Consider the following 115,343-nt stretch of genomic DNA (forward strand, 5'->3'; position numbering starts at 1 on the left):
CAAGGTTGCGATCGCGGCCACGGATGGCAGCCCCACGACAGTAAAGCTCGTGCGCGGTGGAAAGATCCAGGCCCTCTTCCTCCAAGAGGCCCTCGGCCAGGGATATGACGCCACCAGCCAGCTGGGCAAGGCGTTGGACAATCAGCCGACAAGCCAGGCCATTGCGCTCAAACAGCCGATGCTTACCCCGGGAAACATCGATACGTCTGCGCTGCAGGACGCGTTAAAGCGAATCTACCCGGCTTCCGCGGGCGCCTACTAACCACCGCGACAGAGGGATATCGTGCTTTTCAGAGACTCACGACCGATCGACCTTACGCTCACCATCGACGAGCGCTACCCCACTACTTGGCCGGCCCATGTGCCGTTCGTACGCCGCACCTGGAACTACTTCGAGGAACAAACACACGGGCCGGAAGCGTGGGCCTCGTGTGGACCTTACTTTACGGAAGTCCTAATCATGGATGAGCACATCGCAACACATTTTGATGCGCCGTCCCACTTCCTGCCAAAGCACGCGCCTGGTGAGGAGGGCGCCATCCTGGGTGACTTGGTGCCATTGCTTCAATTCGTCGGAAACGCAGTCTGCATCGACGTCACCGGGCTGGTAGGGAGTCAACCTGGAGAGAGCCCTTGGATCGAGCCCGAGCACATCGAGATGTTCGAGCGCGGCCGAGGAGGGCGCGCGCTCACCGCCGAAGATGTTGTTCTCTTCAGGAGCGACTGGGACCAGAAGCACTACCATCCGTTCCCCCGAGGAAACGGCTATGCCCTTGACGTCGCAGTCACGAAAGCGTCTCCTGGGTGGCCCGCCCCTTCAGTCCAAACCATTCGGCTGCTTCTGGATCGCGGGGTTCGCTGCGTCGGAACGGACGCTCCGAGTATGGGTGCCGCCCATGACGGCATCCCCGCGCACGTCGAAGGACTCTCCAACGGACAGGTCTTCATCGAAGGACTCGCCAACCTCAAGGACGTCCCGCCCGACCATGGGACCTTTCAGTTCATGCCAGTGAAGATCGCCCGCTCATCAGGTGGTCCGGGACGAGCCGTGGTCTGGATCCCGAATGCCTGACTCCGGACCAACGCTCCACCGGCCGATTGAAGCGTATGTGATGGGGAGACTGAACATCGACCTCTTCGCCCTCCCCGTACGCACTGCGCTCAATAGGGCTCAATCGTTCGAACGTTCCCTCGGCGGCTTCGCCGGGAACGTCGGAACGGCATTGGCGAGGCTAGGCGTACGCACTGCAGTCATCTCACGGGTGGGAGACGACGGTCATGGAACCTTCGCCAGGGAGTTCCTATCCGGCGAAGGCGTCGATACGAGTTCCGTGAGTACCGACCCCTATTGGCCCACCCCACTAGCGTTTCTCGAATCATGGCCGCCTGACCGGTTCCCCATCCTGTACTACCGCAAGCCCACAGCCGCCGACCTGCAGATCACCAAGGCAGACCTCGGCCTCGACCGCATCGCCGGAGCACCACTGCTGTTCGTCAGCGGCACGGGATTCTGTCAACAACCCAGCGCGGATGCGACATTGACAGCGCTAGAGGCGCACCGCCACACGACCATCCTTGACCTCGACTACCGAGCGGCCCTTTGGCCGGATCCGGTCGAGTACAGAGACTGGATGGCACGTGCCGTCCGACACGCGAGCATCATCGTCGGCAACGTCGAAGAAGTCGAAACCTCTCAAGTGAGCGTGCCGCCCGGGGTACCGCTTATCGTAAAGCGCGGAGCAGCAGGCTCTACGGTCCACGTCGACGGAACGTCCACCGTACTGCCACCGACGCGTGTCGATGTAATCAACGGCCTGGGTGCGGGCGACGCCTTCTGTGCCGCACTCGGCTACGGGCTGCTCCGCGAGCGTCCCCTCATAGAGTCAGCGCGCTTCGGAAACGTCGCCGGCGCGATCGTCGCATCACGGCCGTCGTGTTCGTCATCCATGCCTTATGAAATCGAGCTGATCGAGGCCGTCGCCACAGCGAGCGCCAGCAGTTGCCAGGACCGAAAGTGAGAGAGGAAACATGACGAATTTACCTATGAAGGTAGCAAAACTCGAGAAACCCGAAACATTCCTGTTGGAGACGCGGGAGCGGCCCGTGCTTGAAGCCGGAGAGGTTATTGTCCGTGTCGCCGAGGTTGGGATCTGTGGTTCGGACCTCAAGATGTATCGCGGCCTTCACCCGGTGCTCAAGCCACCCATGGTACTCGGGCACGAGGTGCTGGGAACCGTCGAAGAAGCCAGCGGTATCCCCTTCAAACGAGGTGACGTCGTGATGGTCTTCCCTCCGGTAGGCGACGGAACGTGTCGTAGCTGTCTTCGCGGAGACCCACACCTATGCGACGCAATGGAAGTCATAGGCGCTCAACGACCCGGGGGGCTTGCTGAATACGTCCGCGTGCCCGAAGGCAATTTGTTCGCCGTGCCGCCAGACGTGCCAGACGCATTACGGATACTAATCGAACCCCTCGCCGTCGGAGTGCACGCGGCAGATCGAGCGCGGGCATCGGCCGAGGACGAGTGTCTCGTGATCGGGGCCGGCCCCGTAGGCCTGTTCACGGCGCTGGCTCTCCAGCACTCCGGTGCATCGCGGGTAGTGATCACCGACATCAAGCAGTCTCGCCTGAACCTCGCTGCCGAACTCGGACTGGAGACCATCCGTGCCCTCGACGACGCCGTCGCCTACAAGACTGCCCTCAACCGCCCGGACGGCCTGGATGTGTTCATGGAGTGCGTCGGATCCAATGACGCCGTCGACCTTGGACTAGGCGTTACCCGTAGGGGCGGAAGAGTCGTGCTCGTAGGAGTCGAGCCGGAACGGCTGATTCTCGACGGGCCGGCGATGCAGAGGCAGGAACGATCCGTGATCGGAGTACAGATGTACCGGCGCGACGACTTCATGACAGCCGCCCGTCTGTTGACAAACGGGTTGATCCCGCCAACCACCAAACCCGAACAGCTCTTTCGAGTCTTCCCCTTGAGTGAGACGGCCGAAGCCTTCCGACAAATGCTCACGGGACAGATCGACGCACTCAAGGTCGTCATATCGCATGGACACTCCGCCACGGTTGCAGGCTGAGGGGGCGCGCTGCCGCGTCCGCAGAGCTGTCCTGGCGGTACTGTGCTGTGACCGCCTCCGCTCCGGCCGCCATAGGCCAGATGCTTGAGCAGACCGCCGAGGGTCATCGACGTCGGGGCCACGGTCGCCCTCAAGCCGGAGACGTCGAGCCCAGCGCACTTCCACGCGAAGGTGGCTCGCTGGCCGCTAATGCTTCGCCGAGACGTCCTGGGATATCGCCCGCGCGGTCCCCACGATCTGCTCCCGGACCGCTTCGAGGTACGCCTCGGGGTCTGCCTGCGCAGCGACGTTCTGGGCTTGGAGCGAGACGTTGACCGCTGCCGCCACATGGCCGGCATTGTGATTCCACACCGGCGCAGCGATGGACATGAGCCCGAGTTCCAGTTCCTGGTCGAGGAGGCACCAGCCCTGCTTGCGCACCCGGTCCAGCTCGGCCACCAGCTCTTCGCGGGACGTTATGGTCCGCGGCGTCAAGGCCTTGAACTCCACCGAGGACAGGTACTCGTCCAGTTTTTGCTGCGGCAGGCCGGCCAGAAGCACCCTACCCATGGACGTGGCGTAGGCGGGGAAGCGGGTGCCCACCGAGATCCCGACCGTCATGATCCGGCGCGTGGTCACGCGGGCCACGTAGAAGATGTCCGCTCCATCCAGCACGGCGGCCGACGTCGACTCCCCCAGCTTCAGCGACAACTCCTCAAGGTGCGGTTGCGCGAGCTGGGGCAGGGACAGCGCCGACAAGTACGAGTAGCCAAGCTGCAGCACCATGGCCGTGAGCGCGAAGGTCTTGCCGTCCGTGCGGACATAGCCCAGCTCAACCAGGGTGTGCAGGAACCGGCGGGCCGTCGCACGCGTCAGATTGGTACGCGCCGCCACCTCGCTGAGCGTCATGACGGGGTTGGCGGCATCGAAAGCACGGATCACGGACAATCCGCGGGCCAGCGATTGCACGTACTGGTCACTCGCTTGGGGGGCACCTGCAACTGCTGCGTCGGTCATGGTTACCAATCTTATTGGCGCGAGCTGGCAGCAGATGCCCTCAAAATCCGTTTTTGGGGGCATCTGCTGCCAGTTCGCGCTTCCGCTTTCTCGCGCTCGTGGTTAGACCCCGACGACGGCGCCGGCCGCCTTCTCCTTGAACGGCACCAGCGGGACCGGAACCAGCGCTTGGAGTTCTTCGAAGGTGCAGCCGAACGTCTCACGCACGGTCACGCCGTCGGGCCCTGTCAGGAAAACGGCCTTGTCCGTGTACACGCGGGTCACGCAGCCAACGCCTGTCAGCGGGTAGCTGCAGTGCTCAACCAGTTTGGACACGCCGTCGCGGGTTAGCAGCGTCATCATGACGAACACGTCCTTGGCGCCGGTGGCGAGGTCCATCGCGCCACCGACGGCCGGAATGGCGTCCGGTGCCCCGGTGTGCCAATTGGCGAGATCGCCCGTGGCGGACACCTGGAAAGCGCCGAGCACACAGATGTCCAAATGGCCACCGCGCATGATCGCAAAGGAATCGCCGTGGTGAAAATACGAGGCTCCAGGGAGCTCTGTGACGGGAATCTTGCCAGCGTTGATGAGGTCGCCGTCGATCCCGTCCCCTTGAGCCTCCGGCCCCATACCGAGCATCCCGTTCTCCGTGTGCAGCGTGATGTTTTGCTCTTCGGTGAGGTAGTTGGAGACGAGCGTGGGCTGGCCGATGCCCAGGTTCACGAAGGAGCCGGGGGCGATGTCGCGGGCCACCAGGGCGGCGAGCTCGTCGCGGCCGAGCGGCGTCGCCGAGGTTTGGAGCGAGCGTGTCTGGATGCTCATGTCAGGCCACCTGCTCTGTCTTGCCGACCGTGCCGGCCACGCGGACGATGCTGTTGACGTAAATTCCGGGAGTGATCACGTTCTCCGGGTCCAACGCGCCCGTCGGGACGATCTCAGACACCTGGACAATCGTGTGCTTGGCTGCCGCCGCCATGATGGGACCGAAGTTCCGGGCCGTCTTGCGGTACACAAGGTTGCCCTTGCCGTCGGCCTTGAGCGCCTTGATGAGAGCGACGTCGGCGTGGATCGGCGTCTCGAAGACCTGCCCGCGGCCGTCGATGATGCGGGTTTCCTTGCCCTCGGCCAGCATGGTCCCGTAGCCGGTGGGGGTGAAGAAGCCGCCGATGCCTGCCCCGGCAGCACGGATGCGCTCGGCGAGGTTGCCCTGCGGAACGAGTTCCAGCTCGATTTGCCCGGCCTTGTACTTAGCATCGAAGTGCCAGGAATCGGACTGTCGCGGGAAGGAACAGATCATTTTGCGGACCCGCCCTTCCTTGATGAGCAGCGCCAGGCCCTGATCGCCCTGCCCTGCGTTGTTGTTCACCACGGTGAGGCCGGTGGCACCGGAGTCGAGCAGCGCGTCAATGAGTTCGAACGGCTGGCCAGCATTGCCGAATCCGCCGATCATGACGGTGGAACCGTCCTTGATGCCGGCAACAGCCTCGCCGACAGTGTCAATGAATGTCAGCATGTCCTTCAGGCTCCCTTCCCGGCTACGCCGGAAGTCACGTTTTCCAGCACCACAGCCAGGCCCTGCCCGACGCCGATGCAGATCGCTGCAACACCCCAGCGCTGGCCGGAGGCCTCCAGGCTGCGGGCCAAGGTACCCAGGATCCGGGTGCCCGAAGCGCCCAGCGGGTGGCCCATCGCGAGTGCTCCGCCGTGGCGGTTCACGATGGAAGGGTCGATCCCCCACGCGTCGATGCAGGCCAGGGACTGCGCCGCGAAGGCCTCGTTGAGTTCGACGGCGCCCACCTGGTCCCAGCCGATGCCCGCCTTCGCGAGCGCTTTGTTCGCAGCCTCTACCGGCGCGTAGCCAAAGAACTGGGGGTCGTTGCCGTGCGCACCTCGGCCGGCGATACGTGCCAGCGGCTCCAGCCCGAGCAGCCCGGCGGCGCTTTCGCTGCCGATCCAGGCCGCGGAGGCGCCGTCGGACAGCGGGGAGGCGTTGCCGGCGGTGACGGTCCCACCTGTTGTCTTACCTGCGGCGGCGTCAGCCGATTCCGGGCGGAACACGGTCTTGAGCCCGGCGAGCTTCTCCGCCGTCGAACCCGCGCGGATGCCTTCGTCCCGGACCAGATCCGTGCCCGGCACCTGGGTCACCAACTGATCGTAGAAGCCCTCGTCCCACGCCGCGGCGGCGAGGTTGTGCGAGGCCGCGGCGAAGTCATCCTGGCGTTCGCGGGTGATCCCATACTTCTCACGGAGCCGCTCGGTTGCCTCGCCCAGGGAAATAGTCCAGTCCTTGTTCATGGCCGGGTTGACCAGCCGCCAACCCAAGGTGGTTGAGGCCAACGTCATGTCCCCGGCGGGGTAGGGCTTCGAGGTCTTGGGCAGCACCCAGGGGGCGCGGCTCATGGATTCGGCGCCGCCCACCAGCATGAGCTCGGCGTCGCCGGCGTTAATCTGGCGTGACGCGATAATCGCGGCATCCAGGGAGGAACCGCACAGGCGGTTGACCGTGGTACCAGGGATCGACGTCGGGAGCCCGGCCAGGAGGGTGGCCATACGGGCAATGTTGCGATTCTCCTCGCCGGCCCCGTTGGCGTTGCCGAACACCACCTCGTCGATACGTTCGACGTCGAGGGCCGGGGCACGCTTGACGGATTCGCGGACCACGTGGGCAGCGAGGTCATCCGGACGGACACCAGCGAGGCCCGAGCCGAATTTTCCGAAAGGTGTGCGCACGGCGTCGTACACATACGCCTGGTTCATGCTTTGTCCATTTCTGCTGTGTCAATTTCTGCAAAGACCTGTTGTGCGGTCTTGAATGCGGTGTTGGCGGAGGGGACTCCGCAGTAGATGGCGGTCTGCAGCAGGATTTCCTTGATTTCGTCCCTGCTCAGGCCGTTGGTGATGGCTGCGCGGATGTGCATGGCCAGTTCTTCCCAATGCCCATGCGCCACCATGGCTGTGATGGTGACGGCCGAGCGCATGCGCCGGTCCAGTCCGGGCCGCGTCCAGATCCCACCCCAGGCGATCCGGGTGATCATGTCCTGGAAGTCGCCGGTGAATTCGTCCTTCTTGGCGTTGGCGCGGTCCACGTGCACGTTGCCGAGCACTTCGCGGCGGGCCACCATGCCGGCGTCGTAGATTTCCTGCGAGGTCGCGTCGGGCTGAACGGCTCCGTTGCGCTCGTGACCGGTGGAGGGGCTCATTTCCCAGCCTCTTCCATGAATGTCCGCATAATGTCGGCGACGACGGCGGGCGCCTCAGCGGGCGCCAGGTGCCCGACGCCGTCGAGCGCTATAGCGATAGCGATACCGCCGGCTGTGTTGGATCTGGAGTTGATGCCGTCCGCAATTTCTTCAGCGAACGACGGCGGCGCAACAGTGTCCTCGACGCCCGCGAGCGCCTGCGTGGGGACGGTGATGCTGCCCAGTTCGGCGCGCACGTCGAATCCTGCGAGGGCCTCGCAGCAGAAGGCATAACTGAAGGGATCGGCGTCGCGCAGGGAGTGCAGGAGCCGGCTGCTGAACACCGGTTGGCGATCCATGAAACCGGGAGCGAACCAGCGCGCCGCCGATCCCTGGATCATCACGGCCGTACCTTGGGCACGAACGGTCTTGGCGCGTTCCAGCCATCCTTCGGGGGTGCCGATCTTCGCTCCGGTGCACTGCACGGACAGGCTCTTGAGTCGCTCGCCATGCTTGATGCCTAGTTGCAGCCCGATCGCACCGCCAGGGAGACCCCGGCGTAATGGAAAACCGTACCGGGCGCGATCGAATCCACCAGATCCACCAGCGCGTCGGCAAGTTCGGCCACGTTGAACGATTCCAAGGCCGCGGGCGAGACCCCGTGGCCGGGAAGGTCCCAGCCGATGACGTCGTAGCCGGCGCCGAGTAGGGCCGCCGCCTCGGTCCAAAGCACGGTGGACGTTCCGAGCGAGGTCCCCACCACCAGGAGCGGCTTCTCCCCTAGGGTGCGCTGCGGGGACAGCAGCACGGCGTTGATGTTGGGCTTAGCCATGTTCGGCTCCCTTCGGCTGGGTTTTGGAGAACTCCGGATACGCGGCCAGGATGCGGCGGCTGATTTCCGCCGCTTGGCCCACGTAGTTCGCGGGGTCCAGGAGGGCAGCGAGTTCGGCGTCAGAGAGCTTGCTAGCTGGCACGGCCTCGCGAAGAAGCTTGGCGTGGATACGGGCTTGCTCCGCTGCCGGTGTTTGGAGGGTTTCGTCGACGACGGCTTGCAGCCGCTGCTTGCCCTCAGTTCCAGGAGCGGCGCAACTGCGGACGCCACAGCTTCACTGAGCAGCAACGGCCCGGAGATTTCCAGGTTGCGGCGCATCGCCTCGGGGAAGACCCGGAGTCCTTCGACGAGCTCGCGGAGCTGGGTAGCCGCGCCGAGGCTCAGTCGGAGCAACTGCCGCAAGGCAGGCCATTCGCTGTGCCAGGCGCCGTCCGGGCGTTCGTCGTTGAAGTTGGCCGCTGCCAAGTGCAACTGGGCGGCCAGCCCGGGAACCCTGGAGGGCAGCGCTTCGGATCAGTACGGACAAGACCGGGTTCTGCTTTTGCGGCATGGCCGAGGAGACTCCGCGGCCCGCGGCAAGTGGCTCGCCCAGCTCGGCGACCTCCGGCCTGCTCAGGAACAGCAGATCCGAGGCAATTTTGCCGAGGGAATCCGTCAAGGCGGCCAAACCGTCCCCGAGCCCAGTGACCGCCAGGCGGTTGGTGTGCCACGGAGCAGGCGCGGGAACCAGGCCCAACTTCACGGCCAAGCCATCAGCCAGCGCAAACGGGTCGGCGGAGGATCCGGAAGTGAGCACGGTACCGGCTGCCAAGGTGCCACCGGCGCCACCGAACTGCACCGGCAATTCGAGCGACTCCAGACGACGGGCCGCGGCAGCCACTCCGTGGAACCACTGGGCCGCCTTGAGCCCGAACGTGAAAGGCAGCGCGTGCTGGGTCAGGCTCCTGCCGACGCACAGCGTATCCGCATGCTCCACAGCGAGGCCGGCGAGCGCCGTCGTCGTGCCCTTTACTTCGGTGCGGAGTGCGGAGACGACCCGGGCGGCGAGTAGCATCAGGGCCGAATCCAGGACATCCTGGCTGGTCAGCGAGGTGTGCACGGCGGCAAGCGCGCTAGCGTCGAGCCCCTTGACCTTGGCCCGGAGATCGGTCAGCAGCGGGATGACCGGGTTCGCGCCACCTTGTGCGCGTTGGGCCAAAGACGCGGCGTCATACAAACTCGGATCGGCGGCCCGGGCAACGACGGCGGCAGAACCGGCAGGTGCCAGCCCGGCATCTTCCAGCACGGACGCCCAGGCGGCCTCGACGTCGAGGATGGCCGCGATGACCGCACGGTCACCCGTCAGCGCCACCACGGCGGGCGACGCCGAAACCGGGCTGAGCAGCCCGAAATCGCCGTCGCCACTCATAGGGAGGCGCCGTTGACTTGGGAGGCGCCTTCGAAGCGCTCAAATTCGAGAAAAACAGTCTCGTTCTCGCCCTGGAGGCGCAGGTCCCACGTGAGGCCGCCATCCGCATCGCGGCGTGCGATCAGGGTACGGCGGCGCTCGGGATCAAGGGAGCTGAGCAACGGATCAGCGGCCAGCGATTCCTCGTTTTCCGGCAGGTAGACGCGGGTGAACAGGCGGTTCATGAGGCCGCGGGCAAAGACCACCACTGAGATGAACGGAGCGGCTCCCACTTCAGTTGGTCCCGGGTTGACCGTGGTGAAGGTGAAGACGCCGGAGTTTCCTACCGCGGCGCGGCCCCAACCGGTGAAGGTGTAGCCGTCGCGGACCAAGGAGCCGGTGCGCTGGACTACGTTGCCTTCGGAGTCGGGCTGCCAGATCTCGAGGATGGCGTCCGGAATCGGCTCTCCGGCGCCGTCGTACACAGTGCCCTGAAGGCGGATGCTCCCGGCGCTGCCCGGGGCGAGGAGCTCGTTGTCCTTGTTAAAAGGAAGGGCGTAGCCGTAGAACGGGCCAACAGTCTGGCCAGGGGTGGGTGTCAGCTTGCTCACGTTCTACTCCTCATCCCCGGCGTCGCCAAAGGCTTCATTTTCGGTCCAGGTCCGCTTCGAGCCGCTCAGGACAATGTCCCAGTTGTAGCCGAGGGACCACTCGGGGCTCGTCAGCTCGTGGTCGTAGTTTGCCACCAAACGGTCGCGGGCATCCTGGTCCACAATCGACTGGTAGATGGGGTCCAGGGGGAACAGCTGGTCACCCGGGAAGTACATCTGGGTGATGATGCGCTGCGTGAAGTCCGTGCCGAACAGCGAGAAGTGGATGTGCGCCGGCCGCCATGCGTTGAGGTGGTTCTTCCACGGGTAGGCGCCGGGCTTGATGGTGGTGAAGCGGTAGGCGCCGTCCGGTCCGGTGATGCAGCGTCCGACGCCGGTGAAGTTCGGATCCAGGGGGGCCGGGTGTTGGTCCCGCTTGTGGATGTAGCGGCCGGAGGCGTTGGCCTGCCAGATCTCCACCAGCTGGCCGGTCACCGGGCGGCCGTCGCCGTCGAGCACTTTGCCCTGCACGATGATCCGCTCGCCTTGGGGTTCGCCGTTGTGCTGGATGGTGAGGTCCGACTCCAACGCGTGCACGTCCTGGTGCCCGAACGCCGGCGAGTACAGCTCGATGGTCTCAGGGTCCGCATGGTGCAGGCTCTTGGTGGGGTGGCGGAGGATGCTGCTGCGGTACGGCGCGAAGTCCAAGCGGGGCTGGGTCTCCGGCGCCGCGCCGTCCTTGAACGCCCGGGCGTACGCGTCGCCGATCGCCCTGATCTCAGCGCTGAGATCCGCCTGGGTTTCGACTTTGGCGCCCGACGGCGCGTGGGCCGCATGCGGTTCGGCCGCCTGTACCAGCTCGTCGTCTTGGTGGTGCCCGGCATTTGCGTCTAGCAGCACGGCCGGCTCCTTTCGGGTGGTTGCTTCTGTTATCAAGTGATCTTGCTTAGTTACGGTGGGCGTGCAGTGAGTCGTACTGGACGGCGTGCCGCACCGGGGCATTGGGGGCGCCGTAGCCGTCATAGCTGCCGCGGCGTTCCACCATTTCGAAGAACACGCTGCCCACGGTGGCGGTGTAGAAGTGCAGGAAGTCGCCGTTGGCATCCCTGTCGTAGAGAAGGTTCAGTTCTTTGAGGGTCGCAAGGAACGCAGGCTCCAAGGCGAAGCGGGCGTCCAGATCCTCGTAGTAGTTGGCCGGGATCCGGAGGAATTCCAGCCCGCGCGCCTGCGCCGCCCGGGCAGCGCCCACGAGGTCATCCACAGCGAAGGCGATGTGTTCCTGGTAGGTCTTGCGGCCACCGTTGCCCTGCTGGATGACAGGAGCAAGGTTCAGGACCAGGCGCACGGCACGGTCGCTGGTTTGCATCACCTGCGAACGCACCAACCCGCTGGGGCTCGCCACCTCGGCGAACGGCTGCGGTTCCAGCGCCAGGGCACTCGTATAGAAGAGCACGGCTTCGTCGAAGTGCTGCCATGGCTGGGCCAGGTTCACGTGATCGATGACCGCACTCAGGGAGGCACCGGCACGCTCCAAACCCTGTCCGAATTCACCAGTCCAGGCCGCGGTGCCGTCCGGGTTTCCTTGGCACAGGAAGATCTCGGTGGAATCCGGGGCGGCGATGCCTTGGAACACTTCCTCGTCCGCCTGGACCTTACGCGGCACCACAGGAGCCTTGAGTTGCTGGGCGCGGGCCGAGGCAATCACGGGAGAATCGACGTCGAACCCCAGCGCCGCGATAGCGGGTTCACTGTGCAACGGCGCCTGTTCGTTGATGATGACGCGTGCGTGGCCCATGGACCACAACTGCACGTCCTTGGTGCGGTGCCGGCCGTCGAATTCGAAGCCGAGCTGGCCCAAAAGTGTCTCGAGCTGCGCGGGACTGTCGGTCTTGACCTCGGCGAAGTTGAACCCGGCCGGTTCGGCAACCTTGGGCAGCGTGGCCAGTTCCATGGGATAACGACGGCGGCCGGCAGCTTTCGCGGACACCTCGCCGTCGGTGGTTGCGGGGGACATGTCCAGCCATTTGGCGCTCTGTTCCTCAAGCCAGATCAGGGATCGCATGGCGTCGACGGCGGTCCGATCCACATCCGACTGGCGGAAGACGTCGTTGAAGACCTCCAGCGAGACCGGACCGGAGTAGCCGGCGCGGGCAACGTGGCCCATGAACTTGGCCAACTCGAATTGTCCTTCGCCCGGGAATACGCGGTAGTGCCGGCTCCAGGAAAGCACATCCATGGAGAGTTTCGGGGCGTCGGCCACTTGGACGAAGAAGATCTTCTCGGGCTTGATGGACTCGATGGGAGCCGTATCCCAGTCGCGCGAAAGGATGTGGAAGGAGTCCAGGCACGTCCCTAGGTTGGGGTGGTCCACGGCGTCCACCAAGCGGTGCGCGTGCTCGTAGTCGTTGACGTATTTGCCCAGGCCAGGGCCTCGTAGGCGACTTTGACGCCATGGTCTCCGGCCAACCCGGCCAGGCGGGCGAGCTGCTCAATCCGGAGGTCGTCGTCGTCGATCGTGGCAGTTCCCACATTGGTGCACACCAGGATGGTGTCCATGCCGAGGCGGGACATGAGCTTGAACTTGGCGTCAGCCCGGCGCAGGTTTTCCTGCAGGATATCTTCGGAGACGCTATCGAAATCGCGGAACGGCTGGTACAGGTCCAGGCCGAGTCCGAGGTCCGCGGCCATCTTCCGAACGTCCTCCGGGCTCAGCGGGGAGGTGACGAGGTCTTGTTCGAAGATCTCGATGCCGTCGAAACCCGCGATGGCGCAGGCCTGCATCTTTTCCTTGAGCGTGCCGGAGAGGCAAACGGTAGCGATTCCCGTGCGCATCAGTGCCCCGCCCCGGCGAGGGCCGTTTCAACCTTGGCTTCTTCGGCTTTGGTTTCTTCGGTTCGGATGAGGTCCAGGAAGTGCGCGCGCATCCGGTCGGGATCGGCGTCGCGGCCGGTGAAGATGCGGAAAGCGTCGGCGGCTTGGCCCACCGCCATGCGTCCGCCGTCGAGCACTTGGCAACCTTTGGCGCGGGACTCAAGGACAAGTTGGGTCTCGATCGGGCGGTAGACGATGTCAGCTACCCAGTGCCGGGGTTCCACGAGGGACATGTCCAGTGGGAGGCCTGGATGCGCGGCCATGCCCACCGGCGTACAGTGCACCAGACCGTCGGCCAGCGGCATCAGTTGCGGCAGCTCCGCCGTCGTGCGCGCTGTGACGGTGCTGCCCGGGAACAGCCCTGCGAGTTCCGCCGCCCGTTCGGCGCAACGGGCGGGGTCCACGTCCACAAGATCAAGCGTCTTCACACCCGCCGAGAGCAAGGCGTACGCGACGGCGGAGCCGGCACCACCGGCACCGAGCTGAACGACGCGCTCCAGGCCGGCGTCGGGAAGGCCGCTGGCCAAAGCGGAACCAAAGCCTGAGAAGTCCGTGTTGTGGCCGAAGAAACGGCCGCCCTGGATCAGCACGGTGTTCACGGCGCCGAGCCTCCGGGCATCCTCGGAAACCTCGTCCAGGAACGGCAGAACCAGCTGCTTGCACGGATGAGTGATGTTGAGCCCGTTGTAACCGAGCCGGGAGGCTGCGGTCAGGAGATCGCCGACGGCGGAGCCGGGCAGAGAGAGCTCCAACAGGTCGATGGGCCGGTACAGGTAGCGCAACCCCTGCACGTCGGCCTCCTTCTCATGCATGGGCGGCGTCAGCGAAGGCGTGACGCCCTCGCCAATAAGGCCCACCAGGAAGGATTCGGCTCGGTTGCTCATGCTCATTGCTCCTTTGACAACTGCACCCGTGGATAGGCTCTCCTGGATTCCTTGGGGACGTCCAGAACCTGCTGCTCCGCCGGGCGGTATGAATCAGACTACACAAAGTGTTCACATATTGCACTAATGTTCTTATCGCGAACATAAGTGATTGCCGTGAGGGCTGTTAGCGCTGCGGCAGGCGGTCCGCGAGCTCGGCCGCCGCGCTCCGCAGCAAGGGCACGACGGCGACAAGCTGCTCCACCGTCATCCGAAAGACGGGGACTGCGGTGGCAAGGGAGGCGAAGGCTACCCCCTGGGCATTCAGCACGGGGACGGCGACGGCGCGCATGCCCACCTCATTTTCCTCATCCATGACCGCATAGCCTTGGCGCCGGACCTTCTCGATTTCCAGGCGGAAGGCATCGCGATCGGTGAGTGAGAACTCCGTGAGCGGCTCCAACTCGAGCTCTTCCACGAGGACCTGCCGCTCGTCGTCGTCCGCAAAAGCAACTAGCGCTTTGCCCACGGCAGTAGTGTGCAGCATTCCGAGGTACCCCGGATCACTCGTGACCCGGAACATTTGGGGTCCGTCCACCTTGTTGACCGTGAGGTGGTGATGACCGTCCCGGACCGCAAGGATAGTGGCCTCGCCGGTGCCCTCCGTGACCCGCTGCAGGATGGGCCGCGCAGTCCCCGCGAAGCCGTGATGGTTGGACACACGCTGCCCCAACTGGAAGACACGGAGGCCCAAGTGGTAGCGGCGGCCATCCGCCTCATAGTCCACAAACCCGTCGCGGGTCAGGGACCCGAGCAAACGGTAAACGGTGCTGAAGGGCAGGTCTGCCTGGCGGGCAAGCTCGGAAGCGCTGGCTCCCTTCGGTTCATTACCCAGCAATACAAGTAGGCCAAGGGCCTTGCCGATCATGTCGGTTTTTGTGTCTTCCTTCACATCCATAGGTAAAGATTGCCACATCGTGAGAGCTATATCTAGATGGTGAGTAAAACTGTTGACAAGTGACTACGCTCACAGCCATCATTGCTGTATCGCACAAGTAGCTCTCATAATGTGGCTACAGAGCGAGGCTGCCGTCGGACCCACATCAGTGTTCAGGCACGCACATTTCAGCCAGATGCGACATCGCCGTCACACAAAGGAACACCATGAGTCACACCATCCCGTCTACGACGCCGGGCACCGCCACGGCGGGTACGCCGAAGAAGGCAGCCCTCGCCAGCTTCCTCGGTAGCGCCGTCGAGTACTACGACTTCTTCATCTTCGGTTCGGCCGCGGCCTTGATCTTCCCGCACGTCTTCTTCCCCAGCGCCGACGCCAACGCAGCCATCATGTCCTTCGCGACATTTGGTTTCGCTTACGTGGCCAGGCCCATCGGTGCCATCATCCTGGGGCACTTCGGTGACCGTATCGGCCGCCAACGCGTGCTGATGTTCACGCTGGTGCTCATGGGGGCTGCCACGTTCATCATCGGCTGCCTCCCCGATTTCAAGACGGTCGGCTGGTGGGCTCCCGCCCTGCTGGTCTTTGCCCGCCTCTGCCAAGGACTCTCGGCCGCCGGCGAGCAGGCCGGCGCCTCGTCCATGACGCTGGAGCACGCACCGGACAACCGCCGCTCCTTCTTCACATCGTGGACCCTCACGGGAACCCAGGGCGGCCAGATCCTCGCAGCATTGATCTTCATCCCCGTGGTCGCCCTGCCGGACGACGTCAAGTACGGCATCGGCTGGCGCATCCCGTTCTGGCTCAGCGCCGTCGTGGTTCTGGTGGCGTTCTTCATCCGCCGCACGCTGCACGAGCCGCCCGCATTCGAAGAGGCCAAGAAGAACAATGAGATCGCGAAGCTCCCGGTGGCCGACCTCCTCCGGCTGCACTGGCGCGACGTCCTGCGAGTTGTCTGCTGCGCCTTCATCTCCGCTGTGAGCACTGTTTTCGGCACCCTCGCCATCACCTACGCCAAGGACGTAGCCCACGTGAACAGCACCATCACCCTGTGGCTCGTGGTGGCGGCGAAGCCTGGTCGCCCTCGGCACCCAGCCGGTCTTCGGCAGGATGGCCGACCGAATCGGCCGCAAGCCCATCTTTATCTATGGTGCCGTAGCCAGCGCCATCATGACTCCCGTATTCCTTTTGACCCTTGAATCCGGAAACGTGCCGCTTATGTTCCTGGTGTCCGTGGTGTACTTCTCGCTCGGATACGCGGCTGCCAACGCTGTGTGGCCTTCCTTCTACGGCGAGATGTTCAGCACCAAGGTCCGCTTCTCCGGTTTGGCCATCGGCACGCAGCTTGGCTTCCTCATGGCAGGCTTCGCTCCGGCGATCGTGGCCACCATGGGCGGGACCAAAGCGGGCGGCTGGGTCCAGATCAGTATCTTCACCGGCGTCATCTGCATCATCGCGGCCGTCTCCGCGATGACTGCCCGGGAATCCTTTAGGACCCCGACGGCGGAGCTCGGCCTCAAGTAGCCCCTCCCTCGTACTACCCTTCCATTGCTCCACCAACAACGGCGCGAACTGGCAGCAAATGACCCCTAAAACGCACGCAAGGGTCATCATCTGCCAGTTCGCGCTTGCGTTTAACCCGGCCGAAACCACCCCGCAACATTGGTCCGCCACACTGGAATAGCCGGCAACCGCTGGCAGCTCCAGCCCGGGAGGCCACCATGTTGAAGGAAGTATCAACCCACCCCACACGAATCCGCGCCCTTGACCAACTGCACCGCGGCGACCAGATCGAAGCCCGCCTCTCCGTCGGACCTTCCTACGATGACGTGGTCATCCGCAGGGGAAGCGTCCAGGAAACGGCCCCGGGCATCGGCGTCGTCTGGATCATGGATCAGCTGACCGGCCAGCGCAAAGCCATCAATGCGGACGAATGCACCGTCTGGCGAGTGGCCTGATCCGGCCCCGAACCACTCAGCCGCCTGCCACGGACTGGATAATCAAAACCTCCTGGCCGGCCGCAACCTCAGTATCCAGACCTTTCAGACGCCGGACCTCCTCGCCATTCACGTAAATATTCACGTAGCGGCGGAGGGACCCGGTTTCATCCCGGAGCCTCCGGGCCAGCACCGGGTAGTTCCCGGTCACAGCATCAAGCAAGCTTTCAACGGTCACAGCTCCGTCGGCGGGCGCAGTCAGGTAGGACTGCCCGCCGGCGATGGGCTGGAGGACACTGGGCAAAACCACTGTGATGTCGGACAAGATCCGTCCTAAGCCGGCAGGCCGGCCACAGAGGCAGCGGCCAATTCGGATGCCAGACGCTCGGAGGCAGCCGCGGGGTTGCCGGAGACAACGGCTGCCCGGACGCAGAGTACATCAGGCAGATGCGAGGCAACTTCAATGAAGGACTCGCCCTCGTCTGCGCTGGCGTAGACCGAACCACCCCGTGTTCCGAAGTAGACCCCGGCAGGTTCAGCCGAATCCACCGCAGCCGCGTCACGGAGCACTGCGTTGTATTCGTGATCCGGAAGTCCCACGTCCAAGCGCTTCCAGGACCCACCGGCGTCGTCCGTCCGGTGCATGGCGAGCCTGCCGTCCGGCGGAATCCGCTCCCCATCAGCCTTGATCGGGACCACCCAGGCCGTACCTTCGCGGTGGGGGTGGGTGAGCATCACGAAGCCGAAATCGGCGGGAAGACCGTCGGCTATTGAAACCCAGTTCTCGCCATTGTCATCAGTGCGGTACACGCCGTGGTGGTTTTGCGCATACAAGCGGCCCTCGACGGCGGCATCCGCGGCGATCTTGTGTACGCACTGGCCGAACTCCGGATAGGGGTCCGGCATGAAGCGGGCGGTAATCCCCTTGTTGCGGGCCTCCCAGGAGGCTCCGCCGTCGAGCGATCGATACACGCCGCCGGTGCTCATGGCGACATGGACGTTCTCGCCAGTGGGGTTGACCACGATGGAGTGGGCTGCAGCGCCGCCATACCCTGCTCCCCATTCACTGCGGTGCGGGTGGTTCCACAAGCCCCGATTGAGTTCGAAGTGTTCACCGCCATCGGTGGACTTCCAGACGGAGATCGGTTCGCATCCGGCCCAAACGACGCCTGGCCGGGCATCGGAGTCGGGGTAGATCTGCCAGATCCTCTCCACTGCGGCCCCGGTGTCCTCGGGAAATTTGATGGCGCCCTCTTCGGGTTCGGTCCATGTGGCGCCCAGATCATCCGAGTGGGCAACGGTCGGACCCCAGTGCTCGGAGCGCACGCCCACCATGATCCTGGTGTTGTCCCCGCGGGTATCGATCCCGATGCTGGGGATCTCGCTCATGAGGAAGTGGGGGCCGGAAAGGGACCAATCCTTGCGGTCTGTGCTGCGTGCCAGCCACAGTCCCTTTTTGGTCCCGATCGCCAAAACATAACTCTCTGCGGTAGCCATGAAGCCCATGCAACCATCCCCGCGCAGGAGCCGCAACGGTTTTCTGAACCGGTCTAGGAAACCTGATCAGTCAACGAACTCGGACTGCGTCTCGATGAAGTCCCAGTCGGCGTCGGTCAACCCGTCGGCAAGGTCATCCAGGCGCGGACCGCCGACCGCCGCTATACGCTCCAGAACTTCCATTGGAAGCTCCGCGCAACGCAGGTTCTCCCGCAGCCATTCCTTGCTCTTAAGGTCAATGTCCAGCCACCACATGAAGATCTCCACGTGGACCACCCCTTCCTTTGCTAGTTAACGCTAGGCCTGCGCGGGGGGCTCTACAAGGGGCCGAGTTGACTCGTAAAAAACCTCCGCGAAGGGGCATACGTTGCCTCATAAGTATTTCTCCGGCTGGTTCGGGGTTGCCGGGCGGTTCGGGGTTGCCGGGCGGTTCGGGGTTGCCGGGCGGTTCGGGGTTGCCGGGCGGTTCGGGGTTGCCGGGCGGTTCGGGGTTGCCGGGCGGGCGGTCGCGGGTTACGCAGGGTGGATGGGACTGACGATGGCCGAACGCAAGGCCGTGACGAAGCAGCTGGCGAGGACCTACCGGGCCGGTGATCGGCTCCGGAAGGGCAGGATCCTGGACGAGCTGGTCGAGCTGACGGGCTGGCACCGGGACTATGCGCGGGCGGTGCTGCGGCATGCCCTTGATCCGCCCAGGCCGCGTCCGGTGCGGGCGGGCCGGGCTCCGGTGTACGGGGCGGATCTGCAGCCAGGTCTGGTGCAGTGCTGGGCGGTGCTGCGGGCGCCGGCCGGACGGCTGCTGGCGGCGGAGATGCCTGAACTTGTTCCGATGCTGCGGGACGAGGGAGCGCTGCAGGTCACGGATCCGCAGGCGGCCCTGCTGGCGCGGATGAGCGCGGCAACGATCGACAGGCGGCTGGCCGGGGAACGGTCCAAGCTGCTGCCCCGGGGGCGCTCCCACACCAAGCCCGGGTCCTTGCTGAAATCCCAGATCCCGATCCGGACCTGGGCGCAGTGGGATGATGCCGTGCCCGGGTTCGTGGAGATCGACCTGGTCGGCCATGAAGGGTCCAACAACTCCGGGCAGTTCTGCTTCACGCTGACCGTCACCGACATCGCCACGGGCTGGACGGTGAACCGGTCCGTGCCCAACCGGGCGCAGAAGCACGTCTTCGCTGCCCTGCAGCACGTCCTGTCGGTGTTTCCCTTTCCCGTGATCGGCATCGATTCGGACAACGGCAGCGAGTTCATCAACAACCATCTGTTCGATTTCTGCCTGGAACACCACATCACCTTCACCCGCTCCCGGTCCGGCAACAAGAACGACGGGGCCCACGTGGAGCAGAAGAACTGGGCCAGGGTCCGTGAACTCGTCGGCTACCTCCGCTACGACACCGCCGCGGAACTGGAGCTGCTGAACCAGGTCTGGGAACTGGACCGGATCTTCACCAACTACCTGCTGCCCCAGCAGAAGCTCATCGCCAAAATCCGCGTCGGAGCCAAGGTCACCAAGAAGCACGACGCTCCGGCAACCCCGCACAGACGCACGAAAGCCGACCCCAGGGTCTCACCTATGGCCGTGCTCCGCATGAACACCGAATACAAGAAGATCAGACCTGCCGCCCTGTCCCGGCAGATCCTGTCCCTCACGGGCCGGCTCGAAACCCTCGCCACGGCCAAGCAGCCCGCACCCGTGAAACCCCCCGTCAACGAGGACTGGAACCGCCGACCCAACCGGACATATTCAACTGAGGCGACGAATGCCCCTTCCCGGAGGTATTGACATGAGGTAACAGGGGGGCCGGACGGCGGGACGAATGCGGGCTCAGAAAAACTAAAGCGAAAGTAGTTATTCAGATTGGTAGCGGGGGGCCGTCAGGGCACGTAAGCTAATTGTCAGCAGGAACCCGAGAACCTGCTCCAAAGTCCGCTCCGGAGTGCGTATCCCCCAATAACGCACTCCGGAGCTCTTTGTTTAAGTACGGTTCTCGAGTGCCTCTGAGCGCCGCCGGAGCCCGGGGTTATAGGACAGAACGGAGTCCTATAGATGCTCGTTATTTGCGATCTCCTCAACCCAGTCGATGATCTCGTCTGGATAGAACAGACCCGGTTGGCTGTCATCCTCGCCCGTCTGTTTCACCGCTACAGGCCCCCCTGCGGCGGCGACCTCAGCCGCCAGCCTCTCGGGCACGGCATCACCATTGTTGGCGACCAGCCAGTCTCGCGTTGCCGGCTGAAGTTTTGACCACCACTGCTCGTTACCCATGACTAAAGTCTGCGATCGCGGGCGCGGAACGGAAGCCCAGGACCCAAACTGGCCGACGCCGGTCGTCTTTGGACGCCATCGGACTGCTGGAGTAAGCCGTCCTCGCCGGGTATGAACCACTCCGCTGCGATGTCCGCGCCACTTAGCAATGCGGTTCACAGCTCGCGGTTCACCGCTCGGCGACGTACCAGGCATCCTAGCCGTGCAGGAGCACTTGGTAGAGGTTGTGGTCCTGCCATTTCCCGGCAATCTGAAGGTATCGCGGCGCCATGCCGATCTGCTCGAATCCGGCCTTCATTAGCACCCGTTGCGAACCAACATTGTGCAGGAGAGTGGCCGCCTCGATGCGGTGCAGTCCGAGTTTGTCGCGCGCGGTTTCGACGATGAGCCGGACCGCCGCTGATGCAAAGCCGCGGCCCGCGTACGCGCTATCGACCCAGTAACCCAGCCCACCGCTTTGGAAAGGGCCGCGGACGATTCCGGCCAAGTTGAATCGTCCAACGAGGGCATCGCCAGCAAACAAGGCAAACAGATACCCCTCGCCCGCTTCATTCGCAACGAGTCGCTTGGCAATGTCGGCAGCCTGCCACGCCTCGGTGTAGTAGTCCTCGGGGCGCAATGGCTCCCAGAGGGAGAGGTACGCACGGTTGCGCACATACGCAGCGGCAAGCGCGGCGGCATCGCTCTGGCGCAGTACACGCATGCTGACGTCTTCACTTAGTTTGCGCGATTCAAACACCAGCCAACACTAGTCGCGATCTTCGTTTTCCCGAGGGATCCCCGGCGGAAGGCTCCGCACCACGCCAACCGAAAGTGAGGTGCCCAGCTGAGCCGCCCGCCGTCGTCGAGCCCTTCCTGACCTTCTTTGAAGGCCAGAGCCGCCCAACGCGCCGTCCGACTGGCGTGTCGGGGAGTATTTGGATTCAAAACGGGTCAGGAAGGCGCCGGACTAAGGGGCCCGATCCGTCGCCAGCCTATAAGGCTCGGCGGCCGCGCGGCCGGGCTGCCGATCACCCTCGGCGAGTGTGACACGATTGGGAGATCACTCTCGTTCGTGGCAGGAGACCCCGTGGTTCGAGCTTCCGGAGAACGACGATGGAGCCGGTTCCGGAACCGGCTGGCATCAGCCTCAACCGGATGGTGGCTCCTGATTGTCATCTTCATCGAGGCCGCGGTGGCCTTGTCTGTTCGCTTGCCATTGGCCTTCGGCCAGTCGCCGTGGGGCGGGCTCGACAAATCCACTGAACTCCCCGGTTTTCTAGCGTTGTTAGTGGTCCCGCTACTCGTATTTGCGGCGTGGCGCGTCGTGAGGCAGCAGCAGCGCGAGCGGAACCAGGCGTTCCAAACCTCGCGCCTGATGGACACCGTGCTTCATACGAGCCAGGACTGGTTGTGGGCCTCAGGCCCAGACGGACGGTTCACCTTTTCAAGCCCAGCCTGCAAGGACATCACAGGATACTTACCTTCCGAGTTGTTGGGAAGGCACATCACCCAAGTTGTCGACACGAGGGATTTGGCGGACGCCCGGGAAAACTGGGCCAAGGATGGCAGTAACTCGTGGTCGCGGATCGTCACCGTTTGCCGCCACAAGGATGGCACCCGCGTCCTGGTTGAGGTCTCTGGAAGAGCAGTGCTTGATCGGGACGGCAAAGAGCAGGGCTTCGAAGGTACCTGCCGTGTGATGGCTACGGAAACGGCACGCTCATGTGCAGAAATCCCCGCCCGCATCCAGGCGCTACTCACTGACGGTTCGATCATGACGGCTTTCCAGCCAATCCGTTGCTTGGCGACGAACAGCATCATCGGAGCCGAAGCCTTGACAAGATTCAGCGGTTCCGAGGGAGTCTCACCTGAGGTTCATTTCCTGGAGGCCGCTTCGATCGGACTGGATGTCGAACTCGAAATCCTTGCACTCCGGACTGCGCTGACTACTGCGGAAGCGCTCCCGCCGGAACTTTATGTGGCGGCAAATTTCTCCCCGCGCGCATGTCTCGATCCGAGACTCACTGCTGCGATTGAGGAGTCCGCCATCCCCGCCCGGCGCATCGTGCTTGAGGTCACCGAACGCCAGGAGGTCGCCGACTATGGACCGCTCGCTGAGGCCCTGGCACCGTTGCGTCGCGCCGGTTTGCGGGTAGCGGTCGACGACGCCGGGGCCGGCTTTGCATCCATGCGCCACATCCTGCAGCTCAAGCCGGAACTCATCAAGCTCGACCGCGAGATCATCGCCGGCATCGACACCGACCCAGCGCAAAGGGCTTTGGGAGCGGCGATGGTTGGTTTCTCATCGGAAATCGGGGCAGCCCTGGTGGCCGAGGGGATCGAGACCGAAGCTGAGCTGGCTGCCGTCACCAAGCTCGGGATGACGGCGGCCCAAGGCTACCTTGTTGGCCGGCCGTCACTCATGCCCGCAGACTGGGCCCGGTGGGGACAGTAGCCGTCTAGCTCGAATTTGTCGGGCCCTATGGTCACAGCCGTCTTGCCGGCCGAACGCATACCCCCGGGGGGTACTTGATTTATACCCCTAGGGGGTATATCTTTGCGCTATGAGCACGGTTGACCTGAGCACCACTCCCCCCGCCATTGAGATCGCTGATGACACACCAACCCATCACGGCTACGCTCCGAATAAGGACGCCTATTTGCGGCGCCTTAAGCGGATCGAGGGCCAAGTGCGCGGCATTGCCCGCATGGTGGAAGAGGACAAATACTGCATCGACATCCTCACCCAGGTCTCAGCGGTCACCAAGGCCCTGCACGCCGTCAGTCTCGGTCTTGTGGAGGAGCACATCGGGCACTGTGTAGTCGGAGCCGCCTCTGAATCCGATCCGGTCGTGCGCGCTGAACAAATAGACATCAAGGTCAAGGAAGCGGCCGATGCCATCGGGCGCCTGCTGCGGTAATCCCGCAAGCACTCACCACACCATCCAACTCACCACCAAGGAGCACGCAATGGGCCACACCGCCACCATCCAAACGAACGTCAGCGTTTCCGGCATGACCTGCGGGCACTGCGTTTCAGCCGTGAGCGAGGAGATCGAATCGTTGGCCGGTGTGGAGAATGTCGAGATCGATCTGAATGCCGGCGGAATCTCCACGGTCACCATCACTTCCACTCAGGAGCTGTCGCCATCCGAAATCGGCGAGGCCGTCGCTGAAGCCGGCTACTTGGTAGTCGCCAACGAGGCCTAGGGGCGAATGTGAGTAATCAGGACATCCTCCACCAAGCGGGCACCCGCATCGTCGAACTCGATATCGAGGGTATGACGTGCGCATCTTGTGTTGCCCGCGTGGAGCGCAAACTCGGCAAGCTCGACGGCGTAGAGGCATCCGTCAACCTCCCCCTTGAATCAGCCCAAGTCACGGTCCCGGCCAACGTCACAGACCAACAAATCGTGGACACAGTCAACGCAACGGGCTACAAAGCCTGGATCCGCGACCCCACGCCCACTCCATCACCCGCCGAGAATGAGCACAGCCACAGCGACGGTGCCGGCGCGCCCGGCGACCACATGCACCACGGACCAGCAGCGTCCACGCTGCGTCCGAGACTGATCGCTGCCGCCATAGTGACGGTCCCCGTCTTCGCCATCTCGATGATCCCTGCCCTGCAGTTCCCGCAGTGGGGCTGGGTTGCCGCCATCCTGGCACTTCCCGTGGTGAGCTGGGCGGCTTGGCCATTCCATCGGGCCGCAGCCATCAACGCCCGCCATTTCGCCTCCACGATGGACACTCTCGTGTCCATCGGAGTCCTTGCCGCGTATCTCTATTCTGCGTGGCAGCTCGTCGCCAACCCCATGATGACGGAACACCCCGGCATGGAGTCCACGAGCGGCATGGGTGGTGGCTTGTACTTCGAAGTTGCCGCGGTTGTGACCACCTTCTTGCTCCTTGGCCGTTACCTCGAGGCCAACGCCAAAGCCAAAGCCGGCGACGCCCTCAAGGCTTTGCTGAATCTCGGCGCCAAAGACGCAACAGTCCTGCGCGACGGCGTCGAGCACAAAATCCCGGCCGAACAACTCCAGTCCGGGGACATTTTCGTTGTCCGTCCTGGCGAGAAGATCGCCACCGACGGCGTTGTGTCCAGCGGCGCATCCGCCGTCGACGCTTCGCTGGTCACCGGCGAATCAGTGCCGGTAGAGGTCGGACCGGGCAGCCTGGTCACGGGCGCCACCATCAACGCTTCCGGCCGTCTGCTGGTGCGCGCAACGCGCGTCGGCTCGGACACCACGCTGGCGCAGATGGGCCGGCTGGTCAGCCAAGCGCAAACGGGCAAAGCTCCCATTGCCCGGCTCGCGGACCGCATCAGCGCCGTCTTCGTTCCGGTGGTGCTGGTCATCGCCGTCGTTACCTTCCTTTTGTGGCTCGTCTTGAGCGGCGACCTCAACGCCTCGTTCACCGCCGCGGTGGCAGTGCTCGTGATCGCCTGCCCGTGTGCGCTCGGGCTCGCCACACCGGTGGGCCTACTGACCGGTACCGGCCGCGGCGCGCAACTCGGCATTCTCATCAAAGGCCCCCAAGTCCTTGAAGATACGCGCACAGTGGACACCATCCTGCTGGACAAGACCGGCACCGTCACCAGCGGCAGGCTGGCCGTCGGGCACACGATCGCCCTCAACGGTCACTCCCCCGCCGACGTCCTGCACCTTGCGGGCGCGGTTGAGTCAGCGTCCGAGCATCCCATCGCCCACGCGATCGCCGCTGCAGCCAAGTCGGCGATGTCCGACGGCGGCGCGCTCCCTGGCGTGAACGAGTTCAGTTCCGCACCGGGCGGCGGAGTCCGTGGAGCTATTAGCACGGAGGGAAGCGAAATCGGAGCCGACCGCATTGTTGTCGCTGGCAGGACAGGCTGGCTGGAACACAACGGGATCTTCCCGGAGGATACGCAGCGCCAGGCACTGGCTGCCGAGGAAGCCGATGGCGCCACGGCTATCTGGGTTGCAGTTGACGGGAAACCCGCCGGAATCGTCACCCTTCGGGACACCATCAAACCCGGTTCGGCGGCGGCGATCGCCCGGCTCAAGGAACTCGGCATCCGCCCCCTCCTGCTGACCGGAGACAACGCGGCGGTCGCCGCCCAGGTGGCTGCCGCCGTCGGGATCGCCTCGGAAGATGTGTTCGCTGGGATATTGCCGGAAGGCAAAGTGGACGCGGTCAGGAAGCTCCAAGCCCAGGGCTCCACGGTGGCCATGGCCGGGGACGGAGTCAACGACGCCGCAGCACTGGCGCAGGCCGACCTCGGTATAGCCATGGGCTCGGGTACCGACGTCGCCATCGAAGCCGCGGACCTGACCGTGATGGGCAGCGACCTCGGCCAGTTGGTGCAAGCCATTGAGCTGTCCCGGAAGACCCTGTCCACCATCAAGACAAACTTGTTCTGGGCATTTTTCTACAACGCCATCGGCATCCCCGTGGCGGCCCTTGGCTTGCTCAACCCGATGATCGCGGGAGCTGCCATGGCTGCAAGCTCGGTCCTGGTGGTCGCGAACTCCCTGCGCCTGCGGTCGTTCGGAAAGTAGCAACCACTCACCCACTGACTCGCAGTAGTAGTCGTTATCAGCCGTCCAAACGACAACAACTGCGGGTCAGTTGGGGCTAGGCCGTCCCGAAACGAACGGCAGCCCGGGCCTTGGCTTTGGCAGCCTCCTCGTCGCGGCTCCGGGCAGGAGCATGGGTCACGAGGGAGTCGAGCAGATGCTGCGTGATGTGGGCGATCTCGTGGACAGCCTGGGCGAAAGCCTCTTCATTGGCTTTGGACGGCTTGGTGCTGCCGCTGATCTTTCGCACGTATTGCAGGGCGGCAGCTTCCACCTCCGCCGAAGTGGCTCGTGGCTCGAAGTTATGAAGGGTGTGGATATTGCGGCACATACCAACATGCTAGGCGCCGGTTCCCTCTTCCGGGACCCCAAACAGGGCTAGAAGGCCCTCTCGGAAGGAACCGGCTCAACGTCGTTGGCATGGTCGAGTTCCGGAGCCACCCCGTGATTGCCAGCGCCTGCGGGGTCTCGCTTGTCTGCCCGCAGCTCGTCAATGCGTACCAAGACCACGCCACACACGATGAAGGCGCCGCCCAGCAGCTGGATGGTTCCGGGCAACTCGGCCAGCAACAGCCAGGCCCACACCACGGCGAACAGCACTTCCGTGAGCGAGACAAAGGAAGCCACTTTGGAGCCGAGGCTGCGGGCGGCCATGATCCCCGTGACGTAGGACAGCACCGTGGACAGGATCACCAGGCCGGCAATGGAAACCCACCACGGTGTGGTCCATGGGCCCAACTGAGTGTCTGCGGAGCCGAAGGTCATGGACAGCAAACCGGTCCCGCCGGCGATCCAGATCAGCACCGAACCTGCCATGAGACCGCCCGAGGCCAGCACGATGGGCGGCAGAGTGTCATTCTGCTTGGCTGTGATGAAGAAGTAGATCACCAGGCAGACGGCGGCCGCCATGCCCCACAGGACACCAACGAAGTCCACCTTCACGGAACCGGTGAGGTCCAGCACCAGGACAAGTCCACCGAGGGAAAGCAGCGTTCCAACTGCGGTGAGCGCACGCGGACGCCGCCGGCTTGCGGCCCACAACCACAGGACAATCATGGTGGGCGCGAGGTATTCGAGCAGCAGTGCGACCCCCACCGACAACCGGGACACCGCGTTGAAGTAGAAAAGCTGGCACCCGGCAACGCCAATCACGCCGAACAGCAGGATCGTGAGCCAGTTGTCCTTGAGCTGGTGCCAGCGGCCACGAAGGGCCACGACGGCGGGGATCAGCAATATCAGCGCGGCACCACTCAGGCGGATGGCAACGGCAGCGCCGGGTGTCCACCCGGTTTCCAGCAAGGACTTGGCAAAGGATCCCGACAGGCCGAAGACCGCCGAGGAGAAGAGCGCGAGCCCAAGCCCGGACGCTATGAAGTCCGCAGCGCCAGCCCGGTTGGTTGCAGCTGACACAGCAGCCTCCTGTCAGGAGTAAAATGGGTTACGCTGCTGACAATACCCTCAAGAGATGTAAGGAGTCAAAGTGCTTTTTGCCCCTGACACTGAAGTGGCCCTGCGCAGCACGGTCAATTTGATCAACACTGCAGCCAACGGCACCGAGTCCCTCACGGGTGTCGACGATCTCAACACCTTCTTGGACGCGGAAGAATTCACGGGGACCAGAAAGGGAACCGAGGCCGAGCTTCTCAGCGTGAAACGCTTGCGAAGCCAGCTCGCCTCGCTGTGGTCCTCCGATGAGGATGCTGCCGCAGAGACCGTCAACCGGCTCCTCAGCGACGCACGCGCACTCCCTCAACTCGTCAAACACGATCATTGGGATTGGCACCTCCACGCAACCACGCCGGAAGCACCCCTCGCGGAGCGCATGGGGACCGAAGCTGCCATGGCGGTGGTGGACGTCATCCGCAGCAAGGAGATGGAGCGCCTACGGGTGTGCGCCGCAGACGATTGCGATGCCGTCGTCCTGGATTTGAGCCGCAACCGCTCCAAGCTCTATTGCGATACCGGAAATTGCGCCAACCGGACGCACGTTGCTGCTTACCGGGCACGGAAGGCGTCGGGCACGGAGTAAGGGGTCTGGGACGGCGTCATGCTCGGCAACTTTTTAGAGCGGACGACGGCGGCCTGCCGCGTGTTTCCGGGGTTGCCGCGGCGGCGAAGCCGCTAGAAAATGCGCAGCGTGACGCGATGCAGAACCGGCCGGTGAGCCGGAAACCCTAGCTGGGGTCGGCGTCGGGCGTTTCTGTCTCATTGCCCGCAAGGGGAGCCGACGGCGAACCATGGCCGCGGCCCGGCTTCCTGGAACTCAGGTTGACGCCCGACCCCTTGCCGAGGTGATCGGCATTTTCCTTGTAGCTCATGGAGAGCATGGCAGCGATCACGAGGCTCACAATGAAGGCGATCCCGGCGCCGGTGAACGCGAGGTCGAAGCGCGGGGTGCGGGCACTGCCGCCAGAGGCGAAAACCAACACGGCGAAGAAGACCACGACGCCCCAAAACGCGGAGAACATCAGCGGTCCCTTAACCGAGGTCCGCATCTTGCGCGGCCCGCTTGGTTTCTGGTCAGCCAAGGTCATTCCTCCAATATGGCGTGGGTGCTGGCGCCGTGCGCGCCTTGAGAGTTCTACGCTGGGTAGAACGTACGATTACTAGTTTACGGCCTCAGCGGAGGGGGTTCGCCCATCGTGCCGCAGGCTCAACCCGGAAAGCACCCACAAGACTCCGGAGATGATGGCCCCGCCGCCCGCAACACCGAGCAGTGCGTGGGCGCCAAGTCCGATGAAGAAGGGCAAAGCCACAGCGGTTCCGATACCCACCACGCCGGAAATCATCCAATCGCGGGCAAGGACGTGCCGGCCACGCTGCCGGAATCCCCGGACCAGCTCAGACACCCCAAGCACCATCAGTCCGACGAGCGCTGAAACCGCGGCCCCAGTGTCCGACTGGGTGATCAGGGCTCCCACCCCGGACAAGCCAATGATGACGGCCGCGGCCGTCGGAACACTTCCGGCCAGGAATGCGCCAGCTGCCGTTGCCACGAGGTAAAGGCCCGTAGCCCAAGCCAGGACGTACACGGACGGCGAGCCCCAGAAGACGGTCACGGCACCGAATACGAGCGCAATACCGGCGCGAAGAAGTACGGGCTTCCAGAGCCCGGCTGCGGTGGGCGTGGATGAAGTCGCTGAAGAGGCGGGGAGAGTCACCGGTCCAGTTTAGTGCGAACCGAGCACCATCCACTTGTCGGTCCGGGCCCGGAGCCCGAGAGTGACTCCGCGGGCCAGCATGTAACCCAGCGCGAACGCGGCCCACAGCCAAACGAGGCCTGCCGCGCCGTCGGGACTTGTCAGGTGGACTGCCACCAAGAAGGGGAGGTAAACCGCGAGGTTCACGACGCCGGCAACCGCCAGGTAGCGGGCGTCGCCCGCGCCGATCAGGACGCCGTCAAGGACGAAGACATAACCGGCGAGAGGCTGTCCAACGGCGAGCACCCACAGCGCCGCGGTGAGCGCGGACTGAACGCCGGCGTCGGAGGTGAAGAGGAAGCCTGCCCATGGAGCGGCCACCGCCAGGAGCGCTCCGGTCACTATCCCGAAGCCCACGCCCCAGCGGATCATGGTGTGGGTGAGTTCGCGCGCCCTTACCGGGCGGGAGGCCCCGAGCTCCTTGCCGATGAGGGCTTGTGCAGCAATCGCCAAAGCATCGAGCGCAAAGGCAAGGAACGAGAAGATGGTCATCGCGAGCTGGTGCGCGGCGAGGTTCACCGACCCCTGCGAAGTAACCACGAAGACAGTGGCCAGGATTGCCAACCGAAGGCTCAGGGTCCGGAGCATGAGCCAGGAACCCACGGTGGTCATGGTGCGGATCCCGCGCCAATCCGGCCGAAGCGAAACGCCGTGTCGCCGCGCATTTCGTGCCACCATCACCAGATAGACGGCGGCCATGGCCCATTGCGCGATGCTGGTGCCGATGGCTGAACCCGCCACGGAGAGGTGAAGTCCGTAGACGAGGGTCCAATTAAGGGCAATATTGACGGCGAATCCAGCCGTTGCCACCACCAAAGGGGTCCGGGTGTCCTGCAGCCCGCGCAACACACCCGTGCCGGCGAAGATCAGGAGCATGGCCACGAGTCCCGGCATGGACCAGCGCAGATAGTCGACGGCGTACGTCCGGACGTCGCCGCTGGCGCCGAGCAGCCCCACCAGCGGGTCTGCCGCGAGGAAGCCGACCATCGCCAGGGCGGCTCCCAGCAGCAGTGCCAGCCAGACGCCGTCGCGCCCTGCGGCCAGCGCTTTGGCGAGCTTTCCGTCTCCGATGGCCCGCGCCACGGCCGGAGTTGTCGAATATGCCAAAAAGACCATAAGTCCGACGGCGGTGTGCAGCAGCGTGGAAGCCAGCCCTACGCCAGCCAACTGCGTGACGCCCAGATGTCCCACGATGGCGGAATCGGCCAGCAGGAAAAGGGGTTCAGCGATGAGTGCACCAAAAGCCGGGACCGCTAGGCGCAGGATCTCGCGGGCGTTGGAGGGCGTGGCGGCGTGGGTCACTGTTTGGGGCACTTTCCCAGCCTAGCCGGGGGACACCGCGGGCGCGTTCGATCAGACGGTCGCGCCCAGCAGCGAACGCACGTCGGCGTAACCGTCACTGGAAACAGCGGATGGCACGTCGAATATCTGGGTTAAGGACTCGGCTGGGGTCCACCTCGGCCATCCTGGCTTCCCCCCTGCTGACGAACCGGGCTGCGGCGCCGTGGACATCGTCCGCCAGAGCCTCTGGCGGCGGACCGGACCAACAGAAGCGAGGAGGCCAGCCTAATTCATCAACGATTGAGATGAGCGTGCAACACTTGGTCCCTCCGCCTGACTTGAGAAACTCTGACATATTAACTGGAACGGGCGTGAAGCCCCGGGCGGCTAACTGCGTGTGGAAATCCTCCGCCTGTTCAGCTACTACAACGTGTTTGCCGTCGCTCACTGTTGAGCGCAAACCATTCCGCGTCAGCGACCGAGACCTCTATCGGATCCGGGAAGATGGTGCGCAAGGCGCGAAGGTCCAGGGTCCTGGACTCCAGAACAGTTAGGGCGGTGTCGATGTGAACCACCGAGGATCCACTAGCTGCAAAGGTTGTGGCGGGGACTCCCAAAATGTCTGTCACACCAATGGCGGCTTCGGCGTGGCTGCGAAAACCGCTTCCTCAAAGCATCATCGAGCCTGTCCACACGAAGTCTCCCTCGCCTTCGTTGATTACCGCCGGGGGTCGGACTCTAAGGCCCTGGGATGCAAACCATCGCTCGAATTATGCTTCCTCCCCCTGCCGATGATGTCAACGAAATCGACCCACGAGGGCGAGGTCACCGCGCACAATTCCTGCGTTGGCTGTGAACACCATGTCGGGAGACCGGGAACGTCATCCATCACATCAACGTGGCGCCCAAGGATCTAAAGGTCTCAAGCAGGATTGTCCATTGTCGGAGAGCCAGAAGTTCATCAACTGGCACTCCTGGATTCATCCAGTGGTTGATGAAATAGGTCACATCAAAGTGCTTTGGTCGGCACATAAGGTACTTCTGGTGGGTCGCAAGACGCACCATGGCTTGCTCATCTCGAGTATCCTCACGCCCTTTTGTTAAGGTCGCGCTGAAATCAGCTCGGTAGTCAAAATTGTTCGCCTCATGTGTCTGACCTTCTCTGGTAGCCGCCCGCTCCCGATAGTCTCATGCGCAATGTGCAGCTTAGCTTTCCATCGTCATCGGTCAGGCCCACTTGCGTTCAGACATGACGACGATTTCCGAAATGATTCCGTCTTGCATTCGTCAATTTGCGCCCTCATTTGGATATATGTAGGCTACGACTCGGAACTGCCAACCTATGGAGTTCAAAATTGGCCCCTCAGTCTGCGATAGATGCAGGTCCCAGGGTTCATTAAGCATGCTTGGGGGATGCTTCTTGATTCAAGTTACGGGTCTGAAAAAGACCTATCAAAATGTCACGGCCGTGAACGGCCTCTCCATGGAGATCCCTACAGGGAGTGTTTTCGCTTTCCTTGGCACCAATGGCGCCGGAAAAAGCACCACAATTTCCTGCATGACGACAAACCTTTCCTTCGACGAAGGCACAATCGTCATCAACGGGAACACCGTCGGAAAAGATGATGAGAGGATCCGCCGCGATATAGGCGTGGTCTTTCAACAGTCCATTCTTGACCCCCTGGCAAGCCCGCTCGAAAACCTTCGGATGCGCGCCGGCCTCTATGGTCTTGGCAGCCGAACCGAGTCGCGAATTCGGGCGCTTACCGATCTGGTGGATCTGGGAGACTTTGCCAGCCGCCGTTATGGTCTGCTCTCCGGGGGCCAAAAACGCCGCGTCGACATCGCCAGGGCCCTCATTCACAGCCCCTCCGTCCTGTTTCTGGACGAACCCACGGCAGGTCTGGACCCGCAGAGCCGCGAGCAGGTGTGGACGGCGATCGACACTCTGCGCGAGGAGCAGGGTCTGACGGTATTCCTCACAACGCACTACATGCAGGAAACCGAAAACGCAGATGAAGTCGTAATCATCGACAAGGGCCAGCAGGTAGCCGCCGGCACTCCTGCCGAGCTCCGGGCACGCTACAGCCGAAGTGTCCTGACAATCCAGACCCAGGCGCACGAACATCTTGCGCGAACCGTGACAAACATGGGGCTCAGCTTCGAAGCGAAAACTGACGTCTTCGAGATCGGCGTTGCCAACGCCGCTGACGCACTCGACGTAATCGACGCCCACCGTGAACACATAGGCGACTTCGAATTGCGACATGGAACTATGGACGATGTCTTCTTGTCGTTGACTTCAGGGGGAAGCTAATCATGCGGATAATCAGACTCCTCACGGCGAGAAACCTCACTTTGTTTTTCCGCGACAGAATGGGCGTATTTCTGTCCCTGCTCTCTGCGGTCATTCTCTTCGTGCTCTATGCCCTCTTCCTCGGGAACCTGCAGGTCGAGAACGTTCAGGAAAAGTTTCCCGCCGCAAGCCCCAATGACGTCCAAGGCTTCGTCGACTCCTGGGTGTTTGCCGGGATCGTCATGATCACGACACTCACGACCAGCCTGTCCGCCCTCAACATCTTCGTGGAGGACAGAACGTCCGGCCGCTTTAAAGACTTCATGGTGTCCCCGGTCCGCCGCGGGCATCTTGTCGGCGGGTACCTGCTGTCGAGCTTTGTCATCGCAGTGCTCATGAGCACGGTAATCCTTGTCGCCGGGCAGGTCTACATGATCGTTGCGGGCCACGCCCCCACAGCATGGGGTGACTTGTTCAAGAGTTTCGGCTACATCTGCCTCCTGTCGGCAGCGTTCTCGGCACTCAGTTCCTTCATCGTGACCTTCATCAAGAGTTCAGGGGCCTTCTCCTCGCTGGGAACAATCGTCGGAACGATCATTGGCTTCCTGGCGGGTGCCTACATCCCTCTGGGGACCCTCCCCTCCGGCGTCACTAATGTGATCAACGCGCTGCCGTTTTCGCAGGCGGCCATGCTCGTCAGAGGGCCCCTCACAGAGCAGACAATCAGTACGTTGGCCGACGGACAGAATCAGGCTGTCTCGGCGATGGACAAATTCTATGGAGTGGACATCTACGTGGGCGACTTCGCCGTCACTGCGCCGATGGCAATAGCCACGATGGTTGTAGTTGTCATCGTCTTCGCTGCCTTGGGCATGCTGCGGATCCGCAGCCACATCCGGTAGCCCCTTCCTCCCCGCACGTACTGCCCGCCGCCCTGACCGGACGACGGTTCCATTTGTGTACACTCTTTCCCTCAGGAGCCAGGATGTCGAAAAGTGCCGTGGGCCTCTTTCCCGGGCAAGGCAGCCAGTTCGTCGGCATGGGCAGCAAGTTGGCCGCCGCCGAACCCCTTGCCGCCGAAGTATTTGACCGAACCAGCGATGCCACCGGGATTGATGTCCGTCGGCTTTGCTGGAAGGCAGACAACGAGGTTCTTCAAAGAACCGAAAACGCGCAACTTGCCCTCACCGTCGTCAGCATCGCGGCCCACGCCGTGTTCGAGAGCAAAGTTGGCGACACGATCGATGCTTTCTCCGGACACAGTGTCGGAGCGATCGCGGCAGCGGCTGCCGCTCAGTATTTGTCCCCGGAATCTGCTGCAGTCCTGGCCCAGGAACGGGGCCGGCTGATGGCCGCTGCCCCGGGAAGCGGGGGAATGCTGGCCGTTGCCGTGCCATTGTTCCAGTCTCCGGACGAACGCGTGGATTTCGGGCTGGAACTTGCCCTGCGGTTCGACTTGGACGTCGCGGCCTTCAACGGTCCGCGCCAGCTTGTGCTCGCCGGAAGCAGCCCCTCCCTGGAGGCGGCCGCGTCCGGTCTTGGCGCCAAGGCCAAGAAACTCAACGTCAGCCACGCATTCCATTCCAGGCTTATGGAACCGGTCGGACGCGAGTGGGAGGCCATTTTGACGGCAACAAAATTGGAAGAAACCGGCAGGACCTATGTCGGCTGCACCGACGGCCAACCCACGAGCGCCGGTGACGGGGTGAGGGATGATCTTCGCCGCGGCCTGCGCAGCCCCGTGATGTGGACCTCCGTCATGGAAACGACCCGTCATTTCGAACGCGTTTTCATCTTCGGCTGTGGGGGCGCCATCGCCCGCCTGGCACGCCCCTACCTGCAGGACCGTGAAGTGCACAGCGTAGACGAGCGGGTTCCGCTCCTGGCCAGGCCGTACAAGGTTAAGAAGGAAGACCCGATGAACGAACACCATAAGGACCGTCCCACGGCACTCGTCACGGGATCCTCCAGAGGCATCGGAAGAGCCTGCGCCACCCACATGGCGAAAGCCGGCTACGACGTCGTGGGGTTTTCCCGGCGGGAAGAGGCCGAGGGCTCCGAAACAGCGCAGTTGGTGGCCGCCGCGGGCGGCGAATACACATCCTACGAAGTAGATGTCTCAAATGAAGCAGACGTCCGCGCGGCCTTCCGATCTTTCCTGACCTCAAACTCCCGACGGCTCGACGCCGTCATCGTTTCGGCGGGGATTACTGCTGACGGTCTCACGGCCACGATGTCCGCCGACCGGTTTGACTCCGTGATAGCGGTGAACCTGCGCGGTACGTTCCTGATTTGCCGGGAATCGGTCAAGGCCATGCGTAAAACCGGCGGAGCAATCGTTCTGCTCAGCTCAACGTCCGGGCTGTCGGGACAAGCCGGCCAGGTGAATTACAGCGCAAGCAAGGGCGGCGTCAACGCCATGACCCAAGCACTGGCCAAGGAAGTTGCTCCCTTAGGAATCCGGGTCAACGCGGTCGCCCCGGGATTCACGGACACCGATATGTTCCGACGAATGGATCCCAAGGCCCGTTCCTCCCTGACCCAGCACATTCCCCTTCAGCGCGTGGCCGAACCCGATGAAGTCGCCCGCGCGGTTCGATTCCTTGCCACTGAAGAATCCTCATACATCACGGGGCACATCCTTTCCGTCGACGGCGGACTGACTGCCTAACCATCAACAACACAGCCGAAAGAAGCGAGAAAAATGACACAAATCACGCCGCAGTACGAAGCAGCCCAACGCCGTTTCGACCTCAACGCTGAGGTCCGTCGAAGCATCATTGAAGGTCTTGACCTCCCGGTGAATCCCGCTCTAGTGGACGACGACCAGCCGTTGTTCGGTCGCGGTCTCGAACTCGACTCTCTGGACACCCTGGAAATCGTCAGCATCCTGGAGGAGAGCTATGGCGTCTACATCACGGACGAGCAACGCTTCGTGTTCGGCTCCGTGAACAAGCTCGTCGACTTTGCCGAGGCAACCCTACAGACTGCCGACGAGAGCTGACATGGGTCTGTCCTATACTGCAGCGGAACTGCTGCTCCGTCTCCCACACAGGCACCCCTTCGTGCTGCTCGACGGCGTGGAGTCCGTGGACCCTGGAGTCGCGGGCATCGGACTGAAAAACATCACCATCAGCGATCCGGTGTTCGCAGGGCACTTCCCTGGACAACCGATCTATCCAGGGGTGCTGATGATCGAAGCCGCTGGCCAGACCTGCGGAATCATCGCCACGGCATCAACAGATCCGGACACAGACGCCTCCATAGGATATTTGGCAACAGTCAAACGGTTCACGTTCAAAGAACTCGTGCTGCCCGGAGACCAACTTCTCATCCACTGTCGGCGACATGTCTCGATCGGTTCGTTGATCGAGTTTAAATGCGTCATCAATGTCGGGAAGAAAACTGTGGCCGAGGGGAAGCCTGGCCATCAGCCTCGGCCATGGAGCGGCACAGCCATGATCGTCATCAGGGAGTACGTCCCCGATACCGATTCCGCCGCGCTGGCAGAGCATTTTCGTCGCAGCAGCTACGGCCCCCACCACGGATCCGCCAAGCTTGGACGCTCAAGCATGGAAGCCGTCATCTCGGAGCGCGTACCCGAGCTCTTCATGGTGGCCGCCGACGACGCCAATATCGTCGGATGTATCGGATTCATGAGGGGATCAGGCCGCCGCGTCTCACGCGATGGCGAACTCTTCGCCGGGCTCTTCGTGCTCGACCCCCGTCACCGCAACTCCATGCTGGCAGGAAACCTCTTCATGAAGTCTTTCGAGCTGCTCGTTGACCGCGGGATCAGGGCACTCAGAATCGAGGCCACACCAACCAACACCAAAGCGTACCCGCTCTATCTGCGGGCCGGATTCCGCGCCATTCCAGATCTCAGGGCCGACGAAGACGGGTACGTGGAGCTGGTCAGCCACCTCCCCGGCGTCGTCGGTGACCTGCTGCGAAGCAACATCGACGAAGCGACCGCGGTGATGCCGAAATTCAACTGGCGTAACGCCGGATCCGGACGCTCCCTCACACCAAGCACAGGTGTCAGAGACACAGAGTCTGGGCCGGCGATCAGCTACGACCTCAGCGCCGGCGAATTTCGACTCCGCGCCGAGATAGACCTCATGACCGGAGCCACACTCGACTACGATGTCCTGGCCGGCGCCATTTCCCACCTTCCCAAACACGGCGGACTGGACAGCACCACAAACGCGCGCCCCCGGAGCACTCACGATCTCGGGAACGGTATCCGGGCTGAGGTGGACACGCACGGAACGCTCCGGATCCACATCGAAGGGACGCTGGGCCCCGTTCTCATCGACCATTGGCCGGTAGTCCGCGGTTCGACGCCCGCAGGCTGGCGGCGCCCACACCCGAACGAGATCCACGTCGATATCCACGACCATGGCTGGATTCTGACAGCGGACAGACCAGGCGGGACCATAAGCCGTCGAATCGAGATATCCCCGGGGCACGTTTCCGTAACCACTCAGGTAACGGGCGCCCCCAAAGGCGCCGAGCTGGTCGCCAGCCCCTGGGTGGCCATGCGGCAGGCCGAAAAGTATGTTGAATCCTCAGACGGAGCGTGGACCGGCGGCCCCGCCGTCCGCGGCATCTGGCCGCTCGACTACACGGACTTTGAAGCCTGTGCCGACAGCGACCCCCAAACCGGCGCCGTCAGCAGATCTCTGTGGCGCAATTCGGTGGCCACGCTGGAAGCCACGTGGGACGCTGACGCCTTCGCCCGGCATGAGGGGAACCATCTACCCCAACTCCGGCAGCAGGCAGACAAGGCGCTGCACTATGACATCACCATTGAACGCCGAGAGGACAAATATCCCGTCCCTGAGGTCTTCACCGGCCCGGCAGGGATCAGCGCAGAAAAGATCCGGCGGCCCCGACGGGCGATCCCACCCAGTCCGGAACCCGGTGCCGTCCCGACATGGAACCCGTCCAAACGCTTTGGCGTGGATGTCATTGAGGCCGGCACTCAGACAATGAGCTTGCGCTACTCCCACACTGCTGCCGGATTGATTGGCTGGTCCGACGACCGATCCCAGTTCCTCAGCAGCCCCTATCCCGCAGTCCGTGCCTGGGGGTCGCTGCCGGACTGGTCGGCGGGCCTCTGGGCCGCCGTGGCAACGATCCGGGAAAATCCCGAACAGGGCGTGGAATGGGCCGGAAAGTCTGCCGCACTCCCCCTGACCACCAACGCCCTCAGCGCAGACCAACCAGTGTCGTGGACCATCCATAGCCGTAACGACGATTCGATGGGCATCGATCTGCATGGCCACGCCGGGAGCACCCTTGAACCGGCAGAGTTGGGGTTCTACCTGACACCTGCCGTCAGCACCGGAGCTCCCGTCGTCATCGGCCAGTCCGGCGGCGGCAAATGGGTCGTAGAGGCCACCACTAAGCCGTGGTCCGTCGGCTGCACGTCCGTCGCGGCAGAACTGCAGGACGGCCGCTACCTTGTCATCCGCTCCGTGGAGGGCGAGCACCAGGAAATCTTTGTCCGATCCGAAGCCAGAGGCCTCCATATGTCGCTGCTGACCAGGATCAGCGCCGCACGGCCGGATTCCGAGTGGCGTCTGGAAGTAGCGGAACATCGCTCCGCGGCTCTGATGGCAATGGAACGATGACGGCAACCTTGAAGATAGCCTTCGTGTGCCCGGGCAAGTTCAGTTTCGGCGAACTGCAGAACGCCATCACCGTGGCCTGGCAACTACCCGCCACGGTGGAGGCCGAATTCCTGGCTTCGGATCAGTATCTGAACCTTGCACTAGGGTCAGGCGTCGCGGCGCACCCGATCCCGACCGGGCCCCGGGGGAATCCCTCGTCCTGAACCATCTTGAACAAAGCAAGCCCGACGGCCTCGTACTGGCCGATCACCACCTGTTCGCCCTGGAGAAGACATCAGTCTCCTTGGACGCACTGCTCGGCCTTGGACGGCCGGCGGTTGCCCTCGACTCGCTTTGCCTGGGCCCGGCAGCCTCTCGGATGCAGATGGCCCTCTCTCAACAGCCTTCGATGAGTGCTATCCACCGGTGGTTCAAACCGGAGACCACCGTTCCCCCCCTGCCCTCCGGTGTTCCCCTGATGCGGCCCGTCCCCGTCTCGGGGCTCGGTCGCCGGGAAGACGCGTTCAACCTCTACGGTGACCTACTCACCCCCGATCGGCCCAAAGCCGAGGTGTTCCGCCGGCTGGGGGTCAGCCCTGACCGGGCGTTGATCGTTGTAGCGCAATCGAGCTGGGCCATCTCGGCCTATGGTTTGTTGGGACGAGTCGGAAAGACGACGGACTCCGACTCATACCGGAAGCTCCGGCGACAATGGTTCTCGGAGTTGTTCAACAAAGTTGGCCAGCCGGTGACGGTCGTGGAGATGTCAAGCGGCGATAAATCCCCAACCCGGCAGGGAACGGTGGACTTCCTTCCCCTGTCCTATCAACCGATGGGTGACTTCGCCGACATACTCTCCGCGGCCGATTTGTACCTCACCGACAACCTCACATCCGGAGCCATGGCAAAGGCGGCGGCCATGCGGACCCCCGTGCTGGCCCTGGTCAATGAAAGAAACGAACGCTCGACTGACGCTTTTTCCAACTCCTGGTTCGTGCAGATGGAGCAGCTCTTCCCCGGGTTCGGAGTCCGGTTCCTCGTCAATCCCTTCGGCTGGGTGGACGAACTTCGCCCGCTTCTGGACCGGAATGACTACCTCAATGCGGTACCGCGAACCGAGATCTATGATCTGGACGCTTCTGCTCGAGCTGTGGGGGAACTGCTCTCCACCGCGACAAGGCCAGCCAGCGATGCCCTGGCCCGACAGCTCCGGGGCCTTCCGCTTGCTGCGGACATGCTGGCCCAAAAACTCGGTTTGGACTTCGCCGAGGCCCGATCCCACGCTTTGAATCACTGATATCGCCTGACGCGGCCACCTTGGACGCACAGCTCTACCTTGGAGATGAACAATATGCTGAATACCGCCGATAGCTACACCGCCCTCCGAACTACGGCAGGCGTCTACCACCGCGCCGGCGAGGTCATGAGACTCACCGGACTGCACCGAGGCCGGCTTTTGACCTGGATGCTTGCCAAGCAGTCGGAATTCGCTGAGCCTGGCACCGTCCTCGAGTCCCTGGTTCTGGACGACGAAGGCGCCGTCGACGGCGTGGCCCTCGTCGTGTTCGACGATGAGTCAATCATTGTCGTCTCCGACTGTGCGACACCGCTATTGCACGTCGCAACTTCTGCCATCGATGCACTGCAGCTCGTCGACACGCACGCGCAGCAGGAGGAAGACTTCGGTTATGCGATAGCCGTGGAAGGGCCTGTGTCCTGGAAAGTCGGCGACGGACTAACCGACGAAGACATGTCCGAAATCCTGCTCAACGAGTGGCGTCGAGGAAGCCTCGACGGGAAGGAGTGCATCCTGATCCGCATCGGAACAACGGCCGAATACGGTTACGTTGTCCTCACGTCGTCGGCCGCCGGGCCTTCCAGCATGAAGGAGTTGACCGCCAGAGCCCGGGAAGTTGATGGGGGAGAAATTGACCCTCTGGTCCTTCGCCGGGCACAGGCCGAGGTAAATCACCCGGTCCTCCCGGTCCAGGCTCTCGGCCTCTCCATCTTTGAGGCCGGCATTCAATGGATGGCCACACCAAACCGCGATGACGAATACCGTGGCCGCAATGCCATTCGTCTCCTTCCCCCCACTCGGAGGATCGTGGCAGCTTCAACGGCCGGCGAGGACTTCCCGCTGGAGGGGCAGGAAGTTACAGATGAAGGAACGCCAATCGGCGTTGTCAAAGTTTCAACCCCGCGCGCCGGCCAGGACACCGGATTTGGCCTCCTCCTTCTGGACATCCCCTATTGCGTTCCGGGTCTGACACTCACAGCCGGGGGGCAGACAGTCAGGACTCTGGCGCGTCCGGCCGTCGATCCTGTTTCCTGGACCCAGCAGATCGGAGTGTGACCCATGGCCATCGTGGTCACCGGCGTCGGAATGCTGACGGCCGTGGGAGATACGGCCGAGGACTGCTGGAAGATGATCGTCGAGGGACGCTCAGGAATTTCAACCGTCAGCATAGTTCCGCATCCCGGGTTGCTGAGTACGCGAGCCGGCGAAGTCCGCTCAGCCGCGGTACCATCTGACAGCGGCACGGACCGCAGCATCCTCCTGAGCCGCATAGCGCTAGAGGAAGCCCTGGTGTCCGCCGGTTTGCGCGACAGCAATCCTTACCCGGACCACCGCACGGGCCTGGCTATCGGCACATCACTTGGTGGAGCCCGCCGCGGCGAAGAATTCCATCGTCAGTGGCTGGCAAAGGGTTTGCGCCAAGCCAACGCTAACCTGCTGCGCCAGTATCCGTTGCATGCCACCGCAGACTATTTGGCAGCCCGCTTCCAGCTATTTGGGCCGCGGACAGTCCACTCGAACGCTTGCGCTGCAGGGTCGGTCGCCATTGCCAACGGCTTGGAATACCTCCAGACAGGTGCCGCGGATATGGTGGTCGTCGGCGGCGTCGATCCACTGGCCTACCTGTCGTTCGGCGGTTTCTCGTGCCTTGGCGCCCTGTCGCCCCGCGACTGCGCTCCTTACAGCCGAAGCGAAGGCCTGACCCTGGGTGAGGGAGCCGGCTTCCTCATTCTGGAACGATCGCGAGCGGCACAGGAACGTGGCGCCTCCATCCTTGCCGAGCTCTCAGGGTACGGGCTCTCCGCAGACGCCCATCACCCCACGGCGCCTGACCCCAGAGGCCGTGGCGCCGTCGCGGCAATGATGTCGGCCCTGCAGATGGCAGGAGCTTCCGTTCAGGACATCGACTACATCAACGGCCACGGCACCGGAACGCCTGCCAACGACGGCGGCGAAAAGAAGATTCTTCTGCACTTCGACAACGCGATTCCAATGAGTTCGACCAAATCCATGATCGGACACACACTCGGGGCTGCGGGCGCGGTGGAAGCCGTGACGACCGTGCTGGCCATCCGGGAGCAGACGCTCCCACCGACCGTCATCCCGACGGGCTTTGATCAAGCACTGGAGTTTGACGCCGTTCCCGGGCTGGGCCGGCCCGCAGACATCTCCCTCGCCATATCCAACTCTTTTGCGTTCGGCGGAAACAATTCAACGCTTGTATTCCGCAGATCCACCGAACCAGATACCCGGGCCCAACCACAGTCAAGGGACGTACTCGTCACTGCCCTCGCTGCCATGGTCGGACCTGCCCCTACGTCCGATGTCGCTGCCGACGCACTCTTTGGCGCGAGGGCCCTGTATGGGGAATCTTCCGTTTCCATCGAAGAATACGGACCGTATCCGATCGGCGAGATTCCCGAGGACGTTCAGAAGGCGGGCATCAATCCTTCCGCCCTTCGCCGCCTCGATGCACTGAGCAAACGCTCGGCCTCCGTTGTCGGACAGCTGCTGAAGGAAAGGGGGTTATCGAGACAGGAAGCACAATCCACCGGCCTGATTTTTGCTACCGGCTCGGGCCCAATGTCAACCGTCGAAGGGTTCCAACGAGGGCTCATCACGGACGGCGTCGGTAATACACGGCTCTTCCCGAACACCGTGATGAATGCTTCTGCCGGGCACGTGGCACTCCTACACGGGCTGAAAGGTCCCACGGCGACTTTTTGCGCCGGGAGCACGAGCGGCGTGAGCGCCCTACACTTCGGGCAGCGATTGATTTCCTCCGGTTCCTGCGATCGGGTGATCGTCCTGTCCGCGGACGAAGCGTCCGTGGCCCTCCTCGCCGGTTACGCTCGGATTCCGGGCTACTTGAGTGAAGAAGCTCTGGTTCCCTTCGGTAACAGCGGCCGACTCTACAGTGGGGCCTCCGCCGCCGTCCTGCTCGAGGCTGCCGACCTTGTGTCGGAAACGCCCCACCATGGTCGGATTCTGAGCTTCGGATTTGCTGGCGACGACAGCGGATGCGGCAACGTCAAACAGGATCCATCTGCATGGTCCAGGGCAATGACCGAAGCGATTCGTTCCGCAGGCCTGAGGTCGGATGACATCGACGTAGTCGTTGCTGCGGCTGTCGGCAGGCGCCAGATTGATGATCTGGAACGGAACGCCATCCACGACGCCGGGCTGGGACGCGTCCCGGTCAGTGCACCCAAGGCGCTTCTCGGTGATACCCAGTCAACCGCTCCTCTTCTCGGAATCCACCAATCCGTCTGGATGAGGTCCCGCCAGACGGCACCGGCAACACATCACTTCGGCAACGGGCGGTCTGAAAGCACCGCGCTCACCGGCGCTGGCCCTCTCCGGGTCCTCGTGAATTCGATGGAGGTGGGAGGGAACTACCAGTCCCTCATCGTGGAGGTTCCCTAAGGGCCGTGATCAACACTAGGGATCTGGGACACCCCGTGAGTGTCCCCACAACAGAGGCATCTGAGCACGTGCCAGGGATTCCTGTGCCGCAGGTACTCCGGATTGCCCCGGCTCCTGGAACACCCGCCGAGCCCCCACTGCAAATTTGGCGATCCTCGACGCGCTCAGCGCGCCCGGGCGAAGGTCGGCGCCTGATCCGCCGGCTGCAGGCCAAGGGGCAGTGTTGTCTGGAGCCGACCTTGAAAACGGAGGCCGCTACCGGGCGGTTCTATTGCGGCGGGTGCTCATTCTGGTGGAGTGCGAGCCATACGGCGGGGACCATAGTTGTTGCGCGCTTTGGTCGTCCGGTCGGTGTAGACGTACAAATCCATGTACATCGCCCGGCCGCATTGCGGTGGCTGGGAAGGACAACCGATTCATCCTTCCCAGTCTCGATTGGACACTGGGCGTTAGCCGAAGCATTCTGGAAATGCGTTGGGATGGCTCGACACACGCCACCCGCTGGCGCGTTCACTCTGCCGGTGCGACTCACCCGAGGATGGGGAAGCCACCAATTCGTGAGTGGCCAAGAAATGCATTACTTCTTCGAAGACGGTGAGGACACGTCGATGGCCGCGGTACTGTCAGAAGAGGGCTGCCAGTACGAGCAGGGAACATACACCCTTCGAATTGGCACCAGCGTCGCCGAACTGCCGCTTGAGGTGAAGACGACGCTTGTCCTGGAAGGCTGATCCTCAACCACACCTTTGCGCGTCACACAGCGCATCAGTATTCGCGGCGTCGATACACTCGCCTCATGAGCGAGCCCTCCCATTCCGTCACCCTCCGATTCCTTGCTTCCCCCACCGACATCGGACACAGCGGCTCGGTCGACGCCGGAACGGTCCTTGAGTGGGTCGACAAAGCCGCCTATGCAACAGCCGTGGGTTGGGCGAAGTCCTACTGCGTCACGGCATACGTGGGCAATATCCACTTCGCGGATCCGGTGAACAGCGGCGACATGGTGGAGGTGGAAGCCACTATCGTCTACACAGGCCGCTCCTCCATGCATATCCGGACGGTCGTGTCCTCCGGCGACCCCAAAGGCGGGCCAGCCACGATGCGCAGTCAGTGCCTGGTGATCTTCGTTGCGGTCGGGACCGACGGAAGGCCGGTCCCGGTCCCCCAGTTTGAACCCTCGACGCAGGTGGAGATTGAGCAGCGCGACAACGCACTCGCGAGGATCGCAGTGCGAGGACAGATCGTCGAAGCCATGAACGCACAGGAATATACCGACGCCGGCACTGCCGAGCGCGTGACCCTGCGCTTCGTGGCAGCCCCTACGGATGTGAACTGGGGCGGGAAGGTCCACGGCGGGATCGTCATGAAGTGGATTGACGAAGCCGCCTACGTTTGCGCCTCACGGTATTGCGGCAAAGACACCGTGGCTGTGTTCTCCGGCGGCGTGCGCTTCTACCGGCCCCTCTTGATCGGCGACGTCGTGGAAGTCGAAGCCCGCCTCGTCTACACGGGCAACAAAGGTATGCATATCGCCGTACATGTTCGCTCAGGAAATCCGAAGAGCCGCGAGATGAACCTGACCACGTACTGCCTCACAGTCATGGTGGCCAGAGACGAGACCGGCACGTCCGTTCCGATTCCGCAATGGGTGCCGGAGACGGACGAGGATCGGCGGCTTCAGGCCCACGCCCGGGAGCTGCTGGAAATCCGTGGGAGTGCCCCGGGAAACCGGCTGCCGGACCACCTGCTCAACGGTCGGTAGGCACCGATGCAGTGGCCGCGACGGCGGCCACTGCATCCGGCCGGCTAGCCGACGGTGACGGCTGGCAAAGGGGCCAGCGGTACGTGCCGCACGGCTCCCTTGTCTGCAGAGAGAGCGAAAGCCGCGTAGGCGCGCAGCGCGGGAGAAACGATCCGTTCACGGTTGCGGGGCTGGTAACCGGTGCCCGCCTCCAGCACTGCTCGACGGCGGTCAAGCTCGACGTCGGGCACCTCCACCGTGATGGAGCGGGCGGGAATGTCGATGGAAATCATGTCGCCGTTCTCGACGAGCGCGATGGCTCCCCCCGCAGCAGCCTCGGGAGAGATATGGCCGATCGACAGTCCCGATGTGCCGCCCGAGAACCGTCCGTCCGTGATCAGGGCGCACTTGGCTCCCAGTCCGAGGCCCTTCAAGAACGACGTCGGATAGAGCATTTCCTGCATACCAGGGCCGCCGCGGGGGCCTTCATATCGAATAACGACGACGTCACCCTCGACGATCTGCTTGCTCAGGATCGCCTCAACTGCGTCATCCTGCGACTCGAAGACTACGGCTGGGCCGGAGAAGCGGAAGATCGACTCGTCCACGCCGGCGGTCTTCACCACGCATCCGTCGAGGGAGATGTTGCCGCGGAGCACGGCCAGCCCGCCTTCCACAGTGTGCGCGTTGGCGATCGAACGGACGCAGCCGTTCTCATCGTCCGTGTCCAGGCTGTCCCAGCGTTCCGACTGGGAGAAGGCCGTGGCCGAGCGGACACATCCGGGAGCCGCGTGGAACAGCTCGATGGCCTCTTCGCTCGCCTTGCCGCCGCGGATGTCCCAAGCATCCAGCCAGGAGCGCAGCTCGGTGCTGTGCACGGAACGTACGTCGTGGTTGAGCATTCCGCCGCGGTCCAGCTCGCCCAGGATGGCAGGGATGCCGCCCGCGCGGTGGACGTCCTCGATCAAATAGGTGCCGTTCGGCGCCACCTTTGACAGGCACGGGGTGCGGCGCGAGATGGCGTCGATGTCCTCGAGGGTGAAGTCGAGTTCGGCCTCCTGGGCGGCGGCGAGCAAGTGCAGGATGGTGTTCGAAGAGCCGCCCATGGCGATGTCCATGGTCATCGCGTTCTCGAAAGCGGCACGGCTGGCGATGGCTCGGGGCAGAACCGAGGCGTCGTCGTCGAAATAGTGGGCGTTGGTGATATCCACGATGGCTTTGCCGGCATCCTCGTAGAGGTCGCGGCGAGCGGTGTGGGTCGCGAGCGTCGTGCCATTGCCGGGCAGCGAAAGGCCAAGAGCCTCCGTCAGGCAATTCATCGAGTTGGCCGTGAACATACCTGAACACGAACCGCAGGTGGGGCACGCGTTCTCCTCGAGGCGGAGCAGATCGGCGTCCGAGACGCTCTCGTCCACCGCGTCAGCGATCGCGGAGATCAGGTTCAGCCGCTTGCGCACGGTGCCATCGACGAGGACCGCGGTGCCGCCCTCCATCGGGCCGCCGCTGACAAAGACGGTAGGGATGTTCAAGCGCAACGCTGCCATCAACATGCCTGGGGTGATCTTGTCGCAATTCGAGATGCAGATCAGGGCGTCGGCGCAATGGGCATTGACCATGTACTCCACCGAGTCGGCGATCAGCTCGCGGGAGGGCAGCGAGTAGAGCATGCCGCCGTGGCCCATGGCGATGCCGTCATCAACGGCGATGGTGTTGAACTCGCGCGGGATGCCACCGGCCTCAATGATGGCGTCGGAGACGATACGGCCCACCGGTTGAAGATGGGTGTGGCCCGGGACGAATTCGGTAAAGCTGTTCGCGACGGCGATGATCGGCTTTCCGAAGTCGGAACCCTTCACGCCGGCGGCACGGAGCAAAGCGCGTGCGCCGACCATATTGCGGCCGTGGGTGACTGTTCGTGAACGTAGCTGAGGCATTTCACCAGTCAATCGTGGAACCGCGAAGGCTGGAAGACGCTGCTGATACTAGTAGTGGCAGTGCTAGATTTGATGGAATGAGTGATGAACGTCGGCGCGAACTGGGCCAGTTCCTGCGCGACCGGCGCGGGAACCTTGTTCGAGCGGAGCTTGGGCTGCCGCCCATCGGACGCAGCCGCACTCAAGGATTGCGCCGCGAAGAGGTCGCCTCCTTCGCAGCGGTGAGTGTGACTTGGTACACCTGGCTGGAACAAGGCCGGGAGATCAACGCCTCCCGCCAAGTCCTCGAGGCCATTGCGCGGGTGCTTGGACTGACCGGCGCCGAGAAATCGTACCTGCTGGCTTTGGGCGGCTACACCCCCACTCCGGACGCGGAAGTGGCCATGATCGAGGAAGCTCCGGCGCACTTGCAGCGGCTCCTGGACTCGGTGGACTTCCCGGCTTTCGCCGTGGCCCCGGATTGGGGAATCGCCGGCTGGAACCGCGCCTACGCCGGCCTGTATTCGCGGATCGCAGCCGTCGCCCCGGCCGACCGGAACCTGCTGTGGCTGATCTTTGCGGATCCCCATTTGCGCGAGATGCTGCCCGACTGGGAAGAGACCTCACGCCACTTTGTTGCTGAGTTCCGGGCCGAGGCAGGAGCCCGGCTCGGCTCAGCAGCCCACACCGCGCTGATCAACCGGCTGCGCGAGGCCAGCCCGGAGTTCGCGAAGCTCTGGGGCGACCGCGGCGTGGAGCGTTTCGCTTCCCGGCAGCGGGTGTTTCTGCATCCTGTGGTCGGCGAGCTGGTCTTTGAGCAGCACCGGTTGGTGCCTTCGGATGCGCCGGAACTGCATCTGGTGATGTACGCGCCCGTGCCGGGCACACCGACAGGTGCGCGGATGGGGAGCCTAGTGGCTGGCTAGGATCGTGCCCGGAAAACCCGCCGGTACGACGGCGGCCAGCCTTGACTAGAATCCGCCGCCTCCGCCCGTCTCCCCTGCCATGTTCGCAAAACGTGAGTAGTGGCCCTGGAAAGCAACCACGATGTCCTTGGTGGGGCCGTTACGGTGCTTGGCGATGAGGATGTCGGCTTCTCCGGCGCGCGGGGACTCTTTGTCGTAAACGTCTTCGCGGTGCAGCAGGATGACCATGTCGGCGTCCTGCTCAATGGAACCCGATTCGCGGAGGTCCGAGACCATCGGCCGCTTGTCCTGGCGTTGCTCGGATCCACGGTTCAACTGGGACAGGGCGATGACCGGAACCTGTAGCTCCTTTGCCAGCAGCTTGAGTGCACGGGAGAACTCGGAGACTTCCTGCTGGCGGGACTCCACCTTCTTGCCGGAGCTCATGAGCTGGAGGTAGTCGAGGATCACCAGTTTGAGGTCATGCTGCTGCTTCAGGCGGCGGCACTTGGCCCGGATCTCCATAAGGGACATGTTGGGGCTGTCGTCAATGAAGAGCGGGGCGTCGTTCATGCGGCCCATGGTCGTAGCGATCTTGGACCATTGCTCGTCCTTGATGGTGCCCTTGCGCAGGTCTTGAAGGCCGATGGTGGCCTCCGCGGACAGCAGGCGCATGGCGATTTCGTTCCGTCCCATTTCCAAGGAGAACATCACGGTGGCGAGGTTGTTCTTGATGGCTGCGGAACGGGCGAAGTCCAGTGCGAACGTTGACTTACCGACGGCGGGGCGCGCGGCGATGACGATCATCTGGCCCGGGTGCAGGCCGTGGGTGAGCTCATCGAGTTCGTAGAACCCAGTAGGGACACCCGTCATGCCCTCTCCACGGTGGCCGGATGCCTCGATCTCGTCCACAGTGGACTCCATGACGTCCTTGAGCGCCACGTAGTCTTCGGCGGTGCGGCGTTCGGCCACGGCATAGATCTCGGCCTGTGCCTGGTTGACGAGGTCTTCCACCTCGCCGTCCTGCCCGTAGCCCATCTGGACGATCTTGGTGCCCGCGTTGACGAGGCGGCGCAGCACGGCGCGCTCAGCCACGATTTCGGCATAGTAGCCCGCGTTGGCCGCCGTGGGCACGGTCTGGATGAGCTCATGCAGGTAGGCAGGGCCGCCAATCCTGTTGATCTCGCCTCGCTTGGTCAATTCATCGGACACGGTGACGGCGTCAGCAGGCTCGCCGCGGCCATAGAGGTCGATGATCGACTCATAGATCGTTTCATGGGCGGGACGGTAGAAATCATGACCACGGACAATCTCCACGACGTCGGCAATGGCGTCCTTGGAGAGCATCATCCCGCCGAGAACAGACTGCTCAGCAGGGATGTCCTGCGGGGGTTTGCGGCTGGCGTCAGAAGCCCGGCTGCCCTCGATCGAATCCAAGTGCGTAACTGACAAGCCGTCCTCCATTGTGTACCGCGGCAGATAACTGTTCCGAGCGGTTCGGTAGGCCAATGCCCCGGTGTGGGTTGGCCCGGCCGCCCGGCGTGCTGGCTGGTCCAACTCTTTCCTGGGGCACCGACAATTTTGGATTCCCTAGTTTTTCCACAACTTATCCACAGACGGGTCCGTGGGCACATTGCTTCCCGACGGCGCCAAGGCGCCATCTACGAGAAACAGGGTTTTCCCAGTACCTAAACCAGGTACTCAGCCACGTTAGCCGTGCTTTTCCGAGGCACCAAGCCGGGCTTGTGGATAAACTGTTGAAAACATACCCCTACTTGTGCACAGTCTGTGCACGACCCTGTGGAAAGAGAAATTCTTTTTCGATTAACTCGCCCCTGAACTGGGGAAACGTTCTCCACGGCATGTGGATCAAAAGTATTTTCCCGCGCCATTAATCCACAGGCTTATTTGCCTATTCCACAGCCTGCACCACCGCCGCGCGCATAAATTTCGATAAATATGCCAAAAATGTGATACTCCCCACAAACCTCCCCAGAATTTGACAGCTGACTCTCGGAAGCTATGCCAAAACTGGAATGTGCTGTGGATAACTGCGTTCTGGCATAAGCTCTAAGTATGGGTTTCACCGTTGGGGATGTACTGCTGGTCGCAATGCCCGTCGTCATCCTGGTGGCGGTGATTTGGGCCCTGACGGCGGCGTTCAAGCCGCGCAACACAGGCTTGTCCGAGGCTGACCGATATCAACGGGAACTGGCAGCCCGTTCGGCAGCCCATCAGGCTGCGCAGGTCCAGGCTGCCACCGCGGCAAGGGCACGCGTCGATGCGTCCACAAGGCCAAGCCAAAATGCGCAGCAACAGTCCCAACAGGATAGCCAGTCCCGGGCGGCACTGCGGGCCCAAGTGGGAGTCAGCCCTGGGATCGGTCAGGCGGGCTACCAAGGTTCCGTGCTCCCCAATGGCCAGTTGAATCCGCAGTTTGCGCTGCAGTTGCAGGGCATGGTCCGCAGCGGACAGAAAATCCAGGCCATTAAACTCCTGCGCCAAGAAACCCACTCGGACCTGTTGACCGCCAAGAACTACATAGATCGGCTCTAGCGCATGGAATCCCTACTCGTTCCGGTCTTGATCCTGGTGGTCGTCATCCTCGGCGTCCTCCTGATCAGCCGCGTCCTCTCCCGCCGTGCCGAAGAGCGCGGAAATGCGGCTACAGGCAAGGCCCCAGTGGACCCCGTGGAACTGGCCCGCGAGGCCGCCGCAAAGCTGAGCGAAGACCAACACCGGCTGCTCTACTCCCTGATCGCCCAAGGTCAGGCCATGGCTGCCATCAAGCTGTACCTCAGCGCCACCGGAGAAGGCCTGCGCGCCTCGCGGGACGCCGTCGGCGCCCTTGCAGCGCATCCCCAGCCCTTCCGTCGGCCCGAGCCTGCTCCTCAGGACCTCATGCCCGACGACGACGAGCCGGAGCGCTTCCCGTACCGTTACCGGGCAATCGCGAGCAAGGGCGACGTCACGCGCGAAGTGAGCAGCAATATGCTCAACGATGAGATCTACGGGCGGATCCGCACACTTGCCAAGAGCGGCGACGTCGAGGCCGCAGCGTTGGCCCTGACCAAACATTCCGATATCAGCATGAAGCAGGCCCGGGAGTTCATCGAGCTGCTGGACGACTGACCGAGCCGCGAACTAACGCCCGGCAGTGATCCCTGCGAGGAGCTGCTCAAAAGGCAGGGATTCCATTGCCTCGGCCTTGCGGTGCGGCTGTTCACCACTCAGGAGCTTGGCGAGCTCGCCGGCAGCCCTGTCGACGCGGACCGACAGCGGGGACGCGCCGTCGTCGGTGTTTCCCCAGTCCTGGGGACTGGCGAAAACGGACGTCTGGGTCATCCGGGTCCGCAGGTAGGTGAACAGAGGACGCATCGCGTAATCGAGCACCATCTGGTGCCGGTCGGTGCCACCCGTGGCGCCGAGAAGGACCGCCTTGCCGTCGAGGGACTTGGGGTCCATGGATGTCCATGAAGGACTTGAACAGCCCGCTATAGGAGGCACTGAAGACAGGGGTGACGGCGATGATGCCGTCGGAGTCCTCGACGCCGGCGATCACCTCGGCCAAGCGCGGTGCTGCGTAGCCGGTGACGAAGTTGTTCGCGATATCCACGGCCAGGGCCCGGAGCTCGATAACGTCCACGCGCACCTCGTATCCGGCGTCGCCCAGCTGGCGCTTGGCCGAAGCCGCGAGCTGGTCTGCAAGGAGCCGGCTCGACGACGGGACGCCCAGTCCAGCGGAAAGGACGGTTATGCGGCGGGTCTCCATGGCAATCTCCTCTTGCTCGGCGGTTCGATAGCTTCAAACCAGAGTACATGCATTTGCATCTATACTCCCAAACTGCGGTAACCCAGGATTTTATTCCTCCCCTTGGCGCGAACTGGCAGATAATGCCCCTTCGCGGGCCGCCAGGGGGCATCTGCTGCCAGTTCGCGCGCCGCCAAACCAGCGTGCTATCAAACACGAGGGCAAAGCAAAGGACCCCCGCCTCCGGAAACCGGGGACGGGGGTCCTTCGAGCTGCGTCGGGAACTACTTCCCTGCAACGACCTCGAGGTCGATAACAGCGGAAACGTTATCGTGCAGGCGCACGTTGGCCTGGTACGAACCAACAGACTTGATGTGGTTCGGCAGTTCAACGTTGCGCTTGTCGATGGAGCCGAGGCCAGCGGCCTCAACTGCAGCGGCGACGTCGGCCGGCTTGACGGTGCCGAAGAGACGGCCGGTTTCGCCGGCCTTCACTACGAGCTTGACCTTCTTGGAGGACAGCGCAGAAGCCTGGGCCTGTGCAGCTTCTACCGAAGCGTGGGCACGAGCAGCGCGGGCAGCCTTGATGGACTCAACCTGCTTCTCGCCACCCTTGGTCCAGGCCAGAGCGAAGCCGCGGGGCAGCAGGAAGTTACGTGCGTAACCGTCCTTGACCTCGACAACATCGCCAGCAGCACCGAGACCGGTTACTTCGTGGGTCAGAATGAGCTTTGCCATGTTAGTTAATCCCTTCCTTAGCCGCGGCCAGCGCCGGAGTAAGGCAGCAGAGCAACTTCGCGGGCGTTCTTGATTGCCTGGGCGATTTTGCGCTGTTCCTGCACCGTGACGCCAGTGACGCGACGGGCGCGGATCTTTCCGCGGTCGGAGATGAACTTGCGCAGCAATGCTACGTCCTTGTAGTCGATGACAGTGATGTCAGCGGCCTTCAAGGGGTTGGACTTTGGTTTGGGCTTACGGAGTTCAGCCTTAGCCATCGTGGAGCTCCTTTTCTATGGAGCCCGTGGAATGAATCCACGGGATGGTGGTGCTCGACGGCGGTTGCCTCCCGGGTGCCTCGCGGCAGGTCCGGCGGGTTCCGGCGTCGAACTTTAATTTGTGTTTTAGAAGGGAGGTTCGGAATCCGGGCCGTTGCCCCATCCGCCCGCATTGCTGACGCCCGGGGTAGCCCAGGGGTCTTCCTGCGGTGCGGACTGGCCGCCGCCCCATGTTCCGCCGGAGTTGCCGCCCTGGTTTGCACCAGCGCCGCCTCCTCCGAAGCCACCGCTGTTGTTGCCGCCACCGAAGCCGCCCTGACCACCCTGACCGCCGGAGCGCTGGGTGCGGTTGACCTTGGCGTTGGCGTAACGCAGGCTCGGGCCGATTTCATCGACCTCGAGCTCGATAACGGTGCGCTTCTCGCCTTCCTTGGTTTCGTAGGAACGGCTCTTCAGGCGACCGGAAACGATCACGCGCATGCCCTTGGTCAGGGATTCGGCGACGTTTTCGGCTGCTTCGCGCCATACCGATGCGCGGAGGAACAGGGTTTCCCCGTCCTTCCACTCATTGGACTGGCGATCGAAGGTCCGGGGAGTAGAAGCGATGGTGAAGTTTGCTACTGCCGAGCCTGACGGTGTGAACCGCAGTTCGGGGTCATTGGTGAGATTACCGATGACCGTAATAGTGGTTTCGCCTGCCATCTACTGCCTCCTTGTTCGTTCCTACGGGGTAAAGAATGAAATGCCGGGAGCTGAATTACTCAGCAACGACCTTCTGCTCTTCGGGGCGGGTGATCTTGGTGCGCATGATGGTCTCGTTGAGACTCAGCTGGCGGTCAAGTTCCTTGGCGGTTTCCGGCTTGGCGGTGAAGTTCACCACGGCGTAGATCCCTTCGGACTTCTTCTTGATGTCGTAAGCCAGGCGACGACGGCCCCAGATGTCAACCTTTTCGATGGTTCCACCATCGGTGGTGATGACATTAAGGAACTTCTGAAGCGACGGCTCTACGGTACGCTCTTCGACCTCGGGGTCGATGATTACCATCAATTCGTAAGGACGCATATGTGAACCCACCTCCTTTGGGCTAAGCGGTTACGGCATTTCCGTAACAGGAGGTTCATTTGCGATGAACAGTGCTGACGCCCTGGTTCCAGAATCGGAGGCAGGGCGCAGCACAGACTTCAATATCTTAGTCCATTTCCCGTGTCTAAGCCTATTCGGCGCGTTGGCTGACAGGAATGGGTGATCCTACGTATGTGGATAACCGCCAATACGCCCGCGCTGCCGCTCTCCTTAAGCGCGCCTCAGGCAGACTGAACCCATGACCATCCTCAAATCCATTGCCCTCTTTGTGCTCGCGGCCATCGCCGAGATCGGCGGGGCTTGGCTCGTCTGGCAATCGGTCAAGGAGGCCAAGCCCTGGTGGTGGGCGGGACTGGGGATCGTGGCGCTGGGTATCTACGGTTTTGTGGCTGCATTCCAGCCGGACGCCCACTTCGGCCGGGTTCTTGCCGCTTACGGCGGGGTGTTCATCGCCGGATCCTTGGCCTGGGGAATGCTCCTTGACGGCTTCCGGCCCGACCGCTGGGACATCATTGGAGCCATGATCTGCCTTCTGGGGGTCGCGGTCATTATGTTCGCCCCGCGATCTGTGAGTTGAGCAGCAGGCGAGTTGAGTATCCGACATCTTGCCGTGGCATGATCTGACTATGAATGCCGCCGCAGCAAAGAGCCAAGGCCCAAAGTCGGCCCGCGCCAAGCGTTCCCAATTCCGATTCATTTTGATGATCGTTGCGGGCGTCGCTGCCGCGGTAGCAACCGGACTATGGGGTCAATGGATCTACGCGCCCGCCGCGGGCTGGGCAGTGGCCGCGGCGGTCTACAACATCTTCGTGTGGACAGTCATCACCCCGATGAAGGCCGCTCAAACCGCAAGCCATGCCACCGAAGAAGACCCGCGCCGGTCCATCTCCGACCTCCTCATTCTCTGTGCCGCGGTGGGCTCACTTGCCGCCTTTGTGTTGGTGATGTTCGGAGCCAAGGACGCGCATGGGATCGACAAATTCCTGCTGGCCCTGCTGGCCCTCGGCGGTGCAGTGGCGTCGTGGCTTTTGGTCCACACCCTCTTCACCTTGCGCTATGCCGAGGTGTACTACACGGCCGATCCTCCGCGCGGCATCAACTTCAACCAGGACGAACCACCGCAGTACACCGATTTCGCCTACATGGCATTCAGCCTGGGAATGACCTACCAGGCCTCGGATACCTCGATCACCACGAGGGCAATGCGGTCCGCCGCTTTGCGGCACAGCCTCCTCGCCTATGTTTTCGGCGTCGGGATCCTGGCCACCACCATCAACCTCGTGGTGAGCCTGGCCTCCTGAGGAGTTTCAGACACTCGCGCTGCGCCTTGTCCGTCCTCCGATCCCGTCATCGTTCACCACCACGTTTCTCGTCCCGCCAGCGAATAGTCTGAAGAGGGTCCGCCAAGGCGAGGGCCGCCCCGGCTTCCATGGCGTTGAGGTCCGTGCAATAGATTGGCGTACCGGGCTGCTGCCGCCAAGAATCCTGTATGCCGCCTGCATCTAGGAAGTCGAACTGCAAGTCGGCGGCCAAGGCCCGGACGAGGTTCTTACCTTCAGCTTCTCCCGCAACAGGCAGAACGATTCGGTTTGGTTCCGGCCTTGACGCTAGGTGGCTCTTGAGGCTCGCCGCGGTAATCGTGTTGAATGCCTTTACCACTGGGCGGCCGAGCTGTTCAGCGATCCAGGAACTTTCAATTTGGCCATCCTCAATCGATTGGATGGCCTGGTCCCGTAAGCCAGGCACATAGTTGCTGGCGTCGATAATCACCAGGTCGCGTGCGGCGTCGCCAAGCACTTCCTTTGGGAGAGAGGCAACTGCCGGGAAAGGTAGCGCAAGAATCACCGCGGAGGCACCACGGCCCACTTCCTGCAGCGACATGGCCTTCGCACCTGTATCACGCTCAACGTCTCCCAGGCTTGCGGGACCCCGGGAGTTGGCGATGCTCACACTATGGCCGGCCTGTCCCAGTTGCAGTGCAAGGGTGGACCCGATTCTGCCGGCTCCGATGATACTGATTTGCATGAGTTGATTTCCTTCCTTTAGTCACAGTGCCGAATCGAGCACTGCAGGTCCGGCGTGCGGGCTGTGGCTCGGGAAGAGATCCCGCAATGATGGACGGTCGCTGTGAAGATCGCAGAGCTCTAGCAGCAGGCCGCCCGGGCCCTGCTGCAACAAAGGGGTCTCTCCGACTTTGGCGAAGGTCGGATAACCAAGGTTTTGAAGCCTTATCCCCTCCACGTGAACGTCCTCTGTCCAGATCCCGATGTGGTGGACAATGCCCCCAGGCGGGGCCTCAAGGGGTGTGCCGGGTATCGACTGCCACAGCTCCAAAGCGAAAGGTCCACCCGCCGAAAAGGTGACCTCACAGTCAATTTCATGTGCAACTCCTTCGGCGTCGGTGATGGTGAGTCGCCTTGTTCGGATAGGCCTCCATTCCGTGCCAAGAATTGCCGTAAATTCGTCCATCGCCTCGCTTAACGACTGCACAGCCAAGCCCAGATGCCATACGGGTACGCCCATCAACAATCTCCTAAGAAAAGCGGACAATCTGTCCACTTCAGCGTAAGACAATTCGGACACCGTGTCCACTTTGGTAGGGTTGATGCATGGAGACCTCACTAAGAGCGGATGCGGCGAGAAACGAAGCAGCGATCCTCGGCGCCGCAAAAGAAGTTTTCGCCAGCGAAGGCGTTGACGCGCCCTTGGACAGCGTGCTTCGCCTCGCGAATGTAGGTCGAGCGACTCTCTACCGGCGCTTTCCCACCCGAGAGGACCTCTTCGCGGCGATTCTCCGACAGGAAGTCGAGAATCTGACCCACTTCGCCGAAGAACTTTCCGGCGCAGCAGACCCGGACGAAGCGACCAGAAGGTGGCTGAGCCGCTGGGACACGGTCGGCGGACAATACCGCGGCATGGCCTCCAGAGTCGGACGGAGCATAGCCGAAGGAGAAGGGCCCTTGGCACGCTTGTGCGAACCAATGAGGCAGGCTTTCGCCTCGCTCGTTAAGCGCGCGCAGAAGGACGGGCACCTGCGCCGCGATCTGGGGGCTGATGACATACTCGCCCTACTTAGCGCTTTGACCCGCCAGGCGGACGGACGCGCGGATGCCATACAAATCTCAGTGGTCCTGGACGGTCTGTATGGCCAGCAGAACACGCATTTGCGCCGGTGACAGGGATGAACGAACTGTGCCGGCTGCAGTAGAGCGGACCGACTCTGCTGCTAGCCGGCCGTTATGGACCTCGACGTGCGGAAGAACAACTCCGCCACGGTAGCCAGGTGGTGCGGATCCTCAACGCCGCACAGCTCGCGGGCCGAGTGCATCGACAAAAGGGGCACGCCGACGTCGACCGTTCGGATCCCCAGGCGAGTCGCCGTCAGCGGGCCGATCGTAGAACCGCACGGGACATCGTTGTTGGAGACGAACTCTTGGTACGGGACGCCCGCATCACCGCAGAGCCGGGCCCAGAAGGCCGCGCCGGGGGCGTCCGTGGCGTAACGCTGGTTGGCGTTGATTTTGAGGAGCGGTCCGCCGTTGAGAAGCGGCCGGTTGGCGGGATCGTGCCGCTCGGGATAGTTGGGGTGAACGGCGTGGCCGGCGTCCGCGGATACACAGAACGACGCCGACAGCGCCTGGCGCCGCTCACTCACCGTCGCGCCGAGGCCATCTGAGATCCGGGTCAGGATGTCTTCGAGGATGGGTCCGCAGGCACCGGAGCGCGAGGCAGAGCCGACTTCTTCGTGGTCGAAGGCGGCCAGGACGGCGATAGGCCCGCCGGCTGGAGCGCCCGCGGCTGCGTGTGCGATGAGTGCCGCCAGCCCGGCATGAGTGGACGAGAGGTTGTCGAGCCGTCCCGAGGCGAAGAGTTCGCCCTTGGCACCGAACTGCTCAGGAGCCTGCGTGTCCGCGACCACGATGTCGTAGCCGCCGATCTGCCCGGGATCCACGGAGGCCCCAGCCACGCAGTCAGCGAGGATCGCCAAGACATCTGCGGAAGCCGGATCGCCGAGCCCAAAGACGGGGTTCATGTGCTGCTGCTTATCGAGCGCGAAGCCGTCATTGACGGCCCGGTCCAAGTGGATGGCCAATTGCGGGAAGCGCAGGAGGGGTCCCGTGGCGGTGAGGTGCTGGGTGCCGTCGAGCATCACGAGCCGGCCGGCCAACCGGAGTTCGCGGTCAAGCCAGGAGTTCAGAAGAGGCCCGCCATAGACCTCCACACCCGCCTGGAGCCAGCCGAACTTCCCTGTTGTGGGCTTCGGCTTGAGCTTGAAGGACGGAGAATCCGTGTGCGCGCCGAGGATGTTGAACGCCGTGATGGGAGTTGCGCCCTCCGGTGTCACCCAGGCGATGAGCGCGCCGTCGCGGACTATGTAAAAACTGCCAGCGCCACCGTCCCAAGGTTGGAGTTCATCAAGGGCCGTGAATCCGGCGTCGTTGAGCCTTCGGGCGGCCTCGTGGACGGCGTGAAAGCTCGACGGCGATGCGCTCACATATGCGCCAAGGTCCTGGATGTGTTCGGCAGCGGAGTTCGAAGGCATGGCTTCGAGTCTAGCCTCAGCCGTGGCGACGCTGACGCGGACCCACGACGCGGTATTTCCGTGGCGATACCCTGTATTCCTGACGACGCGCGAATTCCCTGTGCGTCAGGAATCATCCGCCGCGCGAGGCAAATCCCGCCGCGTGAGCCTGACCCCGCTTCCGCCCCGGGCAGTCCTAGTAGTCCGGGTTGCTAGGGGTCACGAGCCCTGTTTCGTAGGCGTAGACGACCACTTGGACGCGGTCCCGCAGGTGCAGCTTGGTGAGGATCCGCCGGACGTGGGTCTTAACCGTGGCTTCGGACAGGAAAAACTTGTGCGCGATTTCTGCGTTGGACAGCCCTGCGGCGATTGCCTCCAGCATCTCGGTTTCGCGGGGCGTCAATTCTTCGAGCAGGGGATCGCGGGCCTGGGTCGCCCGGCCGGGCACGCGGCCTCCGCGGACATAGGTTTCCAGGAGCCGCTGGGTGACCCTCGGCGCCACCACGGCGTCGCCGCTGGCTACAAGCCGGACACCCTGGACTAACTCGGCGGGCGCAACATCCTTGAGCAGGAAGGCGGAGGCCCCTGCCTGCAATCCGGAGAAGGCATATTCATCAAGGTCGAACGTGGTCAGGATGATGATTCTGGCGCTTGATTCCGAGGCCGTGATCCGACGTGTGGCTTCGATTCCATCCATGGCAGGCATCCGGACGTCCATGAGGACCACGTCCGGTTCCAGTTCCTCGACTTTCCTCACGGCTTCGGCGCCGTCGGAGGCTTCGCCCACCACCTCGAGGTCCTCCTCGCCTTCCAGGATGAGCCGAAATCCCATGCGCAGCAGGGGCTGGTCGTCCACCAATAGAATCCTGATGGGAGCATTGTCAGTCATGATTTCCCCTTGTCGCCATTCCACTTCAGCTCCGCATGGACCCGCCACCCGCCGTGGATTCCAGGACCGGCATCCACGGTTCCAGCATAAATTCCCGCACGTTCACGCATCCCCGCGATGCCCTGGCCCGTTCCCAAGGCCGCCTCTTCGGTACCCGGATCGCGGGAGCCCCTGCCGTCGTCGAGCACTTCAATGGTGACTGAGTCACCTTCCCGGACGATCCGCACATCCACCTGACTCAGGGAGCGCCCGTACCTGAGCACATTGGTGAGGGACTCCTGCACAATCCGGTAAACGGTGAGCTGGAACGCCGGGTCTTCAGGAAGCGCAGGTCCCGTGTGCGAGTAGTGCAACGGCAGCCCCGCCGTCCGGAATCCATCGAGCAGCTTGCTCAGGTTGAGGCCGGTGACCAAAGGCTCCAAAGGCGCAGGACGCGCGGAGTCCTCCCGCAGCACGCCGAGGACGCGGCGCATATCTGCCAACGCAGTCCTGCCGGTGCGGGAGAGTTCGCCAAGCACCTCGCCGGCGCGCTCCGGATCCTTCTTGACCACGACGGCGGCGCCGTCCGAGAGGCTGATCATGACCGTCAGGGAGTGGGCCACGACGTCGTGCATCTCCCGGGCGATCCGGTTGCGTTCGGTAACGGACCCCAAGCGGGCCGTGCGGGCTGCCCACGCCCTGATTTCGCTCTCATGCTCACGCCGCTGCCGTACCGAAATGCCGATCCCGGTGGCGATCAAGTTGGACAACAAAATGCTGACCGCCGCCGCGATGTTGCTGATGAGGTGGAAATTTTCCGGAATCGCCTCTCCGTTGGGCGGGGCAATCGGGCTGGTCCACATGAACAGATACACGAGGGTCAGCGGTAGGCTCGCCGCGCCAAACACAGTCAACGCGAAGGTCCGGGCCCTCCCCACGGCCACGGCATACAGCGCAAACCACAGTCCCGCCGAGACGTTCGAACCCCAGGGATTCAACAGCGTCACAGCCACTTCGAGGACCGCAACGGCCGCAGTGACACTGAGCGGATTGCGGCGCCGAAGGAACAGGATAGCGGCGATGGCAACGAGCAGCAGGGCGGCGAACCATTTGCCGTCCACGATGGAGCTGATGAACGTGGACAATGACAGCAGCGAATAGCAAAGCACCACCACCGCGTCCGTGACCCGGGGGTGCTCGAAGAGATAACGGCGGATCCTGCCACGGCGGCGCAGGGTGATTTCAGCAAAGGACGCGTCGGCCACGTGGGCTGACGCGTCCTTTGCTGGCAACTCTTCACTCATGGCTTGAGCCTAGTGGCCTTGCCTTGAGCAAGTGTCCCTGGATCGCGAATCAGACGATTGCGAATTAGACGTCGCGCTTCTTGAGCGCAATGAGGGCAGGAACCATGAACAAGATGACATAGCCAAGGAACACGAGGCCGCCCGCCCAAGGATCCAGGGTGCCGTCTACGTGGCCGATCGACAAGAAACGGCCACCGGCCTCACTGGGCAGGTACTGCGGGACGTACTTCCAGAATTCGCCCGGTGCGAGGGAGAGGAACTGGCCGGCGAACGGGAGCACGAACATGATGCCCACCAGGACAGTGATCCCGCCGGCCGGGTTCTTCAGCAGGGTTCCGAGCGAGAGGCCGATCAGCGCGACCCCGGAGACGTACAGTCCGCCGGTGAAAATGCTGTAGAGGACACCGTCCGTGTTCCAGCCGAGGTCGAGGCCGAAGTTGGCGAACATGGGTGACGCGAACAGGAAGGTCACGACGCCGGCCACTACCGAAAGGAGGTAGGAGACCACAACCAGGACCACGGCTTTGGCACCGAAGGTGGAGAGCCGGCCGGGCGCCGCGTTCATGCTTGACCGGATCATGCCGGTGGCGTACTCGGAGGCAATGAAGAGTACGGCCAGGGATCCCATCGACCAGGATGCCGATGTTGAGTCCGGCGTTCGGCAGGTTGTAGAGGTTGAATCCCGATCCGGGCGGGAACGAGTCAACGGCCTGTTGCACCGTTTCCTTGTGACCCTGGCGTCCCACCGTGACCATCTGGTTGATGAAGTTCCAGCGGACCAGTGCGGAGAGCAGGCCGATGCCGACAATGGCCACGAAGGTCAGGACCAACAGGAGCTTGGTGCTCATGAGGGTCCGGAACTTGATGGATTCGGAGTTCAATACCCGGAGGAAAGTGACGCCGCCGTTCCCGGCCGACGGGATCGCATGTTTCTTGCTGATGGTAGTGGTGCTCATGACTGGATCCCTTCCATGGTGGCAGCGGAGGTGGCGCCGACGGCGGGGCTTTCGTCCAGCGGGCCGCCTGGTGCTGCCGGACCACCGGTGATGTGCGAGTGGTATTCCACTTCGTCTTTGGTCAGCTGGAAGTAGGCCTCCTCCAGCGAGGACGTGAGCGGAGTGAGCTCGTAGACCAGTACCCGGTTGTCCAGGGCGAGCTCTGCGATCCGGAGTGGCTCCATTCCGTACACTTCCAAGGTCTCCCGCTCGTTCTGCTCGACCCGAACGCCGTCGCTGGCCAGCAACTCGGACAACCGCGTCGTCTCGGAAGTACGCACCAAAGTGCGCTTGCGGGACTGGCTCTCGATCAGCGCATCCACCGTGGTGTCGGCGATGATCTTGCCGCGCCCGATCACAATCAGGTGATCGGCGGTCTGGGCCATCTCGGACATGAGGTGGCTGGAGATGAAAATCGTTTTACCCTGGCTCGCCAGGTAACGTGCAAGGTTCCTGACCCACTGGACGCCCTCGGGGTCGAGTCCGTTGACCGGCTCGTCGAGGATGAGCGTCTGCGGATCCCCGAGGAGGGCGTTGGCGATGCCCAGCCGCTGCCCCATGCCAAGGGAGAATCCGCCGGCCTTCTTCTTGGCGACGGCGGTGAGGCCGGTCATTTCGATGACTTCCTCAACCCGCGAGTTTGGAATCCCGTGCGTTGCCGCCATGGCCCGGAGGTGGTTGTACGCGCTGCGGCTGGTGTGGACCGCTTTGGCGTCGAGCAGGGCGCCGACCTGGTGCAATGGCGCCTTGTGCTGGGAGTAGTGCTTGCCGTTGACTGTCACGTCACCCGACGTCGGGCGGTCGAGACCCATGATCATGCGCATGGTGGTGGACTTGCCGGCGCCGTTCGGGCCAAGGAAGCCCGTAACTTTGCCGGGCTGTACGGTGAAGCTGATTCCGTCCACGGCTGTCTTTGCGCCGTAGACCTTCCTCAAGCCTGTTGCTTCAATCATGGAAGCGTTCCCTCCGCTTGCTGCAGATGTGTGTTGACTGTAGATACAACGCTAACCACCCGCCCCGCGGAAAGCGCCGGTCTCAGGGATGATTCAGGGTGCGGCCAGGGTAGTCCCAATGGATGATGCCCGCCGGGTTCGCCGCAGCGCGCTTCGCATCCCATCAGACTATCGGCGGGATTGTGGCTATGATGAACAGCAGGGTCTACCTTGCTGCTCACCGGTTCGCCACTCGTCACATACGGCAAACCATCAGCTAGCACTCGGTCGGCTCCAAGCGAGCCACCATAGTCTTCGGGCATGCTCTCAAAGCCTCAGCTCATCAATAGCGGCATCGGGGTGGCCGTCGTCGGCATTGCCGCCGGTGCCTTCTTCGTACTGAACGGCGTACCGCAAGCGGCCGTCGACACCACAGCCCGCACCGTCGCGGTCAGCTCCGCGGACCTCGCTGCTGTCTCCACCGCCAGCGGAAACGTCTCGCCTGCAAGCACCACCGTCATCAACGCGCAGAACTGCACCGGGCCAATCGCCTCGGTTTCCGCATTGACCGGCCAGCAAGTCACGGCGGGGCAGGTGCTCGTCACGATTGATCCGACCAACGCCCAAAACGCGTTGGCCGTTGCGCAAGCCCAGCTGGACTCGGCAGCCGCGCAGGCAAACCAGCAGCAGGCATCTGCCAGCAACCAGGTAGCCTCGGCAAGCCAGAAGCCCTGGCGAACGCCCAGCAGACCGCCAACCTGGACGCAAGCCAGCAGGCTAGTGCCGTGGCCGCAGCTCAGACGGCGGTGAACAATGACACGGCTACGGTCGCGACCGCGCAGGCCGCTGCTACGGCCCAGCCCAACAGCCAGCAGGCCCAGACCGCCCTCAATTCGGCCCAGGCGCAGCTCGCGAAGGACAACCAGGCGCTGACCCAGGCCAGCAACTCGCAAGCCAGCTCGGCCCTCAAGGACAAAGAGCAGCTGGGCTCGGCCCAGACCGCCCTCACTTCCGCAGAGAGCGGGGGCGGCGCTACATCCAACACGACGTCCGCCCAGATCGCCGTCGACACCGCAAACAAGAACTTGGCGTCCTGCTCCCTGGCCTCGCCGGTTTCCGGCACCGTCACCGCCGTCAATGCGGTGGTCGGAGGCAACGCCGGCAGCAGCTCAGGCTCATCCGGTTCCGGCTCCTCAAGTTCCTCTGGGGCCTCCAGCGCCTCGGGCAGCTCGTCCTCAAGCAGCGCGAGCACGTCGTCGTCCGGACTCATCACCATCAGCGACACTGCGCATCTGCAAGTCATCGCCAACTTCGCCGAATCGGACATTGCAGCCATGAAGACCGGCGACGCCGCCACCTTCACCTTCCCGGCACTCAAGACAGATGCCAACGCCGCACCGGTCACCGGTACCATCACGGCGATCGCACAGAACGCCACCACCACCAACAACGTGGTCAGCTACCCCGTGACGATCTCCATCAAGAATCCGCCGGCAGCCCTGCGGCTTGGCCAAAGCGCAAACATTTCCGTCACCACGGCAACTGCCAAGAACGCGCTGACGGTGCCTTCGCTGGCCATCACCACCAGCGGGACCAAGCAAACGGTCAACGTGAACAAGAACGGGACCGCGACGGCGGTGACCATCACCACCGGGATCACGGACAACGGCCGCACCCAGGTGTTGACCGGGGTCAGCGCCGGTGATGAAATTGTCCTGCCCACCATCTCCTCGACCCTTGACACCACCGGCACTACCGGACGGACAGGAACCGGCGGGCTCGGCGGCGGTACCGGTGGATTTGGTGGAACCGGTGGCACCGGCACCGGCACCGGCACCGGCGGCACGCGAAATGGCGGGTAAGCAGCCGTGAACGACGCTGTCATCCAACTGGACTCCGTGAGCAAGATTTACGGCAAAGGAGAGGCTGAGGTCCGCGCGCTGGACTCCGTCAGCATCTCCATTGACCGTGGAGACTTCGTGGCCATCATCGGCGCCTCGGGCTCTGGAAAGTCCACCATGATGAACATCATCGGCTGCCTCGACGGCGCCACCGAGGGTACCTATCACTTGGACGGTATCGATACCGGGACCTTGGACGAATTCCAGCTGGCCCAGATCCGCAACCGAAAAATCGGCTTCGTCTTCCAGAACTTCAACCTGATTCCGCGTACCCGGGCCGTGGACAACGTCTCCATGCCCCTCGCTTACGCAAAAGTGCACCGCAAGGAACGGCGTGAGCGGGCCTTGGAGGTGCTCGATTCAGTCGGTTTGGCGGAACGGGCGGACCACAAGCCTTCGCAGCTCTCCGGTGGGCAGCAGCAGCGCGTGGCCATCGCGCGGGCCTTGGTGACCAATCCGGTGCTACTCCTGGCCGACGAACCTACGGGCGCCCTGGACACCAAGTCCTCGCACGAAATCATCGGATCTCTTCGAGTCCTTGCATGCCAACGGCCGGACCATCGTGATGATTACGCACGAGTCCGACGTCGCAGCGCGGGCCAACCGCGTGGTGCGGTTCCAGGATGGCCACATCATCGAGGACCACCGGGTCCGCGACGTCCATGCGCACCCGCTCGAAACCGCGGTGGCGCTATGATGATCGCCGAGTCCGTCCGCTTCGCCCTGACGGGGGTGATGGCCAACAAGATGCGCTCCATCCTCACCACCCTGGGCATCCTGATCGGCATCGCCTCCGTCATCATTCTGCTCGCGGTGGGTGCCGGAACGTCCAACGCCATTAAGGCCCAGATCGGCAAACTCGGAACCAACGTGCTTACCGTAAGCCGGCAGACGGCGGCGGGCGGGCGCGCCGCGGGTGGCGGGCAAGCCGTCACCGGTCCGCGCTCCCGCGGCACCAACCTGACCCTTCAGGACATGGCCGCGCTCACCGATCCAGTCATGGCCCCCGACGTCGCCACGACGGCGCCCGTAGTCACCGCGCAGAACGTCACGGGAACCTCCCAGGACGCAACCCACGCGGTCGCAACGTTCGTGGGGACCACGCCGTCGTACTTTGCCATTTCCAACGACACGCTCGCTGCGGGTTCCTACTTCAGCGACGGCGACGCAACCAGCGGTACCGCTGTGGCGGTCATCGGCAACACCGTGGCGCAGGATTTGGTAGGCCCCGCAGTGAACTCGGCCGTGGGGCAAACCATCGCCCTCAACGGCCAGAACTTCGTGGTCTCAGGGTCCTGGCGCAGAAGGGATCCTCGGGCCTGAACGATCCGGATGACATTGTGGTGATCCCCTACAGTGCAGCCCAGGACAAGTTCACCGGATACTCGCCCTCTCTCGCCTCCATCAGCGTCCAGGCAAAGTCGGCGGACGTGATGAGCCAGGACCAGAACGAGGTCCAGATGATCCTCAATGCCAGGCACAACGTCACCTCTGCCAACCGTGACTACCAAGTACGGAACCAGGCCCAGATCCTCTCCACGGCCACCACAACCACGGCCACACTGACCATCCTTTTGGGTGCGGTGGCGGGTATTTCGCTCCTGGTGGGCGGAATCGGCGTCATGAACATCATGCTTGTCACGGTCACCGAACGCACGCGTGAAATCGGCATTCGAAAGGCGATCGGGGCCTCGCGGGGGAGCATCGTGAGCCAGTTCCTGATCGAATCACTCATCATTTCGCTGATCGGCGGGGTGCTCGGTATTGCCGGAGGCTACATCGGCAGCGCCTTCCCCGTGCTGGGAACCCAGCCTGAAGTCCAGTGGTGGACCGTGTGGCTTTCGTTCCTGGTTTCCGCGGCGATCGGCTTGATTTTCGGAATCTACCCGGCCAACAAGGCGGCTAAACTCCGGCCGATCGACGCTCTGCGTTACGAATAGCCCCCAGATCCACTCCCCAGCAATGACCAAAGAAATATCCCAACAGGAGATTCACAAATGTCCTATTCAGCACCGGAGCCCGGCCCGATGAACCAGCCCGAGCCCCAGCAGCCCCACTCCCAGCAGCCCCGCAGCGGCCAGCCGACCGCGGTCCTCCAGGCCACTGGACAGGAACCCACCGGGCAGGGTTGGGGCCAACCCCAGCCGCCGGAGCCGTTCGTGCCCAAGAAGCGCTACAAGATGGGACGTCTGACGATGATCCTTCTTGCCGTGCTGTTGGTCGCCGTCGGCTTCTTCAGCGGCGTCGGCGTCACCAAGCTCATGGACGCCGGACAGACCCGTCCCGGCCGCGGCCAGTTCCAGAACTTCAACGGCCAAGGCGGTCAGGGCCGCAACCGGCAGAGCGGCGCCCCCACCAACGGGGCCTCGCCGAGCGCGATCCCTTCGGCACCCGCCACCTCGGCACCGTAACTTCCAGCGCCGTCCACCGGCCACCCAACTAGCTCGCATTTGTCGTTTTGAGCTCTCATAACGACTAATGCGAGCTAGTTGCTTTTCGCCAAAGGTTTCGCGGCGCCGGCCAGCCACAAGGCGATCAGGATCGGCACCCCGATCGCTAGCAGCGCCATATGGATGCCGGTGTGGTCGCCCAGGAATCCCAGGAGCGGGGGACCAGCGAGAAACGCCACGTATCCGATGGTCGAAACCACCGAGACGCGTGCTGCTGCGTGCTTGGGATCATCGGCAGCAGCGGACATGCCCATTGGGAAGGCCAAGGCGGCGCCGATCCCCCAGAGAGCCGCGCCAACCGCAGCCAAGATGAAGTTGTCCGCGAAGACGAAAAGGCCCAAGCCCACGGCAGCTGCTGCCATGCTGGCCCGCAGGACGGCTACGCGCCCGAACCTGTCGATTGCACGGCCACCAAAGAATCGCATCAACGTCATCGCCGCCACGAAGAGGGCAAACAGGAGGGCTCCCGTCGATTCCGTGGCGGCCAGTCCGTCTACCGCGGCTTTCGCGATCCAGTCATTTCCCGCGCCTTCGGTGAGGGTAGCACCGAGGACGACGACGCCGATCAGCAGCGTGCGCGAGTCCCGCCACGCCGAGCGGCCCTTGACAGCCGGCGCATCGCCGTCGGACACCACGATCGGGGCCACGTGGGGCATAAAGTAGCGCGGCGCCGTCAAGGTCAGAAGCACTACGACGCCGGCAATGACCAACAGATGCTGCGGAAGCCCGACTCCTATTTGGGAGAGCCATGCACCGATCACGGCACCTACAAAGGCGCCCCCGCTGAAGGCTGCGTGGAACTGCGGCATGACGGTGCGCCCGAGCCGGTGTTCGACGTCGGCCCCTTCAATGTTCTGCGACACATCCCACAGACCGACCCCCACACCAAAGAAGAACAGTGCCACCGCGGTGGCGGCCACGGAGCCGGCCATCAAGGAAAAGGCGATCCCCGCGCCGGCGAAGGCAGCCAACAGCCCTGCCGCGCGGACCGCGTTCGCCGTACCGATCCTGCCCACCACCCATCCCGCGGATGGCAAGGCCGCCAGGGACCCGACGGCGGTGCACAGCAACAAGGTTCCCATCTGGCCTGATGTGAGGTTCAAGGTCTGGGTGACGGCGGGAATGCGTGCCGCCCAGCTGGCAAAAACCAGCCCATTCATGCCGAAGGCCAGGAAAGTGGCGATTGCCGCTGCTTTGACGTTGGCGGGGGTTCGGGTGCTAGTGCTCATACGGTGACAACTTCCACGGAGAGATTTCTTGCGTTGTTTTCTTGGACCCGGGACGCGCTATTGGGTCGGCGTTGCGGGCGAATGGTGGTGCGCAGTGGTGATGCGGGCAACCGCTTCTACGGTGGTGGCCCGGTCATGCGGTTCGGTGTCGAGGGCGGCATGGATGAAGAGTCCTTCAATTAACGCATCGAGCATCCTGCACGTGACCGGGTCGAAATGCAGGCCCAGGGCGCGTCTGCTCCGGGCCATCCAGTCCCGCGTGATCTGCCGGAACACCGGCTTCCGGGCGGCGAGCGTATAGAGCTCGTGCGTCAAGACCAAGTCCCGCTGCGAGTCCAGCAAGTCGAGATGGATCAAGTCCACCACTGCGAGCCGCGCGCCGTCGACGTCGTTTGCTTGTTCCAATTGCTGGTCGAAACGATCGGCGATCGAATTCCCGAAGCGCCTGAACGCCTCCGTGAGGAGTTCATCCATGCTGGCGAAATGGTACGTCATGGACCCCAGTGGTACTCCAGCATGCTCGGCAATTTTGCGATGCGAGGCGCCGGCCACGCCTTGGGCAGCGATGACGTCAAGAGTGGCCTCAATAATCCGGTCCCGGCGGTCCGGATCGAAGCGGCGAGGGGCCACGGTTTCAGATCTCCCGTATCACGCGGGCCGGGTTGCCCACCGCGAGCGAGTTGGCGGGAATGTCCCTGGTGACCACCGCGCCTGCGCCGATGACCGAGTTGTCGCCGATGCTCACGCCGGGAAGGACGATTGCCCCGCCGCCGAGCCACACGTTGTCTCCGATGGTGATCGGCTGTGCGCCCTCGAGGCGGTCGCGGCGCGCCTGCGGCTCCACGGGGTGAGTGGGCGTCAGCAGCTGCACGTTGGGGCCGATCTGGCAGTCCTCCCCGATGGTGATCGGGGCGACGTCCAGGGCAGTCAGGTTGTAGTTGATGAAGGTCCGGGCTCCAACAGTGATGTAGGTGCCATAGTCCACGAAGATCGGTGGTTTGATACGGGCTTCTTCGCCTAGGCCGCCCAAGAGCTCAGCGAGGATTTGCCGGGCAGCATCCTGGTCTTCAACGTAGGCGGCAGCGTACTTGGTCTGCAGCACTACAGCCCGCTGGGATTCACGCGCACTCTCTGGATCGTCGGAGATATAGAGGTCCCCGGCAAGCATCCGTTCGCGGTTCGTGCGCGGGTCATCAGCGAAGTAATCAGCCATGCGTACGATCGTACACATCGTCGGGTCGAAGGGAAAGTCCCCCCTTCCGGGGGGGAGTTGCTGGAGGTTAGCGCGCCCGCTCTACCCGCGACTCGTCCCAGACCGGCTCGGCAGATTCGTAGACCTTGCCGTCGGATCCGAAGGCCAGGAAACGGTCGAAGGACTTCGCGAACCAGCGGTCGTGGGTGACGGCCAGGACGGTGCCTTCGAAAGCATCGATCGCACGTTCCAAGGCTTCACCCGAGTGCAGGTCCAGGTTATCGGTCGGCTCATCCAGAAGGAGGAGCGTGGCGCCGGAAAGCTGGAGGAGCAGGATCTGGAAGCGGGCCTGCTGCCCTCCCGAGAGCGACTCGTACTTCTGCTCGGCCGAGCCCACCAGCCCGTAGGAATCGAGCGCCCCGGAAGCAGCCTCGCGGCCGAGCCCGGAGCGATGCTCGTCGCCGCGGTGCAGGATCTCCAGGAGCGTACGGCTCAGGAGGTCGGGACGGGAATGGGTCTGGGCGAAGAACCCGGGACGAGACATGGCACCCAGTTTGACGGTGCCCTCGTGCGGAACTTCAGCTATCTCGACGTCGGAAACTGGCAGGTGCTCGCGCTCCGGATCGGTGCCGCCGGCAGCCAGCAACCGGAGGAAGTGGCTTTTGCCCGAGCCGTTGGAACCCAGCACGCCCACGCGGTCGCCGAACCAGATCTCGGTAGAGAACGGCTTCATCAGCCCGGTGAGTTCAAGCTTTTCAGCCACAACTGCGCGCTTGGCCGTGCGGCCTCCCTTGAGGCGCATGTGCACGTTCTGCTCAAGAGGCAGGGCTTCGGGCGGACCGGCTTCCAGGAACTTGGCGAGCCTCGTCTGCGCTGCCTGGTATTTATTGGCCATGTCCGAGCGGAACGCCGCCTTGGTCTTGTACATGATGACAAGTTCCTTGAGCTTCAGGTGCTCCTCGTCCCAGCGCTTGCGCAGCTCTTCAAAGCGCGCGTTGCGGTCGATGCGGGCATCCACATACGTGCCGAAACCACCGCCATGCACCCACGCACCGGCCCCGTTGATACCCGGTTCGAGCGTCACGATACGGCCCGCGGCATTATTGAGCAGCTCGCGGTCGTGGCTGATGAAGAACACCGTCTTCTTGGATTCGTTCAGCTTGTTTTCGAGCCAGCGCTTGCCCGGAACATCCAGGTAGTTGTCCGGTTCATCCAGGAGCAGCAGCTGATCCGGTCCGGAGAATAGCGCCTCAAGCACCAACCGCTTTTGCTCGCCGCCTGAAAGGCTCGACGCCGGGCGGTGCTGCGCGCGGTCAAAGGGAAGGCCGAGCGCGGCCATGCAGACTTCGTCCCAGACGGTCTCGACGTCGTAACCCCCGGCGTCTCCCCAGTCCACGATCGCTTGGGCGTACTGCATTTGGGTGGGCTCGTCGTCGTGCTCCATCATGGCGAGCTCGGCGTCTTCGACTGCTTTTGCGGCCGCCGCAAGCGCCGGTGGCGCGGCGGAGACGAGAAGGTCGCGCACGGTGGACTCATCGCGGACCTGGCCGACGAATTGGCGCATGATGCCCATGGTGCCGGAACGGCCCACCACGCCTTCGTCCGGGGTGAGATCTCCGGCGATGATCTTGAAAAGTGTCGTCTTGCCCGTTCCGTTGGGCCCGATCAGAGCCGTTTTGCTGCCGTCCGGGACCTTGAAGGTCACGCCGTTGAGCAGCTGGGTGCCGTCGGAGAGGAAGTAGTCGATGCCGGAAATATCAATGTGGGCCACTGCCCCATCTTCCCACGGACTGCGCGGGACTCCTCAGCCATCAGAACCTGCGACGGCGCGGACAGCCGTGGGGATCTTCCATAAAGGCCTCACGCCGAAATGACGTTGACACCGCGTGCGGCAAGCGCAGGGATGATAGGCGATGCCGGGCCAGCGTCGGTGATTAGGCCTGTGATCTCATCCAGAGACAAGACTTGGTAGGGCGAGGCTGCGCCGATCTTCTCGGACAAGGCGAGGATGTAGGTATCCGCCGCCCGGGCTGCGAGGGCGCGCTTCATGGCCGCCTCATCGGGATCACCAGTAGTGAGGCCGGCCTCGGGGTGGACCCCTGTTCACCACCGCGTAGTTGGGGCCTTCCGGCGTGCAAAAGCCGGCGCGTGCTCCGGCCGCGGACCGAAAGCAATCATGAGCGCCGGAAGTTTTCTGAACCACGGCATGTGCCGGGCGATAAAGACCACCGGTCCCGGCGGGCGGACCGGTTGGCCCGACACCGCAGGACCGAAAACCGCCTTGTGGAGCACGCGCTGCCCGTTCTGAATGAGCACGGTGGGGAGCCAACGACGTTTCTGCACCGAAGCGAGCTCGGCCTCGCCCAGAGTGCCCCGGAGCAACGGCGGGGCGATGCGCTGGGCGGCGGCAACGGCGTCCTGGATCGCCAGGTTGATTCCCACGCCCCCGGCGGGAGACATAGCGTGGGCGGCGTCGCCGATCAGCAGAAGGCCGGGCTTGTGCCACGGTTTGATCCGGTTGAGTTTCACGTCCAGCAAGTGGAGATCATCCATAGACTTGATCTCGTCCAACCGGTCCGCCAGATCTGGTCGCAAGCGCGCTATGCGCGCCCGAAAGCTTTCCACTCCTTCGACCCGCATCTGCAGATCCTTGCCCTTCTCCGCGAGATAGGCGATCTGGTAGAAGTCCTTGCGGGTCAGGCTGAGCAACACATCCGTGCCGGAGAAACTGGGCATGATGGAGCCCAACTGTTCCTGTTCGTCGGCACGCCTGGAGAGCCGGAACCACCACGTATCGAAAGGCACCGGGAACTCGTGGGGGACAAGTCCAGCCTTCTGCCGGAGCACCGAGCTGCGGCCGTCGCATGCCACCGTCAGCTCGGCGTGTAGTGCGCCCCCACCAATCACAGCCCCCGACGACGCGTCCCGGGTGCGGTACGCCACCCCGGCGACCTTCCCGCCGTCGTCGTGCAGCAGGTCCGTTGCTTCCGTGTTCATGCGGATGGTGAACCGTGGCTCCTGGTGTGCCGCATCGACCAGGAAGTTCAAGAGGTCCCATTGGGGAACCATGGCGACATAATCGTAAGGCGGCTTGAGCAGGCCGAAGTCGCCAAGAGTGACTTCTCCGCCCCGTGTGGGAAGCCGGAAATTGCCCAGCTTGCTTTGTGGCAGGGCACGGAATCCCTCGCCGAGCCCGAGCTCATCCAAGAGCCGGATGGTGGAGGCATGAACGGTGTCGCCGCGGAAATCTCTCAGGAAGTCGGCGTGCTTTTCAAGGACCGTGACCTCCACTCCGGCCCGGGCCAGAAGGAGTCCGAGCATCACCCCAGCGGGGCCGCCGCCGACGACGACGCAGGTGGTGCGTTCAAGCTGGACCATGGCGACTCCCAGAGGATTCAACTAATTCATCAAGCGTTGAATTAAGTGTGCACCCGCCCGGAAGGCGTGTCTAGGCGCACCCTCGAGCGCCGGGAGGGTGAGCCGTCAGCCGGCCGCCGTCAGGAACGATTTGAGCAGCGGTCCACTGGTTGTCGCGCCGAGGCCGCCGTCTTCCACGAAAACGGCCACCGCCAGATCGCCGTGCACCGCAACGATCCAGGCGTGCGTCTTCGGCGGGTTATCCGTTCCGAATTCGGCCGTCCCGGTCTTCGCGCCCACAGGCGCCCCGGGGACCGACGCGAGGAATCCAGCGTGGCCTGAGGTCACCACGGCCCGCATCATGTCACTCAGTGCGGCGGCCTCCGCCGGCGTGACCGGCTTGTCGGACGCTGCCTGAGCAGGCGGCGTGGCAGACACCGTGGCAGAGGCGGACGACGACGGCGAGCCGGACGCCGTCGGGGTGGCACCTGTGGAGGGCGAACCAGAGCCGGGGTTCAGGACAAGTTGCGGCGACACCGGCGCGCCGTGGGCCACCGAGGCTGCCATGAGCGCGGCAGCGAACGGGGAAAGGAGCACTTTGCCTTGGCCGATCATGGAGGCCGCGTGCTCGGTGCCGTCGGCGCTTGCTGGTACTGAGCCCAGGAACGCGTCCGCTCCAAGCTTCGGCGCTTGAACTGCCAGCCCCAGTGAGGTTGCCGCGGATTCAAGTTGGGCCTGGCTGACTTTGTCCCGGGAACTGATGAAGGCCGTGTTGCACGAATGGGCAAATGCGTCCCGCAAGGCGACAGAGCCCAAGGACGACGCCGGATAGCCTTCGGCGTTCTTGAAGGTCCGGCCGTCCACGGTAATGGTTGGCGTGCACTCAACCTTGGAATCCGGCGTCATTCCGTTGCGGATCAAGGCGAGGGAATCGACGATCTTGAACGTTGAACCCGGCGCGTATTGGCCCAGCATTGCGGTGTTGTAGCCATTGCTTCCGGGGCCGGAGGCTGCCGCAAGAACAGCGCCGGTGGACGGACGGAGCGCCACAATTGCCGAGGCCGGTCCAACGCCCGCCAAGGTGTCTTCGGCGAGCTGCTGCAAGCGCGGATCCAGGGTGGTCTTCAGCGGATCGCCAGGCTTCGTGTTGACGGTGAAAAGCACTCGGCGGGGATCCGGCTTTGCTGTTTTGATCTGGTCGTCGGTCATGCCTTGCGGCCGGGCCTTGATGGAGACTCCATCTTGGCCACGGAGCTGGGCGTCGTATTGTTCCTCCAGGCCGCCGGTCCCGACGATGTCTCCCGCTTTGAGTGTGCCCCCGGCCTTTTGGATCTGTTCGGCGCTTGCCTCAGCCGCGCTACCCAGCACGGCGCGGGCGAAGGTGCGCGTCGGCGCCAAAGGCAGGGAATCAGGAATTGCCCGAGCACCCGGAATCGCGGCAATCTGCTGGTCCGTGATCGTCCGGCCGTCCTGACGCAGGGTGATGGCACTGACGAAAGCCTGCGGGCCGGCCGCCTGGACCTGTTTCACGTACGTGGCTTCGTCCACGCCTACCAGTTGCGCGAGCTTCGAAGCTGAAGCAGCAGGATCCGCGGATCCGATCGTGGTCTTGTCGATGCCGACAAAAACCACGGGACGGTAGCTGATCAATTTAGCGTCCCCGGCGCCAAGGATTTCAGCCCTGGCCGGAGGAGTAACCGTTTTGTCCAGGACTTCGCCGTCCTTCAGGTCCGGCTCCAAGAGTGTCGTAGTCCATTGGACGGCCCATTTGTCGCCCGATTTCTTCAGAGCCGCCTGGGAGGTGTACTTCCATTGCGCGGTTCCGATCTTCCACGTGAAGTTGAGCGGGACCGACGCTTTGTCCCCGTCGAGCTTCACAGCGCCGCTTTCAACGGAAGGCTTGGCAGGATCGAGGGCTGCAAACACCGCCTTGAGCTGCTCGTTTGCCGCGGCAGCGTCTTTGCCGTCAACGGCGAGCGATCCGACGTCGAGCGCTGCCAGGGACGACGCGAGCTGCTTGGCCGCACCCTCCGCCCCGGAGCGGCCGTCATCGCAAGCGGACAGCGAGCCGGCAATCATCAGGGCAGCAAGCCCCAGGACAAGGTTCTTAGTTTTCCCCATTTGCGCCATTATGCCTTCTGACGCCAATTTCGCGAGTCAAGCTCTGCCCTCCTCCCGTCTGACTGGCATTATGTGTCGCTTTGAGGGCTCAAAATGACACCTACTGCGAGTCAGTCGGGTCGACCGGTCAGTTGGGTGGGTTAGGGGGCCCGGATGATCCTGCGCTGTGTCGCCACGGCGATGGCCGCCGTCCGGTTATCTACGCCCAGCTTGGCGTAGATATGCACCAAGTGCGTCTTCACCGTGGCCTCGGAAATGAAGAGCTGCCTCGCCATGGCACGGTTGCTCATACCGGTGGCGAGCAGCTCCACAAGCTGGACTTCGCGGGTGCTCAAGGCGGGCGCTGGATTGCGGATCCTGCCCATGAGCCGCGCCGCGACCTCGGGCGCAAGCGCCGTCTGGCCGGCAGCCGCGGACACCACGGCCTGTCGAATCTGCTCGGGCGGCGCGTCTTTGAGCATGTATCCACTCGCGCCGGCCTCCACCGCGGCGAGGATGTCTGCGTCGTTGTCGTAAGTGGTCAGGATCAGGACCGGTGGCGGGGGAGTCCCGGCCTCACCGGCCTTGATTTTGCCGGTCGCAGTGACGCCGTCCATCCCCGATCCCATTTGCAAATCCATGAGAACCACGTCCACGGGTTCCCCGAGCGCATGGAGTTTCGAGAGTTCCGCCAAGGCGGCGCCGCCGTCGGACGCTTCCGCCACCACACTGACTCCCTCGAAGTCGGCAAGCATGGCCCGCAGCCCCGCCCGGACCACCGGATGATCGTCCACGAGCAAAACCGTGATGTTGCCTTTCACGCGGATACCCCCTGCGCCGGGTTGCCAGTGCCCAGCGGCAGCCGGACGGCCACCACGGTCCCGTCACCGGGGGTGGACTCGACGTCGAGCGTTCCATTCAGGGCTGCCAGTCGCTCGCGCAGGCTTTTGAGCCCGACGCCGGTTCCGTCACCGCGGGTTTCCGCGGCAGCGGCCAGCGCGGGATCGAAGCCTGCGCCGTCGTCGAACACGTCCATGGTCACCTCGGCGTCCAGGAAAGACAGGGTGACGACGGCGGTGCTTGCGTGGGCGTGCGCCCACACATTCGCCAGGGAAGACTGAGCTGCGCGCAACAAAGTGGTTTGGTACGGATTGGGCAGCGGCACCGGCGTGCCCTGGAGCTCGAAGCGGCAGCGCAGCATCGCTCCGCGCGCAGCGGCTTCGGCCTCGGTCTTCGTGCAGAGCCGCCGCAAGGTGTCCGCCAAGGTGGACTCGTCCAGTTCCGGAGACCCCAGTCCCCGGACAAAGTTTCGCGCCTCCGCCAGGTTGCTGGCCGCTGTCTCCCGGACGGTCCTGAGCCGGTCACGGGCCGCGACGTTGTCACCGGCGTCGAGGGCTTTCTCCGCCGAGCGCCCCATCAGGACGATGCTGGAAAATCCCTGGGCCAACGTGTCGTGGATTTCGCGAGCGAGTCTTTCGCGCTCAGCCAGCACACCGGCGTCGTGCTGGCTGCGGGCGAGCTCGGCGCGGGTTCGGCGCAGCTCCTCGGCGGCGAGGCGTTGGTTCTCCGCCTCCGCGTACAGCGCCCGGTACGCCAGACCGGTCGACCAGGGCGAAGGCGGCACCGAAAACCGGGCCGAGGACCATGGGAAGTTGCACGGCATCGGCGCTTGCTCCGCGGTTGTGGAACCACATAGCCGCGATCAACAGTGCAGTGCTGGCGGCTATGCCCAACAGCGCGGGGCGGCGCGGCAAGATATGCAATTGCACGAAAAACAACGGGAAAGCTATCCAGGCAAAGTCCGGACTAATGGACATAAGCAGCAGCCAAAGGAAGCAGACGGCGGCGAGCCACCACCGGGCATAGGGTTTCGGATCGAAGCGCTCGGAATTGACGGCGTGTCTCTTCTCGAGAGTCGTCCCCACGAGATAGACGGCGGCCAGCAGCAACGCGAGAGACAGGCCTGCCCCGGTGGCCAACGGCGAAAGGTGCGCCATGGACCAGCCTGACGATCGCAACCAACAACAGCACCGCGAATCCGACGTGCAGGCTAACGCGGAGGACACGCAAAATCGCGGCGGAGCTGACGGGCTGCGCGGCTTGCGGCAATTCAGATCCCTGCATGCTCCCCAGCGTATCCCCGCCCACCGACACTTTTGCCCGTATTCCGCGGCTCGGGGACCGAATCAACCGAATGGTTGATTCGTGCGTCAACCAAGGCGATCTCGCGGATCCATCCCCTTCCCGATGCGGTGCGCGCCTTCCCGTCGGAGAGTTGAAACAAGACCAAAAGCAGCCTCAAAGGGCCTTCGAATCAAAGGAATTACATGTTTCTCGCCGTGCGCGACATCCGCTTTGCCAAGGGCCGCTTCGCCCTCATGGGAAGCGTCGTCGCCCTCATCACGCTCCTCCTCGTCATGCTTTCCGGCCTTACCGCGGGTCTCGCCGACCAGTCCACCTCGGCCATCGCAGCCCTCCCGGCGTCGCGAATCGTCTTCGGTCCGCCGGCAGGGGGCGAAGCCAAAGCTTCCTACACTGAATCGGAAATCTCGAGTAAACAACTCGAGGCGTGGCGAAACAGGCCAGGCATCGCCTCGGCGGAGGCGGTCGGCATCTCCCAGACGCGATTCCAGTCCCTCGATTCGTCCAACAGTGCGGCGGGAACCGCCAATGTCGCCGTCTTCGGGGCCAACGGCGGCATCTCGCCTGTCGCTGTGAAGGACGGCGAGGTGGTGGTCGGAGGGACCTTGGCAAAAGAACTCTCGTTGCGTGTCGGAAGCCGGGTGACAGTGGGCGGTACCGCACTGACCGTATCCGCAATCACCCAGGATGAGTGGTATTCGCACACCGGCGTCGTCTGGACCTCCCGGGCCACGTGGCAGCAGTTGGCGCACATTCCTGCCGGGGCATCTATCGGAACAGTCCTCGCGGTGACGTACGACGCCGGTGCCTCCGTGGATACCGACGCCGCCAATGCGGCGGCCGGCACGATCAGCGCCACCCCCAACGGCTCGTTCCAGGCACTCGGCTCCTACAAGAGCGAGAACGGCTCGCTCATGTTGATGCAGGCTTTCCTCTACGGCATCTCGGCCCTGGTCATTGTTGCCTTCCTGACGGTCTGGACAGTCCAGCGCACCCGCGACATCGCGGTGCTCAAGGCCATGGGGGCCTCGTCCGGATATGTGGTCCGGGACGCGTTGGTCCAGGCCGGAATTGTCTTGTTCGTCGGCGCAGGTCTGGGCGGTGGGATCGGCGTTTTGGGCGGCTTCTTCGCCGCCAAAGCGGCCCCGTTCCTGGTAACTCCGCTGACTACCCTCGTCCCCATTGCCGGGATTGTGCTTCTGGGGCTTGGCGGGGCGGCGGTCGCGGTCCGCAGCATCACCAAGGTGGATCCGCTCATCGCCCTCGGTGGCAACTAACCCCGTGCCGCGCCGTATCGTAAATATTCCCTGAAAGGCATATCAATGAATCCTGTCCTCAGCCTCGTCAACGTCACCCTTGAATACCCGGACGGCGACTCCACCCTGAAAGCCTTGGACGCCGTGGATCTCCGGGTAGACGCGGGCGAGTTCTTCTCACTCGTCGGCCCGTCCGGTTCTGGAAAATCCTCGCTTCTGGCCGTGGCTGCAACACTCGTCCGGCCGAGCTCCGGGCTCGTCGTCATCGACGGCAAAGATGCCACAGGGCTCAAGGACACCGAGCTCACTTCCTTGCGGCGGGAGAAGGTGGGCATCATCTTCCAGCAACCCAACCTCCTGCCGTCGCTGACCGCCGTCGAGCAGCTAATCATCGGCCACCATCTCCGAGGCAGGCCGACCGCTCCGGCACGCAAGCGCGCCACGGAACTCCTCGACGTCGTCGGGCTCGGCGGTTCGCTCAACAAACGGCCGCATCAACTCTCCGGCGGCCAGCGGCAGCGCGTGAATATTGCACGGGCGCTCATGGGTCAGCCCGGCGTACTGCTCGTCGACGAACCGACGGCGGCCTTGGACCATGAGCGAAGCGAATCGATCGTGCGGCTCCTGCGTCAGGTGACGGACGAATTCGCGACCGCGACCGTCATGGTCACGCACGATACCGAATTCCTGCCTCTCACCGATTCCGTGGCAACCATGCGCGACGGACGCCTGAGCGTGCCGGCCCTCACCGTGGGCCCACCCAACTAGCTCGGGTCAGCCTCCCAGAACAGCCTCATCCTGGGCATCGTCATAGGCATCGCGGGCCTCGAGAATGCTTGGCACGTGGTCCTCCGCCCAAAGCCGCAAAAGAGTGAGGGGTGCCAAGAGGGAGGCGCCTATCTCGGTCAGTTCATAGTCGACGCGCGGTGGCACCTGGGCGTGGACAGTTCGAGTGATCAGACCGTCCCGTTCAAGGGCGCGAAGGGTCTGGGTCAGTACTTTGGGGGTCACAACGTGGACCATTTTTCGAAGCTCGGAAAACCGGACGGGCCCGTCCGCGAGGACCTGGACCACCAAGGAGGCCCATTTGTCCCCGATGCGCTGGAAGATCACCCGGGACGGGCAACCCGGGTCGAGGACGTTTGCTGGCGGCTTGATGGTATCCATGAGGTAACTAAGTTCCTTTGAAGCTATCAGTATCAAATAAATACTGTAGTTGTATTGCAAGGATAGCAACCCCAAGGAGAGTCATGAAAATCGCAGTTTACGGCGCAACAGGCATGGTCGGAAGCCAGATCGTCAACGAATCCCTCACCCGGGGCCATGAGGTGACCGCCATCTCCCGCAAGGGCTCAGAGATCGCCGGCGCAAAGTCCCTGGCCGCCGATCTGGCCGACGGCCGAACCTTCGCCGAGATCGCCAAAGCGCACGACGCCGTCATCCTCGCCGCCGGACCGAGCCGCACCGGCGGAGACCACGGCGAGTGGCTGGCCGCAATGGATACCGCCTACAGCAATGCCGAAGGCACGCGCCTCCTGATCGTCGGCGGTGCAGGCACGCTGGAGATCGACGGCGTCCGCCTCCTCGATTCGCCAGACTTCCCTGAGGCCTACAAGGCGGAAGCGACCACCGGGGCCGCAGCCTTCGCCGCCGTCAAGGAAGCTCCCGAGAAGCCTGGACTGGACCGTGCTCGCACCGGCACCCGTGATCCAGCCCGGTGAGCGCACCGGCAACTACTCCACCGCGAAGGATTCCCCCGCTGGCAACAGCATCTCTACACAGGACTACGCAGTGGCAATGCTGGACGAAATTGAGACCCCGGCCCACCGCCGCGCCCGTTTCACAGCAGCCAACTAACCCCGCTCACGTCTGTTGCGTATTTTCCCGACCCTCTTTCAGATATGAGCTGAAGATCCGGTTCCCTCCTGCAGATCATCTGCAGGAGGGAACCGTCGTTTGGGTACATAAGTGAGCGAGCGTCAGGGGGAGGTTAGGCGCCAAGGCCCAGCGCGGGAACCTTCAGGCCAAATATGTCTTTCAAGGCATGCTTAGCGGCGTGATAGCCTGGCATTCCTGTCACGCCCGGCCCGGGTGGCGTCGACGACGAGCACAGGTACACACCCGGCAGCGGCGTTCGCCACGGCACAGGCGAAAGCACCGGACGCTGCAACAGCCCGCGAATATCAATGATGCCTGCGCCGAAATCGCCGCCCACATAGTTCCCGTTGTAATCGGCCAAGCCGGCCGCCGTCGTCGTCTTCCAGCCCATCACCACATCCCGGAAGCCCGGCGCGAATTCCTCGATCCTGGCCATCACAGCCTCGGCCATGTCCACCGTTGACCCCTTGGGTACGTGGCAATACGACCAGAGAATGTGCCGGCCAGCAGGCGCGCGTCCAGAATCCACGATCGACGGCTGGGCGACCAGGACGTACGGTTTCTCAGGATGGCGGCCGGCGGCGACCAAGTTCTCGGCTTCGGCAATGTCCGCCCGTGTGCCGCCCACATGCACGGTCCCGGCATCGGCGAGCCCGGGAGCGGCCCATGGCACCGGCCCGGAGAGGATGAAATCGACCTTGCACGCAGCATTCCCAAAGCGGAATGTTTCCAGGGACCGGCTGTAGCGCTCGGGAAGCGCCGAGCCTGCCATGCGAAGGAATCCCGGAGGCGCAACGTCCAGGAGGATGGCCTTCGCGGGACGCAGCTCCTCCAAGGAATCGATCTGCCTGCCGGTCTCAATTACCCCGCCATGCGCCTCGATATCCCGGGCGAGAGCGGCCGCTATCGCTGCAGAACCACCCACCGGAATGGGCCATCCGCCCGCATGAGCCAGCGCACCCAGGAGGAGTCCCGCCCCCGCAGCGGCAAGCGAAGGTAGCGGTGCAACGGCGTGCGCCGCGACGCCACTCAAGAGGGCTGGGGCTGCATCCCCGGTGAAGCGCCGGTTCCACCACGGCGAGCCTTGTTCCAGGGTTGCCATGGCAAACCGAAGAGCCGTCACCGGGTCGGCCGGTATCCGCAGCAGCTGGTTCTGCGTTACGTCCAGCACCCCACCCAGACCCTCCACCAGCGGTCGCATCAAGCGAACAAATGCAGCTCCATCGGCTCCGAGCTCAGAGGCGGTCCTCTCCAAGGAGCGGTACGCGAGGGCTGCCCTGCCGCCGTCGAGCGGTGTTCCGTATTGCACCTCCGGCAAACGCAGCTCCACACGCCGTTCAAGTTCAAAATCGCGGAAGAATCTCGACGCCAGAGCCATCGGATGGACGGCGGAACAGACATCGTAGACATGCCCCGGTTCCAGCAACTCAGCGGAACGCGTTCCGCCTCCGATCGTCTCTGCGGCCTCGTACACCCGGACGGCAAGGCCCGCACGGGCCATGACCACCGCGGCGGCCAAGCCATTCGGTCCCGAGCCGACGACGGCGACCTCATCCATCGCGCTCGGCCTCGCCTCGCGAATACTCGCCTTGCAAATACTTGCCCTGCGTGTCGTCGCCCTGCGCATGCACATCGTGCGTCGAATCCACAGAGTACCCGCCCACCGGCGGCTCCTCCAGAGACGGTAGAGACTGGGCGGTCCGTCGCCAAGGCAGCACCGAGGCAGGGGGGTTCGCGAGGTCCACGCGGAACCAATCCTTGGCGCCGTCGAACTCTCCACCATGGGGATCGTCCACGCCCCGGGTTCGGAGCGGGTCCAGGCGCGGTTCCCAGATGTCCCAAGCAACCCTCAACATCAAATATGCGGTTGCGGCCATATGAAGGATCACGGCCATGACGTAGTAAGGCATGTCGATGTTGTTCTGCGCTGGCCCGCCACTGCTGGTCTGCCCGAGGTACATCCACGTGGCGGTCCAATGCAGCGCCTCTGCTGCCTGCCAGACCAGGAATTCGCGCCAACGGGGGCGGGCCAAAGCCAGGAGGGGGATAAGCCACAACACATATTGCGGCGAATAGACCTTGTTGCTGAGGATGAACGCAGCAACGATCAGGAACGTCAGTTGCGCCAAACGCGGCCGCTGCGGCGCCGTCAAAGCCAATCCGGCAATGAGAACGCACGCAAGCAGGAACATGTTCATTGCCAGGGCGTTGATGGCTCCGGGGCCAAGTTGTGCCAGCTGCAGGCGTTCGGCCACCAAGTTGTAGGCAAACCACACCGAGCTGTATCCAGCCGGGCGGTCCTGCGTGTAGTCGAAAAAGTATCGCCAGCCCGCCGGATTCGCGGCGGCGATCGGAACATTGACCGCTAGCCACGCTATGACCGCCGAGAGTGTTGTCGCGATGAAGGCCCGCATGCGGCCACTGCGTATCGCCAGGAGGAAGACTGCACCGAGAATCAGCATCGGATACAGCTTGGTGGCCGTGCCCAGGCCGATGAACAGGCCTGCCAGAAGAGGGCGTTCTTTCGCAAAGAAGTACATCCCCACCGCGAGCATCGCGACAGCCCACATGTCCCAGTTGATGACTCCAGCCAGGACGATTCCCGGGGCGAGGGCCACCATGGCCGCGTCCCAGGGCCGGCGGCGGTTGATGCGCGCGGTAGCCAGAACAACCACGATCCACATGGCGGCAACCAGGGTGGCATTCACATCGAAGTACCCCAGTATTCGTTCAGGACTAGCGCCATGTCCTGGTACCAGCCACGCAGTGACCCCGGCGATCAGCCCGGTGATCACCGGGTATTCGAAGGGGGTCTTCTGGTCAAAGAACGGAAACGCGCCATCCGCGAGGCCTCGGCTGCTGAAGAGTTCGGGGAAATCCGAGTAGCAGGTGGCGTAGAACTGCTGGGGGGTGTGCCAACCGTTGACGCGGCAATAGCCCTTGATCAGGATCGACAGCAGCGCGGCAACGATCGTAAGGATGATCAGGACACGTTCCACCGTGAAGAATCCGGGGGAAATGGTTCCGGGGGAGGAACGCCAGCCGAGCGGACCTCCGATCAGTTCAGTAAACCTGCTGAGCAAGGAATCACTGCGACTGGGAACCACAAAGCGCGCACGCTTTTGCTGGATGTGCGGCTTCGTCTCCTGCATGGAATCGAGCTTACCGGCCTTAAAAGGCGGAAGCCCACGCGCAGCCGCGTGGGCTTCCGAGGCGAACGGTCCGGTGTGTGCCATCAGTCCCTCCTGAATTGCAGTGGCGGGAGGCACTCAGCGGATGATGCCCATCTGGTGCAGGACGACGTAGACATCTTCCCGGCGCTGGTCCAGCAGTTGTCCATTGAAGACAGTCCTGTCTTTGACCACCGGCTTGCCGTTGAAGACCATCAGGTCCTTGAGGCGCTTGGCCAAGGTTCACCTCCTTTCGTTATTGAAGAGAATTGCCGGAATTCGGACATGACAATTAACCCCCCTGAATTCGAAGAAATCAGAGGTGCATTTAGACAGGTGAATGCCCGGCAATTGATGTGGAATAAGCGGAATGCTCGGATGACCGTAGCCGGCAACAGAACACGGAGTTCCGGAACTCGGCCTCAATGGGAGCAGCCGTCCCCAACAAGAAGCTGGTTCCGAACTATGAGGAAACTGCGCACCACGGCAATCGCGTGATACCGCTCAGTGGCAAGCCAACTCGGCGCCTGATTGCACCTTGAAACGCCCCGAGATTCAGGGGCGGAAGTACATCAGGGGAAGTTAGGCCGCAAAACGGCGTCGAGAAGCGAAGGCCGGGGTGCCAGCAACTGTCATCATCCATCCGCTAGTCAAAGTAATCATTTTCCCAACCTCCTTTTCTGCTTTGTCACGACCGCAGCTGACTGACTGGGTGGTGCACGCCTTAATCCCGGCGGATCGCTCTGGGACTAAAAATAAAGTTACACCATGAATAGAGCTGTTGACCAGCTAATTACAAACAATTTATTTATTACAGTCCCCAACGAAGAATGGCAGGTGTTCGTTTGTCCCATCCCAAAGTACAAACCTTGGCTGTTCCCAAGACAAAATGGCGTCCCTCTTTGGCGTCCAATTCAAGCCAACGGGCCGTCAGGATGCGTGAGAAATGGCCGTGGGCCACAATCAGGACATTGTCCATTCCAGACTCCATGGACGCGGGCGATGATCTTGTCTGCCCGGCCCGCCACGGAGTCAAGCGTCTCGCCGTTGGGGACACCGTCTGTCCAGATGAGGTAGTCGGGGTTGTCCTTGCGGATGAGATCGGAGCTGATGCCTTCATAGTCTCCGTAGTTCCATTCCACTGCCAGCGGCTCGTGAACGGCGTCCGGGAAGCCAGCCAATTCCGCCGTACGGCGGGCTCGGCGCAACGGCGAGGTCAGGACGAGATCGAAGTCGATTCCTTCCAGAATCTTGCGCGCTTCCACGGCCTGCTGCTCGCCCTCCACCGTGAGGGGAAGATCTGTCAGACCCGTGTATTGACCGCTTTTGGACCATTCGGTCTCGCCGTGACGCATGATCCAGAGTTGTGGCGTGGCCGGCTTGGCTGCTTGGTTCACTTAGGACTCCTCTGGTTCGGCGGTGCCCACATGGGCATCGACGGCTGGTTCCGATGAAAGGTCGACGGCGGACTCAGGTTGCTCAGCCCACCACACCAAGAGTTTGGATTCGGCGTCGTCGGAGGAAAGCGGACCGTTTTCCATGCGCTCTTCGAGCAGGAACTTGTAGGCGCGGCCAACCACGGGTCCAGGCTTGAGCCCCAGCAAAGCCATGATCTGCGCTCCGTCCAAGTCGGGCCGAATGGCGTTGAGCGATTCCTGCTCGGTGAGGACCGCAATCCTTTGCTCAAGGTCATCGTAGGCAAAGGAGAGCCGCTCTGCCTTGCGCTGGTTACGCGTGGTGACATCGGACCGGGTCAGCCGGTGCAGGCGTTCCAGCAAAGGACCCGCATCCGCCACATAGCGACGGACGGCGGAATCGGTCCAGCCTGCGTCTCCGTACCCATAGAACCGCATGTGCAGCTCCACAAGCCGCGCCACGGCCTTGATGGTGTCATTGTCGAAGCGCAAGGCCTTCATGCGCTTCGCGGTCAGTTTCGAGCCCACCATGTCGTGGTGGCGGAAGCTCACCGCGCCGCCCGGTTCGAAGCGGCGCGTCGCCGGCTTCCCGACGTCGTGCATCAACGCTGCGAAACGCAGCACAAAGTCCGGTCCCGGAACCGGGCCGTCCGGACCCGTTTCCAAAGAAGCGGCCTGCTCCAGGACCTGCAGGGAGTGCTGGTAGACGTCCTTGTGCCGGTGGTGTTCGTCGGACTCAAGGCGCAGCGCGGAAACCTCGGGCAGCACGAATTCCGCGAGCCCTGTGTCCACGAGGAGGTCGATGCCCGCCCGCGGATGCGCACCGTTGATGAGCTTGACGAGCTCCTCGCGCACGCGTTCGGCGGAAATGATAGTAATTCGATCGGCCATTTCAGACATGGCGAGGCGGACGTCGTCGTGCACGGCCACGCCAAGCTGTGCCGCAAAGCGGGCAGCGCGCATCATGCGGAGCGGGTCATCGGAGAATGAAGACTCCGGGGCTCCGGGCGTCGCGAGGACAGAGGCGTGCAGGTCGCGCACACCGCCGAAGGGGTCCACCAGCTCCAGCGATGGCAGCCGGAGGGCCATCGCGTTGATGGTGAAGTCCCGGCGGACGAGGTCGTCCAGCAGCGAAGAACCGAACGCGACGGCGGGCTTACGGGAATCGGCGTCGTAGGCCTCCGCGCGGTACGTGGTGATCTCGATCTGGAAGCCGGACTTCTTCATCCCGATCGTTCCGAAAGCCCGGCCGATCTCCCAGAAATTGTCGGCCCACTTCTTGATCACGGAAAGGGTTTGATCCGGGGTGGCGTCAGTAGTGAAATCCAGGTCCGGCGAGACCCTGCCCAGGAAAAGGTCCCGCACCGGCCCGCCCACCAGCGACAGTTCGAATCCAGCGTCCACAAACCGCTGCCCGAGGTCCAGAACCACTGGATCCATCTGGAAATTAACTGAAGAACTGTCCAATACTTGCGCCATAGTTCCTTAAGCTTGTCAGATTTCACCGCTGCATCACACCGGGTCCTTGTGATTGCGCTGCGATGTCAGTCCGGTGACAGCTTGACGGCACCGGGATCACCGCCGCAGGCCATCCGCGCTTCACCGTGAGTCCATGTCCCGGTCATCACCAAGGGGCAAGAGTCGTTAGAGTGGACTTCATGGCCAACCCGATCCCGAGTGCTCCTGGCAGGAGGACGAACGCACCATTGCCTTCGGCAATTGGTGCCCACGTCGCGCCCGCTCCGCACCCGGCGCAGGCGGCTCTTCCCACGGTGGAGGAGGTCTCTGCCGGCGGCGTCGTAGTGGACACGTCCGACGGCGAACTGAGGGTTGCGATCATTGCCCGCCTTAATAGGGGTGGCCGGCTCGAGTGGTGCCTGCCGAAGGGTCATCCGGAGGGCAAGGAAAACAACGAGGAAGCAGCCGTCCGCGAGATCGCTGAAGAGACCGGAATCGAAGGCAACGTCCTGGCTCCGCTCGGCAGCATCGACTACTGGTTCACCGTGAGCGGGCACCGGGTCCACAAAACCGTGCACCATTTCCTGCTGCGAGCGACTGGCGGAGAGCTGACCATCGAGAACGATCCCGATCAAGAGGCCATAGATGCCGCTTGGGTTCCCCTCCAGGAATTGGCACGCAAGTTGTCCTTCCCCAATGAGCGGCGCATCGCCGATCTCGCCCGGGAAGTCCTGCCCGAACACCTCTGACGCGGCTTCTAAAGCGGTTTGATACAGGGTTGACGCAACACGCAGCTCGGCGCATGGGACGATAAGGATAATGTCTGCCGCCAAAACAACCCAGCCCGTCCAGTCCGGAGAAACCCGTTCCAGCGCCATCATGGCCGCCGGGACGCTCGTTTCGCGGTTCCTGGGCTTTGCCAAGACCTGGATGCTTGGTGCCGCACTGGGCTTGGGATCGACGGTAAATGACACCTTCATCAACGCCAACAACCTGCCCAACCTGATCTTCCTTCTGGTGGCTGGCGGCGTATTCAACGCCGTACTGGTGCCGCAGATCATCAAAGCCAGCAAAGGTCCGGACCGTGGCGCGGACTACATCAGCCGGCTCCTGACGCTGGCCGTGCTGGTTCTCTTTGTGCTCACAGCCTTGGTCACGTTGCTCGCGCCCATGGTCATCGACCTCACCACCCAGGGCTATTCGCCGCAACAAAAATCCCTGGCAGTAACCTTCGCGTTCTACTGCCTGCCGCAGATCTTTTTCTATGGCTTGTACGCCCTCCTGACCCAGGTCCTCAACGCCAACGGTGCCTTCGGTCCCGCCATGTGGGCGCCGATCCTGAACAACGTGGTGGCCATCGCCGGACTGTGCATGTTCATTTGGATCCTCGGTGCCAACAACACCAACCCCCACACGCTGGACAATTGGGGACCGTTCCAAACCTTCCTGATTGCGGGATTCTCCACCGTGGGTGTGCTCGCCCAGACGGCCATCCTCCTGGTGCCAGTGTTCCGCCTTCGCCTCGGCCTACGGCCCCGCTTCGGCTGGCGGGGCGTTGGACTGGGCCAGGGCAGCGAAACTGAGCGTCTGGACGCTCCTGACCGCCGCCGTCGGACAGCTTGCCTTCCTCTACGTCATGAGGATCGCCACCATTCCCGGCTCCGAGCGGCTTCGGCTGGAGCACGCGCAGGACCCGGCGGCCGCCACTCTCCCCGGTAACGCGGTCCTGGAAGTCGCCAGCCAGTTGTACCTGCTGCCGCACTCGATTATTGCGTTGTCGCTCGCCACGGTACTTTTCAACCGCATGGCCCATGCCTCCCAGGCCGGCAACAAAACCGAGCTGCGCGAAGCCCTTTCGCACGGACTGCGGACCATGGCCGTCGCCACCGTTTTCGGGGCACTCGCGCTCTTCGCCCTCGCCGGTCCGCTGGGCATGTTCTTCTCCGGCGGAAAGCCCCAAGACGGCGTCATGCTGGCCCAGACGCTGACTATCCTCGCGCTGAGCACCCCGTTCATGAGCGCCAACTTCATGATGTCCCGCGTCTTCTACGCCAACGAGGACGCCCGTACGCCCTTCTACATCCAGCTCATGCTGGCCCTGCTCAACGTGGTGGGCGCGTTCATCATCCAATTCCTGCCAGTCGGCCAGATCATCTTCGCGATCGCTGTCCTATACACGGTGGGCAACATCCTTTCCGTGGTCATCAGCGTCTGGTTCCTGCGGCGCCTCTTGGGCCATGTGGACGGCCCCCGGATCGCGAACTCCTACATTCGCATGGGCTACGCAGCTCTGGGATCCGCGATCGCCGGCGCTCTGGCCTTGTGGCTCCTGGGCAGCTACCACGCCGACGGTTTCGCCTGGAGCAGCAGGCCTGCCGCCTTGGTGACGGTGGTCGTCGTCGGGCCCGTCATGCTGCTCGCGTACCTTCTCTTGTTGCGAGCCTTCCACGTCAGCGAGCTGCGCGACTTGCTTCGGCCGGTCCTCGGCCGGCTGGGACGAGGCGTTCCGGTGGCGCATGTTCCTCCCACCAGCGGAAATCAGCCCCCGACGGCGGTACGCGCCACGGTGTCCGACGACACGGGGCTCATTCCGCGCATCTCGGGCGAGTTCGACGCCGCATCCTTCCGCGCTGGCCCGGCTTTGGAAACTGTCCGCTCCCAGGATGGAACGTGGGAAGGCGGCCAGGAATCCGGCAATGGGGGTGGGAACACCGCGGGTGGGAAGGAGCCAGTGGATGCTTGGTCCGACATCGGGAAGACCTACCTGCCGGATGAAGACGTTCCCAGCACCGCCCAGGGCGGCGTGGGCCGTCCCGGCATCCCGTTGCCTGGCCGACGCACGTATCAGGGAACGGTGGGAAGCAACCCCTATTTCCGCGGTGGACCTCGGCGCAAAAGGTGACGCATCCGGGCAAACCGGGGGTCGGAACGGCCACATCCGCTAGGATCAGAAGCTAATACAGGTAGTTGCAGACCACGGGTCACCGGCTGGCCGGATCCCATAATCAGGACCCGCAGCTCCCGGACAGTCTAGGAGGAACCCGTGTCCCACCCGATCGATGTCGGATCAGTGCTTGGCGGCCGCTACAAAGTCACAGCCACCGTGTTGACTTCGCACGACCAAGATCTGGTGCTCGACGGCGTGGACCAGGTCCTCAATCGACCCGTCAGTATCCTCGTGGCTGGCCCTGGAAACGCCGATCAGGTTGCCAAGAGCGCCCGGGAAGTAGCCACCGGCGAACGGCCGGGGCATGTCCAGATCCTCGACCTGGGCGTCAGCGACAGCACCACGTACCTCATCACGAACCACACCAGCGCTCCCGATCTGCTGGACCTCGTGGTTGCCACGAACCCGCCGTACGTGGAGCCGTTCTTCACGGACACTCTCGGCAGCGAGATCTTCGGCCAAGCCCGCTCCCACGAGCCGGAGACCTACGACGGGCTGTACGAGGACGACGAACACGACGCCGAGTTCATCAGTTACGACGACGAAGCCCCGGCTGGCGAGCCGATGCCGGCAACCGCTGCGAACCAGGACCCGCGCCGCCCGATGGTTCCTCCCATGCCTGCCAGGCCGGCGTCGGCTTCTGGCGGAATTGGCTCCCGTATTGCGGCTGCAGCCGCGGGTGCCGGGGCTGCCGCAGCCGCTGCCGCTGCGGCCGTGAAGGGTGGCGCCAAGCCAAACGACGACGGCGAGGGCTCGGCTGCGGCTGCGGAGCCTGCACCTTCCACCAGGCCAGCCTCGGCACACTCGATCCGGACCGCGCCCCAGCAAATCCAACCCTCGCAGCAAGTCCCGCAAGGACCCGCAACGCAGGCCGTACCGGCTTCGTCCGTTCCAGCGCCGACGTCCGCGACTCCTGCGCAGGAATCCAAGGTGTCGCTCTGGTCCGAGGAGGACTACGGTTTCGTCAACGAGGACGCCACCAAGGGTGCGGCGGCGGGTGCCTCGGGCAGATACACCCGGAATGCGTCCAGCTTCCCTGCAACAGCGCGTGCGGAAGCAGATTCCTTCGATGAGGACGAATATTACGACGAGGAGCCCGTGCGTGAGCCCCGTTCCTTCAGGTGGCTTGTGGGCGGAGTCCTTGCTGCTGTCTTGATCGTGGGCCTGATTCTGGCAGTCACCAATCTCGGCAACCTCATTCCAGGCGGCTCTCCAGCAGCCAAGCAGTCCGCCACGGCATCACAATCCGGAACTGGACAGCCGAGCAGCAGCCAATCAGCCACGGCCGTCGCGGCACCGCCGTCCATCGATGGAGTCACCCGCATGGGCGATTTCGAGTTCGCCGCGACCTACGACAAAGACTTGGTTAAAGCCTACGACGGCAATGCCGCAAGCTACTGGTCGGACATGGAGTTCGCCACCGCTGACTGGGGCGGACTCGCGCCGGATGGGGTCTCGCTGCTCGTGAAGCTCAAGGCGCCTGCGCAGGTCAGCTCCGTCACGCTGAGCCAACTTGGTGCTTCCGGTGGAAACATCAGCGTCTTCACCAATGATCGTCCTGCTATGGATGGCGCCAAGCTGGTGGGGACCAATAGCTTCACCTCGCCGGAACTCACCATGCCGCTCAGCACACCGGTAACCGCCCAGTACGTGATCATTAACATCAAGTCGTTGCCCAAGCTGACTGCGCCCAAGACGCGCTACGGCTTCGGTCTGCGCCTTGCCGAGATCAAGGTGCAGTAGGCCGAGATCAAGGTGCAGGAGCAGGCCTGGAGCTAAGGGGCCTGCGGGGACCGCTTTGGGCGGGACTCTGGGGGACAGTCACCTCCGGTAACGGGGCCCATGACCTTTCCATGCCCTGCGCCACCAGAAGGTACCCTGAATGATGGTGGATATTAGGGTCCCCGGAAACACCGGAATATTCGACGCCGCCACGGGGTTGTGCCATGTGGCCGGCCGCGACAATCCGGTGCATCGACTAAGGAAGAGGTTCACCCGACAGTGAGCAACGCAGAAAACACCGCGTCAGAAGTACGTGATGTCATTATCGTAGGCTCCGGGCCTGCCGGTTACACGGCGGCTGTCTACACGGCACGCGCCAACATGAATCCGCTGCTCATTGCCGGTTCAGTGACTGCCGGTGGCGAACTCATGAACACCACGGATGTCGAAAACTACCCGGGGTTCCCCGAAGGCGTCATGGGACCTGATCTCATGGAGAACTTCGAAAAGCAGGCAGCCCGCTTTGGTACAGAGATCCAGTTTGAGGATGTCACCGAGCTGGAGCTCGACGGCGACATCAAGACCGTGACCATCGGTACGGGGGAGACCTTCCGGGCACGCGCCATCATTCTGTCCACTGGTTCGGCTTACCGTGAGCTCGGCCTGGCGAACGAAAAGCGCCTCTCAGGCCACGGTGTTAGCTGGTGTGCAACCTGCGACGGTTTCTTCTTCAAAGACCAGGAGATCGCAGTGATCGGCGGCGGCGACTCGGCCATGGAAGAAGCACTCTTCCTCACCAAGTTCGCGAAGTCCGTCACCGTGGTGCACCGCCGTGACTCTCTCAAGGCATCCAAGATCATGGGAGATCGTGCCCAGGCCCACGAGAAGATCAACTTCGTGTGGAACACCGCCGTCGAGGACGTCATCGGTGGCGACAAAGTTACTGGCCTGAAGCTGAAGAACCTGGTCGACGGTACCGAGTCTGAACTCGCCGTCACCGGCGTCTTCGTGGCCATCGGCAACGATCCCCGCACGGAACTCGTGAAGGGCAAACTGGACCTGGCCCCTGAGGGCACCATCGCCGTCAAGGGCCGCAGTTCGAAGACGAGCATCACGGGCGTCTTCGCTGCCGGCGACGTCGTTGATCCCACCTACCGCCAGGCCATCACGGCCGCCGGTTCAGGTTGTGTCGCGGCCTTGGACGTCGAACACTATCTTGCAGATCTGCACGCCTAAACGGCACAGCAGCCATCCATTCGAAGGGAAAGAATTATGAGCAACGCTAAAAACGTTACCGACGCCAGTTTCAGCACCGACGTCCTGGCCGCCGAAAAGCCGGTCATTGTGGACTTCTGGGCAGAGTGGTGCGGCCCGTGTCGCAAATTGGGTCCGATCCTCGACGAGATCTCGGTTGAGTACGGAGACAAGGTTGATGTCGTCAAGCTGAATGTCGACGATAACCCTGGCATCGCAGCCGAGTATGGCATCACTTCGATTCCGGCCGTCTACCTCTTCAGCGGGGGAGAAGTGAAGAGCACGGTTATCGGCGCCAAGCCGAAGCAGTTCTTCGAAAAGGAATTTGAGTCCGTTCTGTCCTAGGACCTCGGGGCCACCTTCATAGGCTCCGAACTAGGCGCTACGAATCAAGCCGGTGGTTTTCGCTCTTGAGCGGGAGCCGCCGGCTTTTTCGTGTCCGCTTGCTTTTCAAACTCCTGTGGTTCTGACTGCCCTGCGGATGGTTTGCGTCGCTCCCGAACACCCTCTTTTGTAGTTTGAATCCATCTTAGGTTGTTTAGTGGTCTATTCTTTCGGGTGCCAGATGCAGCGAGACGCAATCCTTTTGCCTACCCCAGGCAGGGCGGATATGCGGGCGGCGCGTCGAGTTTGAGGTCCGCCGCTGGGATTTCGTCATCTGAGTCGTTGGTTTCCTGCGTGCAACTCGGCCAGGTGCACCGGAATGTCGACCCCCGACCTTGTCCCTTCGCTACCTTCCGCGCAGGGCCTATGTGACGATCCCGAGTCTGTTTCACGTGAAACATTGTTGTTCACCTGTGCAGCCTCGAACAGCCCTTTAACGTGGGTTGTGCGATGTGTTACCGCTCGTCCGGCTTGCAGAGGTGAGTGGGGCGCAAGAGCTGCGCGTCCCAATAGTGCTTCACTCACGGAACGTACTGTTTCACGTGAAACACGTCCTGGCCCCTGCTCGGTTTTAGATGCGACCCCCAACTCTCCATTAGTCGAGCACCGATCGATGCGGAGCTAATCGATGCAGGGTTGGCCGACGTAAGGTCAGCCCTTGTTCAATCGAGTAGCTCTGATTGGCCCGCGCGCTACTGCGCGCCTGGCATCCTCCAAACCCAACTGATCAGCGGAAACTATGGTCACTGGATAGTTTTGTGTACTAGAGCACTCAAAACTCTCGTTAGAGGCCGGCATTTGAGATGATCTCGACGATCTAGGAGATGGCCTATGTTTCACGTGAAACAGCCGGGACTCGGTGCGGTGCCGCGTCCATGGAGGTAGCAGCATCGATTTAGAAAAAAATGATTAGGCAATTGGGAAGTGGCAGCGAATCGCCACCTTGCCACTCGAACGTCCGGCCTCAGTTACTCCGGACCCAGTCGGCCCGCCAGCCTGCCCGCCTGCCAGCCTGCCCGCCTACCCGCCTACCCGCCTACCCGCCTACCCGCCTAAGCCCACCATCCGACACCCTAACCTGAAGAGCTTGCTTCTGCCGATACGGCTTGCAGAATCAAATGCACGAAGCATCACTGCTGGAAGGTCCCATCTCCCTGAGAAAAATCCCGAACCATCAAACGCGTCCCTAAGCCTTGCATGTATGCCCGGTCCTGAGCATCCTGAAAACTAGTGGAAGTAAGCAACACGCCCTAAATCGATTGTTTCTCGGTAAATTTCAAAGGCCCACCCGCCTTTCCTCACACAAACACAGGACAGAGCAATGATCGCCGCCCCGATGGATCCGGAACCGGGACGCGCAGGCCCAGCCTCCTGTCGTCACTGAGGGAAGCTCGGTGAACCAGCGCCATCCCACTGCCATCTGGCCTGCCGTTCCAGGCCCGACTCTCCAGCCCGCCTCCTAGCCGGAGTCCAGGCCTCAGAGTGCCATACAGAAGCGCGCACCCTTCATCGAAAGCCCCACTGAGGCAGAGTTCTATCGTGATCATGGCTCGACAGGGTAGAAGTGCGCCGCTGATACCTACGCATCCTGCCTAGGGGGATCAGAGATCTGACGGCAGCCGGGCAGCAACCGGTACTAGTCTGGGCCTGCACGAACCAACAGCACCTAATGCGGCACCTATGGCGGTAGGGGAACCCCACGCCTAGGTCTACGCCCACCGCCCACGCCCAGGCTAACGATGCTGGTCTCTTGGCTAACCAGACGCAGGCAGGACGTCTAACCGCGGCATTCTCCGCCCGGGGAGTCGCAAAACAAGCCTACCCAGAGCCCACGCCCGGCTTCCAAGTCACCACTCACGCCTTCGCTGACCACATGGTCCCCGAGATCGAATACCTGCACCCTGTCGAAACGACTCGCACCACTCAAGGTCCAGAGGTATAGACCGCGGCTGAACGCTCCGATTCCAGTTCCACATCGGAGCTGATACGACGCTGGAGGGCTGTTCGTCCGGCCTGCGGTCACACATTCTGTTCGTTGATCCATCCCGTCCACTGCAGACTCGGACCTCCATCAACGACGCGTCCGGAGGGACTTTGAGATCCCCACGAATGAATCGCCGCGCTATCTGGACGTGAGAGGGCATCGGGATTAGTGAGGATCGACGAGCTACGACGAGCGTGCCCAACGCCACAAACACGGCCCACCCGAGCTAAACCTCCGCTAGCCGCTTCCGGGGACCCTGAAGGCTCCTGGGTATGAATGTCCACCGCAGAGGATGTACGAACCTACCCCGCAGAGGATCAGGTCCTTATGTGTGACGCCTCTAGCAAAGGCGCCCCGCGGACGGCCCACGATGAAGGACCGCACGACAGCGAGCCTATATTCCCTCCTGCCGCCTCTGACGAAGCCATCCAGCGGCTACGCACCCGCCCGACTCTTATGGAGATTCCGTTTGGATGCTGGCTTCCCCTGGAAGGGTAATTCGTCGGTGCGGCCCAGCGAGACAGACGCTTCAGAGCCTGGTCTCGTAACCATCTGTTGATGCCCAATCCCGCACTCTAGGCTTGCTCCCGCTAGATCGCCACCGCCGCTAACCCACGCGCGGCTAACCCACGCCAGCCAGAGACGGACTGTTCTTGGAATTCCTGGGCACAGTGAACGTTTGTCGCCGCCGGCCTGCGATGTCGTTCTCGTCGCATTGCGAAGTTTGAGACAGCCTCACTCGGCATTCGAATGGTTTGCCTCGTAGAGCACCCAGTCGCGGGGAGCCCCTTGTTTCACGTGAAACAACGATGAGCAGGAAGTGCGGATGCTCGTAGCGGACGCTATACCGTCACTTAGCGCACCGCCGAAATTGGTCTGCGACGACGGGGGGATAGCTTTGCGCGAGGGCACATTCCAAGTGACAGCATGACTCCCGCGGCGACGATATCCACTAGTCCGCCGAAAGTTATGCACAAAGTTATCCACAGCAATATCCACATCTTTCGCGGTACGAACCTAGCGCCGCTTCAACAAAGGAGATCGGCCCGTTAAGCGTGCGAAAAGGTCTCCTTCTAGGCTGCCGACACTTCTGAATGCCAATATGCGCCGATATCGAACCAGATACCTCAGAAAGCGGCCAAATTCAGGCAAATCGGCCCAAAATCCGGCAGATTCAGGACCTCGGTCCTGTTTCACGTGAAACAGACTTCAAAAGAGCAGCGCGCCGCCCTCGCTGTGATTGACGAACCTCGAGCAAGCCTGCAGACTCACGCTCGTCGGCCTTTCACGGTCATCGACTTATCAACAAAGTTATCCACAACGATATCCACCGGCACCTTCAAGGTTTTCAACAGCGCGCGCCATGATCATTGAATAGTTCACAGCGCCCAGTCGTACGCGACACGCCACGGACTTCATCGAGCGGCCCGGCTACCCTCGGTCCACTTTTGCTAACGGCGACGGCCCTGGTGACCATGACCTAGTTTTACCGAGGCACTCGGAGCCCGACCCCTCGCACCATCCTGGCGAATCACATCGTCCCCGTGAATCGCATCTGATGATCCTCGGCTACGCCAAACGACCCGTGCAACACCGATCCGATGCGCGGCCCAAGCCTTGTAACAGATCCCTAAAGGATCCAAACGTACCAAGGACTCACCCTGGACGAAGGACCAGATGTCCATACAGAGAGCCCCATCAGAACTCGCCGGACTCTCGGGGCAGTGTCCTAATGCCCGGACCAATGTTCAACAAGGTCCTAACCCTATGTCCATCCACAACAAGGCAGTCGTGCCACCAGACCAAGATGGGTTCAATGACATTGACGATCGTTGTGAAGAACGGTCAGGTTCTACCAATGCCCGAGGAATGAGACCTGGCACCGATCGGCAGCTCCGATCAATTCACACGATCAATTCACTTCACGCCTACTTTGGAACACAGATCTCGAGTTGCCCCATGAGGGGGACTATCGTCGCCAGAACATAACGCATCGGACGGAGTCCCTGCAGGTCCGATCGCCGGCTTCCGACCGAAGCTGACACTTCGATTCACCCGCCGCCGGCCATTGATCGGTCCACACCACGAGCAACCAGAAAGGCAGGGCAATATTCGGAGAGCATTCACGCGCCTCCACCACCGTCAGCTCCACCGGTTACAGCACCGACGGGGTAGAGCGCAGCTCAACCCGACATGGGGGCCCGGTTCTCACCCTCTCCAGGACTCCGCCCTCGAACAAGAGGAAGACAAACCCCGAACAGTGGTCTCTGGACACCCATAAAGCCCGCGGACGTCTCGTCGATCGCACATTCCGCACCGCAGCGACACCACCGGCAAACTCTCACCGCACTCCGCACGTCCCCAAAGGACAAATTCCGCCGCCGATCCAAACCCATCTGCGCGCGGATCCGAGCCATGGAGATGAGAGCGCACACCCCTAACCAAGTACACGAACACAAGAGTCGGGGGATAGGCTACTCGGAATCCCAGAAAGAAGTCCGTCACGCCGTTAGTCTCAGCAGCCCGATATCGGGTTGCCGGCGGGGTCTGGAACCATCTTGCCTTCGCTTCCGGGTCGGAAACGTATCGAATCAGCGGGTAGGTGCCATATCCCAAGGGAGCAGAATCTTCTCCTGCACACGACTCCGCAGTCAACATTGATCGTCGGAGAACGGTACAGGATGCCCCAACCTCGAGGAGGGTCATAGGAACTGCCACAGGGACCAGACGTATGGAAGGCTTCATCGGCGAAATGGTCGCTGCAATCGCACACGGGCCCACGAAACCTATCCGCAGTCTCACCATGTCTGTGTGGGTCGAACGAGCGACATCCGAAGAGCCCACCGACGTTTATGGGTTGTCTGTAGGGCTACTAACTGCAACTTAACTCTCAATTATCTAGGGGATAACTCACCTACAGGCGCCGACGGATCCCTGCCTGCCCATGTTTCACGTGAAACACCGGCAGCAGATAACTCCCACTATTTGAAGTCGCCGAAAGGCACGCTTATCGCTCAGGACAGTGCCGCGTATCTCTCACGACAGTGCCGGGTAGCTCTCGCGACAGCGCCGCATTGCGGAGCTACGACTCCACGGAATCCCTCACCTTGATAGTGGCACCTATCTGGCTTCACCGACTCTGCTCACGATGAGAAGGCCGAGCTCACTATCTCGGCTGAATCGCGAATAGCTCAATTTGCCCAGGCGTAGGCATAAGAAAGTCACCGAAACAGCTCGATCTTCCGCGATGAAGGGAACTTGAGACCTCGGTGCGCCCAAACAATATGACTAGATCAGCAAACCGCGAGAAGGACTGGGCACACAACCGCCAGAATTTACTCTTCCAGACTTATCAAGCGTCGACCTAACTCCCGGACGCGCCATACGATACGAGAAATCGAGATCACGCGGGCCCTGCCAGGCCCGCCACGAGTAGATCAGCGGCAATGAGTGCAGGCATGGGAACACTAGGCACTCCTGGTGCACCGTTGTCTCTTGTGCACCGTTCGTGCAACGCGTTCTGAGGTCCTTCGCCGTTCGCCGTTCGCCGTTCGCCGTTCGATCCTTTGCGCCCCGCATTCCCGCATTCCCGCATTGTTTCACGTGAAACACCGGACCGTCCTTCCGCGTAGTTTGGTGGCTCGGCCAAAAAGTTCATCCGCCTTGGATCGGGCCATCTGCCAAGTTCTCCCACTCACAAAGGGGGAACGCGATACAGCACCCATCGAATAAGTCTCGTGGCGATCTGAATGAAGCTGGTAGCCATCGGCCCCGGCTCGTAAGACAGCTATACGCCCAGGAGGTTGCCTGATCCACATTCCGGGACCAAAACCCTGACAGTCCATCTTCTGACAGTCTGCCGGCGAACCATTCGCTTCGGAACTCCATAGGCGCGCACCTATATTGACGTAGGAAACCCTCAGCGCACCAACGGGAAGCCAGGTCAACAACCGGATCAGCTGGTTAAAAGGAAATGGGGACTGCTTCCTCAGAAGCAGTCCCCATATCGAAGAGATCGAGCGTCTACTCGTCGGCTCCCGGAGACAACACATCCATGATCCGGTTTAGATCCTCAACGCTTGCAAACTCAATGCTTACCCGGCCTTTGCGTGCACCCAAGGTGATCTTCACACTGGTGTCCAAGCGATCCGACAGGGACGAGGCAAGGTAGTCCAGGCGCTCGTGGCGTGCGTTGGGGCGCGGGATGCTGTTTTTGGGCGGCACCGTGGGATCTTGGTACAGCGCCACGGCTTCTTCGGTAGCCCGCACCGACATTCCCTCTGCAACGATCTTCTGGGCCAGACGCTCCATCGCGGCCGCGTCCGGCAGCGCAAGCAAAGCACGCGCATGACCAGCGGACAGCACACTGGCTGCAACGCGGCGCTGGACCAAGGGCGGAAGTTTCAGGAGACGAAGGGTGTTCGACACCTGCGGACGTGACCGTCCAATCCGATCAGCAAGCTGTTCGTGCGTGGTACCGAAGTCCTCCAACAACTGCTGGTATGCAGCTGCCTCTTCCAAGGGGTTCAGCTGACTCCGGTGAAGGTTTTCCAACAAAGCATCGCGCAGGAGATCATCGTCATTGGTGTCACGGACAATCGCCGGGATAGTTTCGAGGCCGGCGGCCTGCACTGCCCTCCAGCGACGCTCACCCATCACCAGTTCGTACGGTTCTCCACCCTTTTCGGTTGAGGTACGTACAATAATTGGCTGGAGGACGCCGATTTCCCTGACAGAGTGAACCAGCTCCGCCATGTCGTCCTCATCGAAGACGCTACGCGGCTGCTTACGGTTCGGATGTATGTCGCCGACGGGGATTTCCGCGAAGCGGGCACCCGGGACCTCAACTAGTTCGACCCCAGCCGGCTCCGCGGGAACGGCTTCAGAAACGTCGTCTCCTGAAGCGTCGGCAGAAGCCGGTCCTGCGGCACCCGACCGTGTAACAGCCGGAGACTTAGATCCAGCAGCCTTCGCCTGAGCCGGACCCGACGCAGGTTTCGCAGCGGCGACACCCTTTGTCGCCGGGGACTTCGCAGCACGGGTCTCCGCCGCCGTCGAACCCTTGGTCGAAGAGCCGCGCGAAGGAGAGCTCTTCGCTACCTCGGTCTCAGGTACCTCCGGGCTCTCCACCGTCTCGGCTGCTTTGCGAGCTTCGGGGAAAAAGAGGTCCACTGGGCGGGCCGCCGGAGCGCCACTGCCCGATGCGCCGGCTGAAGCGGAGCTGGGAATGAGAGCCCCAAGACCCCTACCCAGGCCTCGTCGCTTTTCGCTCATTAGTATGTCCCTCCGGTGGAATGGCAAGAATGAAGCCATCAAGGATGTTGCAGTGATTCAGAAAGTCTAGCGCTCAGCGATTTCCGCGGCGGCTTCCATGTAGGACAACGCGCCGCTGGATGAGGGATCGTAAGTCATCACCGTCTGCTGGTAACTCGGCGCCTCTGAGATTCGCACGGATCGTGGAACCACGGCACTGAGAACCTGTTCAGGGAAATGCTGGCGAACTTCCGAAGCCACCTGTGCGGCCAGATTGGTGCGTCCGTCATACATGGTCAGCAGGATGGTGGAAACTACCAGATCAGCATTGAGGTGCTTCTGGATCATTTCGATGTTCTTGAGGAGCTGGCTGAGGCCTTCCAAGGCGTAGTACTCGCACTGAATAGGAATGAGTACTTCACTGGCTGCGCAGAAGGCGTTGACGGTCAGCAAGCCCAGGCTGGGCGGGCAGTCGATGAAGATGAAGTCCAGACGCCCTTCACCGTTCTTCGCGCGTTCCTTCGCATAGACGTCGATTGCTCGGCGCAGGCGCTGTTCACGGGCAACCAAGGAAACCAACTCGATTTCAGCACCGGCCAGGTGGATGGTGGCGGGGGCGCAGATGAGATTGGGAATGTCAGGGCAAGGAGCCACCACGTCGCGCAGGGGAAGGTCATTGATCAGCACATCGTAAATGCTGTCCACATCGGCATGGTGCTCAATGCCAAGAGCCGTGGAAGCATTGCCCTGGGGATCAATGTCGATCACCAGAACATTCAGTCCGGCGGAGGCCAAAGCGGCAGCAATGTTGACGGTCGTCGTAGTCTTTCCTACGCCGCCCTTTTGATTGGATACAGTGAAAATACGGGTCTTCTCCGGCTTGGGAAGCTCCCGCCCAATCAGCCGTTCCCGGCGTCGGGTCTCGTTCGCAAGCTGACGGGCGATCGGGCTGGAATCGTCCATGGAGTCCATGACGTTATCGTTTCCGACAACCAAAGTTTCACGTGAAACAGCGGCATTCGCAACCGAATTCGTGCGCATCAATGCGGACTCAAACGACGCCGAGGGTGCAGCCATTGCCCGCGCGGACCCCAGGGAAATAAACGGCGGGATCCGCTGCGTGGAGGTTTCGCTACTGCCCACTGTCACACTCTCACTCTCATTCGGCTCTAGCTGCCGTTCTCTAGCTTAACCGCTCAGTTGGGGACACGCGGGACACAGCGCCGAAGCTAAGTGATCTTACGCTGTTTGTTGACGACGATCCTCACCACTGTGGTGGGTTCCTCCAAAAGTTCCTGTCCACAAACCACAACAGCTGTTTCCACCCCGCCGAGCTTGCGGATGACCTTTGCTGCCTGCTCGATCTCTTCGGCAGCGCTGCGGCCCTTGATCGCCACCACTTCACCCTTGCCGTTAAGCAGCGGAATTGTCAGTCCGGCCAGCTTGGACAAAGCCGAAACCGCCCTCGCCGTCACCACATCGGCGTCGACCATTCCCACAGCCAGCTCCGCCCGGGTACGCATAACCGTAACGTTACTCAGCTCGAGATCATCCACAACTTCCTGGAGCCAAATGACCCGGCGTTCGAGTGGTTCGATCAGCGTGAGTTCAAGGTCGGGACGTGCAATCGCCAAGCACAAGCCGGGAAGCCCTGCACCGGAACCAACATCAGCGACGTGGCTTCCGTGGGCAATTGCCGACTCGATGACGGCGCAATTGAGGACGTGCCGGCTCCACAGGCGGGGAACCTCGCGGGGGCCGATCAGCCCACGCTCGGTTCCCGACGTCGCCAAGTGTTCTACGTACCGCTGGGCCAGCCCCAGACGGTCGCCAAAGATCTTTTCTGCCGCCTGAAGTTCGGCTGCCGTAATTTCAACCATGATCCGTTAGTCGGCCGAAACAACAATGTGGCGGCCGGCAGCTTCACCCTCGGACTCCGATACAAAGCCGAGGTCAGCAACTGCGTCGTGCACGATCTTGCGTTCGTAGGCACTCATCGGCGCAAGTGCTACAGAAGCACCGGTTTCCTTGACCTTGGCCACGGCGTCTTCCGCAATCTGCTGCAGATCACCCGCGCGTTCCTTGCGGTAACCGTTGATGTCCAGCACCAAGCGCGAGCGGTTCTCGGTGGCAGACAGGACCGACAGGCGAGCGAGTTCCTGAAGCGCTTCGAGCACTTCTCCGTCGCGGCCTACCAAACTCTCGAGACCCTCGGCGTCGTCTTCGGCCGCGATGGAGATGTAAGTACGGCCATTGCGGATCTCAATGTCGATGTCGCCGTCGATGTCGGCAATGTCCAGGAGTTCCTCGAGGTAGTCTGCAGCGACGTCGCCCTCTTCTTCGAGGCGGCTTGCGGAAGAGCTCTTTCCGGTGGACTCGCCCTCAGCGTGAGTTTCTTCCGTGGCCTCTGCCAGTTCCTCGGTGACGCCAGCGGCCGTTGCCTCTTCGGTGCTTTCAACAGACATTACTTCTTCTTCCTGTTCTTACGTTGTGGCTGGATGCGCTGTGCCTTGAGTTCGACGGCGGCCACTTCAGCAGCGACCTCGACGTCCTTCTTAGCGCCCAGGAGGGGGTGGGCCGGAAGGCCCCTGGCGGCGCGACGCTCAGCAAGTGCCTTCGCTGCGGGGGATCCGGGGGTGGGCATGCGGCGGATGACAAAGAACTGCTGACCCATGGTCCACAGGTTGGTGGTGGTCCAGTAGATGAGCACACCGATCGGGAAGTTGATGCCACCCACACCGAACACGAGCGGCAGGATGTAAAGCATCATCTTCTGCTGGCGCATGAACGGGCTGGCCATGGCCTCTTCGGACATGTTCTTGGCCATGATCTGCTTCTGCGTGATGAACTGCGACGCCGTCATGGCCAGGATCATCACAATGGAGAGTATCCACACAACCGTCTGGTCGCCGCCACCACCGTGAAGCAGAGACGCGGAAAGCGGAGCGCCAAAGATGCTGGATTCGTCAAACTGCACCACCTGCTCATGGCTCAGGGCTCCAATACCCTGGCCTGCGGGCCTGGGTAATACCGGAAAGCACCTGGAACAGCGCGAAGAAGAACGGCATCTGGATCAGCATGGGCAAGCAGGCCGAGAACGGGTTGGTGCCGTGCTTCTTGTACAGCGCCATCTGTTCCTGCGCCATCGCCTGGCGGGAGAGCTGGTCAGTCTTGCCCTTGTACTTCGCCTGCATCTTCTTCAGGTCAGGTTGAAGGAGCTGCATCCCACGCTGTGCCTTGATCTGCTTGACGAACACAGGGATCAGGGCAGCTCGGATCACCAGCACCAGGCCGATGATGGAAAGCGTCCAGTGCCCAGCCGTTCTCCGGCGGCAGGCCAATGAAGCTCAGCCCGTCGTGGAACCCCAGCATGATGGCGGAGACTAGCCACTTGAAGGGGGCCAGAATTGTTCCAAAGATGTCCATACGTCTTCCCTATTTCCTCAGGCCGCTGTGCGGCCGTCTTCATCAGACCGCATACCCAGGAACAGGTCCGGGTTGTTCAGTACAACAATTGTGGGCGTCTGGCCTTCGGGCCAGTGGCGATGTCCGGCGGGGACATGGTCCACGCCGCCGGCGTTCCAGGGGTGGCAACGCGCGAGGCGCCGCGCTGCGAGCCAGCTTCCTTTGACGGCACCGTGTACCGTCACCGCTTCAAGGGCATAAGCCGAGCAGGAGGGAAAGAACCGGCACACCTGGCCGTACAAGGGAGAAATAATTCTGCGATACGTCTTCAGCAAGATGATGAGGACGTTGCGCGGCAGCTCCCACAGAAATCTTCCGAGGATCTTCGGAGAGGCTCTCAAGAAGCGGACGACGGCGGAGCTCAGCTCATGCACGCGGTGTCCCTTCCGTTGTGGTGCCCTGCGTGGGCGAAACAACCCGCGGAGAGGATCCGCCGAGCCGTTTCGTGGTCGCCGCCAAGGCGGCGTCGTAATCCGTCAGCAGCTGGTCCCAGCTCGCAGTCGCGGCCGCGGGCAACGCCCGGACAACAACAGCAAGACCCGTGCCATGCCTTTTCAAGGACAAAGCACCTGCTTCTCTCAGTCTCCTCTTAACGAGGTTCCTCGTCACAGCGTTCCCGACAGCTTTGGAAACAATAAAGCCGATACGGCTCGGTTCCCCGGCATCAATAGATGCCGTATATAACACTAAGTTCCGGCGTCCATTGCGGACGCCGGAACGTACAGTTGTTGAAAAGTCGGTTGAAGTCCGTAGACGGTTACGGGTGGCTAGCACCTATTGACTCGCTTGGGAGGCTGACCGACGAGTCAGTTATTTAGGCCGACAGTTCGACGCGGCCCTTGCCACGACGGGCGGCCAAGATGGCGCGGCCGGCACGGGTGCGCATACGAAGGCGGAAGCCGTGCTTCTTGGCCCGACGGCGGTTATTCGGCTGAAAAGTCCGCTTGCTCACGTTAGTTACTCCAGTGGATCAAAGGTGCGCCCACCCGATCAAAAAGGGGAAGAACTGGCCGACGCTAAGTTTATTTGTGCATCCGCCGCCGCCCAACGCCGGATATACCGGAAGTGCGGGTGGTCAAAAAGCGGACACATAGGACTTCACAACGTTAGGGCAAAAAGACCCCTCAGGTCAAACCGAGAGCCGTCCGGCCCGCTATCCCCAACTGTGGCTAAGTACCCCTGGCAGTCTGTGGATGAAGTGGCTCACAGACCCCCTTTCGGAACCACAACGGTGTAATTATCCACAAGCATGTTCCCAGCTATCTTCTGGGGTTTCCATCCCCTAGAGTGTCCCAGTAGCCGATTATCCACGGACTGTGCATAACCCTGTGGATTCGGTTCGGAATCCACGCCCTTTTGATCGGCCACGGACCTTCGGCTGCCGCAATCCAGGCAAGCAAGCACCCGAGGGAACCAATTTGATGACGGTAGACGACGCCAACCACGCCAACACGGTCGGAAGTTCCTGGCGGCGGGTGCTGAGCCTGCTGGAACAGGACGATCGCGTCACACCCCGGCAACGTGGTTTCGTTGTCCTCGCCCAGGCCCAAGGCCTGATCGGCTCCACCCTGTTGGTAGCGGTACCCAACGAGCTGACCCGCGAGGTTCTCCAGACACAGGTCAAGGACGCCCTCGACGATGCCCTCCGCAACGTCTTCTCAGACGACATCCGGTGCGCGATCGACGTCGACACGGATCTGGTGCCCATCCACGAAGAGCCGGCCCCCGCCGTCGAACTCTCCGCCGTGAATGACCTGGCCGTGGAACTGAAGCCGCAGCCCACTCCGCCAAGTACCTCCCACGAATTCGGCCGGCTGAACCCGAAGTACGTGTTTGATACGTTCGTGATCGGTTCCTCCAACCGCTTCGCCCACGCTGCCGCCGTCGCGGTCGCTGAAGCACCGGCCAAGGCCTACAACCCGCTGTTCATCTACGGTGACTCCGGACTCGGCAAGACGCACCTGCTGCACGCGATCGGCCACTATGCCCGCCGGCTCTACAGCGGCATCCGGGTCCGCTACGTGAATTCCGAAGAGTTCACCAACGACTTCATCAACTCCATCCGCGACGACGAAGGTGCCAGTTTCAAGACCACCTACCGCAACGTCGACGTGCTCCTGATTGATGACATCCAGTTCCTTGCGGGCAAGGACCGGACGCTGGAGGAGTTCTTCCACACCTTCAACGCCCTGCACAACAACAACAAGCAGGTTGTCATCACCTCCGACCTGCCGCCCAAGCAACTGGCGGGCTTCGAAGACCGCATGAAGTCACGTTTCGAGTGGGGCCTGCTGACGGATATCCAGCCGCCGGAACTGGAAACCCGCATTGCCATCCTCCGCAAGAAGGCACAGAGCGAGGGATTGTCTGCGCCTGACGATGCGTTGGAATACATCGCTTCCAAGATTTCCAGCAACATCCGCGAACTCGAAGGCGCGCTGATTCGCGTTACCGCGTTCGCCAGCCTGAACCGCCAGGGGGTTGATGTGGCTCTCGCTGAAATGGTCCTGAAGGACTTGATCACCGACGACGGCGCCCAGGAGATCACGGCGGACCAGATCCTGAAGCAGACGGCCGAGTACTTCAAGCTCAGCATGGAAGAACTCTGCAGCAAGTCCCGCACGCGTACCTTGGTGACCGCTCGTCAGATCGCCATGTACCTCTGCCGCGAACTCACGGACATGTCCCTGCCCAAGATCGGCCAGGAGCTTGGCGGCCGCGATCACACCACTGTGATCCACGCGGACCGCAAGATCCGCGAACTGATGGCCGAACGCCGTGTGATCTACAACCAAGTGACAGAGCTGACCAACCGCATCAAACAGCAGCAGCGCGATTCCTAAGACGTCTTCAGCGGCCCACTACATACCTTATTAACAGGTACATGTGGATAAGCCTGTGGATACTTAAGGGGACAAGCACGGTTAATGGGCTTAAAGCCCTTAAGGCTTCTGTGGATCGTTAAAAACGGCCCTGGGGGTTATCCACGTCCACACCCTGTTTAAAACCCCTGTCACCCACACTTCGTGAACAGGGGTTAAGCGCGGAACGGCGGGTCCAGAGGCGGTTATCCACAGTTTCCACAGGGGTTATTAACACTACTAATCCCAAAAAAATGAATTCCCTCAAATAACAATCTCCTTCCGCCCACCCGCCGACGCAGCCCAAGGCTGCTCTGAACCACAAGCCAGCAGGCTGGGGATGGGTTAATGCCCAGAGTTCCGGCTAAGCTGTCTGCATCGCGTCCATCCTTGGCGCAGCTTTGTAGTTCGCACACTGCGGACCATGCAGCTGACGGGTTCCGGGCGCTGATTTTCGGAACTCCTGGGGGAGATTCCGGTGGAACACTGGCAGCAGCAATGAAAGGCGGCACCCTTCCGTGAAGTTCAGAGTCGAGCGGGATGTCCTGGCAGAAGCCGTTACATGGACAGCCCGGTCGTTGTCTCCGCGGCCGCCTGTCCCGGTCCTTTCAGGTCTCTTGCTCAAGGCGGAAGCCGGAACCGTGAGTCTCTCGAGCTTTGACTACGAGACCTCAGCGCGTCTTGAAATTCCAGCTGACATCACCACCGAAGGAACCATTCTGGTTTCCGGGCGCCTCTTGGCCGATATCTGCCGCAGCCTGCCCTCGGCGCCCGTCGAAATCGAAACGGATGGCAGCAAGGTCACCCTCACATGCCGTCGAAGCAGCTTCCACCTCGCCACCATGCCGGAATCCGAATACCCGCCGCTTCCCGCACTTCCCACCATCAGCGGAACCTTGCCGGGCGACGCTTTCGCCCAGGCTGTCTCCCAGGTCATCATCGCGGCCAGCAAGGATGACACCTTGCCGATCCTCACCGGTGTCCGGATGGAGATCGAGGATGAATTGATCACCCTCCTCGCCACGGACCGTTACCGTCTCGCCATGCGCGAAGTACCGTGGAAGCCGGTCACTCCGGGAATTTCCACGAGTGCCCTGGTGAAATCCAAGACCCTGAACGAAGTAGCCAAGACGCTCGGTGGCAGCGGCGACATCCATCTCGCCCTCGCCGATGACGACAGCCGCCTGATTGGCTTCGAAAGCGGCGGGCGCACCACCACGTCCCTGCTGGTGGATGGTGACTATCCCAAAATCCGTTCGCTGTTCCCGGATTCCACCCCCATCCACGCAACGGTCCAAACGCAGGAGCTTGTTGAAGCCGTTCGCCGCGTGTCCTTGGTCGCCGAACGAAACACTCCGGTCCGCCTGGCGTTCACGCAAGGCCAGCTGAACCTTGACGCCGGCACCGGCGAAGATGCCCAGGCATCCGAGGAACTTGAAGCCCAGCTCAGCGGCGAAGACATCACGGTAGCTTTCAACCCGCACTACCTGGTGGAAGGGCTGAGCGTTATCGAAACCAAGTTCGTGCGCTTCTCCTTCACCACAGCACCCAAGCCGGCCATGATCACTGCCCAGGTTGATGCCGACGGCGACGACAAGGGCGACTACCGCTACCTCGTGATGCCCGTCCGCCTCCCGAACTAATCCCCACCGCCACCCTCGCCTCGCAAGCTCGGCCAGGGAACCCTGGCGGCGTGGGCCCAAGCAGTGTTGTCAATACCAAAACCACCAACGCAGAAGAGAGTTCACACCGTGCACATCGGACTGATCGGCCTTGGAAAAATGGGTTTCAACATGCGCGAACGCATGCGGAACGGCGGAATCGAGGTCACTGGCTTTGACCGCAATCCAGACGTCGCCGACGTCGCCTCCATCGATGAACTGATTGCGGCCCTTCCGACGCCCCGCCTGGTCTGGGTCATGGTTCCGTCCGGCGACATCACCGAAGCCGTGATCAGCGAACTTGGCGAGAAGCTCTCTGCCGGCGACATGGTGATCGACGGCGGCAACTCTCGTTTCACCGAAGACCAGAAGCACGCCGCTTTCTTGGCTTCCAAGGACATCCGCTTTGCCGATTGCGGCGTTTCCGGTGGCGTCTGGGGACTGAAAAACGGTTACGGACTCATGGCGGGCGGCGCGGATGAAGATATCGAACTTGCCATGCCGATATTCGATGCACTCCGCCCCGAAGGAGAACGTGCCGACAGCTTCGTCCATGTTGGCGGAGTCGGTGCGGGCCACTACGCCAAGATGGTGCACAACGGGATCGAATATGGCTTGATGCAGGCTTACGCCGAAGGCTACGAACTGCTCGCGGCCAAGGACATCATCAAGGACCTTCCCGGCACCTTCCGTGCTTGGCAAAAAGGCACGGTTGTCCGCTCCTGGCTGTTGGACCTCATGGTCAAAGCCTTGGACGAAGACCCGGGCCTGGCCTCCATCGGGGACTACGTCGAGGACTCCGGCGAAGGCCGCTGGACCGTTGAAGAAGCCATTGCCAACGCGATCCCCGCGCCGGCAATCACCGCTGCGCTCTTCGCCCGATTTTCCTCCCGCGAGGACAGCTCGCCGGCCATGAAGATGGTTTCGGCACTGCGCAATCAGTTCGGCGGGCACGCCACCCGTCCGGCCAACTAGGCCCCGGGCTTCCAGCAGGACGCGTGTACCTCGAACATCTTTCGCTCACAGATTTCCGCAGTTACGCGCAGGTTGACCTTAAACTCGGCGCCGGCGTTACTGTCCTGGTGGGATCCAATGGCATCGGCAAGACGAACCTCATGGAAGCCATCGGATATCTGGCTACCTTGAGCTCGCACCGGGTCAGCACGGATGCGCCGCTTTTGCGCTTCGGCACCGAGCGCGCGCTGATCCGGGCGAAGCTGGTCCGCGGCGAACAGTCAACGGTGGTCGAACTGGAAATCAATGCCGGCCGTGCCAACCGTGGCCGGATCAACCGCGGCAATCCGGTGCGTGCCCGCGACATCCTGGGCATTTGCCAGACCGTGCTCTTCGCCCCCGAAGACCTCGCCCTGGTCAAGGGAGATCCGTCCAACCGGCGGCGGTTCCTGGACGAACTGCTTGTCAGCCTCATGCCGGTGCACGCGGCAACGCGCAACGACTACGACCGCGTGCTCAAGCAACGCAACGCCCTCCTGAAATCGGCTCGCACCGGAAAATTCAGCTCCGGCCATGAAGCAACCCTCGATGTGTGGGACCAGCACATGGCCCGGGCCGGCGCAGAACTCCTGCACGCGCGCCTGGAACTCGTCGAACGGCTCCGCCCCCACCTCAAAAGTGCCTACGCGCAGCTGACGGATGGCTCCAAGGAGGCCGGCGCGGTCTACCGCTCCACCCTCCAAGGTGTATTGGACGACGACGGCGGTCCAGCCGAGCGCGCCGACGATGGTGCGGACGGGGTTGAGGACCTCCGCTCGCTTTCCGTGGAACAGCTCACTGAACGCTACGTCCAGGCATTCGCAGCCTCGCGCCGCAAGGAGCTGGAACGCGGGATTTCCTTGGTGGGTCCGCACCGCGACGAACTGGAGTTGGTGTTGGGCCAGGCGCCGGCCAAGGGCTATGCCTCCCATGGCGAAAGCCTGGTCCATGTGCCTCTCGCTACGCCTGGCCTCGTACTATGTCATGCTCGATGACACCCGCACCGGTGGTTCCGCTCCGATCCTCATTCTCGACGATGTGTTTGCCGAACTGGACGTGCAGCGCAGGCGTAAACTAGCTGCAATCGTTGCTGGTGCCGAACAAGTGCTGGTGACAGCCGCCGTCGACGCCGACATTCCCGAAGAACTGGCCGGGCGGCGCGTGAAGGTTGTGCCCGGAGGCATTGATGGAGAAGGATAGCCCCGGCGGACGTCAGCCGGGCAGGGACCCTGATGAGATTGACGCTGCCCAATCGGCGTTGAACAGGATGCGCGAAGCCGCCGCCGCACGGGGTGAAATTCGCCGGTCCGCGCCACGTACGGGTACCGCGCCGAAACGAACAGGCGTCCGCGATACCCGCGGATTCAGCCAATTCCACGGAACCGGGCGGGATCCGCTGGGACTCGGGAAGGTGGTGGGCAGGCTCGTGGCCGAACGCGGGTGGACTTCTCCTGTGGCGGTCGGTTCCGTCATGGCGGAATGGGATGCCTTGGTGGGACCCGAGATTTCTGCGCATTGCACCCCGGAGAGCTTTACCGACACCACGCTCCATGTCCGTTGTGATTCCACCGCCTGGGCAACCCAGCTACGGCTCCTCAGTACCAGCCTCCTGGACATGTTCCGGAGGGAACTCGGCGACGGTGTGGTGACGTCCATCCACGTACTTGCACCCACCGCGCCGAACTGGCGAAAGGGTGGCCGCAGCGTCAATGGACGGGGCCCCCGGGATACCTACGGGTAACTTCCCGGCAGCCCGCTTGAGGTGATTTCCTGAACGGCGCACAGGGGCGAGAAACCTCCCCGGACCGCATAGCTCCCTAGAGGGTGCTCTATTGGCAGCTTGCAGATGGGGCCAGCGGCCTCTCATCGCTATTTTCCTTAGCATCTGGGCCCGTTTTTGCAAGGAACAGCGCATAGTCACGATAGAATCGGCTTAGACAACTGGGCGCCGGTGAACGTTGATTGGCTCCGCTGAACAGCTTTTGTGGAAGCGGATCCGCCAATCTCGATGTAGCCGGCGTTAGCAGTGACGTCCCTGTTGGCGGCTGCCGTATCCCTGTGGTGTGTCCTGATGGGCGTGCTTCCGTGGTGCGGTGACGGCCGGCGACCATCGAGTACAGAGGAGTCGACAGCGCCTGTGGCTAACGACAATGCAGAGACCTTGGCAGTAGAGCCCGCGAACGCGAATGCCCACAAGCCTGACACACCCGCCGAGGCCAGGGAATACGGCGCAAGCGACATCACGGTTCTTGAGGGTCTCGAAGCGGTGCGCAAGCGGCCCGGCATGTACATCGGATCCACAGGTCCGCGCGGACTCCACCACTTGGTGTACGAAGTGGTGGATAACTCGGTAGATGAGGCACTCGCCGGGTACTGCACCCACATTGAAGTGACCCTCCAGGCCGACGGCGGCGTCAAGGTTGTGGACGACGGCCGTGGCATTCCGGTGGACATGCACCCCACAGAGAAGAAGCCCACCGTTGAAGTCGTCATGACCATCCTGCACGCAGGCGGAAAGTTCGGCGGCGGCGGCTACGCGGTGTCCGGTGGACTCCACGGTGTGGGTATTTCCGTGGTCAACGCGCTTTCGCGCCGGGTCGACACCGAGGTGCGGCGCCAAGGCCATGTCTGGCGCATGACGTTCGCCGACGGCGGCAAGCCACAGGGCGGACTCGTCATGGGCGAGGCCACGGACCAGACCGGAACGTCCCAGACGTTCTACCCCGACGGCACCATTTTCGAATCGACTGTTTTCGACTTCGAAACCCTCCGTGCCCGTTTCCAGCAGATGGCCTTCCTCAACAAAGGCCTGCGGATCACCCTCACGGACGAGCGTCCTGTGGCGCAGCCAGGCGACGACGATCTGGATCTTGATGCCGTTGCCACCGAAGGCGAAGTCGCGGCAGAGCACCGCACTGTGGTCTACCAGTACAACGATGGCCTGCTCGACTACGTCAAGCACCTGAATTCGAACAAGAAGGTGGACATCGTCCACGAGGACGTCATCGCCTTCGAGACCGAAGACACGGAGCGGCACATCTCCGTCGAGGTCGCCATGCAGTGGACCACGGCCTATTCCGAGAGTGTCCACACCTACGCGAACACCATCAACACGCACGAGGGCGGCACCCACGAGGAAGGCTTCCGCGCTGCGATGACGTCGCTCATCAACCGCTACGCGCGCGAGAAGACCATCATCAAGGAAAAAGAGGACAACCTCACGGGTGACGACATCAGGGAGGGCCTCACAGCCGTCATCTCGGTGAAGTTGTCCGAACCGCAGTTCGAAGGCCAGACCAAGACGAAACTGGGCAACTCCGAGGTTAAGGGCTTCGTGCAGCGCGTCGTCACCGACCAGCTCGGCGATTGGCTGGAACGCAATCCCGGCCCGGCCCGCGACGTCATCCGCAAGGCCGTCCAGGCTGCCCAAGCCCGCATGGCTGCCCGCAAGGCACGCGACAATGCGCGCCGCAAGAGCCCTCTGGAATCTTTCGGCATGCCGGGCAAGTTGTCGGACTGCTCCTCCAAGGACCCCTCGCGCTGCGAGGTCTACCTGGTGGAGGGTGACTCGGCAGGCGGTTCGGCGAAGCGCGGCCGCAACCCGGAAACCCAGGCCATCCTGCCGCTGCGTGGCAAGATCCTGAACGTTGAGCGGGCCCGCCTGGACAAGGCACTCGGCAACAACGAGGTCCAGTCCATGATCACGGCGTTCGGCACGGGCATCGGCGAGGACTTCGATATCTCCAAGCTGCGGTACCACAAGATCGTGCTCATGGCCGATGCCGACGTGGATGGCCAGCACATCACCACGCTGCTCATGACGTTGCTGTTCCGCTACATGCGTCCGCTGATCGAGAACGGCTATGTCTACCTCGCCCAGCCCCCGCTGTACCGCATCAAGTGGTCGAATGCTGCACACGACTATGTGTACAGCGACCGCGAACGTGACGAAACCATCACTAAAGGCGCAGCAATGAACAAGCGGCTGCCCAAAGACAACGGCATCCAGCGCTACAAGGGTCTGGGTGAGATGGACTACACCGAGTTGTGGGACACCACCATGGATCCGGACCGCCGCACGCTGTTGCAGGTCACCATGGATGACGCACTCGCAGCCGACCAGACCTTCTCCGTGCTGATGGGCGAGGACGTGGAATCGCGCAGGAACTTCATTCAGCAGAACGCCAAGGATGTCAGATTCCTGGATATCTAGGAGCCGCAGGGCTCTCCTGAATATTCCCTATCTGACATATACCTGAAACGGAAAACATAGACTATGAGTGACGAAACACCCGAGGTGCCTGTTGAGCCGGCCGGCGACGCTGAAACCGTTCTTGAGGGCGATGTGCTGACCGATCGCGTCGAGCAGGTAGACCTGCAGACAGAAATGCAGCGCTCCTACCTGGACTACGCGATGGCCGTCATTGTCGGCCGTGCACTTCCCGATGTCCGCGATGGCCTGAAGCCGGTTCACCGCCGCGTGCTGTACGCAATGTTCGACGGCGGCTACCGCCCGGATCGTTCGTTCAACAAGTGCGCGCGCGTTGTGGGCGACGTGATGGGTACTTATCACCCGCACGGCGACATGGCGATCTACGATGCGCTGGTCCGCCTCATCCAAGACTGGACCATGCGCTACCCGTTGGCCTTGGGCCAAGGTAACTTCGGTTCACCCGGCAACGACGGCGCAGCAGCTCCGCGATACACGGAAACCAAGATGGCCCAGCTGGCCATGGAAATGGTCCGTGACATCGACGAAGAGACCGTCGACTTCCAGGACAACTACGACGGCAAGAACCAGGAACCCACCATCCTGCCGGCGCGTTTCCCGAACCTGCTGGTCAATGGGTCCTCAGGCATCGCCGTCGGCATGGCCACCAACATCCCGCCGCACAACCTCCGGGAAGTCGCCGAAGGCGTGCAGTGGGCACTGGACAATCCGACGGCCACCCGCGAGGAGCTTCTCGAAGCGCTCCTCCTGCGCATCAAGGGCCCGGATTTCCCCACCGGGGCTACGATCCTTGGCCACAAGGGCATCGAGGATGCATACCGCACTGGCCGTGGATCCGTCACGATGCGGGCCGTGGTCAACGTGGAGGAGCTTCAGGGCCGCACCTGCTTGGTAGTCACCGAATTGCCGTACCAGGCCAACCCGGACAACCTGGCCATCAAGATCGCCGAGCTTGTCAAGGACGGCAAGATCCAGGGCATCGCGGACCTTCGCGACGAAACCTCCGGCCGTACCGGCCAGCGCCTGGTGATCGTCCTCAAGAGGGACGCCGTGGCGAAGGTTGTGCTGAACAACCTCTACAAGCACACACAGCTGCAGGACAATTTCTCCGCAAACATGCTGGCGATCGTCGACGGCGTGCCGCGCACCTTGAGCCTGGATGCCTTTATCCGGCACTGGGTGGCGCACCAGATGGATGTCATTGCACGCCGCACGCGGTACCGCCTGCGCAAAGCCGAGGAAGAGGCGCATATCCTTCGCGCACTTCTCAAAGCGCTGGACATGCTGGACGAGGTCATCGCGCTCATCCGGGCATCCAACACCACTGAAGCTGCACGCGATGGCTTGATGGGGCTGCTCGAGATCGATGAGCTCCAGGCCCGCGCCATCCTCGACATGCAGCTCCGCCGCCTGGCCGCGTTGGAACGGCAGAAAATCCAGGACAGGCACTCCGAACTGGAAGTCATGATCGCCGAATTCAACGCGATCCTGGCCTCCGAGCAGCGCCAGCGCGACATCATCAGCCAGGAACTGGCTGAGATCGTCGCCAAGCACGGAGATGACCGTCGGACCCACATTTTGATGGGGTTCGACGGCGACATGTCCATGGAGGACCTCATCCCCGAGGAAGAAGTGGTGGTCACGATCACCCGCGGCGGGTACGTCAAGCGCACCCGCAGCGACAGCTACCGTTCGCAGCAGCGCGGCGGCAAGGGCGTCAAGGGTGCCCAACTGCGCGGCGACGATGTCGTGGAGCACTTCTTCGTCACCACGACGCACCACTGGTTGCTGTTCTTCACCAACCTGGGCGTGTGTACCGCGCCAAGGCATACGAACTTGCCGAGGCCGGCCGTGACGCCAAGGGCCAGCACGTAGCAAACCTGCTGGCCTTCCAGCCGGACGAGCACATCGCCCAGGTCTTGACCTTCGCGACTACCAGCAAGCCCCGTACCTGGTGCTCGCCACCAAGAACGGGCTCGTCAAGAAGACGCGCTTGGAAGACTACGACACCAACCGCACGGCCGGCGTCATCGCCATCAACCTTCGGGATGAGGACGAGCTCGTCTCGGCACAGCTGGTGTCCGAGACCGACGATCTCCTCCTCGTTTCGCGCAAGGGCCAGTCGATCCGTTTCACGGCCACCGACGAGGCACTGCGTCCCATGGGGCGCGCCACCTCGGGCGTGACCGGCATGAAGTTCCGCGAAGATGACGAACTCCTCGCGGCCGACGTCGTCCAGGACCGGCTCGTTCGTGTTCGTGGTGACCGAAGGCGGCTACGCCAAGCGCACCGCCGTCGAGGAATACCGGCTCCAGGGCCGCGGCGGCCTTGGCATCAAGGTGGCCAAGCTGGCAGAGGAGCGCGGCGACCTCGTCGGCGCGCTCATCGTCAACGAAGAAGATGAAGTCCTGGTGGTCATGGAGGGTGGCAAGATTGTCCGCTCCGCGGTAGCCGGCGTGCCCGCCAAGGGCCGCGACACCATGGGCGTCATTTTCGCGAAGCCGGACAAGAACGACCGGATCATCGAAGTTGCCCGTAACAGCGAACGTGGCCTCGAAGGCGAAGAAGTCGATGACGAAAATGACGATGGCGCTGATAACGCCTCAACCGTCAATAGCGGCGAAAATCCCGTCGGAGGCCCGTCCGAGGCGGCCGATGACGTAACGTTGGCTGCAAACCGCGGCGTCGATGAGGCGACCGCAACGGCCGCAGCGGGATCGGCCGCGGGATCCGACAATGGGTCCGGCGTCGAGCTGAACGAAGACAACACCGGAGGTAGCGAGTGAGCAACTCGGACTCATATCCCAAGCCGAACACGGGTGTGCCTGGAGGATTCCGGCAGCCGTCGGCCACTCCGCGGGTAGACGCACCGGCCCGGCCGCAGCAGCGTCCAGCTGCATCGGCCTCGAGCGCCGCAGGACCAGGTGCGGAAAG

At 62.6% G+C, this 115,343-nt stretch carries 95 protein-coding genes and 14 pseudogenes (2 of these 109 cut by a window edge); 50 read left to right on the forward strand and 59 right to left on the reverse strand.

All coding sequences use genetic code 11. The annotated features are described in order from the left end of the window. The 4 genes in view from ACF0H6_RS11330 to ACF0H6_RS11345 are tightly spaced (at most 25 nt apart) and all read left to right on the forward strand, a layout consistent with a single transcriptional unit that may run on beyond the window. Positions 1-262, forward strand: the 3' end of a protein-coding gene (locus tag ACF0H6_RS11330) for a substrate-binding domain-containing protein (RefSeq protein WP_395249680.1). It extends 752 nt beyond the left edge of the window; 262 of the gene's 1,014 nt are visible here — the last part of the coding sequence; its start codon lies beyond the left edge, outside the window; it ends in the stop codon at positions 260-262. Positions 263-283: 21 nt separating this feature from the next. Beyond that, on the forward strand, positions 284-1,072 hold the full coding sequence (locus tag ACF0H6_RS11335; protein ID WP_395249681.1) for a cyclase family protein: 789 nt from the start codon (positions 284-286) through the stop codon (positions 1,070-1,072). Further along, complete coding sequence (locus tag ACF0H6_RS11340; protein WP_395249682.1) at positions 1,065-2,018, forward strand: PfkB family carbohydrate kinase; 954 nt, start codon at positions 1,065-1,067, stop codon at positions 2,016-2,018. Before ACF0H6_RS11335 ends, ACF0H6_RS11340 begins: the two co-directional genes overlap by 8 nt. Before the next feature lie 25 nt (positions 2,019-2,043). Next, positions 2,044-3,084, forward strand: a complete 1,041-nt coding sequence (locus ACF0H6_RS11345; protein WP_395249683.1) for a zinc-binding dehydrogenase — start codon at positions 2,044-2,046, stop codon at positions 3,082-3,084. Between the two features lie 186 nt (positions 3,085-3,270). Here ACF0H6_RS11345 and ACF0H6_RS11350 read toward each other — a convergent pair whose 3' ends face one another. The 12 genes and pseudogenes from ACF0H6_RS11350 to ACF0H6_RS11405 form a co-directional block, all read right to left on the reverse strand. Then, positions 3,271-4,080 carry an IclR family transcriptional regulator C-terminal domain-containing protein gene (locus tag ACF0H6_RS11350; RefSeq protein ID WP_395249684.1) on the reverse strand — a complete coding sequence of 270 codons (810 nt, stop codon included), beginning with the start codon at positions 4,078-4,080 and terminating at the stop codon, positions 3,271-3,273. Between the two features lie 102 nt (positions 4,081-4,182). Beyond that, complete coding sequence (locus ACF0H6_RS11355; protein WP_395249685.1) at positions 4,183-4,884, reverse strand: 3-oxoacid CoA-transferase subunit B; 702 nt, start codon at positions 4,882-4,884, stop codon at positions 4,183-4,185. A gap of 1 nt (position 4,885) precedes the next feature. Continuing rightward, positions 4,886-5,575 (reverse strand): 3-oxoacid CoA-transferase subunit A, encoded by a 690-nt coding sequence (locus tag ACF0H6_RS11360; RefSeq protein WP_395249686.1) that lies wholly within the window; start codon positions 5,573-5,575, stop codon positions 4,886-4,888. Between the two features lie 5 nt (positions 5,576-5,580). After that, a complete protein-coding gene (locus tag ACF0H6_RS11365; RefSeq protein ID WP_395249687.1) occupies positions 5,581-6,819 on the reverse strand; it encodes a thiolase family protein in 1,239 nt (412 codons plus the stop codon). After that, positions 6,816-7,262, reverse strand: a complete 447-nt coding sequence (gene pcaC, locus ACF0H6_RS11370) for a 4-carboxymuconolactone decarboxylase (RefSeq protein WP_395249688.1) — start codon at positions 7,260-7,262, stop codon at positions 6,816-6,818. Before pcaC ends, ACF0H6_RS11365 begins: the two co-directional genes overlap by 4 nt. Further along, positions 7,259-8,073, reverse strand: a pseudogene (locus ACF0H6_RS11375) (alpha/beta fold hydrolase). The gene pcaC and the pseudogene ACF0H6_RS11375 overlap by 4 nt, the downstream one beginning before the upstream one ends. Continuing rightward, positions 8,066-9,481 (reverse strand): annotated as a pseudogene (locus ACF0H6_RS11380) (lyase family protein). Before ACF0H6_RS11380 ends, ACF0H6_RS11375 begins: the two co-directional pseudogenes overlap by 8 nt. Next, a complete protein-coding gene (gene pcaG, locus ACF0H6_RS11385) occupies positions 9,478-10,071 on the reverse strand; it encodes a protocatechuate 3,4-dioxygenase subunit alpha (RefSeq protein WP_395249689.1) in 594 nt (197 codons plus the stop codon). The pseudogene ACF0H6_RS11380 and the gene pcaG overlap by 4 nt, the downstream one beginning before the upstream one ends. Before the next feature lie 3 nt (positions 10,072-10,074). Further along, positions 10,075-10,947 carry a protocatechuate 3,4-dioxygenase subunit beta gene (pcaH, locus tag ACF0H6_RS11390; RefSeq protein ID WP_395249937.1) on the reverse strand — a complete coding sequence of 291 codons (873 nt, stop codon included), beginning with the start codon at positions 10,945-10,947 and terminating at the stop codon, positions 10,075-10,077. 49 nt (positions 10,948-10,996) lie between these two features. Further along, a pseudogene (locus ACF0H6_RS11395) lies at positions 10,997-12,882 on the reverse strand (TIM barrel protein). Further along, positions 12,882-13,805 (reverse strand): shikimate dehydrogenase, encoded by a 924-nt coding sequence (locus ACF0H6_RS11400; RefSeq protein ID WP_395249690.1) that lies wholly within the window; start codon positions 13,803-13,805, stop codon positions 12,882-12,884. Before ACF0H6_RS11400 ends, ACF0H6_RS11395 begins: the two are co-directional and overlap by 1 nt. Before the next feature lie 166 nt (positions 13,806-13,971). Further along, positions 13,972-14,742, reverse strand: coding sequence for an IclR family transcriptional regulator (locus ACF0H6_RS11405; RefSeq protein ID WP_395249691.1), 771 nt, complete (start codon positions 14,740-14,742; stop codon positions 13,972-13,974). Positions 14,743-14,948: 206 nt separating this feature from the next. Here ACF0H6_RS11405 and ACF0H6_RS11410 point away from each other — a divergent pair. Next, positions 14,949-16,266: pseudogene (locus ACF0H6_RS11410) on the forward strand (MFS transporter). 197 nt (positions 16,267-16,463) lie between these two features. After that, entirely contained in the window at positions 16,464-16,700 is a 237-nt protein-coding gene (locus ACF0H6_RS11415; RefSeq protein WP_395249692.1) for a hypothetical protein, read from the forward strand. Positions 16,701-16,716: 16 nt separating this feature from the next. On the opposite strand, the gene ACF0H6_RS11420 is transcribed toward ACF0H6_RS11415, so the two are convergent. The 3 genes from ACF0H6_RS11420 to ACF0H6_RS11430 are packed head-to-tail and all read right to left on the reverse strand — an operon-like array spanning position 16,717 to position 18,443. Further along, positions 16,717-17,004, reverse strand: coding sequence for a MoaD/ThiS family protein (locus ACF0H6_RS11420; protein ID WP_395249693.1), 288 nt, complete (start codon positions 17,002-17,004; stop codon positions 16,717-16,719). Positions 17,005-17,012: 8 nt separating this feature from the next. Then, positions 17,013-18,185, reverse strand: a complete 1,173-nt coding sequence (locus tag ACF0H6_RS11425) for a WD40/YVTN/BNR-like repeat-containing protein (protein ID WP_395249694.1) — start codon at positions 18,183-18,185, stop codon at positions 17,013-17,015. A gap of 57 nt (positions 18,186-18,242) precedes the next feature. Further along, on the reverse strand, positions 18,243-18,443 hold the full coding sequence (locus ACF0H6_RS11430) for a hypothetical protein (protein WP_395249938.1): 201 nt from the start codon (positions 18,441-18,443) through the stop codon (positions 18,243-18,245). Between the two features lie 100 nt (positions 18,444-18,543). Between ACF0H6_RS11430 and ACF0H6_RS11435 the strand changes: the two genes are divergently transcribed. After that, on the forward strand, positions 18,544-19,959 hold the full coding sequence (locus ACF0H6_RS11435) for a transposase family protein (RefSeq protein WP_395249695.1): 1,416 nt from the start codon (positions 18,544-18,546) through the stop codon (positions 19,957-19,959). 258 nt (positions 19,960-20,217) lie between these two features. Here ACF0H6_RS11435 and ACF0H6_RS11440 read toward each other — a convergent pair whose 3' ends face one another. Both ACF0H6_RS11440 and ACF0H6_RS11445 read right to left on the reverse strand, forming a co-directional pair. Next, positions 20,218-20,442 carry a hypothetical protein gene (locus ACF0H6_RS11440; protein WP_395249696.1) on the reverse strand — a complete coding sequence of 75 codons (225 nt, stop codon included), beginning with the start codon at positions 20,440-20,442 and terminating at the stop codon, positions 20,218-20,220. 196 nt (positions 20,443-20,638) lie between these two features. Beyond that, on the reverse strand, positions 20,639-21,181 hold the full coding sequence (locus ACF0H6_RS11445; RefSeq protein WP_395249697.1) for a GNAT family N-acetyltransferase: 543 nt from the start codon (positions 21,179-21,181) through the stop codon (positions 20,639-20,641). Positions 21,182-21,511: 330 nt separating this feature from the next. Here ACF0H6_RS11445 and ACF0H6_RS11450 point away from each other — a divergent pair, with 330 nt between their 5' ends. The 4 genes from ACF0H6_RS11450 to ACF0H6_RS11465 all read left to right on the forward strand — a co-directional run bounded on the left by ACF0H6_RS11450 (position 21,512) and on the right by ACF0H6_RS11465 (position 25,961). Continuing rightward, positions 21,512-22,879 (forward strand): EAL domain-containing protein, encoded by a 1,368-nt coding sequence (locus ACF0H6_RS11450; RefSeq protein WP_395249698.1) that lies wholly within the window; start codon positions 21,512-21,514, stop codon positions 22,877-22,879. 109 nt (positions 22,880-22,988) lie between these two features. Beyond that, positions 22,989-23,345, forward strand: a complete 357-nt coding sequence (locus tag ACF0H6_RS11455) for a metal-sensitive transcriptional regulator (RefSeq protein ID WP_395249699.1) — start codon at positions 22,989-22,991, stop codon at positions 23,343-23,345. A 49-nt stretch (positions 23,346-23,394) separates the two neighbouring features. Then, entirely contained in the window at positions 23,395-23,634 is a 240-nt protein-coding gene (locus ACF0H6_RS11460; RefSeq protein WP_059388821.1) for a heavy-metal-associated domain-containing protein, read from the forward strand. Between the two features lie 8 nt (positions 23,635-23,642). Further along, a complete protein-coding gene (locus ACF0H6_RS11465; RefSeq protein ID WP_395249700.1) occupies positions 23,643-25,961 on the forward strand; it encodes a heavy metal translocating P-type ATPase in 2,319 nt (772 codons plus the stop codon). 76 nt (positions 25,962-26,037) lie between these two features. On the opposite strand, the gene ACF0H6_RS11470 is transcribed toward ACF0H6_RS11465, so the two are convergent. Next, positions 26,038-26,310, reverse strand: a complete 273-nt coding sequence (locus ACF0H6_RS11470) for a DUF2277 domain-containing protein (protein WP_395249701.1) — start codon at positions 26,308-26,310, stop codon at positions 26,038-26,040. A gap of 47 nt (positions 26,311-26,357) precedes the next feature. Further along, entirely contained in the window at positions 26,358-27,389 is a 1,032-nt protein-coding gene (locus ACF0H6_RS11475; protein WP_395249702.1) for an EamA family transporter, read from the reverse strand. Positions 27,390-27,459: 70 nt separating this feature from the next. Here ACF0H6_RS11475 and ACF0H6_RS11480 point away from each other — a divergent pair, with 70 nt between their 5' ends. Beyond that, positions 27,460-28,008, forward strand: coding sequence for a CGNR zinc finger domain-containing protein (locus tag ACF0H6_RS11480; RefSeq protein WP_395249703.1), 549 nt, complete (start codon positions 27,460-27,462; stop codon positions 28,006-28,008). A 145-nt stretch (positions 28,009-28,153) separates the two neighbouring features. Here the strand turns inward: ACF0H6_RS11480 and ACF0H6_RS11485 are convergent, their stop codons facing one another. The 3 genes from ACF0H6_RS11485 to ACF0H6_RS11495 form a co-directional block, all read right to left on the reverse strand. After that, the gene (locus tag ACF0H6_RS11485; protein ID WP_395249705.1) at positions 28,154-28,513 is read right to left on the reverse strand and encodes a hypothetical protein; all 360 of its coding nucleotides are present in this window, start codon (positions 28,511-28,513) and stop codon (positions 28,154-28,156) included. A 72-nt stretch (positions 28,514-28,585) separates the two neighbouring features. Further along, on the reverse strand, positions 28,586-29,140 hold the full coding sequence (locus ACF0H6_RS11490) for a hypothetical protein (protein ID WP_395249706.1): 555 nt from the start codon (positions 29,138-29,140) through the stop codon (positions 28,586-28,588). Positions 29,141-29,149: 9 nt separating this feature from the next. Next, positions 29,150-30,493: an MATE family efflux transporter gene (locus tag ACF0H6_RS11495; protein WP_395249707.1), complete on the reverse strand. Its 1,344-nt coding sequence runs from the start codon at positions 30,491-30,493 to the stop codon at positions 29,150-29,152. A gap of 1,369 nt (positions 30,494-31,862) precedes the next feature. On the opposite strand from ACF0H6_RS11495, the gene ACF0H6_RS11500 reads away from it, so the two are divergent. The 11 genes from ACF0H6_RS11500 (at position 31,863) to ACF0H6_RS11550 (ending at position 44,859) form a co-directional block, all read left to right on the forward strand. Further along, complete coding sequence (locus tag ACF0H6_RS11500; protein ID WP_395249939.1) at positions 31,863-32,777, forward strand: ATP-binding cassette domain-containing protein; 915 nt, start codon at positions 31,863-31,865, stop codon at positions 32,775-32,777. A gap of 2 nt (positions 32,778-32,779) precedes the next feature. Next, the gene (locus ACF0H6_RS11505; protein WP_395249708.1) at positions 32,780-33,658 is read left to right on the forward strand and encodes an ABC transporter permease; all 879 of its coding nucleotides are present in this window, start codon (positions 32,780-32,782) and stop codon (positions 33,656-33,658) included. 83 nt (positions 33,659-33,741) lie between these two features. Next, positions 33,742-35,427: an SDR family oxidoreductase gene (locus ACF0H6_RS11510; RefSeq protein ID WP_395249709.1), complete on the forward strand. Its 1,686-nt coding sequence runs from the start codon at positions 33,742-33,744 to the stop codon at positions 35,425-35,427. A 33-nt stretch (positions 35,428-35,460) separates the two neighbouring features. Beyond that, positions 35,461-35,760, forward strand: a complete 300-nt coding sequence (locus tag ACF0H6_RS11515; protein WP_395249710.1) for a phosphopantetheine-binding protein — start codon at positions 35,461-35,463, stop codon at positions 35,758-35,760. A 1-nt stretch (position 35,761) separates the two neighbouring features. Further along, on the forward strand, positions 35,762-38,395 hold the full coding sequence (gene fabZ, locus ACF0H6_RS11520; RefSeq protein ID WP_395249711.1) for a 3-hydroxyacyl-ACP dehydratase FabZ: 2,634 nt from the start codon (positions 35,762-35,764) through the stop codon (positions 38,393-38,395). Next, on the forward strand, positions 38,392-38,598 hold the full coding sequence (locus ACF0H6_RS11525; protein WP_395249959.1) for a hypothetical protein: 207 nt from the start codon (positions 38,392-38,394) through the stop codon (positions 38,596-38,598). Before fabZ ends, ACF0H6_RS11525 begins: the two co-directional genes overlap by 4 nt. After that, the gene (locus tag ACF0H6_RS11530) at positions 38,595-39,671 is read left to right on the forward strand and encodes a DUF6365 family protein (RefSeq protein ID WP_395249940.1); all 1,077 of its coding nucleotides are present in this window, start codon (positions 38,595-38,597) and stop codon (positions 39,669-39,671) included. The genes ACF0H6_RS11525 and ACF0H6_RS11530 overlap by 4 nt, the downstream gene beginning before the upstream one ends. A 54-nt stretch (positions 39,672-39,725) precedes the next feature. Next, positions 39,726-40,727 (forward strand): hypothetical protein, encoded by a 1,002-nt coding sequence (locus ACF0H6_RS11535; RefSeq protein ID WP_395249712.1) that lies wholly within the window; start codon positions 39,726-39,728, stop codon positions 40,725-40,727. A 3-nt stretch (positions 40,728-40,730) separates the two neighbouring features. Then, on the forward strand, positions 40,731-43,097 hold the full coding sequence (locus ACF0H6_RS11540; protein ID WP_395249713.1) for a beta-ketoacyl synthase N-terminal-like domain-containing protein: 2,367 nt from the start codon (positions 40,731-40,733) through the stop codon (positions 43,095-43,097). Between the two features lie 557 nt (positions 43,098-43,654). After that, entirely contained in the window at positions 43,655-43,828 is a 174-nt protein-coding gene (locus ACF0H6_RS11545; protein ID WP_395249714.1) for a hypothetical protein, read from the forward strand. 65 nt (positions 43,829-43,893) lie between these two features. After that, the gene (locus ACF0H6_RS11550; protein ID WP_395249715.1) at positions 43,894-44,859 is read left to right on the forward strand and encodes an acyl-CoA thioesterase; all 966 of its coding nucleotides are present in this window, start codon (positions 43,894-43,896) and stop codon (positions 44,857-44,859) included. Between the two features lie 44 nt (positions 44,860-44,903). Here the strand turns inward: ACF0H6_RS11550 and ilvD are convergent, their stop codons facing one another. After that, positions 44,904-46,772 (reverse strand): dihydroxy-acid dehydratase, encoded by a 1,869-nt coding sequence (gene ilvD, locus ACF0H6_RS11555; RefSeq protein WP_395249716.1) that lies wholly within the window; start codon positions 46,770-46,772, stop codon positions 44,904-44,906. Positions 46,773-46,849: 77 nt separating this feature from the next. On the opposite strand from ilvD, the gene ACF0H6_RS11560 reads away from it, so the two are divergent. Next, on the forward strand, positions 46,850-47,677 hold the full coding sequence (locus tag ACF0H6_RS11560) for a helix-turn-helix transcriptional regulator (RefSeq protein WP_395249717.1): 828 nt from the start codon (positions 46,850-46,852) through the stop codon (positions 47,675-47,677). A gap of 45 nt (positions 47,678-47,722) precedes the next feature. On the opposite strand, the gene dnaB is transcribed toward ACF0H6_RS11560, so the two are convergent. Continuing rightward, positions 47,723-49,108 (reverse strand): replicative DNA helicase, encoded by a 1,386-nt coding sequence (gene dnaB, locus ACF0H6_RS11565; protein WP_395249718.1) that lies wholly within the window; start codon positions 49,106-49,108, stop codon positions 47,723-47,725. A 624-nt stretch (positions 49,109-49,732) separates the two neighbouring features. On the opposite strand from dnaB, the gene ACF0H6_RS11570 reads away from it, so the two are divergent. Both ACF0H6_RS11570 and ACF0H6_RS11575 read left to right on the forward strand, forming a co-directional pair. Further along, entirely contained in the window at positions 49,733-50,212 is a 480-nt protein-coding gene (locus ACF0H6_RS11570; RefSeq protein ID WP_395249719.1) for a hypothetical protein, read from the forward strand. A gap of 3 nt (positions 50,213-50,215) precedes the next feature. Beyond that, on the forward strand, positions 50,216-50,788 hold the full coding sequence (locus tag ACF0H6_RS11575) for a hypothetical protein (protein WP_395249720.1): 573 nt from the start codon (positions 50,216-50,218) through the stop codon (positions 50,786-50,788). 12 nt (positions 50,789-50,800) lie between these two features. Here the strand turns inward: ACF0H6_RS11575 and ACF0H6_RS11580 are convergent. From ACF0H6_RS11580 to rpsF, 5 genes and pseudogenes are all read right to left on the reverse strand, one after another. Further along, a pseudogene (locus ACF0H6_RS11580) lies at positions 50,801-51,428 on the reverse strand (FMN reductase). Positions 51,429-51,691: 263 nt separating this feature from the next. After that, on the reverse strand, positions 51,692-52,144 hold the full coding sequence (gene rplI / locus ACF0H6_RS11585) for a 50S ribosomal protein L9 (protein WP_395249721.1): 453 nt from the start codon (positions 52,142-52,144) through the stop codon (positions 51,692-51,694). A 17-nt stretch (positions 52,145-52,161) separates the two neighbouring features. Next, complete coding sequence (gene rpsR, locus ACF0H6_RS11590; RefSeq protein WP_003800144.1) at positions 52,162-52,401, reverse strand: 30S ribosomal protein S18; 240 nt, start codon at positions 52,399-52,401, stop codon at positions 52,162-52,164. A gap of 126 nt (positions 52,402-52,527) precedes the next feature. Continuing rightward, positions 52,528-53,103, reverse strand: a complete 576-nt coding sequence (locus ACF0H6_RS11595) for a single-stranded DNA-binding protein (protein ID WP_078107100.1) — start codon at positions 53,101-53,103, stop codon at positions 52,528-52,530. 55 nt (positions 53,104-53,158) lie between these two features. Then, positions 53,159-53,464: a 30S ribosomal protein S6 gene (rpsF, locus tag ACF0H6_RS11600; protein ID WP_028267876.1), complete on the reverse strand. Its 306-nt coding sequence runs from the start codon at positions 53,462-53,464 to the stop codon at positions 53,159-53,161. Between the two features lie 259 nt (positions 53,465-53,723). Here rpsF and ACF0H6_RS11605 point away from each other — a divergent pair, with 259 nt between their 5' ends. Both ACF0H6_RS11605 and ACF0H6_RS11610 read left to right on the forward strand, forming a co-directional pair. Continuing rightward, entirely contained in the window at positions 53,724-54,062 is a 339-nt protein-coding gene (locus ACF0H6_RS11605; protein ID WP_395249722.1) for a YnfA family protein, read from the forward strand. A gap of 49 nt (positions 54,063-54,111) precedes the next feature. Beyond that, positions 54,112-54,786 carry a DUF1345 domain-containing protein gene (locus tag ACF0H6_RS11610; protein WP_395249723.1) on the forward strand — a complete coding sequence of 225 codons (675 nt, stop codon included), beginning with the start codon at positions 54,112-54,114 and terminating at the stop codon, positions 54,784-54,786. 46 nt (positions 54,787-54,832) lie between these two features. Here ACF0H6_RS11610 and ACF0H6_RS11615 read toward each other — a convergent pair whose 3' ends face one another. Both ACF0H6_RS11615 and ACF0H6_RS11620 read right to left on the reverse strand, forming a co-directional pair. Continuing rightward, the gene (locus ACF0H6_RS11615) at positions 54,833-55,510 is read right to left on the reverse strand and encodes an NADPH-dependent F420 reductase (protein ID WP_395249724.1); all 678 of its coding nucleotides are present in this window, start codon (positions 55,508-55,510) and stop codon (positions 54,833-54,835) included. A gap of 21 nt (positions 55,511-55,531) precedes the next feature. Continuing rightward, positions 55,532-56,077, reverse strand: coding sequence for a VOC family protein (locus tag ACF0H6_RS11620; protein WP_395249725.1), 546 nt, complete (start codon positions 56,075-56,077; stop codon positions 55,532-55,534). A 17-nt stretch (positions 56,078-56,094) separates the two neighbouring features. On the opposite strand from ACF0H6_RS11620, the gene ACF0H6_RS11625 reads away from it, so the two are divergent. After that, positions 56,095-56,661 (forward strand): TetR/AcrR family transcriptional regulator, encoded by a 567-nt coding sequence (locus tag ACF0H6_RS11625; protein ID WP_395249726.1) that lies wholly within the window; start codon positions 56,095-56,097, stop codon positions 56,659-56,661. Positions 56,662-56,711: 50 nt separating this feature from the next. Here ACF0H6_RS11625 and ACF0H6_RS11630 read toward each other — a convergent pair whose 3' ends face one another. From ACF0H6_RS11630 to ACF0H6_RS11650, 5 genes are all read right to left on the reverse strand, one after another. Beyond that, on the reverse strand, positions 56,712-58,028 hold the full coding sequence (locus ACF0H6_RS11630) for a M18 family aminopeptidase (RefSeq protein ID WP_395249727.1): 1,317 nt from the start codon (positions 58,026-58,028) through the stop codon (positions 56,712-56,714). Between the two features lie 175 nt (positions 58,029-58,203). Beyond that, positions 58,204-58,896: a response regulator gene (locus tag ACF0H6_RS11635; RefSeq protein ID WP_395249728.1), complete on the reverse strand. Its 693-nt coding sequence runs from the start codon at positions 58,894-58,896 to the stop codon at positions 58,204-58,206. Next, complete coding sequence (locus ACF0H6_RS11640; RefSeq protein ID WP_395249729.1) at positions 58,893-60,179, reverse strand: sensor histidine kinase; 1,287 nt, start codon at positions 60,177-60,179, stop codon at positions 58,893-58,895. The genes ACF0H6_RS11635 and ACF0H6_RS11640 overlap by 4 nt, the downstream gene beginning before the upstream one ends. 64 nt (positions 60,180-60,243) lie before the next feature. Further along, a complete protein-coding gene (locus ACF0H6_RS11645; protein WP_395249730.1) occupies positions 60,244-60,807 on the reverse strand; it encodes a hypothetical protein in 564 nt (187 codons plus the stop codon). Positions 60,808-61,131: 324 nt separating this feature from the next. Then, complete coding sequence (locus ACF0H6_RS11650; RefSeq protein WP_395249731.1) at positions 61,132-62,127, reverse strand: ABC transporter ATP-binding protein; 996 nt, start codon at positions 62,125-62,127, stop codon at positions 61,132-61,134. 300 nt (positions 62,128-62,427) lie between these two features. Between ACF0H6_RS11650 and ACF0H6_RS11655 the strand changes: the two genes are divergently transcribed. The 5 genes from ACF0H6_RS11655 to ACF0H6_RS11675 are packed head-to-tail and all read left to right on the forward strand — an operon-like array spanning position 62,428 to position 66,418. Further along, positions 62,428-62,916 (forward strand): biotin/lipoyl-binding protein, encoded by a 489-nt coding sequence (locus ACF0H6_RS11655; RefSeq protein ID WP_395249732.1) that lies wholly within the window; start codon positions 62,428-62,430, stop codon positions 62,914-62,916. Beyond that, positions 62,892-63,968: an efflux RND transporter periplasmic adaptor subunit gene (locus tag ACF0H6_RS11660; protein ID WP_395249733.1), complete on the forward strand. Its 1,077-nt coding sequence runs from the start codon at positions 62,892-62,894 to the stop codon at positions 63,966-63,968. Before ACF0H6_RS11655 ends, ACF0H6_RS11660 begins: the two co-directional genes overlap by 25 nt. A 6-nt stretch (positions 63,969-63,974) precedes the next feature. Beyond that, positions 63,975-65,330 carry an ATP-binding cassette domain-containing protein gene (locus ACF0H6_RS11665; RefSeq protein ID WP_395249734.1) on the forward strand — a complete coding sequence of 452 codons (1,356 nt, stop codon included), beginning with the start codon at positions 63,975-63,977 and terminating at the stop codon, positions 65,328-65,330. Between the two features lie 17 nt (positions 65,331-65,347). Beyond that, positions 65,348-65,947 (forward strand): ABC transporter permease, encoded by a 600-nt coding sequence (locus ACF0H6_RS11670; RefSeq protein ID WP_395249735.1) that lies wholly within the window; start codon positions 65,348-65,350, stop codon positions 65,945-65,947. Between the two features lie 57 nt (positions 65,948-66,004). Beyond that, positions 66,005-66,418 (forward strand): hypothetical protein, encoded by a 414-nt coding sequence (locus ACF0H6_RS11675; RefSeq protein WP_395249736.1) that lies wholly within the window; start codon positions 66,005-66,007, stop codon positions 66,416-66,418. Between the two features lie 74 nt (positions 66,419-66,492). Here the strand turns inward: ACF0H6_RS11675 and ACF0H6_RS11680 are convergent, their stop codons facing one another. The 9 genes and pseudogenes from ACF0H6_RS11680 to ACF0H6_RS11720 form a co-directional block, all read right to left on the reverse strand. Beyond that, the gene (locus ACF0H6_RS11680) at positions 66,493-67,686 is read right to left on the reverse strand and encodes an MFS transporter (RefSeq protein WP_395249737.1); all 1,194 of its coding nucleotides are present in this window, start codon (positions 67,684-67,686) and stop codon (positions 66,493-66,495) included. Positions 67,687-67,743: 57 nt separating this feature from the next. Further along, the gene (locus ACF0H6_RS11685) at positions 67,744-68,316 is read right to left on the reverse strand and encodes a TetR/AcrR family transcriptional regulator (RefSeq protein ID WP_395249738.1); all 573 of its coding nucleotides are present in this window, start codon (positions 68,314-68,316) and stop codon (positions 67,744-67,746) included. Positions 68,317-68,320: 4 nt separating this feature from the next. Then, entirely contained in the window at positions 68,321-68,899 is a 579-nt protein-coding gene (locus ACF0H6_RS11690) for a sugar O-acetyltransferase (RefSeq protein ID WP_395249739.1), read from the reverse strand. Positions 68,900-68,966: 67 nt separating this feature from the next. Further along, a complete protein-coding gene (locus ACF0H6_RS11695; RefSeq protein WP_395249740.1) occupies positions 68,967-70,649 on the reverse strand; it encodes an ABC-F family ATP-binding cassette domain-containing protein in 1,683 nt (560 codons plus the stop codon). Positions 70,650-70,738: 89 nt separating this feature from the next. Then, a pseudogene (locus ACF0H6_RS11700) lies at positions 70,739-70,966 on the reverse strand (DeoR family transcriptional regulator); the annotation flags it as partial. Between the two features lie 15 nt (positions 70,967-70,981). After that, the gene (locus ACF0H6_RS11705) at positions 70,982-72,256 is read right to left on the reverse strand and encodes an FAD-dependent oxidoreductase (RefSeq protein WP_395249741.1); all 1,275 of its coding nucleotides are present in this window, start codon (positions 72,254-72,256) and stop codon (positions 70,982-70,984) included. Positions 72,257-72,361: 105 nt separating this feature from the next. After that, a complete protein-coding gene (locus ACF0H6_RS11710; RefSeq protein ID WP_395249742.1) occupies positions 72,362-74,356 on the reverse strand; it encodes a penicillin-binding transpeptidase domain-containing protein in 1,995 nt (664 codons plus the stop codon). Positions 74,357-74,496: 140 nt separating this feature from the next. Further along, a complete protein-coding gene (locus ACF0H6_RS11715) occupies positions 74,497-75,156 on the reverse strand; it encodes a response regulator (RefSeq protein ID WP_395249743.1) in 660 nt (219 codons plus the stop codon). Continuing rightward, positions 75,153-76,459: pseudogene (locus ACF0H6_RS11720) on the reverse strand (sensor histidine kinase). The gene ACF0H6_RS11715 and the pseudogene ACF0H6_RS11720 overlap by 4 nt, the downstream one beginning before the upstream one ends. 203 nt (positions 76,460-76,662) lie before the next feature. Between ACF0H6_RS11720 and ACF0H6_RS11725 the strand changes: the two are divergent. Then, positions 76,663-77,754 (forward strand): ABC transporter permease, encoded by a 1,092-nt coding sequence (locus tag ACF0H6_RS11725; RefSeq protein ID WP_395249744.1) that lies wholly within the window; start codon positions 76,663-76,665, stop codon positions 77,752-77,754. Positions 77,755-77,799: 45 nt separating this feature from the next. Continuing rightward, on the forward strand, positions 77,800-78,501 hold the full coding sequence (locus tag ACF0H6_RS11730) for an ABC transporter ATP-binding protein (protein WP_395249745.1): 702 nt from the start codon (positions 77,800-77,802) through the stop codon (positions 78,499-78,501). Between the two features lie 6 nt (positions 78,502-78,507). Here ACF0H6_RS11730 and ACF0H6_RS11735 read toward each other — a convergent pair whose 3' ends face one another. Beyond that, positions 78,508-78,900, reverse strand: a complete 393-nt coding sequence (locus ACF0H6_RS11735) for a winged helix-turn-helix transcriptional regulator (protein WP_395249746.1) — start codon at positions 78,898-78,900, stop codon at positions 78,508-78,510. Between the two features lie 83 nt (positions 78,901-78,983). Here ACF0H6_RS11735 and ACF0H6_RS11740 point away from each other — a divergent pair. Then, positions 78,984-79,590, forward strand: a pseudogene (locus ACF0H6_RS11740) (NAD(P)-dependent oxidoreductase). A 133-nt stretch (positions 79,591-79,723) separates the two neighbouring features. Here ACF0H6_RS11740 and ACF0H6_RS11745 read toward each other — a convergent pair. The 5 genes and pseudogenes from ACF0H6_RS11745 to ACF0H6_RS11765 form a co-directional block, all read right to left on the reverse strand. Further along, the gene (locus ACF0H6_RS11745; RefSeq protein WP_395249747.1) at positions 79,724-81,169 is read right to left on the reverse strand and encodes a phytoene desaturase family protein; all 1,446 of its coding nucleotides are present in this window, start codon (positions 81,167-81,169) and stop codon (positions 79,724-79,726) included. Then, on the reverse strand, positions 81,162-82,763 hold the full coding sequence (locus ACF0H6_RS11750) for a glycosyltransferase family 87 protein (RefSeq protein WP_395249941.1): 1,602 nt from the start codon (positions 82,761-82,763) through the stop codon (positions 81,162-81,164). Before ACF0H6_RS11750 ends, ACF0H6_RS11745 begins: the two co-directional genes overlap by 8 nt. Positions 82,764-82,880: 117 nt before the next feature. Next, entirely contained in the window at positions 82,881-83,021 is a 141-nt protein-coding gene (locus tag ACF0H6_RS11755; protein WP_395249748.1) for a hypothetical protein, read from the reverse strand. Positions 83,022-83,592: 571 nt separating this feature from the next. Further along, positions 83,593-84,136, reverse strand: a pseudogene (locus ACF0H6_RS11760) (histidine phosphatase family protein). 42 nt (positions 84,137-84,178) lie between these two features. Next, on the reverse strand, positions 84,179-85,675 hold the full coding sequence (locus ACF0H6_RS11765) for a CCA tRNA nucleotidyltransferase (RefSeq protein WP_395249749.1): 1,497 nt from the start codon (positions 85,673-85,675) through the stop codon (positions 84,179-84,181). A gap of 227 nt (positions 85,676-85,902) precedes the next feature. Between ACF0H6_RS11765 and ACF0H6_RS11770 the strand changes: the two genes are divergently transcribed. From ACF0H6_RS11770 to trxA, 5 genes and pseudogenes are all read left to right on the forward strand, one after another. Next, complete coding sequence (locus ACF0H6_RS11770) at positions 85,903-86,403, forward strand: NUDIX hydrolase (protein ID WP_059388857.1); 501 nt, start codon at positions 85,903-85,905, stop codon at positions 86,401-86,403. Positions 86,404-86,473: 70 nt separating this feature from the next. Next, a pseudogene (gene murJ / locus ACF0H6_RS11775) lies at positions 86,474-88,556 on the forward strand (murein biosynthesis integral membrane protein MurJ). 141 nt (positions 88,557-88,697) lie between these two features. Next, positions 88,698-90,344 (forward strand): ABC transporter substrate-binding protein, encoded by a 1,647-nt coding sequence (locus ACF0H6_RS11780; RefSeq protein ID WP_395249750.1) that lies wholly within the window; start codon positions 88,698-88,700, stop codon positions 90,342-90,344. 258 nt (positions 90,345-90,602) lie between these two features. Next, positions 90,603-91,559, forward strand: coding sequence for a thioredoxin-disulfide reductase (gene trxB / locus ACF0H6_RS11785; protein WP_395249751.1), 957 nt, complete (start codon positions 90,603-90,605; stop codon positions 91,557-91,559). A 36-nt stretch (positions 91,560-91,595) separates the two neighbouring features. Next, positions 91,596-91,922 carry a thioredoxin gene (trxA, locus tag ACF0H6_RS11790; protein ID WP_395249752.1) on the forward strand — a complete coding sequence of 109 codons (327 nt, stop codon included), beginning with the start codon at positions 91,596-91,598 and terminating at the stop codon, positions 91,920-91,922. Between the two features lie 6,046 nt (positions 91,923-97,968). Here trxA and ACF0H6_RS11795 read toward each other — a convergent pair. From ACF0H6_RS11795 to rpmH, 8 genes and pseudogenes are all read right to left on the reverse strand, one after another. After that, positions 97,969-99,219 (reverse strand): ParB/RepB/Spo0J family partition protein, encoded by a 1,251-nt coding sequence (locus ACF0H6_RS11795; RefSeq protein ID WP_395249753.1) that lies wholly within the window; start codon positions 99,217-99,219, stop codon positions 97,969-97,971. A 66-nt stretch (positions 99,220-99,285) separates the two neighbouring features. Continuing rightward, complete coding sequence (locus ACF0H6_RS11800) at positions 99,286-100,341, reverse strand: ParA family protein (RefSeq protein WP_395249754.1); 1,056 nt, start codon at positions 100,339-100,341, stop codon at positions 99,286-99,288. Positions 100,342-100,427: 86 nt separating this feature from the next. Continuing rightward, positions 100,428-101,078: a 16S rRNA (guanine(527)-N(7))-methyltransferase RsmG gene (gene rsmG / locus ACF0H6_RS11805; RefSeq protein ID WP_395249755.1), complete on the reverse strand. Its 651-nt coding sequence runs from the start codon at positions 101,076-101,078 to the stop codon at positions 100,428-100,430. 6 nt (positions 101,079-101,084) lie between these two features. Then, on the reverse strand, positions 101,085-101,663 hold the full coding sequence (locus ACF0H6_RS11810) for a protein jag (RefSeq protein ID WP_395249756.1): 579 nt from the start codon (positions 101,661-101,663) through the stop codon (positions 101,085-101,087). Continuing rightward, positions 101,663-102,624 (reverse strand): annotated as a pseudogene (gene yidC, locus ACF0H6_RS11815) (membrane protein insertase YidC). Before yidC ends, ACF0H6_RS11810 begins: the two are co-directional and overlap by 1 nt. 17 nt (positions 102,625-102,641) lie before the next feature. After that, complete coding sequence (yidD, locus tag ACF0H6_RS11820; RefSeq protein WP_395249942.1) at positions 102,642-103,028, reverse strand: membrane protein insertion efficiency factor YidD; 387 nt, start codon at positions 103,026-103,028, stop codon at positions 102,642-102,644. Position 103,029: 1 nt separating this feature from the next. Continuing rightward, positions 103,030-103,437, reverse strand: coding sequence for a ribonuclease P protein component (rnpA, locus tag ACF0H6_RS11825; RefSeq protein ID WP_395249757.1), 408 nt, complete (start codon positions 103,435-103,437; stop codon positions 103,030-103,032). A gap of 40 nt (positions 103,438-103,477) precedes the next feature. After that, positions 103,478-103,615, reverse strand: a complete 138-nt coding sequence (gene rpmH / locus ACF0H6_RS11830) for a 50S ribosomal protein L34 (RefSeq protein ID WP_011776797.1) — start codon at positions 103,613-103,615, stop codon at positions 103,478-103,480. A gap of 469 nt (positions 103,616-104,084) precedes the next feature. Here rpmH and dnaA point away from each other — a divergent pair, with 469 nt between their 5' ends. The 8 genes and pseudogenes from dnaA to ACF0H6_RS11870 form a co-directional block, all read left to right on the forward strand. Then, positions 104,085-105,506: a chromosomal replication initiator protein DnaA gene (dnaA, locus tag ACF0H6_RS11835; protein WP_395249758.1), complete on the forward strand. Its 1,422-nt coding sequence runs from the start codon at positions 104,085-104,087 to the stop codon at positions 105,504-105,506. Positions 105,507-106,042: 536 nt separating this feature from the next. After that, positions 106,043-107,167: a DNA polymerase III subunit beta gene (dnaN, locus tag ACF0H6_RS11840; protein WP_395249759.1), complete on the forward strand. Its 1,125-nt coding sequence runs from the start codon at positions 106,043-106,045 to the stop codon at positions 107,165-107,167. A 72-nt stretch (positions 107,168-107,239) separates the two neighbouring features. Further along, a complete protein-coding gene (gene gnd, locus ACF0H6_RS11845) occupies positions 107,240-108,160 on the forward strand; it encodes a phosphogluconate dehydrogenase (NAD(+)-dependent, decarboxylating) (RefSeq protein WP_395249943.1) in 921 nt (306 codons plus the stop codon). 23 nt (positions 108,161-108,183) lie between these two features. Beyond that, a pseudogene (gene recF, locus ACF0H6_RS11850) lies at positions 108,184-109,378 on the forward strand (DNA replication/repair protein RecF). Continuing rightward, positions 109,365-109,919, forward strand: coding sequence for a DUF721 domain-containing protein (locus ACF0H6_RS11855; protein ID WP_395249760.1), 555 nt, complete (start codon positions 109,365-109,367; stop codon positions 109,917-109,919). The pseudogene recF and the gene ACF0H6_RS11855 overlap by 14 nt, the downstream one beginning before the upstream one ends. A gap of 396 nt (positions 109,920-110,315) precedes the next feature. Continuing rightward, entirely contained in the window at positions 110,316-112,391 is a 2,076-nt protein-coding gene (gene gyrB, locus ACF0H6_RS11860) for a DNA topoisomerase (ATP-hydrolyzing) subunit B (RefSeq protein WP_395249761.1), read from the forward strand. A gap of 63 nt (positions 112,392-112,454) precedes the next feature. Continuing rightward, positions 112,455-115,195 (forward strand): annotated as a pseudogene (gene gyrA / locus ACF0H6_RS11865) (DNA gyrase subunit A). Beyond that, a pseudogene (locus ACF0H6_RS11870) lies at positions 115,192-115,343 on the forward strand (DUF3566 domain-containing protein); it runs 537 nt beyond the window's last position. The pseudogenes gyrA and ACF0H6_RS11870 overlap by 4 nt, the downstream one beginning before the upstream one ends.

The organism is Arthrobacter sp. NA-172, assembly GCF_043952055.1.
In the GTDB taxonomy this organism is placed as follows: domain Bacteria; phylum Actinomycetota; class Actinomycetes; order Actinomycetales; family Micrococcaceae; genus Arthrobacter.

Coding starts and splice junctions, on each gene's coding strand:
- ACF0H6_RS11340 (WP_395249682.1), top strand. CDS start 1,065: ATGCCTGACTCCGGACCAACGCTCCACCGGCCGATTGAAGCGTATGTG.
- ACF0H6_RS11345 (WP_395249683.1), top strand. CDS start 2,044: ATGAAGGTAGCAAAACTCGAGAAACCCGAAACATTCCTGTTGGAGACG.
- ACF0H6_RS11350 (WP_395249684.1), bottom strand. CDS start 4,080: ATGACCGACGCAGCAGTTGCAGGTGCCCCCCAAGCGAGTGACCAGTAC.
- ACF0H6_RS11355 (WP_395249685.1), bottom strand. CDS start 4,884: ATGAGCATCCAGACACGCTCGCTCCAAACCTCGGCGACGCCGCTCGGC.
- ACF0H6_RS11360 (WP_395249686.1), bottom strand. CDS start 5,575: ATGCTGACATTCATTGACACTGTCGGCGAGGCTGTTGCCGGCATCAAG.
- ACF0H6_RS11365 (WP_395249687.1), bottom strand. CDS start 6,819: ATGAACCAGGCGTATGTGTACGACGCCGTGCGCACACCTTTCGGAAAA.
- pcaC (WP_395249688.1), bottom strand. CDS start 7,262: ATGAGCCCCTCCACCGGTCACGAGCGCAACGGAGCCGTTCAGCCCGAC.
- ACF0H6_RS11400 (WP_395249690.1), bottom strand. CDS start 13,805: ATGAGCAACCGAGCCGAATCCTTCCTGGTGGGCCTTATTGGCGAGGGC.
- ACF0H6_RS11405 (WP_395249691.1), bottom strand. CDS start 14,742: ATGGATGTGAAGGAAGACACAAAAACCGACATGATCGGCAAGGCCCTT.
- ACF0H6_RS11415 (WP_395249692.1), top strand. CDS start 16,464: ATGTTGAAGGAAGTATCAACCCACCCCACACGAATCCGCGCCCTTGAC.
- ACF0H6_RS11425 (WP_395249694.1), bottom strand. CDS start 18,185: ATGGGCTTCATGGCTACCGCAGAGAGTTATGTTTTGGCGATCGGGACC.
- ACF0H6_RS11440 (WP_395249696.1), bottom strand. CDS start 20,442: ATGGGTAACGAGCAGTGGTGGTCAAAACTTCAGCCGGCAACGCGAGAC.
- ACF0H6_RS11455 (WP_395249699.1), top strand. CDS start 22,989: ATGAGCACGGTTGACCTGAGCACCACTCCCCCCGCCATTGAGATCGCT.
- ACF0H6_RS11460 (WP_059388821.1), top strand. CDS start 23,395: ATGGGCCACACCGCCACCATCCAAACGAACGTCAGCGTTTCCGGCATG.
- ACF0H6_RS11470 (WP_395249701.1), bottom strand. CDS start 26,310: ATGTGCCGCAATATCCACACCCTTCATAACTTCGAGCCACGAGCCACT.
- ACF0H6_RS11485 (WP_395249705.1), bottom strand. CDS start 28,513: ATGACCTTGGCTGACCAGAAACCAAGCGGGCCGCGCAAGATGCGGACC.
- ACF0H6_RS11500 (WP_395249939.1), top strand. CDS start 31,863: ATGCTTGGGGGATGCTTCTTGATTCAAGTTACGGGTCTGAAAAAGACC.
- ACF0H6_RS11505 (WP_395249708.1), top strand. CDS start 32,780: ATGCGGATAATCAGACTCCTCACGGCGAGAAACCTCACTTTGTTTTTC.
- ACF0H6_RS11510 (WP_395249709.1), top strand. CDS start 33,742: ATGTCGAAAAGTGCCGTGGGCCTCTTTCCCGGGCAAGGCAGCCAGTTC.
- ACF0H6_RS11515 (WP_395249710.1), top strand. CDS start 35,461: ATGACACAAATCACGCCGCAGTACGAAGCAGCCCAACGCCGTTTCGAC.
- fabZ (WP_395249711.1), top strand. CDS start 35,762: ATGGGTCTGTCCTATACTGCAGCGGAACTGCTGCTCCGTCTCCCACAC.
- ACF0H6_RS11525 (WP_395249959.1), top strand. CDS start 38,392: ATGACGGCAACCTTGAAGATAGCCTTCGTGTGCCCGGGCAAGTTCAGT.
- ACF0H6_RS11535 (WP_395249712.1), top strand. CDS start 39,726: ATGCTGAATACCGCCGATAGCTACACCGCCCTCCGAACTACGGCAGGC.
- ACF0H6_RS11540 (WP_395249713.1), top strand. CDS start 40,731: ATGGCCATCGTGGTCACCGGCGTCGGAATGCTGACGGCCGTGGGAGAT.
- ACF0H6_RS11550 (WP_395249715.1), top strand. CDS start 43,894: ATGAGCGAGCCCTCCCATTCCGTCACCCTCCGATTCCTTGCTTCCCCC.
- ilvD (WP_395249716.1), bottom strand. CDS start 46,772: ATGCCTCAGCTACGTTCACGAACAGTCACCCACGGCCGCAATATGGTC.
- ACF0H6_RS11560 (WP_395249717.1), top strand. CDS start 46,850: ATGAGTGATGAACGTCGGCGCGAACTGGGCCAGTTCCTGCGCGACCGG.
- ACF0H6_RS11570 (WP_395249719.1), top strand. CDS start 49,733: ATGGGTTTCACCGTTGGGGATGTACTGCTGGTCGCAATGCCCGTCGTC.
- ACF0H6_RS11575 (WP_395249720.1), top strand. CDS start 50,216: ATGGAATCCCTACTCGTTCCGGTCTTGATCCTGGTGGTCGTCATCCTC.
- rplI (WP_395249721.1), bottom strand. CDS start 52,144: ATGGCAAAGCTCATTCTGACCCACGAAGTAACCGGTCTCGGTGCTGCT.
- rpsR (WP_003800144.1), bottom strand. CDS start 52,401: ATGGCTAAGGCTGAACTCCGTAAGCCCAAACCAAAGTCCAACCCCTTG.
- ACF0H6_RS11595 (WP_078107100.1), bottom strand. CDS start 53,103: ATGGCAGGCGAAACCACTATTACGGTCATCGGTAATCTCACCAATGAC.
- rpsF (WP_028267876.1), bottom strand. CDS start 53,464: ATGCGTCCTTACGAATTGATGGTAATCATCGACCCCGAGGTCGAAGAG.
- ACF0H6_RS11605 (WP_395249722.1), top strand. CDS start 53,724: ATGACCATCCTCAAATCCATTGCCCTCTTTGTGCTCGCGGCCATCGCC.
- ACF0H6_RS11610 (WP_395249723.1), top strand. CDS start 54,112: ATGAATGCCGCCGCAGCAAAGAGCCAAGGCCCAAAGTCGGCCCGCGCC.
- ACF0H6_RS11615 (WP_395249724.1), bottom strand. CDS start 55,510: ATGCAAATCAGTATCATCGGAGCCGGCAGAATCGGGTCCACCCTTGCA.
- ACF0H6_RS11625 (WP_395249726.1), top strand. CDS start 56,095: ATGGAGACCTCACTAAGAGCGGATGCGGCGAGAAACGAAGCAGCGATC.
- ACF0H6_RS11630 (WP_395249727.1), bottom strand. CDS start 58,028: ATGCCTTCGAACTCCGCTGCCGAACACATCCAGGACCTTGGCGCATAT.
- ACF0H6_RS11635 (WP_395249728.1), bottom strand. CDS start 58,896: ATGACTGACAATGCTCCCATCAGGATTCTATTGGTGGACGACCAGCCC.
- ACF0H6_RS11640 (WP_395249729.1), bottom strand. CDS start 60,179: ATGAGTGAAGAGTTGCCAGCAAAGGACGCGTCAGCCCACGTGGCCGAC.
- ACF0H6_RS11645 (WP_395249730.1), bottom strand. CDS start 60,807: ATGGGATCCCTGGCCGTACTCTTCATTGCCTCCGAGTACGCCACCGGC.
- ACF0H6_RS11650 (WP_395249731.1), bottom strand. CDS start 62,127: ATGATTGAAGCAACAGGCTTGAGGAAGGTCTACGGCGCAAAGACAGCC.
- ACF0H6_RS11655 (WP_395249732.1), top strand. CDS start 62,428: ATGCTCTCAAAGCCTCAGCTCATCAATAGCGGCATCGGGGTGGCCGTC.
- ACF0H6_RS11675 (WP_395249736.1), top strand. CDS start 66,005: ATGTCCTATTCAGCACCGGAGCCCGGCCCGATGAACCAGCCCGAGCCC.
- ACF0H6_RS11680 (WP_395249737.1), bottom strand. CDS start 67,686: ATGAGCACTAGCACCCGAACCCCCGCCAACGTCAAAGCAGCGGCAATC.
- ACF0H6_RS11690 (WP_395249739.1), bottom strand. CDS start 68,899: ATGGCTGATTACTTCGCTGATGACCCGCGCACGAACCGCGAACGGATG.
- ACF0H6_RS11705 (WP_395249741.1), bottom strand. CDS start 72,256: ATGGTCCAGCTTGAACGCACCACCTGCGTCGTCGTCGGCGGCGGCCCC.
- ACF0H6_RS11710 (WP_395249742.1), bottom strand. CDS start 74,356: ATGGGGAAAACTAAGAACCTTGTCCTGGGGCTTGCTGCCCTGATGATT.
- ACF0H6_RS11725 (WP_395249744.1), top strand. CDS start 76,663: ATGTTTCTCGCCGTGCGCGACATCCGCTTTGCCAAGGGCCGCTTCGCC.
- ACF0H6_RS11730 (WP_395249745.1), top strand. CDS start 77,800: ATGAATCCTGTCCTCAGCCTCGTCAACGTCACCCTTGAATACCCGGAC.
- ACF0H6_RS11735 (WP_395249746.1), bottom strand. CDS start 78,900: ATGGATACCATCAAGCCGCCAGCAAACGTCCTCGACCCGGGTTGCCCG.
- ACF0H6_RS11745 (WP_395249747.1), bottom strand. CDS start 81,169: ATGGATGAGGTCGCCGTCGTCGGCTCGGGACCGAATGGCTTGGCCGCC.
- ACF0H6_RS11750 (WP_395249941.1), bottom strand. CDS start 82,763: ATGCAGGAGACGAAGCCGCACATCCAGCAAAAGCGTGCGCGCTTTGTG.
- ACF0H6_RS11765 (WP_395249749.1), bottom strand. CDS start 85,675: ATGGCGCAAGTATTGGACAGTTCTTCAGTTAATTTCCAGATGGATCCA.
- trxA (WP_395249752.1), top strand. CDS start 91,596: ATGAGCAACGCTAAAAACGTTACCGACGCCAGTTTCAGCACCGACGTC.
- ACF0H6_RS11795 (WP_395249753.1), bottom strand. CDS start 99,219: ATGAGCGAAAAGCGACGAGGCCTGGGTAGGGGTCTTGGGGCTCTCATT.
- rsmG (WP_395249755.1), bottom strand. CDS start 101,078: ATGGTTGAAATTACGGCAGCCGAACTTCAGGCGGCAGAAAAGATCTTT.
- ACF0H6_RS11810 (WP_395249756.1), bottom strand. CDS start 101,663: ATGTCTGTTGAAAGCACCGAAGAGGCAACGGCCGCTGGCGTCACCGAG.
- dnaA (WP_395249758.1), top strand. CDS start 104,085: ATGACGGTAGACGACGCCAACCACGCCAACACGGTCGGAAGTTCCTGG.
- ACF0H6_RS11855 (WP_395249760.1), top strand. CDS start 109,365: ATGGAGAAGGATAGCCCCGGCGGACGTCAGCCGGGCAGGGACCCTGAT.